Origin of the sequence: Endozoicomonas elysicola (assembly GCF_000710775.1) — a bacterium.
GTDB classification, from domain to species: Bacteria; Pseudomonadota; Gammaproteobacteria; order Pseudomonadales; family Endozoicomonadaceae; genus Endozoicomonas; species Endozoicomonas elysicola.
Window position 1 is genome coordinate 1,712,868 of record NZ_JOJP01000001.1, and the last position, 115,343, is coordinate 1,828,210.

At 46.7% G+C, this 115,343-nt stretch carries 86 protein-coding genes and 1 riboswitch (2 of these 87 cut by a window edge); of the genes, 43 read left to right on the forward strand and 43 right to left on the reverse strand.

What is annotated here, in order from left to right:
- Positions 1–1,214 carry the 5' portion of a maltose/maltodextrin ABC transporter substrate-binding protein MalE gene (gene malE / locus GV64_RS07255; RefSeq protein ID WP_085931358.1) on the reverse strand. 4 nt of this gene lie to the left of the window's left edge, so the window shows 1,214 of its 1,218 coding nt (coding positions 1–1,214); the start codon lies at positions 1,212–1,214; its stop codon lies beyond the left edge, outside the window.
- A gap of 567 nt (positions 1,215–1,781) precedes the next feature.
- Between malE and GV64_RS07260 the strand changes: the two genes are divergently transcribed.
- From GV64_RS07260 to glgB (GV64_RS07295), 8 genes are all read left to right on the forward strand, one after another.
- Complete coding sequence (locus tag GV64_RS07260) at positions 1,782–4,238, forward strand: glycogen/starch/alpha-glucan phosphorylase (RefSeq protein ID WP_033402523.1); 2,457 nt, start codon at positions 1,782–1,784, stop codon at positions 4,236–4,238.
- Positions 4,220–6,454: a 1,4-alpha-glucan branching protein GlgB gene (glgB, locus tag GV64_RS07265; RefSeq protein ID WP_236632923.1), complete on the forward strand. Its 2,235-nt coding sequence runs from the start codon at positions 4,220–4,222 to the stop codon at positions 6,452–6,454. Before GV64_RS07260 ends, glgB (GV64_RS07265) begins: the two co-directional genes overlap by 19 nt.
- Before the next feature lie 323 nt (positions 6,455–6,777).
- Positions 6,778–7,851, forward strand: a complete 1,074-nt coding sequence (locus tag GV64_RS07270; protein WP_020580767.1) for a hypothetical protein — start codon at positions 6,778–6,780, stop codon at positions 7,849–7,851.
- Between the two features lie 225 nt (positions 7,852–8,076).
- Positions 8,077–10,230, forward strand: a complete 2,154-nt coding sequence (gene glgX / locus GV64_RS07275) for a glycogen debranching protein GlgX (RefSeq protein ID WP_081622014.1) — start codon at positions 8,077–8,079, stop codon at positions 10,228–10,230.
- A 351-nt stretch (positions 10,231–10,581) separates the two neighbouring features.
- Positions 10,582–12,225 (forward strand): phosphoglucomutase (alpha-D-glucose-1,6-bisphosphate-dependent), encoded by a 1,644-nt coding sequence (gene pgm, locus GV64_RS07280; RefSeq protein WP_020580765.1) that lies wholly within the window; start codon positions 10,582–10,584, stop codon positions 12,223–12,225.
- Between the two features lie 327 nt (positions 12,226–12,552).
- A complete protein-coding gene (gene glgC, locus GV64_RS07285) occupies positions 12,553–13,776 on the forward strand; it encodes a glucose-1-phosphate adenylyltransferase (protein WP_020580764.1) in 1,224 nt (407 codons plus the stop codon).
- On the forward strand, positions 13,766–15,241 hold the full coding sequence (locus tag GV64_RS07290; protein WP_020580763.1) for a glycogen synthase: 1,476 nt from the start codon (positions 13,766–13,768) through the stop codon (positions 15,239–15,241). The genes glgC and GV64_RS07290 overlap by 11 nt, the downstream gene beginning before the upstream one ends.
- A 193-nt stretch (positions 15,242–15,434) precedes the next feature.
- Positions 15,435–17,663 carry a 1,4-alpha-glucan branching protein GlgB gene (gene glgB / locus GV64_RS07295; protein WP_236632924.1) on the forward strand — a complete coding sequence of 743 codons (2,229 nt, stop codon included), beginning with the start codon at positions 15,435–15,437 and terminating at the stop codon, positions 17,661–17,663.
- 100 nt (positions 17,664–17,763) lie between these two features.
- Here glgB (GV64_RS07295) and GV64_RS07300 read toward each other — a convergent pair whose 3' ends face one another.
- Positions 17,764–18,444 (reverse strand): DUF2726 domain-containing protein, encoded by a 681-nt coding sequence (locus GV64_RS07300; protein WP_020580761.1) that lies wholly within the window; start codon positions 18,442–18,444, stop codon positions 17,764–17,766.
- A 359-nt stretch (positions 18,445–18,803) separates the two neighbouring features.
- A complete protein-coding gene (locus GV64_RS26085) occupies positions 18,804–19,019 on the reverse strand; it encodes a cold shock domain-containing protein (protein WP_020580760.1) in 216 nt (71 codons plus the stop codon).
- A gap of 437 nt (positions 19,020–19,456) precedes the next feature.
- Between GV64_RS26085 and GV64_RS07310 the strand changes: the two genes are divergently transcribed.
- Positions 19,457–20,323, forward strand: coding sequence for a cation diffusion facilitator family transporter (locus tag GV64_RS07310; protein ID WP_026257996.1), 867 nt, complete (start codon positions 19,457–19,459; stop codon positions 20,321–20,323).
- 135 nt (positions 20,324–20,458) lie between these two features.
- Here GV64_RS07310 and GV64_RS07315 read toward each other — a convergent pair whose 3' ends face one another.
- The 3 genes from GV64_RS07315 to GV64_RS07325 all read right to left on the reverse strand — a co-directional run bounded on the left by GV64_RS07315 (position 20,459) and on the right by GV64_RS07325 (position 25,313).
- Positions 20,459–22,012, reverse strand: coding sequence for a SpoVR family protein (locus tag GV64_RS07315; protein ID WP_020580758.1), 1,554 nt, complete (start codon positions 22,010–22,012; stop codon positions 20,459–20,461).
- A complete protein-coding gene (locus tag GV64_RS07320; protein ID WP_020580757.1) occupies positions 21,999–23,288 on the reverse strand; it encodes a YeaH/YhbH family protein in 1,290 nt (429 codons plus the stop codon). Before GV64_RS07320 ends, GV64_RS07315 begins: the two co-directional genes overlap by 14 nt.
- A 102-nt stretch (positions 23,289–23,390) precedes the next feature.
- The gene (locus GV64_RS07325) at positions 23,391–25,313 is read right to left on the reverse strand and encodes a PrkA family serine protein kinase (protein ID WP_020580756.1); all 1,923 of its coding nucleotides are present in this window, start codon (positions 25,311–25,313) and stop codon (positions 23,391–23,393) included.
- Between the two features lie 498 nt (positions 25,314–25,811).
- Here GV64_RS07325 and GV64_RS07330 point away from each other — a divergent pair, with 498 nt between their 5' ends.
- Positions 25,812–26,594 carry a sulfite exporter TauE/SafE family protein gene (locus GV64_RS07330; protein WP_020580755.1) on the forward strand — a complete coding sequence of 261 codons (783 nt, stop codon included), beginning with the start codon at positions 25,812–25,814 and terminating at the stop codon, positions 26,592–26,594.
- Positions 26,595–26,613: 19 nt separating this feature from the next.
- Here GV64_RS07330 and GV64_RS23670 read toward each other — a convergent pair whose 3' ends face one another.
- Complete coding sequence (locus tag GV64_RS23670; protein WP_020580754.1) at positions 26,614–26,934, reverse strand: hypothetical protein; 321 nt, start codon at positions 26,932–26,934, stop codon at positions 26,614–26,616.
- Between the two features lie 57 nt (positions 26,935–26,991).
- Positions 26,992–28,023 (reverse strand): L,D-transpeptidase family protein, encoded by a 1,032-nt coding sequence (locus GV64_RS07340; protein ID WP_157236883.1) that lies wholly within the window; start codon positions 28,021–28,023, stop codon positions 26,992–26,994.
- A gap of 62 nt (positions 28,024–28,085) precedes the next feature.
- On the opposite strand from GV64_RS07340, the gene GV64_RS25210 reads away from it, so the two are divergent.
- From GV64_RS25210 to GV64_RS07350, 3 genes are all read left to right on the forward strand, one after another.
- Entirely contained in the window at positions 28,086–28,337 is a 252-nt protein-coding gene (locus GV64_RS25210; protein WP_157236881.1) for a hypothetical protein, read from the forward strand.
- Positions 28,338–28,930: 593 nt separating this feature from the next.
- Positions 28,931–29,794, forward strand: coding sequence for a prolipoprotein diacylglyceryl transferase (gene lgt, locus GV64_RS07345; RefSeq protein ID WP_081622036.1), 864 nt, complete (start codon positions 28,931–28,933; stop codon positions 29,792–29,794).
- On the forward strand, positions 29,791–30,624 hold the full coding sequence (locus GV64_RS07350; RefSeq protein ID WP_020580751.1) for a thymidylate synthase: 834 nt from the start codon (positions 29,791–29,793) through the stop codon (positions 30,622–30,624). Before lgt ends, GV64_RS07350 begins: the two co-directional genes overlap by 4 nt.
- A gap of 58 nt (positions 30,625–30,682) precedes the next feature.
- On the opposite strand, the gene GV64_RS07355 is transcribed toward GV64_RS07350, so the two are convergent.
- The 4 genes from GV64_RS07355 to GV64_RS25215 form a co-directional block, all read right to left on the reverse strand.
- Positions 30,683–33,352, reverse strand: coding sequence for an inositol phosphate phosphatase SopB (locus GV64_RS07355; RefSeq protein WP_152553957.1), 2,670 nt, complete (start codon positions 33,350–33,352; stop codon positions 30,683–30,685).
- A 545-nt stretch (positions 33,353–33,897) separates the two neighbouring features.
- On the reverse strand, positions 33,898–34,953 hold the full coding sequence (locus GV64_RS07360; protein WP_020580749.1) for a succinylglutamate desuccinylase/aspartoacylase family protein: 1,056 nt from the start codon (positions 34,951–34,953) through the stop codon (positions 33,898–33,900).
- A 113-nt stretch (positions 34,954–35,066) separates the two neighbouring features.
- Positions 35,067–35,969: a 30S ribosomal protein S6--L-glutamate ligase gene (gene rimK / locus GV64_RS07365; protein ID WP_020580748.1), complete on the reverse strand. Its 903-nt coding sequence runs from the start codon at positions 35,967–35,969 to the stop codon at positions 35,067–35,069.
- A 272-nt stretch (positions 35,970–36,241) separates the two neighbouring features.
- Positions 36,242–36,418, reverse strand: coding sequence for a hypothetical protein (locus tag GV64_RS25215; protein ID WP_157236879.1), 177 nt, complete (start codon positions 36,416–36,418; stop codon positions 36,242–36,244).
- A 476-nt stretch (positions 36,419–36,894) separates the two neighbouring features.
- Here GV64_RS25215 and yccS point away from each other — a divergent pair, with 476 nt between their 5' ends.
- Positions 36,895–39,057, forward strand: a complete 2,163-nt coding sequence (yccS, locus tag GV64_RS07375) for a YccS family putative transporter (RefSeq protein ID WP_020580746.1) — start codon at positions 36,895–36,897, stop codon at positions 39,055–39,057.
- A gap of 9 nt (positions 39,058–39,066) precedes the next feature.
- On the opposite strand, the gene GV64_RS07380 is transcribed toward yccS, so the two are convergent.
- The 6 genes from GV64_RS07380 to GV64_RS07400 all read right to left on the reverse strand — a co-directional run bounded on the left by GV64_RS07380 (position 39,067) and on the right by GV64_RS07400 (position 49,390).
- Positions 39,067–41,004: a hypothetical protein gene (locus GV64_RS07380; RefSeq protein WP_152553958.1), complete on the reverse strand. Its 1,938-nt coding sequence runs from the start codon at positions 41,002–41,004 to the stop codon at positions 39,067–39,069.
- A gap of 144 nt (positions 41,005–41,148) precedes the next feature.
- A complete protein-coding gene (locus tag GV64_RS26090; RefSeq protein ID WP_020580743.1) occupies positions 41,149–41,274 on the reverse strand; it encodes a hypothetical protein in 126 nt (41 codons plus the stop codon).
- 129 nt (positions 41,275–41,403) lie between these two features.
- The gene (locus GV64_RS07385) at positions 41,404–44,517 is read right to left on the reverse strand and encodes a chondroitinase family polysaccharide lyase (RefSeq protein WP_020580741.1); all 3,114 of its coding nucleotides are present in this window, start codon (positions 44,515–44,517) and stop codon (positions 41,404–41,406) included.
- A 111-nt stretch (positions 44,518–44,628) separates the two neighbouring features.
- Entirely contained in the window at positions 44,629–46,923 is a 2,295-nt protein-coding gene (locus GV64_RS07390; RefSeq protein WP_020580740.1) for an autotransporter family protein, read from the reverse strand.
- A gap of 59 nt (positions 46,924–46,982) precedes the next feature.
- Positions 46,983–47,942 (reverse strand): hypothetical protein, encoded by a 960-nt coding sequence (locus GV64_RS07395; RefSeq protein WP_020580739.1) that lies wholly within the window; start codon positions 47,940–47,942, stop codon positions 46,983–46,985.
- A gap of 233 nt (positions 47,943–48,175) precedes the next feature.
- Positions 48,176–49,390 (reverse strand): M20 family metallopeptidase, encoded by a 1,215-nt coding sequence (locus tag GV64_RS07400; RefSeq protein WP_020580738.1) that lies wholly within the window; start codon positions 49,388–49,390, stop codon positions 48,176–48,178.
- Between the two features lie 263 nt (positions 49,391–49,653).
- Here GV64_RS07400 and GV64_RS07405 point away from each other — a divergent pair, with 263 nt between their 5' ends.
- Positions 49,654–50,418: an alpha/beta fold hydrolase gene (locus tag GV64_RS07405; protein ID WP_020580737.1), complete on the forward strand. Its 765-nt coding sequence runs from the start codon at positions 49,654–49,656 to the stop codon at positions 50,416–50,418.
- A 74-nt stretch (positions 50,419–50,492) separates the two neighbouring features.
- Here GV64_RS07405 and maiA read toward each other — a convergent pair whose 3' ends face one another.
- The 5 genes from maiA to cpdA all read right to left on the reverse strand — a co-directional run bounded on the left by maiA (position 50,493) and on the right by cpdA (position 55,624).
- The gene (gene maiA / locus GV64_RS07410; RefSeq protein ID WP_020580736.1) at positions 50,493–51,119 is read right to left on the reverse strand and encodes a maleylacetoacetate isomerase; all 627 of its coding nucleotides are present in this window, start codon (positions 51,117–51,119) and stop codon (positions 50,493–50,495) included.
- Between the two features lie 5 nt (positions 51,120–51,124).
- On the reverse strand, positions 51,125–52,453 hold the full coding sequence (fahA, locus tag GV64_RS07415) for a fumarylacetoacetase (protein WP_020580735.1): 1,329 nt from the start codon (positions 52,451–52,453) through the stop codon (positions 51,125–51,127).
- A gap of 59 nt (positions 52,454–52,512) precedes the next feature.
- Positions 52,513–53,811, reverse strand: a complete 1,299-nt coding sequence (hmgA, locus tag GV64_RS07420; RefSeq protein WP_020580734.1) for a homogentisate 1,2-dioxygenase — start codon at positions 53,809–53,811, stop codon at positions 52,513–52,515.
- 545 nt (positions 53,812–54,356) lie between these two features.
- Complete coding sequence (locus GV64_RS07425; RefSeq protein WP_152553959.1) at positions 54,357–54,599, reverse strand: hypothetical protein; 243 nt, start codon at positions 54,597–54,599, stop codon at positions 54,357–54,359.
- 236 nt (positions 54,600–54,835) lie between these two features.
- The gene (gene cpdA / locus GV64_RS07430) at positions 54,836–55,624 is read right to left on the reverse strand and encodes a 3',5'-cyclic-AMP phosphodiesterase (protein WP_020580732.1); all 789 of its coding nucleotides are present in this window, start codon (positions 55,622–55,624) and stop codon (positions 54,836–54,838) included.
- A 682-nt stretch (positions 55,625–56,306) separates the two neighbouring features.
- Between cpdA and GV64_RS07440 the strand changes: the two genes are divergently transcribed.
- Together GV64_RS07440 and GV64_RS07445 are read left to right on the forward strand one after the other, a co-directional pair.
- Positions 56,307–56,516 (forward strand): DUF397 domain-containing protein, encoded by a 210-nt coding sequence (locus tag GV64_RS07440; RefSeq protein ID WP_051087779.1) that lies wholly within the window; start codon positions 56,307–56,309, stop codon positions 56,514–56,516.
- A 218-nt stretch (positions 56,517–56,734) separates the two neighbouring features.
- Positions 56,735–57,244 carry a GNAT family N-acetyltransferase gene (locus tag GV64_RS07445; RefSeq protein WP_020580729.1) on the forward strand — a complete coding sequence of 170 codons (510 nt, stop codon included), beginning with the start codon at positions 56,735–56,737 and terminating at the stop codon, positions 57,242–57,244.
- Between the two features lie 107 nt (positions 57,245–57,351).
- Here GV64_RS07445 and GV64_RS07450 read toward each other — a convergent pair whose 3' ends face one another.
- Positions 57,352–57,879: a DUF1249 domain-containing protein gene (locus GV64_RS07450; RefSeq protein WP_020580728.1), complete on the reverse strand. Its 528-nt coding sequence runs from the start codon at positions 57,877–57,879 to the stop codon at positions 57,352–57,354.
- Between the two features lie 147 nt (positions 57,880–58,026).
- Between GV64_RS07450 and GV64_RS07455 the strand changes: the two genes are divergently transcribed.
- Together GV64_RS07455 and GV64_RS07460 are read left to right on the forward strand one after the other, a co-directional pair.
- Positions 58,027–59,412: a TolC family outer membrane protein gene (locus GV64_RS07455; protein WP_020580727.1), complete on the forward strand. Its 1,386-nt coding sequence runs from the start codon at positions 58,027–58,029 to the stop codon at positions 59,410–59,412.
- A 53-nt stretch (positions 59,413–59,465) separates the two neighbouring features.
- Positions 59,466–59,975: a hypothetical protein gene (locus GV64_RS07460; RefSeq protein ID WP_020580726.1), complete on the forward strand. Its 510-nt coding sequence runs from the start codon at positions 59,466–59,468 to the stop codon at positions 59,973–59,975.
- Positions 59,976–59,998: 23 nt separating this feature from the next.
- Here GV64_RS07460 and waaA read toward each other — a convergent pair whose 3' ends face one another.
- Positions 59,999–61,282, reverse strand: coding sequence for a lipid IV(A) 3-deoxy-D-manno-octulosonic acid transferase (waaA, locus tag GV64_RS07465; RefSeq protein WP_020580725.1), 1,284 nt, complete (start codon positions 61,280–61,282; stop codon positions 59,999–60,001).
- 318 nt (positions 61,283–61,600) lie between these two features.
- Between waaA and GV64_RS07470 the strand changes: the two genes are divergently transcribed.
- From GV64_RS07470 to GV64_RS07485, 4 genes are all read left to right on the forward strand, one after another.
- Complete coding sequence (locus tag GV64_RS07470) at positions 61,601–63,088, forward strand: cobyric acid synthase (RefSeq protein ID WP_236632925.1); 1,488 nt, start codon at positions 61,601–61,603, stop codon at positions 63,086–63,088.
- A gap of 138 nt (positions 63,089–63,226) precedes the next feature.
- Entirely contained in the window at positions 63,227–63,841 is a 615-nt protein-coding gene (locus GV64_RS07475; protein WP_020580723.1) for a cob(I)yrinic acid a,c-diamide adenosyltransferase, read from the forward strand.
- A 107-nt stretch (positions 63,842–63,948) separates the two neighbouring features.
- Positions 63,949–64,125, forward strand: a riboswitch (cobalamin riboswitch).
- Positions 64,126–64,430: 305 nt separating this feature from the next.
- On the forward strand, positions 64,431–65,447 hold the full coding sequence (locus GV64_RS07480) for a cobalamin-binding protein (protein ID WP_081622012.1): 1,017 nt from the start codon (positions 64,431–64,433) through the stop codon (positions 65,445–65,447).
- A 58-nt stretch (positions 65,448–65,505) separates the two neighbouring features.
- Positions 65,506–67,377 carry a TonB-dependent receptor domain-containing protein gene (locus tag GV64_RS07485; protein WP_020580720.1) on the forward strand — a complete coding sequence of 624 codons (1,872 nt, stop codon included), beginning with the start codon at positions 65,506–65,508 and terminating at the stop codon, positions 67,375–67,377.
- A gap of 39 nt (positions 67,378–67,416) precedes the next feature.
- Here the strand turns inward: GV64_RS07485 and GV64_RS07490 are convergent, their stop codons facing one another.
- Positions 67,417–68,400 carry a hypothetical protein gene (locus tag GV64_RS07490; RefSeq protein WP_020580719.1) on the reverse strand — a complete coding sequence of 328 codons (984 nt, stop codon included), beginning with the start codon at positions 68,398–68,400 and terminating at the stop codon, positions 67,417–67,419.
- Between the two features lie 95 nt (positions 68,401–68,495).
- Here GV64_RS07490 and GV64_RS07495 point away from each other — a divergent pair, with 95 nt between their 5' ends.
- On the forward strand, positions 68,496–69,053 hold the full coding sequence (locus tag GV64_RS07495) for a hypothetical protein (RefSeq protein ID WP_020580718.1): 558 nt from the start codon (positions 68,496–68,498) through the stop codon (positions 69,051–69,053).
- A 79-nt stretch (positions 69,054–69,132) separates the two neighbouring features.
- Here GV64_RS07495 and GV64_RS07500 read toward each other — a convergent pair whose 3' ends face one another.
- The 3 genes from GV64_RS07500 to GV64_RS07510 all read right to left on the reverse strand — a co-directional run bounded on the left by GV64_RS07500 (position 69,133) and on the right by GV64_RS07510 (position 74,143).
- Positions 69,133–72,225 (reverse strand): efflux RND transporter permease subunit, encoded by a 3,093-nt coding sequence (locus GV64_RS07500; protein WP_020580717.1) that lies wholly within the window; start codon positions 72,223–72,225, stop codon positions 69,133–69,135.
- 3 nt (positions 72,226–72,228) lie between these two features.
- On the reverse strand, positions 72,229–73,284 hold the full coding sequence (locus tag GV64_RS07505; protein ID WP_020580716.1) for an efflux RND transporter periplasmic adaptor subunit: 1,056 nt from the start codon (positions 73,282–73,284) through the stop codon (positions 72,229–72,231).
- 142 nt (positions 73,285–73,426) lie between these two features.
- A complete protein-coding gene (locus tag GV64_RS07510) occupies positions 73,427–74,143 on the reverse strand; it encodes a TetR/AcrR family transcriptional regulator (RefSeq protein WP_020580715.1) in 717 nt (238 codons plus the stop codon).
- A 242-nt stretch (positions 74,144–74,385) separates the two neighbouring features.
- Here GV64_RS07510 and GV64_RS07515 point away from each other — a divergent pair, with 242 nt between their 5' ends.
- Complete coding sequence (locus GV64_RS07515) at positions 74,386–75,324, forward strand: CNNM domain-containing protein (protein WP_160171775.1); 939 nt, start codon at positions 74,386–74,388, stop codon at positions 75,322–75,324.
- A 24-nt stretch (positions 75,325–75,348) separates the two neighbouring features.
- On the opposite strand, the gene GV64_RS07520 is transcribed toward GV64_RS07515, so the two are convergent.
- Positions 75,349–76,020 (reverse strand): Dph6-related ATP pyrophosphatase, encoded by a 672-nt coding sequence (locus GV64_RS07520; protein ID WP_020580713.1) that lies wholly within the window; start codon positions 76,018–76,020, stop codon positions 75,349–75,351.
- 14 nt (positions 76,021–76,034) lie between these two features.
- Complete coding sequence (locus tag GV64_RS07525) at positions 76,035–76,823, reverse strand: sulfite exporter TauE/SafE family protein (RefSeq protein WP_020580712.1); 789 nt, start codon at positions 76,821–76,823, stop codon at positions 76,035–76,037.
- Between the two features lie 147 nt (positions 76,824–76,970).
- Between GV64_RS07525 and GV64_RS07530 the strand changes: the two genes are divergently transcribed.
- From GV64_RS07530 to GV64_RS07550, 5 genes are all read left to right on the forward strand, one after another.
- Positions 76,971–78,209, forward strand: a complete 1,239-nt coding sequence (locus tag GV64_RS07530; RefSeq protein WP_020580711.1) for an FAD-dependent oxidoreductase — start codon at positions 76,971–76,973, stop codon at positions 78,207–78,209.
- A complete protein-coding gene (locus GV64_RS07535; protein ID WP_020580710.1) occupies positions 78,206–79,039 on the forward strand; it encodes an aldo/keto reductase in 834 nt (277 codons plus the stop codon). Before GV64_RS07530 ends, GV64_RS07535 begins: the two co-directional genes overlap by 4 nt.
- 32 nt (positions 79,040–79,071) lie before the next feature.
- Positions 79,072–79,653, forward strand: a complete 582-nt coding sequence (locus GV64_RS07540) for an isochorismatase family cysteine hydrolase (protein WP_020580709.1) — start codon at positions 79,072–79,074, stop codon at positions 79,651–79,653.
- A 255-nt stretch (positions 79,654–79,908) separates the two neighbouring features.
- On the forward strand, positions 79,909–80,676 hold the full coding sequence (locus GV64_RS07545) for a hypothetical protein (protein WP_152553960.1): 768 nt from the start codon (positions 79,909–79,911) through the stop codon (positions 80,674–80,676).
- Positions 80,677–80,712: 36 nt separating this feature from the next.
- Positions 80,713–80,907: a DUF1127 domain-containing protein gene (locus GV64_RS07550; RefSeq protein WP_020580707.1), complete on the forward strand. Its 195-nt coding sequence runs from the start codon at positions 80,713–80,715 to the stop codon at positions 80,905–80,907.
- A 7-nt stretch (positions 80,908–80,914) separates the two neighbouring features.
- On the opposite strand, the gene GV64_RS07555 is transcribed toward GV64_RS07550, so the two are convergent.
- From GV64_RS07555 to mscL, 4 genes are all read right to left on the reverse strand, one after another.
- On the reverse strand, positions 80,915–82,267 hold the full coding sequence (locus GV64_RS07555; protein WP_152553961.1) for a phosphatidylinositol-specific phospholipase C domain-containing protein: 1,353 nt from the start codon (positions 82,265–82,267) through the stop codon (positions 80,915–80,917).
- Between the two features lie 79 nt (positions 82,268–82,346).
- Entirely contained in the window at positions 82,347–82,541 is a 195-nt protein-coding gene (locus GV64_RS24650) for a hypothetical protein (protein WP_152553962.1), read from the reverse strand.
- A 151-nt stretch (positions 82,542–82,692) separates the two neighbouring features.
- A complete protein-coding gene (gene hldE, locus GV64_RS07560) occupies positions 82,693–84,135 on the reverse strand; it encodes a bifunctional D-glycero-beta-D-manno-heptose-7-phosphate kinase/D-glycero-beta-D-manno-heptose 1-phosphate adenylyltransferase HldE (RefSeq protein ID WP_020580705.1) in 1,443 nt (480 codons plus the stop codon).
- A gap of 279 nt (positions 84,136–84,414) precedes the next feature.
- Positions 84,415–84,894 (reverse strand): large conductance mechanosensitive channel protein MscL, encoded by a 480-nt coding sequence (gene mscL, locus GV64_RS07565; protein ID WP_020580704.1) that lies wholly within the window; start codon positions 84,892–84,894, stop codon positions 84,415–84,417.
- Positions 84,895–84,992: 98 nt separating this feature from the next.
- On the opposite strand from mscL, the gene GV64_RS07570 reads away from it, so the two are divergent.
- Positions 84,993–86,729 (forward strand): hypothetical protein, encoded by a 1,737-nt coding sequence (locus GV64_RS07570; protein WP_152553963.1) that lies wholly within the window; start codon positions 84,993–84,995, stop codon positions 86,727–86,729.
- 8 nt (positions 86,730–86,737) lie between these two features.
- On the opposite strand, the gene GV64_RS26095 is transcribed toward GV64_RS07570, so the two are convergent.
- The 6 genes from GV64_RS26095 to msbA all read right to left on the reverse strand — a co-directional run bounded on the left by GV64_RS26095 (position 86,738) and on the right by msbA (position 95,622).
- Positions 86,738–87,025, reverse strand: a complete 288-nt coding sequence (locus GV64_RS26095; protein WP_020580702.1) for an SDR family NAD(P)-dependent oxidoreductase — start codon at positions 87,023–87,025, stop codon at positions 86,738–86,740.
- Positions 87,009–87,263, reverse strand: coding sequence for an SDR family oxidoreductase (locus GV64_RS26100; RefSeq protein WP_020580701.1), 255 nt, complete (start codon positions 87,261–87,263; stop codon positions 87,009–87,011). Before GV64_RS26100 ends, GV64_RS26095 begins: the two co-directional genes overlap by 17 nt.
- A gap of 362 nt (positions 87,264–87,625) precedes the next feature.
- On the reverse strand, positions 87,626–88,591 hold the full coding sequence (locus tag GV64_RS07580; RefSeq protein ID WP_020580700.1) for a hypothetical protein: 966 nt from the start codon (positions 88,589–88,591) through the stop codon (positions 87,626–87,628).
- Between the two features lie 648 nt (positions 88,592–89,239).
- Entirely contained in the window at positions 89,240–92,350 is a 3,111-nt protein-coding gene (locus tag GV64_RS07590; RefSeq protein ID WP_020580698.1) for an efflux RND transporter permease subunit, read from the reverse strand.
- Complete coding sequence (locus GV64_RS07595; RefSeq protein WP_020580697.1) at positions 92,347–93,687, reverse strand: efflux RND transporter periplasmic adaptor subunit; 1,341 nt, start codon at positions 93,685–93,687, stop codon at positions 92,347–92,349. Before GV64_RS07595 ends, GV64_RS07590 begins: the two co-directional genes overlap by 4 nt.
- Positions 93,688–93,783: 96 nt before the next feature.
- Positions 93,784–95,622, reverse strand: a complete 1,839-nt coding sequence (gene msbA / locus GV64_RS07600) for a lipid A export permease/ATP-binding protein MsbA (protein WP_020580696.1) — start codon at positions 95,620–95,622, stop codon at positions 93,784–93,786.
- 649 nt (positions 95,623–96,271) lie between these two features.
- Between msbA and typA the strand changes: the two genes are divergently transcribed.
- Positions 96,272–98,086 (forward strand): translational GTPase TypA, encoded by a 1,815-nt coding sequence (typA, locus tag GV64_RS07605; protein ID WP_020580695.1) that lies wholly within the window; start codon positions 96,272–96,274, stop codon positions 98,084–98,086.
- 83 nt (positions 98,087–98,169) lie between these two features.
- Here the strand turns inward: typA and GV64_RS07610 are convergent, their stop codons facing one another.
- Positions 98,170–99,303: a hypothetical protein gene (locus tag GV64_RS07610; protein WP_157236877.1), complete on the reverse strand. Its 1,134-nt coding sequence runs from the start codon at positions 99,301–99,303 to the stop codon at positions 98,170–98,172.
- Between the two features lie 209 nt (positions 99,304–99,512).
- On the opposite strand from GV64_RS07610, the gene pip reads away from it, so the two are divergent.
- Positions 99,513–100,466, forward strand: a complete 954-nt coding sequence (gene pip / locus GV64_RS07615; protein WP_020580693.1) for a prolyl aminopeptidase — start codon at positions 99,513–99,515, stop codon at positions 100,464–100,466.
- 45 nt (positions 100,467–100,511) lie between these two features.
- The gene (gene dtd / locus GV64_RS07620; RefSeq protein ID WP_020580692.1) at positions 100,512–100,949 is read left to right on the forward strand and encodes a D-aminoacyl-tRNA deacylase; all 438 of its coding nucleotides are present in this window, start codon (positions 100,512–100,514) and stop codon (positions 100,947–100,949) included.
- A 126-nt stretch (positions 100,950–101,075) separates the two neighbouring features.
- Here dtd and argS read toward each other — a convergent pair whose 3' ends face one another.
- Complete coding sequence (argS, locus tag GV64_RS07625) at positions 101,076–102,818, reverse strand: arginine--tRNA ligase (RefSeq protein ID WP_020580691.1); 1,743 nt, start codon at positions 102,816–102,818, stop codon at positions 101,076–101,078.
- A gap of 489 nt (positions 102,819–103,307) precedes the next feature.
- Here argS and GV64_RS07635 point away from each other — a divergent pair, with 489 nt between their 5' ends.
- The 9 genes from GV64_RS07635 to ubiB all read left to right on the forward strand — a co-directional run.
- Entirely contained in the window at positions 103,308–103,898 is a 591-nt protein-coding gene (locus tag GV64_RS07635) for an SPOR domain-containing protein (RefSeq protein WP_020580689.1), read from the forward strand.
- 106 nt (positions 103,899–104,004) lie between these two features.
- Positions 104,005–104,547, forward strand: coding sequence for an ATP-dependent protease subunit HslV (gene hslV / locus GV64_RS07640; protein WP_020580688.1), 543 nt, complete (start codon positions 104,005–104,007; stop codon positions 104,545–104,547).
- Positions 104,548–104,577: 30 nt separating this feature from the next.
- On the forward strand, positions 104,578–105,915 hold the full coding sequence (gene hslU, locus GV64_RS07645) for an HslU--HslV peptidase ATPase subunit (RefSeq protein ID WP_020580687.1): 1,338 nt from the start codon (positions 104,578–104,580) through the stop codon (positions 105,913–105,915).
- 83 nt (positions 105,916–105,998) lie between these two features.
- Positions 105,999–106,376, forward strand: coding sequence for a gamma-butyrobetaine hydroxylase-like domain-containing protein (locus GV64_RS07650; protein ID WP_020580686.1), 378 nt, complete (start codon positions 105,999–106,001; stop codon positions 106,374–106,376).
- A 249-nt stretch (positions 106,377–106,625) separates the two neighbouring features.
- Positions 106,626–109,538 (forward strand): coiled-coil domain-containing protein, encoded by a 2,913-nt coding sequence (locus GV64_RS07655; RefSeq protein WP_020580685.1) that lies wholly within the window; start codon positions 106,626–106,628, stop codon positions 109,536–109,538.
- 230 nt (positions 109,539–109,768) lie between these two features.
- Positions 109,769–112,168 (forward strand): hypothetical protein, encoded by a 2,400-nt coding sequence (locus GV64_RS25605; RefSeq protein WP_020580684.1) that lies wholly within the window; start codon positions 109,769–109,771, stop codon positions 112,166–112,168.
- Positions 112,169–112,453: 285 nt separating this feature from the next.
- The gene (gene ubiE, locus GV64_RS07670) at positions 112,454–113,221 is read left to right on the forward strand and encodes a bifunctional demethylmenaquinone methyltransferase/2-methoxy-6-polyprenyl-1,4-benzoquinol methylase UbiE (protein WP_020580683.1); all 768 of its coding nucleotides are present in this window, start codon (positions 112,454–112,456) and stop codon (positions 113,219–113,221) included.
- Positions 113,221–113,868, forward strand: coding sequence for a ubiquinone biosynthesis accessory factor UbiJ (locus GV64_RS07675; protein ID WP_020580682.1), 648 nt, complete (start codon positions 113,221–113,223; stop codon positions 113,866–113,868). The genes ubiE and GV64_RS07675 overlap by 1 nt, the downstream gene beginning before the upstream one ends.
- 9 nt (positions 113,869–113,877) lie before the next feature.
- Positions 113,878–115,343, forward strand: the 5' portion of a protein-coding gene (ubiB, locus tag GV64_RS07680; protein ID WP_020580681.1) for a ubiquinone biosynthesis regulatory protein kinase UbiB. 142 nt of this gene lie beyond the right edge of the window; the window shows 1,466 of its 1,608 coding nt (coding positions 1–1,466); the start codon lies at positions 113,878–113,880; the stop codon falls past the right edge of the window.

A 115,343-nucleotide genomic window follows, 5' to 3' on the forward strand; every position in this document is an offset into this window, starting at 1 on the left:
CTGATAATGCGCTTGGCTGCGTCGTTCAATGCTTCACGGTAATTCTGCCGGCCGCTGGTAATGTTACGAAGCGCTGTTTCCATAGCAGACCAGAATTTACCCATTTCAGGCACATTAGGCATGATCAGACCTTGCTCAACATTCTGATAAGTTGCGGCAATTCGAGGATCTTTCATCAGTTTTTTCATCATTGCATTGTTTGCTACAGCACCCAAAGGCACATTATTGTTCATGACCGTGAGCCCTTGCTCTGTGAGCAAGTAGTTTTCCAGAAATTCCTTGGCAATGGATTTATTCGGGCTGGCATTATTAAGTGCAGCCCCCCATACACCAACAAAGGCTTTAGCAGGTTTGCCATGAAGCCTGGGAAGTGGGGCAACGGCGTAGTTAATTTTGTTTTTATCCAGGTTTGCCCAAGCCCATGGACCGGTAATCATCATGGCTACCTTCTGTTTATTGAAGTTAGCCTCCATAACCCCGTAATCAACCCCCTTGGGCATGACGCCTTTGTCAATCATGTCAACCAGCATTTTGGCACCTTCCATTGCACCTTTATCGTTTACTCCCGTTTTTTTAACGTCATAGCCTTTGGCTGTTTTCTGAAAGACGTATCCGCCGTCTGCAGCTAAGAGTGGCATGGTGAAATAAGGCTGATCCTGATCCCACATGATGGTGATGATCCCCTTGTCTTTTTTGCTACCGGGAACCGACTGTTTCTTTAGCTTTTTGGCCAGAGGGAACATCTCTTCAAATGAGGCGGGGGGTATTGACAGAATATCTTTATTGTAGATAAGGCTGATGGCTTCCAGAGAAATGGGGTAGCCATAAATTTTTCCATTACTGGTCATGGCTTCCCAGCCAATCTTGTTTACCCCTTTTTTGAATTCTACAGAAGGGTTAACGGCTGCCAGTAAGCCACTTCTTGCCCATTCGCCATACCGGTCATGAGCCCAGAAAATAATATCAGGGCCGCTGCCAGAGGCTGCAGCCTGTTGAAATCGATCGGTAATATTTTCAGGGATTTCTACTTTAACTTTTATATCCGTGTCTTTTGCGAATTTAGCGCCTACCTGACGAATACCTTCATAGGCTTTGTCTCCACCAACCCATATCAGCAGTTCATCAGAGCTGAACGAAAATGCACTGCCTGCAAAGAGCATTGATAGCGAGGTTAAAGAGACTAGAAATATGTTTTTAATCAGTGAGCGGATCATTTCTGATTTCTCCGGATAGACTGGGAGCAGCTGGATAGCTGATGCAGTCAGTCGGGTAGAGGAGATGGTTGATAGAACAAGCGAAACTATCGTTGTTCGGATTTCAAAAAAGCTGCATTGAATACTGATCAATAATAATCGCTGCTTATCAGTATGCCAGTAAGATTACCTAATCCATCAATTATCCAACTGATTAGTTATTAAAATTTTACCTCTAATAAAATAAACATCGTTGATAGTTTATTTTATTAGAGTGTGGTCGTTGTTTTTATATATAAAGAGTTATTGGTTTCAGCTTTACTTTCCATATTCATTTTTTTAAAAAATATCCAAAAAGACTGAGAAAATTACTCTAAATCAGGCTGGGGGAACTATAACTAGTATTACTTTTTCGCAGTAGGTCAGTGGTAAGTCCGACAGGCTCCTGGGAGCCGCATTAATTCGTTCCTATTCCCCGGCTGTAAATTCTTTAGTCATTTCTGCTCAAGCCAATTCGTATGCACTGTATTGTTGACCAATATACCGTTGAGATGAGAGTTGCTTGGGCTGTAAGCGAGAGTGTTTGACATGAGTAGAATGAATGTAGACCTGAACTCTGTTCGTACGATGGATACGGCTCAGGTTGAACAGGGAATTCGTCGCATCCTGGAGCAATCTCTCGGCGTTGAGCCTGATGAGGCAACACCGGGGGACTACTGGGAAGCGCTCAGCTTGCTGGTTCGGGAGATTAACCTGGATCGAATACGCAACACCCGTAGAGAAGAGAAAGATGGGAGTGTGCGAAGAGTTTACTACCTTTCACTGGAATTTCTTGTGGGGCGGCTGCTGGGAAATAATCTTCATAATCTGGGTATTTATCATCAGGCTGAAAAGGCCACGGCCAGTTTTGGCGTTAATCTTTCCGATGTTCTGGAGTATGAAACGGACCCAGCTCTTGGTAATGGAGGCCTTGGCCGGCTGGCTGCCTGTTTTCTTGATTCACTGACAACACTCAATGTTCCAGCCTTTGGTTATGGTATTAATTATCGCTTCGGGCTTTTTAAACAGGGTTTTGTTGGTGGCAAGCAGGTAGAAAGCCCTGATGCCTGGCGGGAAGACAGTTTTCCATGGGGAATTGAAAAGCCCAAAAGAAAGCAGGTGGTTCGCCTGTATGGACAGGTCCGGGAGGTGGATGGAAAAGCATATTGGGACGATACTCAGGAAGTGCTTGGTGTACCCTGGGACCTTCCTGTAACCGGCTATAACACAGAAAGGGTCAATACTTTACGCTTGTGGGAGGGCAGGGCGACAGAAGGGTTCGATCTCAATAGTTTCGATGCCGGGCGTTATCAGGACTCAAGATTTCGCGAGATCCTTGCAGAAAATATAAGTCAGGTGTTGTATCCAAATGACAGCCATCCGGAAGGAAAGGAGCTTAGGCTGATTCAGCAGTACTTCTTTGTGGCCTGTTCGCTGGCAGATCTGATTGCCCGATACAAAAGGGAGCACGAAGGTTGGGAGCAGTTTACTTCGAAAGTGGTGATTCAATTAAATGATACACATCCGGCAATAGCTGTGCCTGAGTTGTTGCGTATCCTTATGGATGAGGAAGATTTTGTTTTTACCAAGGCTCTGGAGATATGTCGAAGTGTATTCTGTTACACCAATCATACTCTGCTGCCTGAAGCCTTGGAAACATGGTCGCAGGGGTTGATTGCCAGAGTACTGCCCCGACACATGCAGCTGATTTACAAGATTAATTATCACTTCCTGCACAATGAAGTGGAAAAACACTGGCCCGGTGATCATCAGATGAAAAATCGCCTGTCCATCATCGAAGAACCCAATAATCCTGCAGAACCACAAATGGTTCGTATGGCTTACCTTTCTGTTATTGGCAGTCATAAGGTCAATGGCGTTGCCGCTCTGCACTCCAGCCTTGTTAAGCAAAAACTGTTTCCGGAGTTCGATGAACTGTGGCCTGATAAAATAGTGAATGTCACCAATGGCGTTACACCGAGACGGTGGCTGGCAAATTGTAATCCTGAGCTTGCAGAATTAATTGACTCAACGTTAAAAAGTGACTGGCAAAGTGATCTTGCCCGGTTGGGGGAGCTCAAGGTTTGGGCTGATGATCCCGAGTTTCAGAAAAAATTTGCCCGAATTAAGCGAGACAACAAGGTGGCTCTAGCCAGCGTTATTGATGAGCTGTGCGGAGTAAAAGTTAATCCTGATGCCATCTTTGATGTTCAGATAAAACGCCTGCATGAATATAAGCGACAACAGCTGAATCTGTTGCATATCATGGCTGTATACCGTCGTTTGTTGGAAGACCCGGATTTGGATGTTCCTCACCGGGTCTTTATCTTTGCAGCGAAAGCGGCACCAGGCTACCTGGTCGCAAAAAATATCATTTATGCCATTAACCGTCTGGCGGATAGGGTGAATAATGATCGTCGGATCAGAGATAAGCTGAAAGTTATCTTTTTGCCCAATTACCGCGTCAGTCTGGCAGAAAAAATCATTCCAGCAGCGGATGTTTCTGAGCAGATTTCTACCGCAGGCTTTGAAGCCTCAGGCACCGGGAATATGAAGCTGGCCCTTAATGGTGCTCTAACCATAGGGACTATGGATGGAGCCAATGTAGAAATTGCTGAAGAGGTGGGTGAGGAAAATATTTTTATTTTTGGAAAGACTGTGGAAGAGGTCAGTGATTTACGACAGAGAGGCTATAACCCACGGGATATTTACCAGCACAATGAAGAACTGAAAGCCGTTATTGACTGGCTGGCTTCTGGTGATCTTAGTCCTGATGAACCTGATGCATTTAGACCTCTGGTTGAGTCACTGCTTGATTCAGATTATTTCCTGACATTGGCTGACTATCAGTCTTATAGTGATGCCCATGACCGGATTGTCAAGGCATGGAAAGCCCCCTCTTACTGGTGGCGAATGGCCATCATAAATACTGCGTCTATGGGGAAATTTTCTTCAGATCGTTCCATTGTCGACTATTGTAAAACCATATGGAATATAGGGTTATAATGGGGGCGATGATGGTTGGTGCTCTTGAAGATATTCGAATAGATTCAGACAGCTGGGATACCCAGCTAGACGACCTGCTGAATACTCGTTGTGCGAAGCCATTTGATTTACTTGGCTGGCACCCTGATAAACGAGGTAGAGGACTGGTATTAAGAATCTGGCGGCCAGACGCATCAACCGTCGATGTTGTTGATGAGATAACTGGCAAGCATTATGGTTTGGCTACTGGTATTGCTCCAGGACTGTTTGAACTGACATTTCCGGATATATCAGAGCCTCCGGCTTATCACCTTCAGGTTACCAATGCCCAGCATCATCAATTTTTTGTTAATGATCCCTATCAGTTTGCCAGTCTCTGTCGTACAGAACCTGTAATCAGGCAATACTGGCTGCATCATACATTGGGGGCGCACATTCTATCTGTGACAGTCTCTGGTCATACCTATTATGGTGTGATGTTTCGCCTTTATGCCCCTCATGCCCGAAGCATCAGTGTTATAGGGTCTTTTAATCACTGGGATGGTCGGTTGCATCAGATGGCCAGTAGCCAAAGTGGCATCTGGCGGCTGTTTGTTCCGGATGTAAAAGAGGGAGACCTGTATAAGTTTGAGCTGAAAGATCAAAATGGGCAGCTGCTGCCCCATAAGGCTGATCCGTTTTCAGTCTTTGCAGAGCAGCCTCCCGGGAATGCCTCTATTGTTTATAACCCTGAAAAGTATGAGTGGCAGTGTGAACAATGGCACCAAAGTCAGGGTGTGGATCGCCCTGTCAGTATCTATGAGGTTCACCTGGGGTCATGGAAAAAAAGAAAAGGCAGTCAACTTCTAAGCTACTGTGACCTTGCTCAAGAATTAGTGTCCTATGTTAAGGAAATGGGTTTCACCCATGTAGAATTTCTTCCGCTTCATGAGCACCCGTTTAATGGCTCGTGGGGGTATCAGCCGGTAGGTTTGTTTGCTCCTACCAGCCGTTATGGTGATCCGGATGAGCTGAAAGCGCTGATTGATCAATTCCATGAAGCGGGCATTGGTGTCATTCTGGACTGGGTTCCTGCGCATTTCCCTTCAGACAATCATGGACTTGCTTATTTTGATGGCTCTCATCTGTATGAATATGCAGATCCACATAGAGGTTGGCATCCTGACTGGCAAACCCATATCTATAACTATGGTAGCCCGTCGGTTAGAAACTTTCTGATCAGCAATGCACTGTTCTGGTTTGAGCGGTTCCGTGTGGATGGTCTGCGGGTGGATGCCGTAGCCTCGATGCTTTATCTTGATTACTCAAGAGGTGAGGGGGAGTGGGAGCCAAATGTACTGGGAGGGAATGAACACTTGGAAGCGGTTCAATTCATTAAGGAGTTGAATGAAACGGTTTATCAGAACTACCCGGATGCCATGATGATAGCCGAAGAGTCTACCAGTTGGCCCGGTGTCTCAATGCCAACTTATGACAATGGGCTTGGGTTTGGTTATAAGTGGAACATGGGGTGGATGAATGACACCCTGAATTATATGACCCGTTACCCTGAGCACCGTCGCTATCACCATGATCAGATTTTATTCAGCATGGTATACAACTATAGCGAGCACTTCATTTTACCGCTGTCGCATGATGAGGTAGTCCATGGTAAAGGTACACTGCTCAGCCGAATGCCTGGAGATGAGTGGCAACAGTTTGCCAATCTCCGGGCTCTCTATGGATATATGTTCGGGCATCCCGGGAAAAAGCTTTTGTTTATGGGTGCGGAGCTGGGCTCCCGTCGTGAATGGAATCATGATGATCAATTGGACTGGTTTCTACTGGGGGAGAGTGAGTACTCCAGAGGCCTTAACCTTATGGTCAAACAATTAAATGTCTGTTATCAATCCTTACCCGCTTTATGGCACTCTGATTATGACCCTGCTGGTTTTCAGTGGTTGATTACTGATGATGATTCGCAGTCAGTGATAGCATTCAGTCGGCATACTTTTAGTGATACTCCAGTCGTCATAATTTGTAACTTCACGCCAGTTGTCAGGCAGAATTACCGGCTTGGTGTACCGGAGGCAGGTACATGGAGAGAAGTGTTTAATACTGATAGCAGTGAGTTTTCTGGCAGTGGTGTTATGAACCCATCACTGTTGGTGACAGAGCCTCTGCCAATACATCATCAGCTGCATTCTCTGTGCTTAACGTTACCACCTCTGGCTACAGTCTATTTGCACTTGGTTTGACTAAAAATTCCAACTCTCATCACTATGAGCTGCAATTCAGTTTTAGCCGTATTATTAACGGCCATTGTTTTTTTCTATTAGAGTACTAACCTGATTCTTTCAAAATTTTGTTTTTACAAAGCTGGCTTTTCTGGAAATCATTAAAGTAGAACCATATTTTTTTGAGTTAAAAATTTTTTAACTCAAAAAAATAGGTCGTCTCAGCGTATTTGAAACGATTAATACCGGATATGTGAAACGTTTAATACTGTAATTGCGGCTATCTTTGTGCCACTCCATGGGAGTATTTAATATTAATTCTAATCTCTAAGGAATAATCGATAATGCTGGCACCAACTACCCCCTTGTCTCTGGGTATGTCCACGGACTATGGCCTATTATCTTCATATCCACTAGATGCCCGCTTAACTGGTCAATTTGGTTTTCACCGTGTCCAAACCTGTAATACAAATACCTCACCTGATAATAATGATAAGGCCTCTGCTGAAACTCCCTTTTTTAATAGAGGTATCAATACTCGTTCTGCCGGAAATGCTCTTGGAGCTGCTGTTTTTCTTCAACAGTTGTCATCTGTCTGTGCAGCGGCCATTAATCGAACTTCAGAGGTTGCCGATGCAGCAGCGGATGGTTTGATAAATGTAACTAAGGGTGCTGGACATATTTTGACCAATTTAACATCAACCTCTTCTGAGGTTGTCGTGAATGTATCAACTACAGTTGCAGATGCATTGACAACAGTTGCCATACCTTCAACTACAAGCTTGGTAACAACTGCATCCGCTGCTTTGACACATGCAACAACAGTTGCTGCTACCACTGCAAGTACTCTGGCAACTACGTTGGCAGATACAACTTCAAGCTTGACGACAACAACATCAGCCATATTGACGCATGCATCAACAATGGCTTCTCACGCCATTAACCAGGCAGCAACAAAAGCGGCGCAAGCTATAGACGGTAAGGTATCACCTGAAGACGATGGTGGTGAATCTATTATGTCTGATCCTAAATTTGTAGTTCCTCTTGTCATCGGTATAGGTTTGGCCACAACCCTTGTAGGTATGACGATTCAGGACTGTTGGAAAAAACATTGTACGCAGGAAGTGGATTCTCAGCCATCTTCAGCTCAGAGACGAAATATATATTCAGGAGCTAAGAGTGAATCTATGGTGTCATTACCTGATCCTGACCAGGAGCAGATCATGGTATCAAGTCATCGGGAAGGGAGTGCATCAAGGGGGGAGCATACACTTTCTTCACCAGGAGTGGCTGCAAATGTGGAAGTTCACTATAAGAATGAAGCCTATGAAGACTTGGGTGCTTGCTCGAATGATGAGGTGTTGTTTACTTCTTGTGAAAAATCCCCTTTGGTAGAAATTGAACTGGATGAACTTTAGTCTTTAGCTTTTTATCCTGATTGAGCAGTTTTGAGAGTGAAGACTAAATGCTGTATTCATTCATGGAAAGCAGGAGCCTGCTTTGGCTAAAAATAAACCAATTTCAGTTGAATTATGCTTCAATGCATTGATGAACTTCCTGAGCAATTATCCTGTTGATAGTAGTTATTGTGTGCGAATCAAATTAAGATTCAGCTAATTCAATGTGTTGATGCCTTTAGATTCATGAACCAGCCACAAATAACTATAGAATCGTTTGGTCCGGGGAGTTGTCGCTTCCTCGGCGCTAATTTTCTGGATCAGCAGTTTCACCTTGTGAGCTCTGCTTCTGCTACAGGTGTGAACTTTGCTGTTTATGCACCGGAAGCGTCGGCAATGATGCTTTGCCTGTTTGACAGTTCGGGTATTGAGCAGCGTCTCCCTATGTATGGCCCCGAAAAAGGTATCTGGCATGTCTTTGTTGGTGGTGTACGGGAAGGGCAGGCTTATGGCTTTCGGGCTGATGGCCGCTGGGCTCCAAATGAGGGGTTGAGGTTTAATATCAGCCAGCTGTTAGTGGACCCTTATGCTCGGCAGGTCAGAGGGGCAATTAACTGGCAACCTGCTGTTTATGATTACTCTGGTAAGGAGCGAAATAGCTGGTTGTTTAATGAACAGGATAATGGTCACCTGATTCCGAAGTCTGTGGTTCGAGATGACTATTTTGATTGGCAATCTGTTACCAGACCAGAAATCTCTCATGAGCAAAGCATTATTTATGAAGCTCATGTGAGAGGATTTACCCGACAGCATCCAGACATCCCTGAAGAGGTCAGGGGAACCTATCTGGGTATGTGCCACCCTGTTGTTATTGATTATCTCAAGGCCTTGGGAATCAATACTGTTGAGCTATTACCGGTTACCAGTTTTCTCAGTGAACCAAGACTTCGTAAGCTGGGGTTGAAAAATTACTGGGGTTATAACCCGCTCTGCTTTATGGCTCCGGAGCCGTCTTATGCCATTAATGACCCGGTAAACGAATTAAAGACAATGATTCGTGAACTGCATCGTGCCGGTATTCGAGTGGTGATGGATGTGGTGTACAACCATACCTGTGAAGCAGGTTCCGATGGTCCGAGCCTCAGTCTGAGAGGGTTGGCTGAAAAGGATTACTATCTGCTGGATCATCATGGCGGTCACCTGGTCACAACCAACTACAGTGGCTGTGGTAATACACTGAATTTTGACAGTGCTCAGACCATCAAGTTAGTGATGGACAGTCTTCGTTATTGGGCCGAACAATATCATATTGATGGTTTTCGCTTTGATCTGGCCCCCACAATGGCCAGACGACATCGGAAGTTTGATGCTCACAGTGCATTTTTTCATGCAGTGTTTCAGGATCCGATACTTTCTTCCCGGCAGATGATAGCGGAGCCATGGGATCTGGGGCCTGATGGTTATCGTTTAAAAGGCTTCCCCAGGGACTGGCATGAATGGAATGACCGTTATCGGGATGGCATTCGGTCATTCTGGCGCGGTGATAAAGACCAGGTTGTGGATCTGGCGTGGCGCCTGACGGGCTCGAGAGATTTGTTTGGTAAGGGAAGACCTGCTGGCAGTGTCAACTATATCTGCAGCCATGATGGTTTCACTCTAAATGACCTGGTGTCGTTTGAGCATCGTCATAATCTGGCTAATGGTGAGAGCAACAGGGATGGTGATCAACACAACCTTTCCTGGAATTACGGGGTAGAAGGGGCATCTGATGACTCAAACATTCGTAAGCTCAGACTTCGTGCTCGAAAAAACCTGCTGACAACCGTGATGTTTTCCAGAAGTATCCCCATGCTGATGGCGGGGGATGAGTTTGGTAATAGTCAGCATGGCAATAACAATGCCTACTGTCAGGATAATCCAATTGGCTGGGTTGACTGGTCATGGCTGGTGGATGCTCCAGACCAGAGCGATGGGGCCGAATTGCAAGACTTTACAGCTCAGCTGATCCGTTTACGTAAATCTGAGCAGCTACTGACCGTTCGTTACATGGCTGCGGCTGTTAATGGTCATGGCGCTCAATGGCACAGCGCAGAGCTTGAGTGGTATAACGCCCATGGTATCCCACTGACAGCGGCTATGCTGCCAGATGAGCGTGGGCACTCGCTGGTTATGCGATACCGATGTCCAGTAAATAGTCAATCCAGTCTTGTGCTATTGATAAACAATGAGATTGATACCCGGCGCTTTAATTTACCAGATACAGGCCACCCGGTTCGGTGGCAGAGAATCCTGTCCACTGAGTTGGAAAATAAAGAGGCTTTTCGGGAGGAAATGATTTTGAATCAGGGATGGTATGAAGTGTCAGGGCACAGCATTGCTGTGGTTAAAGAACTGATCTGAATAACAGATCATCATCTCACAGTTTTTTGGGGGATTAAATCAGTAATAAACGGCAATGCATCCGTATAAAATAGTCGGTATCGTGAGCATTATCACATGCTTATAGACTGATGCTCTGCTTTTGTTTGTGTTGGATGGCGGTTTCTTCTGTTAATTTCTGCAATATGGGCGAATTATTCTCTGCCATCTTAAAGAAATAGTATAGAAAATAACCATGAGCGGTAAATGTAAACTGACTTTTATCTTTCAAAAATGGTGAATGCTTTGCATTTTCATGGTTATAGAGTGTTAGTTATTTTTGCTGTCAGCCGACCTGAGCATTTTCTGCCATTTTATTATTGAGGAACCGCCATGCATCCGCTCGCAGGCCAACCCGCAACTGATGACCTTCTGGTTAATATCCCCCGGCTGGTCAGTGATTATTATACGATACAGCCCGATCAGGTAGAAAGCAGTCAGCGTGTCGCTTTTGGTACATCGGGCCATCGTGGAACCTCTTCCAATGGCTCGTTTAATGAAGCCCATATTTTGGCCGTCAGCCAGGCTATCTGTGAATATCGTCGTGCTCAGGGTATCGAAGGTCCTGTTTTTGTTGGCATGGATACCCATGCTCTTTCTGAGCCGGCGTTAATCAGTGCCGTTGAGGTATTTGCTGCTAATGACCTGGATGTGATGATTGATCAGGGGCGCGGCTATACACCCACTCCTGTTATTTCCCATGCCATCGTTTCCTATAACCGCAGCCACAGTAAACTGGCTGACGGGGTTGTCATTACACCTTCCCATAACCCACCTGAAGATGGTGGTTTCAAATATAACCCGCCCCATGGTGGTCCTGCTGGTGGTGATATTACGGGTTGGATTGAGCAGCGTGCCAATGAGCTGATTGCGGATAACCTCCACGGTGTTAACAGGGTTCCTTTCGAACAGGCGCTCAGATCCGGTAAGGTGCATAAATACGACTTCATCACACCTTATGTCAGTGATTTGGAAAACGTTCTGGATATGGAGGCCATTGCCAGCGCAAAACTCAGAATCGGTGTTGATTCGCTGGGGGGCTCAGGTCTGCATTACTGGGAGCCTATTGCTGAGCGTTACGGCCTTGATTTGACGCTGGTCAGTAAGAAAATTGATCCGACATTCTCCTTTATGCACCTCGATAAGGATGGCCGGATTCGTATGGATTGCTCATCTGCTTCTGCGATGGCCGGGCTGATCAATCTCAAAGATGATTTCGATATTGCTTTTGGCAACGACCCTGACTTTGATCGTCACGGAATTGTGACTCGAGGTCATGGATTACTGAATCCAAATCATTATCTGGCAGTTGCTATCCAGTATCTCTATACCCACCGTCCTCAATGGCTTGAAAGTGCAGCCATCGGCAAGACGCTGGTTTCCAGTGCCATGATTGACCGCGTTGCAAAGGGGCTGGGCCGTACCGTGACTGAGGTGCCGGTTGGCTTCAAGTGGTTTGTCGATGGCTTATCTGAAGGCTCAATGGCGTTTGGTGGCGAAGAAAGTGCGGGGGCCTGTTTCCTGAGGCGGGATGGTAACACCTGGTGTACGGATAAAGATGGTTTCATCATGGCGTTGCTGGCAGCAGAGGTCACGGCTGTGACCGGTCGCGACCCTGGGGAGCATTACCAGGAGCTTACCCGCAAGTATGGTGCTCCGGTTTATCAACGCCTGGACGCTGTTGCTAATGATGCCCAGAAAAAAGTGCTGTCTGCGCTAAGTCCTGAGCAGGTGAAGGCTGAACAGCTTGCAGGGGATCCAATTACTGCTCGCCTGACCCATGCTCCTGGAAATGGTGCGGCAATTGGTGGCCTGAAAGTGGTCACTGAGCGTGGCTGGTTTGCAGCAAGACCTTCCGGAACCGAAGCGGTTTATAAAATTTACGCTGAAAGCTTTGAAGGAAAGGATCACCTTTCCCATCTGCAAAGTGAAGCTCAGGAGATTGTCGCCGAAGTCTTTAAGGCTAATGGCGTGTAAATTTTCTTCGCTACCGTTGTATGGGCGGTGATGCCCAGATATGAAAATTACTTATATCCAGAGGATTTCAAGTTGCTAAGCGGCGGCAAGTGAGTGAATCTCGTGAGCCTACAGTTAGTAGGTGATCGAGTGAGCGAGCGCAGCCAACAAAGTAGCAGTTTGAAAGGCGACGGGTATATTCTGAAGCTGGCAAAAGGGGTGTTGGTTTCAGGCAAGTGGGGGATTTTTCCGGACGCAATTATATGTTTTGACACGTCCGGACCGGGTCAGGGATTGACCATCAAACAAACGTTCAGAACTAATTACAGATAATAGGAAAAAACGACCATGGCATCAGTCCTTTCCATGATCCTGGCCGGGGGAGAAGGGTCCAGGCTTGCTCCACTCACTGGAATGCGAGCAAAACCTGCGGTTCCTTTTGGCGGACAATATCGAATTATCGACTTTGTTCTGAGTAATTTTGTGAATTCAGATCTTCACAAGATTTACCTGATTACTCAGTTCAAATCCCATTCGCTGAGTAAGCATTTGCAGCGCTGCTGGCGTATAGCAGGTCTGGCGGACAAGTTTATTGATACATTGCCCGCCCAGATGAATACAGGCAGCGATTGGTATCAGGGAACAGCCGATGCGGTGTATCAGAACCTGAATCACATTGAGTCCCACAATCCTGACCTGGTCTGTGTTTTTGGCGGCGACCATATTTACACCATGGATGTTCGGGATATGGTTCAGTACCACCAGCAGCATAGTGCTGACCTGACGGTGGCAGCGATTCCAGTGCCTGTCGATCAGGCTCATCACTTCGGTATTATTGAAGTGGATGAAGATGGACGCATGATCGGTTTTGCGGAAAAGCCAAAGAGTAATGTGAAAACGATTCCTGGTAATCCGGATTTTGTTCTGGCCTCCATGGGGAATTACGTTTTCACCAAAGACTGCCTTGTGAAAGAGCTGCTGGATGATCATGCCAATGAAGTCTCTGACCACGACTTTGGTAAAAACATCATTCCATCGTTGTATCCGCGGGCAAAAGTCATGGTTTATGACTTTTCTAAAAATGCCGTTCCAGGTGGAAAAAACAATGGCTACTGGCGGGATGTAGGAACAATCGACTCATTCTGGGAAGCGAACATGGACCTGCTCTCCGGAGAGCCTCCTATTGATTTGCATAACCAGGACTGGCCAATTCGTACCTATATTCCACCCTACCCACCGGCATTGATTGCCTTCAACCGAAATGAACGGGAAGGGCAGATCAATAACTCCATGGTGGGTGTTGGTTGTGTATTTAATGACATCTATATGCATCGAAGTGTTGTTGGTTATAACGTGAAAATTGGTGATAACGCCCGCATTACTGAGTCTGTCATTCTTCCGAATACTAATATTGGTGATGGCGTGGTTCTCAACAGGGTTATTGTTGACAAGCGCGTAGAGATTGCCCCCGGTACTCGTATTGGTGTTGACCGGGAAGAGGACATGAAACGATTCAAGGTCACTGAGTCTGGTCTGGTGGTGATTCCCAGGGGAGCAAAAGTTGGCTTCTGATTTGAAAATCCTTTTTGCGGTTTCAGAGCTGGCAGGTATTGTCAAAACCGGAGGGCTGGCCGATGTGGCCGGTGCTCTGGGGCCCTGGATGAAAAAACTCGGGCATGATGTCCGGGTGATTATGCCTGCCTATCGTCAGGCTCTGGAGACGTTGACAACGGATGTTGTTTGCTCCGGTGAAGTTCATATTAATCCTCACTGCAGCACTTCATACAGGATGGGCTTTGCTATACGGCAGGGTGAGTTTGAAGGTGTACCGGTTTACCTGATTGAGCATAACCATTACTTTGACCGGAGCGGCCTCTACACCCATGAGGGTGAAGGTTTTGGTGATAACACTGAACGATTTGCCTTTTTTTGCAGGGCAGCGTTACAGGCCTGTCAGATTTTGAACTTCCAGCCTGACATTATCCATGGCCATGACTGGCAATCAGCACTTCTGCCGTATTACCTGAAAACCCATGAAGCCGGTAACGCTTTCTACTCCGGTACGCGCACGGTTTTGACGATTCATAATGGTGCTTATCAGCAGCATACTGACAGTGCCTTGCTTGATGTCCTGGGTATTGATCGTCACTGGTATAACCCTGATTTCTTTGAAGATCATGGGCATATTAATCTGCTGAAGGGCGGCATTGCCTTTGCGGATAAAATCACGACTGTCAGTCCCAGGTATGCTGAAGAGCTTCAGACTGACTTGGGTTCTCATGGCCTTGCGCACATCATTGGGCGTAGAAAACAGGACTTTTCCGGTATCCTCAATGGTTGTGACTATCAGGAATGGAATCCTGAAACGGATGACTTATTACCAGCGAACTATTCTCTGAAAGACCTTTCTGGGAAGCAGGCTTGTAAGCAGGCTTTGCAGGAGAGACTTCAGTTACCGGTAGCGGCAGATAAGCCTTTGTATGGTCTGGTCAGTCGTCTTGCAGAGCAGAAAGGCTTTTCTTATCTGATTCCTGCCCTGTGGCAGTTTTTGCAGGATGATGTTCAGGTAGTGCTGCAGGGGTCCGGCGACAAGGGGACTGCTGCCGAACTGCAGCATCTGGCTAATACCTTTCCCAATAAATGCCGCTTTGTTGAAGCCTATGACAATAGCCTGGCTCATCTGATTGAAGCAGGTTCTGACTTCTTCTTGATGCCTTCGCTGTTTGAGCCCTGCGGTCTTAACCAGATGTACAGCATGAAATACGGCACATTGCCAATTGTCAGAGCGGTTGGTGGTCTTGTTGATTCTGTTATTGGTTATGAGCCTTCTAATACTTCTCATAATCATCATGCGACAGGCTTTATGTTTGGCCCGGCAGATCAGGGTGCTCTCTACCAGTGTCTCCAGCAGGCAAAGGTGGTGTATCACGATCGTGGTACTATGAGTAGCATGATTGCCAGTGCTATGTTGGCATCATTTACCTGGGAGCAGTCGGCTCTGGATTACCTTGGGGTTTATCGATCCGCTCTCATCTGATTAAGCGGGGGACCGGTTGCCTGCCGGTCTTCTCGTCATCAGGCTACCGCAGCGTTGCAGATGAAGGTTTTGTGTTGAAAAAGGCACAATGTATCTTGCGGGTATCGCTGCGGTGGCATTTTTTCGAAAAAAACGAGAGAAATTGAATCTTACTCTGGCGGCAGGCAGCCATAGCACTGAAAAAAACAACGTTATGAATATCGCAGTTTCATCCACATCATCCCCATCGCCGCAGGTGTCAGTAGTGCCTGTATTGTCGGACCTGGCAAAAGGTCATTGTGCCACCCCTTTTGATGAGCTGGGGTTGCATTCCCATCCATCGGGTAAAGGGTTGGTCATTCGTACATGGCGCCCTGACGCAGCGAAGGTTGAGGTTTTTGACCACCGCTCAGGAAAGTTGCTCGGGGCCATGATTCGTAATGAGGCGGGTGTGTTTGAACTGCATTTGCCCCGAAGAAAAAATCCATTTCTGTATCAGTTAAATGTCCACTGGGAAAATGGGCATAGTTTTCTTCTGTATGATCCTTACTTCTTTGGCGAGTACATCCTGGCTCAGTCTGATATCGAGTCAGAGAGCCTGTATCGTCATCTTGGTGCTCAAGTTATTTCCCACAAGGTAAACAGCAAACTGAATATCCAGGGCGTTCTCTTCAAGGTTTATGCTCCCTATGCCAGATCTGTGAATATTGTGGGTAGCTTTAACGGTTGGGATGACAGGTTGCATCCAATGGCCAGTGCAGATGATGGGATCTGGCGTCTGTTTATCCCTAGCTTGCAGCCTGGAGACCAGTATAAATATGCTATTTGTGATTTCCATGGTAATCAGTTGCCGTTGAAAACTGATCCTTTTGCACGGCATATTGAGCAATGGCCGGGATTGGCTTCTGTTGTTCAGGGCATCGAAAGCTATTCCTGGAAAGATCAGGTATGGATGAGTAAAAGAAAAGAAAAGGACGATAAAGAGCAGCCCTTCTCTATCTATGAGGTGCATGCGGGCTCATGGAAAAGGAAAGAGAATCATGATTTTCTTAGTTTCCGTGAGCTGGCTGATGAGCTAATTCCCTACGTTGCTGACATGGGCTTTACTCATATTGAGCTGTTGCCTGTGTCAGAGCATCCGTTGTTTGATTCCTGGGGCTATCAGCCGGTCGGTCTTTTTGCTCCCAGCAGCCGTTATGGTTCACCAGACGATTTCCGATATTTTGTGGATCAATGCCATCAGAAAGGAATCGGTGTGATTCTGGACTGGGTGCCCGCCCACTTCCCCATTGATGAGCATGGACTTGCCAGGTTTGATGGCTCATCGCTTTATGAGCACCCCGATCCTCGTCGTGGCTGGCATCCTGACTGGCAGACGTGTATTTACGATTTTGGTAAGCCCTGGGTTCAGGACTTTCTGATCAGTAATGCTCTGTATTGGCTTGATGAGTTTCATATAGATGGGCTCAGGGTCGATGCGGTTGCATCCATGTTGTATCTGGACTACTCGCGTGACCATGGGGAGTGGGAGGCCAATATTCACGGTGGTAATGAGAACCTTGAAGCAGTCACCTTTTTGAAAAGGTTTAATGAGAAGGTTCACAGTAAGTTTCCTGATGTACTGACCATTGCAGAAGAATCCACAAGCTGGCCTGGTGTCTCCAAAGCCGTCAGTGAGGGGGGGCTTGGCTTTGACTTCAAATGGAACATGGGGTGGATGAATGACACGCTTGAGTATATGAAGTTAGATCCTGTTTATCGTCAGCATCATCATAGTCAGATGACCTTCAGTACTGTCTATGCATGGAGTGAAGACTTTGTTTTGCCTCTGTCCCACGATGAAGTGGTTCATGGTAAGGGAACTATCCTGACACGTATGCCCGGCGATGATTGGCAGAAGTTTGCCAATTTGCGGGCTTATCTGGCATTTATGTATGCGCACCCAGGCAAGAAGTTGCTCTTTATGGGGGCTGAGCTAGGTACTCATAAAGAGTGGAACCAGAATGCAGCGCTTGACTGGAGTTTGCTTGAAAATTCAGATGGCTTTCATGCGGGTGTTCAGAGATTGGTAAAAGCACTTAATCACCTTCATAGCGGTGAACCTGCACTGTATGAAAAGGACTTGGATGCGCCCGGTTTTGCCTGGACAACAGGTGATGACAGTAGTCAGAGTGTTTTGGCTTTTCGTCGCTATGACAGTGATGGGCGTTCAGTTCAGGTTATATGCAATCTGACACCGGTTGTTCGTCATGACTATCGTATTGGTGTTCCAGAGCATGGGCTGTATGCAGAGTTGTTGAATACTGATGATGAGTGCTTTGGTGGGAGTGGTGTTAAAACGGGTGAGCAACTACAGTCTGAAGAGATTCCAGTGCATCATCAGACTTACAGTCTTTCTCTGACCTTGCCACCATTAGCAACGGTGGTACTGGCACTGTCTTGATGGCTTTAGGAGCTTATAGGTCTGTGGCAGCCCTACAAGCTCCTGGTTTATGGATCGTTGAGCAGCAGTTCTATCGTATATGAAGGTACTGCTATCTTTATCAAGAGTGTACCATCCTGGCGCCTTTGCAGTTTGGATAGGTGCTGCATACCCAGCACTCAAGACCTGCCTGCGAACCTTTTTTCATTGTTCTCAGTTTCATTGAGCTATTGCATTTCGGACAGTCGGGGTTGACTATGGTTTCCAGTTTTACAACAGCCTCTCTAGGGGCTGGTAGTTCGTAGTCTGGAGTACCTTCCTCCTCAATGCCACAGGTGGAAAGAACGGTGCGACGCAGCTCGGTAACATCACGCCAGGGCTTCATATCGTATTCCAATAAAGGTAACTCTGCAGCCTTGCAAAGCTGGCGTAATAGCTTGAACTCTTTTGCGCTTGATTTTGTGTTATAGGGAATCAGGTTGATAACACAGCAGACTTCCATTTTTCGGCGATGATAAAGGACAAAATCAAACCGGCGGTTTTTTCTGATATTAAGTGCTGTTGCGGTTTTGCTCCATTTTCCGGATTTCAATACATCGCCAATGGGTAGGGACGGTAGAACCATCAGGTGGCTACGAACAGCAATATCCAGCTGGCCTAGAAAAGCGCGCTTGTCTTGCTCAAGCAAGTTCATGTTTGTATTGGCTTTAAAGGGGCTGAAAGTGAGCCAGAGATACCAGGCAATCGCTGTAACAATAAGAAGAGAGCCCGAGAGAACGAGAGGGAAACTGTCCAGCAGCACTGCACTACCTTGTATTGGATTTATGAGTCAACGAATTATTACAAACGTGTCTCTGTCAACAACGGACTCTCTATAAACCAAACTTAGAGAGGGCGAAGACATGTATGACTAATCATTGGCGATGCAGAAGTGCACTTTTGGCTTTTAACCAGTAAGAGTAACCAGTATGAGCAATAGGAAAGAGCAGTCCTGATCAGCTGCCTGAACAGCCAGACATTCTTTTTTATAAAAGAGTGACTGGAAATAATAGCAACAAATATTCTTTTGTCATAATAGGTGTTTCTCCACAACAGATGAAATTGTGGAGAATTACACGCTATTTTCGACTTAAAAGAGCATTCGGACAGCTTAAATCATATTTAAACAGAGTAAGACTCTTCCTGTGTCGCTGCACCTTGAGTGCTTTCACCGGCAGTCCCATTGCCATTATCTGGTAAGACTTTTGTGGCGATCAGGCCTTTAGGGCCATGGCCAATCTCAAAGCTGACTACCTGACCCGCTTTCAGTGTTTTAAAGCCGTCCATCTCAATGACAGAGTAATGAATGAGAACATCCTGATTCTCTGTCGCTTCCATACAGCTTAAATCCTTCAAATATTACATTGAAGGAACTGCTGGGAAACTGCAACCCTTGTTGTTTTATTTTTGGCATTTTTTTTATGGTTATTCATAAAAAGTGTCGTCCTTGCCACTTTACCCCTTATATCTCTGCCTGAATCCATCTCAGCAAGAGAGCCGAGCCCTCAGACTACCAGCAAAGGGAACTTACAATATAACATCATAAATTGTTTTTGTAATAGCCCTGTTGGGGCTTTATCTGCTGATGTTGCAGGCTTTTTTAGATATTTTTATTGTCTGAAAACGGTGTGTGGCTCAAAACTTTCTTCTATTGCCCCGTAAATAAAGACATAGCAAACAATTGGGTTGTCAGGTGGGATCAGTTGTTTTTTTATTCGGCCGGTTTTGTACGACAGACTACAATTAAAACCTCTGTAAATGTTGAGAAAATATCCATGGGCCAGCATGATAATCATGACTCCGTTGGTGATGGAAAACTGAATCTTGCCATATTCATTAAGCTCTTTTTGAGCGGTGTTCAGGTGGTAGGGGGAGGGGTCGCCGGTAGCCTTTCTTTAATTGCAGACGCAATACATAACCTTGGTGATGCAGGAGCCATTCTTGTTGCTGTGGTTGCCCGTAAAATAGGCTGCAGGTCAGCAGATAAAACTATGACTTATGGGTACAAAAGGGCTGATGTACTTGGAGGTTTAGTAAATAGTGTATTTTTATTGGTCGTAGGCATTTATCTGATTTTTGAGGCGGTCGGCAAATATTTCTACCCTACTGAGATTGATGGCTGGATTGTACTTTTGGTTGCGGGTATCGCCCTGGTTGTTAATATCACGACTACATGCTTGACCTACAACGCGGGAGCGAGGAACGATATTAATATCAATGCTGTGTTCATTCACAACGCATCAGACGCTATAGCCTCTCTGGCCGTCATTATTGCTGCTATTTTGATCATAAATTACCAGCTCTATATTTTTGATGTGATTGCTACGATTGGGATTTCAATCTATGTCATCTATAACGGCGTTATCCTGTTGAGACGTTGCATTGTTATTTTGATGCAGGGTGTGCCCAGTAATATAGATATTGAAAAGATAAAAGCTGCTATTGAGAGTATTGAGGGCGTAAAAAAGGTGGGCCATATGCATGTATGGCAACTTGATGACAAAAGAATTTTTTTTGAAGGACGTATTTTGCTTAACGGAGCAGAGCCTGAAAGCGTAAAGAGAAAAATCAGGGTAGCTCTAAGGCATCAATTTTGTATTGATCACTCGACGCTGGAGACAAAGAGCGTCAGATGTCTTTAATGTAGAGATGTATCGATAAGGGTATCCAGGTCTGGGTGCTTTTAGATGAATTGATATAGCTTTGTTATGAATCTGGAGAGGTATAGGAAGCTGGAAAAAACTGTCAGGCTGCTTGTAGACAGCCTGACAGGGTCCTCATGACGTGGCTTCAGATGCAGGTTTCTCTTTTGGTAGCTCAAACAGGTATTGCACCACATTGTCTTCATCAACAGACTCAAGTTTTACCTCGAATCCCCATAGATGATGAATATGTTTGATAATTTCATCGCTGCTATCACCATCCAGAGGTCTCCCTCTGTGCATATAATGGCGCAGTGTTAGTGAGCGATCACCTCTGACATCCACGTTATAGACTTGGATATTAGGCTCTCTGTTACCAAGGTTGTACTGAGCTGCAAGATTTTCCCGTAATTGGCGATAACCACTGTCATCATGAATCGCATCCACCTCAAGGTATGGGTTAACTTCGTTGTCATCGATGCTGAACAGTCGCATATCTCGCATTACTTTGGGCGATAGATACTGAAGAATAAACCCTTCATCTTTAAAGTTCTTCATCGCAAAATGAACGGCATCCAGCCAGTCGGTACCCGCAAGTTCAGGAAACCATGCTCGGTCTTCATCTGTTGGGTTCTCACAAATTCGACGAATATCCTGGAAGATATTAAAGCCCAGGGTATATGGGTTAATGCCGCTATATCTCGGGTCATCGAAATCAGGTTGGAACACGACACTGGAGTGTGAGTGCAGAAACTCCATGATAAAGCCTTCGGTAATAAGGCCTTCATCGTACATCTCATGCATCAGGTGATAGTGCCAGAATGAGGCCCAGCCTTCGTTCATGACCTGAGTTTGCCGTTGAGGATAAAAGTACTGAGCAACTTTACGGACAATGCGAATAAGCTCTCGCTGCCAGGTGTCCAGAAGGGGTGCATTTTTTTCAATGAAGTACAGGAGATTCTCTTCCGGGTCTTTAGGGAAGCGAATATCTTTTTTCTCTTTCTCACTCTCACGAATCGGAATTGTGCGCCAGAGATCATTCAGGTTTCGCTGAATATACTCTTCGCGTTCCTGAGAGCGCGCTTTTTCCTGTTCAGCGGACATTGGTGTTGGACGGACGTAACGGTTAACCCCCTGATTCATCAGGGCGTGGCAAGCATCCAGTATGTCTTCAACTGCACTGATGCCATACTTTTCTTCACATTTAGCAATATAGCTCTTGGCAAACAAAAGGTAATCAATAATGGCGCTTGCATCGGTCCATTGTCTGAACAGATAGTTGCCTTTAAAGAAGGAGTTGTGACCATAGCATGCATGAGCTATTACCAGTGCCTGCATGGGCATGGTGTTCTCTTCCATGAGATAGGCAATGCAGGGGTCGGAGTTAATGACAATCTCATAGGCCAGACCCATTCGGCCTCTCTGGTAGTTCTGCTGATTGCTCAGGAAACTTTTGCCATAACTCCAGTGGTTATACATTAGCGGCATGCCCACTGAGGAATAGGCATCCAGCATTTGTTCAGAGCTAATGACCTCAATTTGGTTGGGGTATGTATCCAACCGAAATTTATCAGCTAACCTGGCAAATTCCCGGTCGTATATTTCAAGCAGTTCGAAAGTCCACTCGGAGTCCGTTGACAGAGGTTGCTTTCTCTTTGTTTTTTTTACTGGGGCTTCAGCTTCCAACATGACTTCCCTCCTTTTTCTCAAATAAGCGGCGGAAGGTTGGGTAAATATCCGCATAACTGCGAATCTGCTGCATGGCAAAATGGCCCGGATGTGCCTGCTCTATGGTTTTGTACTCGTACCAGAGATTTTGATGATGGCGATCCGTAATTTCTACATAGGAGTAGTACTGACAGACCGGTAATAGCTTCTGCAAAATAATATCATGGCATTTGCTAGAGTCTGCTTCCCAGTTATCCCCATCAGAAGCCTGAGCTATATAGATATTCCACTCATTGGGTGAATAGCGGTCTGTAATGATTTCGTCTGCCAGTCGAAGGGCCGAGGATACAACGGTCCCCCCAGTTTCCCTAGCATAAAAGAAATCGTTCTCATCACACTCTCTGGCTTCACTGTGGTGTCTTATAAAGACGACGTCAACAGCCTCATAGTTTCTTTCCAGAAAAAGGTAGAGCAGCAAAAAGAAGCGCTTTGCCATGTCCTTGATTTCACGGGTCATGGATCCAGATACATCCATAACACAGAACATTACAGCCTTACTGGAAGGCTGGGGGACTTTGGTCATATTATTAAAACGCAGATCAAAGTCATCAATAAACGGCAGTCGTTTCAGCTTCTTGTTAAGAACACTGATTTCTTCTCGAATTGTTCTCGCTCTGTGTTGATCAATCTCGTCCGGGCTGACTTCCATTTCTCGAAGTTCACGCTTAAGGGTTCGAATCACCTTTCTGTCTTTGCCAGAAAGTGCGATGCGGCGTGCATGAGCTGCACGTAAAGAGCGTACGACATTTAAGCGGTCTGGTGAGCCAGCTGTGGTAAAGCCCGCTCGTTTGAGCTTGTAATCTGTGCTGTCTTTTAACTCTTTTCGAACGAGATTTGGTAGCTCCAAATCATCGAACAGATATTCCAGAAACTCATCCCGGTTAATCTGAAAGGCAAAGTCATCAGCACCTTCACCACTGTCACTGGCCTTGCCGTCACCACTTCCCTGGCCACCTCCACCAGGAGGACGCTGGATGCGATCACCGCTGTTAAACTCTTTATTACCTGGGTGAACATGACCATGATGGCCGCCCTGACCATGATGGAAAAAGGGTTCGTTCAGGTCTTTTTTGGGAATGGATATGTCACTGCCGCTTTCAACGTCGGTGATTGAGCGTTGATCAACAGCATCCTGTACAGCCTCTTTAACAAGGCTGCGATAGCGCCTCAGAAAACGCTGCCTGTTGACAGTGCTCTTCTTTTTTCCGTTGAGGCGTCGGTCGATTATGATGCTCATAAAGACGCTCTCCCGATAGTTGCTGTTCGCTAATAGAGAGCCCTGATATACAGGGCGCTGGATTTAGTCCGCTTTCGCTTGGCGAAAGCGGAGCTGCTTTTATTATTGAGACTTACGAACCCGGATATACCACTCAGACAGCAGTCGAACCTGCTTCTTGGTATAGCCATGGGCAACCATCCGATCAACGAAGTCAGCGTGCTTGTTCTGGTCGTCCTGAGACCCTTTGGCATTAAAGGAGATTACAGGGAGAAGGTCTTCGGTGTTTGAGAACATTTTCTTCTCAATCACTGTGCGCATTTTCTCGTAGCTTAACCAGCTTGGGTTTTTACCATCATTATTGGCTCGAGCCCTGAGGACAAAGTTCACGACTTCATTACGGTAATCCTTGGGATTTGCTATACCGGCTGGTTTTTCGATTTTTTCCAACTCTTCACTGAGCGCAGATCGATCGAGTATGTGGCCAGTATCAGGATCCCGGTATTCCTGATCCTGAATCCAGAAGTCCGCATAGGTGATGTAGCGATCAAAAATATTCTGTCCGTACTCTGAGTATGACTCCAAATAGGCGGTTTGGATTTCTTTGCCCAGGAACTCAATGTATTTCGGCGTCAGATATTCTTTGATATACGACATATACTTGTCATGAACTTCTTCAGGGAACTGCTGCTGTTCGATCTGCTGCTCCAGAACATAGAGCAGGTGAACAGGGTTCGCAGCCACTTCAGAAGGGTCAAAGTTGAATACCTTGGAAAGAATCTTGAAGGCGAAACGGGTAGAGAGACCGTTCATACCTTCGTCGACACCCGCCATGTCTCTGTATTCCTGCAGAGGCTTGGCGTTAGGATCGGTATCTTTCAGGTTCTCACCATCATAAACCTTCATCTTTGAGTAGATTGAAGAGTTTTCTGGTTCCTTGATTCTCGACAGAGTGGTGAATTGAGCGAGCATCTTCAGGGTGTCCGGAGCACACGGAGCAGCCTTTAGAGAGCTGTGTTCCAGCAGCTTCTCATAGATGTGTACCTCTTCACTGACACGGACACAATAAGGCACCTTGACGATGTTAACCCGGTCAATAAAGGCTTCGTTGGTCTTGTTGTTTCTGAACGTCTGCCATTCGGATTCGTTGGAGTGAGCGAGCAGAATGCCTTCATAAGGGATAGCGCCCAGCCCTTCGGTGCTGTTGTAGTTGCCTTCCTGAGTTGCTGTCAGCAGTGGGTGCAATACCTTGATAGGAGCCTTGAACATCTCAACAAACTCCATGATGCCCTGATTCGCCCGACACAGCGCACCAGAGAAGCTGTAAGCATCTGGATCATCCTGAGAAAATTCTTCCAGTTGGCGAATGTCGACTTTACCCACCAGGCTGGAAATATCCTGGTTGTTCTCATCGCCTGGCTCTGTCTTGGCTATAGCGGTTTGGTTCAGGCGGCTGGGATAGAGCTTGACTACCCTGAACTTGGAAATATCTCCGCCAAATTCGTTCAGGCGCTTCACTGCCCAGGGTGACATAATGTATTTAAGGTAGCGGCTGGGAATGCCATATTCTTCTTTAAGAATATCTGCATCTTCATCCGGGTTAAAAAGGCCCAGAGGTGATTCAAAAACCGGAGAGCCCTTGATGGCGTAGAAAGGTACTCTTTCCATCAGCTGCTTCAGCTTTTCAGCCAGTGAGGATTTACCACCACCAACGGGACCCAGTAAGTAGAGAATCTGTTTCTTCTCTTCCAGTCCCTGAGAAGCATGTTTGAAATAGGAAACAATTTGTTCAATGGCTTCTTCCATGCCATAGAACTCTTGGAAAGCAGGGTATTGCTTAATCAGTTTGTTTGAGAAGATCCGACTTAATCGTGGATCACGGGACGTATCAATGACCTCTGGCTCACCAATAGCTCTCAGCATACGTTCAGCTGCGTTGGCGTAAGCCCAGGGATCTTCCTTACAGAGTTCCAGGTACTCCATGAGGCTCATCTCTTCCTGCTGGACAGCCTCGAATCTCTGTTGATATTGCGCAAATATGGACATCTGTTTTCCCCCTCGCCTGATCGTTGTGAGTCTTTTTTAAGGCGTACTGCTTAGTTATGATTTTCAGGAGTCTCGTATCCTTTGAACGACACTTTTTCAATATTGAAATAGTGTACGTACATTTACGTTATAGAACTAATGGATAAGAAAGTCTATACCTTTTACGGTTTGATTTTTCAGGGATTATTTGTAAACAGAAAAGGTTTCAGTTGATAAATTGATCAACTGATTAAGAGGCATTCAGCCAGTCTAGATTAAATTTTCAACTATTTGAATATTATCTGTCGTATAATTTTCAGTTAATTATGATGTTGAATATCTGGTGTATTCAAAGTCAGTAGGTTGTTGACTGTCTTGTTTTCAGATAGCCATCTGGCAGGTGATAGAATTATATTCGTAATGTGTGAATATATGTAACACTTCTTGAGAAGAAGGTCGGTCTATAAATAATTATCGTCGTATAATTTAAGATTAATTATCAGTGTATAGGAATATCTAATGCTCTTTCTCCTTTATCTGGTTCTGGGTGCTTGTGCTGGAGTTATGGCTGGCCTATTTGGTATTGGTGGAGGGTTGATTATTGTTCCTGTGCTGATCTTCAGCTTTAAGGCTCAGGGGATGTCTTCCGAAGTCTTGACGCATATGGCGGTGGGTACATCACTGGCCACCATGGTGATTACTTCTTTGAGCTCCATTAAGGCTCATCAGGATGAGGGTGCTGTTCAATGGAAAATCTTTACAACGTTAAGCATAGGGATTCTTGCTGGTGCTTTCATGGGTGTGTATACAGCCGTTCATCTGAGTGGCCATCTATTGCAGAAGCTTCTTGGCGTGTTTGCCATTCTGGTGTCTGCAAAAATGTGGTTCGGGTTTAAGGTTCGTGAAGGTGCCAGAATTCCTGGAAAAGTCGTACTAGTTAGCACAGGTGTTGTGATTGGCTCTGTTTCCAGCATGTTTGGGATTGGTGGCGGCACGCTTTCTGTTCCTTTTCTCAGACGTATCAGTCTGACCATGAAGCAGGCAGTGGGAACCTCGGCGGCTTGTGGTCTTCCAATTGCCTTGATGGGGGCTTTGAGCAACATGGTGTTAGGTGAAAACAACCCCCAGTTACCTGCTCTGGCAACGGGCTATGTGTACTGGCCTGCTTTTCTGGGAATTGTTTTAACCAGTGTATTGCTTGCCCGGTTTGGTGCAAGGCTTGCTCATGGGCTTCCTGCCGAAAAGTTGCAGAAAATGTTTGCCGTTTTTTTATTTGTCGTTGGAGCTCAATTTTTAGTCTAGAGAAGCACTTTTGTTTTGATTACTCCGTCCTTTCTAGTTCATTGCTTAGAAATGTTTCGAAGTCATCAGTATTGTTATGCTGGTCAAATTGACCTGCTGATTCCTGTGGGTCAACAAATGCTTCAAGTTCTTCAGGGTCTAAGTTAATAAAGTAGAGAATACTGATTATAAGGATTATCAGAGGAATAAGATTTTTATTCCAATTTATCAGTCCATAGATAATGCAAGCAGGAGAGAATAGAATCATAACAATCCCCCATACGACCTTGTTTTCTTTGAAGGCCGATACAATTAACCAGAGCCAGGCAATGGTTGACATTACTGCCATTAGAAAAAACATTTCTTACCTCCTTGTGGTTAGCATTCATGTTTTTAGACAGGTTCTATGGTTATTCTTTTAAAACCAGCTCACTAATGCATTGTCTAGCTGATAGATATCATCCCTGAATCGTACCCGCCCGACTTTATCTGGCCATGCAGTAAAGTACACGATATATACAGGTATATGTTTGTTAAGGTTTAGCTTCTTAGGAGAGTTTGATTTTTTATAATTGTTGAGTTCAGGCATTAATCCTTGATCCAGTGCAATAGTTTCTACTAGAGTTTCTATGTTATTTACTCTTGCACACCCTGAGCTGAGAGATAAATTGGCGCTATCAAACAGTTCTGGCTTATCGGTGTCATGCAGATAAACGCCGTGACTATTTTTGAATCCCAATTTGAACTTTCCCAGACGATTGAGCTCTCCGGGCTGCTGTTCAAGCCGATAAGTGAAAGATTTTTGTGTCAGTGCTTGCCAGTTAACGGAATCTACTGCTATTTCAGGGCTGTTATCATTCCAGTTTTTATAAACCTTGAAGCCCTCCCTGCTGAAAAAGCCTGGCTGTTTTTTTTCTTCCTTTAAAAGGCTTTTGGACGCAATACTATGGGGTACCTTCCAAATAGGATTAACAGTGATATTTTCAATATCGCTTTTTAATACTGGCGTTTGTTTTTTTGGGGATCCCACTATGGTTTTGAAATGGAACGCTCTCTGGGGACTGCTTTGATAACTTGTTGTGAATCCAGCAATATCGACCCACACCCTTGGGTAGGGCAATCTTTTGGGAAGCCATCGGATGCGTTCGAGATTTGCCTTAAGTATTCGTATTCGTTGGTTTGTGATAGACAGTAATGCTTGCCGTGTCATAGGTCCAAGGCGGCCATCGGGTATTAATTTATATTTTAACTGGATACTGGTCAGCACATCTTTGTGCTCTTGGGAATAAATGTGATTGGGAAGCTCTTCTGCCAGATCCAGGGCCATTAACCACTGGTTAAGAAGTGAAACCGCTGGATGAATATCGCCTTTAAACAGCACCAATTCGTTTGGAAATATTTGATAAGCCGATTTATTCCACAACTTAAGGTTGTTCAACGCTTTGATCAAATATTGATACTCGGGGATATTTGGCTGAATATCTTTTATTTGTGGGATTTCTGGATGAGGGCTTGAATACTGTGGCTGGCTTGGAATTGTCCATCCTGGCTGAAAATATCGTTTATCCAGCCTTCCTCTGTCCAGGTACTTTGAATAAAGCTGAACGATTTCCAGAGCTGTGCTTTCTGATTGATCTTCAGCAATGGCAAGCCAGTGATCAGCGGAAACTTCAATACCATGTCGTGGCAGGTTTGACAGCCATTGAAGTAACTCTTTTCCTGACGTTTCCTGATGAGCCAGAGAAAGCGAGGAATAGATTGTGATCAACATAAAAGCAAAAATATGACGCATTACATCCTCTGTTACTGCTAAATCCATTGAGGCGTCAAAAGAACGGTTTATTTTTAAATCTGTACATTGGGTAGTACATCTTCAATTAAGTTTGTATTTTGGTATTGTGCAAGGAAATAATTATGAACTGCAGAGTCAAATAGATAAGACGTCATAAAACAGGTGTTTACAGATTCAGTATTTCAGTTTCGACTAGGGGGGTTCGCAATTAGCCATGAGGACTGTTGATCATACACGCACTTAGGCAAGGCGAACGACGTAGGACATGGTGGTTCCATGTTTAAGTCGTTCAACGCGGTATGAGTGCGTGTATGATCAACCCGAAGGGCGACCCATGATTTACGTCATACGGCGTTGCTCAATGCGTATCTGGAATAACCACACCGCGGAGCTCGCTCCTTGGCTGAGGTAAATCATGGGTGGCCGGTCACATGTCTAATTGTGCCCCCCGCTAACATAAGTGCCAAATCAGAGCTGCTGGCTCTTATCAATCAAGTTTCTGACTGGCTCAGTAGCCAACTACCTTGGTACACTTGAGTGGTACTTTGCTTATCGGAAGTGGTTTGTGATTGCATATCCTGAGATAGATCCCATTGCTTTTAGTCTTGGTCCTTTAAGTGTGCACTGGTATGGCCTGATGTATCTTGCAGGCTTTGCTCTGGCACTTTGGTTGGGGGGCGTTCGTGCCCGAAGATCCAGTGGCTTGTGGCGCCCGGAACAGGTCAGTGACCTGGTTTTTTATGGTGCTGTCGGGGTTATTCTTGGAGGGCGTGCTGGCTATGTGATTTTCTATCACTTTGACTACTTTGTCAGAGACCCTCTCTGGCTGTTTAAAGTCTGGGATGGGGGGATGTCCTTCCATGGCGGCCTTCTAGGTGTCCTTGTTGCTATGTGGCTCTATGGTCGATCTCAGGGTAAGAGCTTCTTTCAGGTAACGGATTTTATTGCTCCCCTGGTGCCTTTGGGGCTTGGTCTTGGCCGGATAGGTAACTTTATTGGTGGGGAGCTTTGGGGAAGAGCTTCTGATGTTCCATGGGCAATGGTTTTTCCTACTGACCCCAGCCAACTGGCAAGGCACCCTTCACAGCTTTATCAGTTCTTTTTAGAAGGCCTTGTACTGTTTTGTATCCTGTGGTGGTTTTCGGCAAAGCCCAAGCCAAGAATGTCAGTTTCCGGCCTGTTTCTATTGATCTATGGACTGACAAGGTTTTCTGTTGAGTTCGCACGGGAGCCTGATGCTCAGCTTGGTTTCATTGCCTTTGACTGGCTAACTATGGGGCAGCTGTTATCTTTGCCTATGGTTGTGATGGGCATACTCCTGATGATTTGGGCATATCGTTCTCATCCGCTTGTTGATGGTATGAATAGTGACGATGCCTCCTGGCTGAAAAAGGCTGGAATGAACAAACGTGGATTGAAAAAACGATGAAAGAATATCTGGACCTCTTACGCCATGTGAAAGATCATGGCACTTTCAAATCGGATCGAACGGGTACTGGCACCTATAGCGTATTTGGTTACCAGATGCGCTTTGACCTGTCGGAAGGATTTCCCCTGGTAACCACCAAAAAATGCCACCTGCGGTCAATTATTCATGAGCTGCTCTGGTTTTTGAAAGGGGATACCAATATTGGTTACCTTCAGGAAAATGGCGTTCGTATCTGGAATGAATGGGCAACGGATGAGGGGGATCTTGGCCCGGTTTATGGCAAGCAGTGGCGGAGTTGGGAAGGAGCCAATGGTGAAGTTGTTGACCAGATTCAGTGGCTACTGAATGAGATTAAAACCAATCCAGATTCCCGAAGAATGGTCATCAGTGCCTGGAACCCATCGGTACTTCCTGATGTAGCTTATTCACCAAAAGAAAATGCAGCCATGGGGCGGCAGGCGCTACCACCCTGTCACTGCCTTTTTCAATTTTATGTACTGGATGGAAAACTTTCCTGCCAGTTGTATCAGCGCAGTGCGGATATTTTCCTTGGGGTGCCGTTTAATATTGCTTCTTATGCGCTGTTGACGATGATGATTGCGCAGGTCTGTGATCTGGAACCTGGTGATTTTGTTCACACCTTTGGTGATGCTCATCTTTATTCTAACCACCTGGATCAGGCGGAAGAGCAATTAAGTCGAACACCTTATAAACGACCTCAGATGAAGTTGAATCCGGCAATTCGTGACCTGTTTGAGTTTACCGGGGATGATTTTGAGTTAGTCAATTATGAAGCTCACCCTCATATAAAGGCTGCTGTGTCCGTTTAAGTATTGTGATCTGCGTAGCCCTGGAGAGGGCTACTGCTGCTCCCTTATTTCAGAGTTTTCAAAGAGTGATTGGAGCATCGGGATTGGAAAAGGGTTTTTGTTCTTTCCTTGCACCATTCAACGGATTACGCCTCATGAATTTATAGCTGAGAGGGTCCAGGTCTTTACCGGGTGTGTCATCAAGTCGGTAGCCCACCAGTCCTGTATTCCTTTTCTGTACTTCTGTATGCCCCCCATAAACCATAAATAGCTCGGCCACAAGATTATAGAGCTGTGCGGTAACATCACTCTCATCTGACTGACTCTCATGCAGATACATACCTGTGGTTAACAGGGATTGCAGTACTGTCTGGAAAATTGAAGTGCGATCCTTGTTGCTCTTGCAGCCGCTGAAGATATCAATCTCCAGCTCTTCCAAAAGCTGGAAAAGTATTTCTGCAAAAATAAACGGATTCTTTTCTTTGGCCACTGTCTCAAAATCGACTTTCTTGGAATTAAATAAACCCCTTATTTGATCTTCAAGTTGATTAACACGGTGTTGCTGATTTCCAGATAGGAGTCTGCTTTTTTGACGTACCGGGCCGTCTGACCCAAGAAGCCATTTAAGTGACTCGGTATTGACCTGATTAACTGTTTTCCATGTGTTTGCGAAATATCTGAGCATTTTGTTTAATGCTCGTTTTGATAACTTACTATCACGTGACTGCTGAAGGGCCAATTGATTGCACGGAATTACAAACATTCGTACATTTGGGATTATTCTGACATCAGCATTTTCGCCATTGACCAGACAGACTTTCAGTATCATCTCTTTTCCAGATAGATCCTTTAATGCTTTATGAATTCTTTCAACCCATTTTTTCTCATCATCCTGACCAATAGCTGTCATCACACCATTATGACGGATATTATCCGGACTTAGCAGGTTAAGGTAAGCAGCCGTCAAATCAATGGGGGAGTGCCTGGGGTCCGTAAGGGCTTTTTGGAGTTGTTCCGAATGGTTTTGAACCAATAAGGCAGTAAAAATTTCTTTAATGCGATCAAGAGTTACTTCTTCTCTTCGCTTTTCACTTTTTTCAGCATAGGCATAAGGGCAGCCGACACGGATCTGGCTGGTCACTGGCCGGTCATCAATTTTCATTGTATAACCCATCATATTTACCGCATGTTTGGTATTTCTTTCCATGGATGGGCACAGCATACCACTATAGGGCTTTTCAAAAGGTGCTCGGTTGCCTGATAAGTTGGTATTTAATGGAAAGGGAGAGCGCATGGCTGCAGCAGGAGTATAGGTTGTACTGATCTTTTTCCATTTTCCATCCAGATATACATGGAATTGGCTGTGAAACGGTTTGCTGTTTTTAGAAAGTACCCGAATCATCTCATTATCAAACTTTCGCTTGTCTGGAAATATCTTTCTTAGCTCCGAGTCCAGATCAAGCAGCTCATCCATGTTCTCAGAGACGCATTCAACAGGAATACCATCATTTAAACCGGTATCTATCTTCTCATTAATAACCTCACCCACTCTTTGTTTTAGTTCTTTGAGTTCCGGGATAGGTTTCTTTTCCATTGCTAACAGTCTGTCAGCAACTTCCTTGTAAAGCAGGACTTGTTGCAAGTATTGATGACCACTTCTGAAGTCATATTTTTGCGCATCTGTAATAAATGTTCTCAAGCCAGAGAAATCTGCTTCAAGTGATTGTGTTATCAGAGAAAGTTTCGGGTGTTTTTTTGCTTTTTTGTTGTAATCCAAAAGTCCTCTGGTAAAAGATAGAGAGCTTTCTTCCAGCTCATATAGCTGTTGCAGTGTTGACGTTGATGATGGTCCGTATCTCAAAAAGGCTAGCTGTGTATCACGTATAAATGCTTGAACCTTCTGACGCCTTATAGTTAATTGGTGTACAAGGTCATCCAGTTGTTTCTCTCGCACTCCTCTCCATCGACCTATCTTGAGATAAATCTTATGGCTGAAGAGAGAGGGAGCTGTGTGTGCCTCAGATCTTTGATTCTCTTTAGCAAAACCTGTGTTAACACTCTCAGCTGCAAAATGATCGTCTTTGATGGGGTTTATAGGTGTCGGGTCTATGGCTGCTTCGTCATAATCATCATCTGTGTCAGAGATTAGAGGGACAAGACCTAGATCATCATCATCACACTCCTCATCAGTATTATCTTCCAATGAGCTCTCAAAATGTTGATGATGCCTTTCTGGTGTTGTTGCTGAGATATTTACAGCATTGGGTGTAGTGCTTTGTTTATCCTGACGATGGCTGTTTGAGCTGATAGAAAGAGTTTGGTCAGGTTTTTTATTTTCTTTGCTTTGCCTTCTTTGGAAGTTAAATATTCTTTTTATTATTTTTGATGGGGATGGTAATGATAGTTTTCTCCGTTTTTTACCGTTTCCTGCTTTGACAGGATCAGGAACTGCTTTAACAGAGCGTTCAGAGATTTTTTTCTTGGGAAAAACCAGGTTGAATAATTTTCCCGGGATAGAGGCCATCCATTTGAGTCCTCTATAGATAACGCTGGGAGCGCTGGACACTACACGAGCCGCTTTTCTCCAAAAGCCTTTCTCAGTGTATTTTGTGCCCACTTCAATAGGTGGTATGGACTTATTTTCAGAGGGAGGGCGATTCTCCGGTATCATTGGTTGTTTCCCCCAGAATAATGTTTTAAGAATTAGCTTTGATTTTAATGATTGATAGGTATGTAAGTAGTTAACCAAATAAAATCATATTTTCTGACTAAGTGGTCAGTCGCTCTGCGGCATTTCAGCTTCGGTCACACAGATAAGGCTATGCTCCCTACGTTGTGCCTTGCATAGTAACGATCCACTCAGCCAGAAAATATGATTTCATTTGGCCAGCTACTTAATAATACTAAAAGGTGTTCTCTACATTTATTATGCCTTTAGCTATCTATTAATTATTGCAGCTCTCGGGTTAAAACTCTCTATTTCGGTGGGAGTTGTCATTTTTTATTCTTTTTTGCGATTTAATTTCAATTTTTATGTTTTTTGTGTTTATAAAGAACATTACTACGAGCTTATCAACGTATGGTGCAGCGTTTTCCTGCTTTAAGGAGGGCTGCACTAGGTTCTGTTGACATAAAATTGCTAGCTCAGTGGTTCATAAAGCTGTCTTACATAAGGCGGACTGGTGGAAGGTTAGTGGTGAACCCAAACCAGTCCAACGAAGCTGGAAGGCAGCTATAAGAGCCATCCTACGCACTCACACCTTATGTCAACAGAGCCTAGAGGATTCAACCTGGTTAGTCCTGATTTTCAGGCACTGGCAGTTGAGCAACTCCCAGGTCCAGAACTTCTTCGATAACTTCCTGATCATACTCAGTATCTGCCAGAGTGCTGCTGACTTTGGCAAGGTGAACCAGGGCATCGCCTTCATTGGCCAGTGGGAGCTGACTAAGGCCTATAACCACACCATCAAAAGGAGCCATGATACTTTCACTGTCGCTGGCATCAAAGGGATTCACAATAGTCATCATGGTATCGCCTTCCTTAACCAGGTGCCCTTGTTTGATATGCAGTAGTACCAAGCCATCTCTTGAGCTTCTCAACCATTGGCTCTGGTTGCACTCCCAAGGCTGAATTGCTGGGGTTTTAACGGGCTTTTTGGGAAGCATGTTTAGATGTCGCATAACACGCATAACGCCTTTGAGGCCCAGTTTGATTGACGCTTCTTCCAGTCGTAAAGCTTCACCAGCTTCATAAACCAGCGCAGGAATGTTGTACTCGTTTGCAGCACCCCGGAAGGAGCCATCTCTCAAGGATGAGTGAAGAATAACCGGTGCGCCAAATGCCCTGGCCAGAGCAACGCACTTCTCGTTAGTCAGGTCTGTTCTCAGCTGTGGCAGGTTGGTTCTGTGGATAGCGCCGGTATGCAGGTCCAAAGCGTAGTCTACGTGCGGGAAAATACCGGTAGTAATCAGGTTGGCAAGTCTGCCACCCAGAGAACCTTTGCTTGAACCCGGGAAGCAGCGATTCAGGTCCCTGCGATCGGGCAGGTAGCGGATTTGCTGGATGAATCCAAGCTGGTTGACCACTGGAATGATGATCAGGGTGCCATAGATTTTGGACAGGTTTTTATGGCCAAGAATTTGCCGGCAGATTTCGACACCATTCAACTCATCACCATGAATGGCTGCTGTCACTAAAAGACATGGGCCTTTTCTACGACCGTGGATGACCTCCATTCGCAGGTCGATGGGGGTATCCGTGTAGAGTTTTACGACAGGTATATTAAGGTGCTGTCGTGTACCAGGAAGGATGGTATGGCCAAACAGCTCTAAAGGTTGTGCTCGTTCCATAGAGGACTCCAGCCCTAACCACCGGGCTTCAGAGGCCGTGGTCAGGGTTGAAAAGCATCACTCAGGTGTTTTTTTTAACATCAGTCAGAGTGATGGTGGTTGGTGAAGGTGAGTTATCCAGTAATGCGGGTATTGCTGGTTCGATGATAATTATTCTCGATGTATTCAATAATACAGTTTGCAACATCATTGGCGGTTGCGCGCTCAATACCTTCCAGGCCCGGGGATGAGTTGACTTCCATCACCAACGGGCCTCGATTCGAGCGAAGAATATCCACGCCCGCCAGTCTCAGACCCATGGCTTTTGCTGCCTTTACTGCGGTAGCGCGCTCATCTTTGGTCAACTTGACCAGACTGGCACTACCACCACGATGAATATTTGAGCGGAATTCACCTTCAGGCGCCTGACGCTTCATGGCTGCGATTACTTTGTCGCCTATAACAAAGCAGCGAATGTCAGCACCACCGGCTTCTTTGATGTATTCCTGAACCATAATATTGGCTTTCAAGCCCATAAATGCTTCCAGAACACTCTCTGCTGCTTTACGGGTTTCAGCCAGAACCACACCGATTCCCTGGGTTCCTTCTAAAAGTTTGATCACCAGGGGTGCCCCCCCGACCATTTCAATCAGATCTGGAATATCACCTGGACCACTAGCAAAACCGGTAACGGGTAGACCAACGCCTTTACGCGACAGTAGTTGCATTGAACGCAACTTGTCCCGGGAGCGTGCAATCGCCAGAGATTCGTTCAATGAGTAACAATTCATCATCTCAAACTGGCGAAGCACCGCTGTACCATAAAATGTATTAGAGGCTCCAATGCGCGGAATCACTGCATCATAATGAGGCAACTCAACCCCTTTCATATGAATGCTGGGGTTTTTATCATTAATATTCATATAACAACTTAAAATATCAATGACATCGATTGTATGCCCTCTGGCCTCTGCAGCCTCAATGATACGGCGGGATGAGTACAACCGCTCGTTTCGTGAAAGTAGCGCAATTCGCATTGGGTAATTCCTGATAAAGGTCATTCTGCGCTCTGGCTGAAAACCTGATTCATAATAAAATGTTGAGAAAAAGTATGGCTTACCAGAGAGCTTTTTACTGAATATACGGAGATCGGCTGTTTAGTAAAACTGTTTTGTAAAATCAGCACTGTATATCTTATTTTATCTTCACTAAAGCGATCCGGGTAATAGAGGCAATAAAATCAAAGCGGGCTGCCAGAATGCAGCCCTTGGGTAGATGAGGGATCCTTACCAGAAGCGGGAAGCCAGTGTCACCAATGATCAAAGACCAGGTTCTCCTCTCCGAGGATCTCCCGCAACCGCTTACGCTCAAGGTAAAGCTCAGCTTTTGAGCGTTTTTTTTCGTAGTCAGCCACGCGCGTGCGAAGACGCTTTTTAGCCCTGGCCGCTTTTTCAAACTCTTCTTCGAAGTCTGGATACTCTTCCATCTCTGCCTGCTCTGAATGCCTATCAAGACAAATAGCAAACAGCCTTTCCTCAGCTGCAAACCAAGGCTCACAGTGGCTCTTACAAGAACATGGAATTGGCGTTGCAGCGCTAATTTCTGGTAAAACCATGGTTCAGTCAACAAAAAAAAACTCAGTTACTAAAAAATAGCGAGATAGCCTGATTTTTGAATATTATTCGATTTTTGGTTGGCGTAAATTTGGTTTAACCATTGTTTTGTTTGTTTTTTTGAGGCTTTTCTGGTGTTTTTTTGTTGTTTTTTTCAGTTGAGTCCCTGTGATATTTTTTGGTCTTCTCTGAAAAGCAGGCCCAAGACATAGTATCCACGACAGCCTAATGGCGATTTTGCTCAGCTTTTATTCAGCATAGTCTGTATCGCCACTTAGCCTCTCAGGATTTTTCAGGTATGCTCTAACATCCTTCAGATTAACCGCCCAGCAAAAGCAAACACCTTTCTATGTTCACCCCTGATCTGTTTCAACAATTTCGAAGTTACTGGGCAAATGACCGGATAAACTACAGTGTTAAGGTGTTTTTTGCGTTGGCTGGTGTGACCCTGCCTGCCTGGTATCGAGGGGTTCCGGATGAGATTACCCCCATGGTCCTGGGGATCATTGCTGCGGCACTGGCTGAAGTGGATGATAGTCTCTGGGGCAGGATCAAGGCGCTGATCATGATGCTTGCCTGCTTTTTGTTGGCATCATTTTCGATTGAATTGCTGTTTGGTCATCCACTGTTATTTGCTCTTGGGCTATTCTGCTCAACGTTTGGCTTTACTATGCTTGGCGCAATGGGGCCAAGGTATAGCAGTATGGCGTTCGCCTCGCTGCTGTTGGCCGTTTATACCATGCTTGGGGCAGGTGAGAGTCAAAACCTCTGGGAGCAACCAATATTACTTCTGGCTGGGGCGCTCTGGTATGGTATTTTGTCACTGTTATGGCAGGTGCTGTGGCCAAACCGCCCAGTGCAGCAGTCATTGGCGATGGTCTTCATAGAACTGGCCAGTTATTTTGAAACTAAAAGTCAGCTGTTTGATCCTGTCGCAGATATGCATCCACAGCCTATGCGACTGGAGGCGGCGAGAAAGAATGCCCGTGTTGTCGCCGCCTTGAATCAGGCTAAGGCTTCCCTGCTCCAGAGAGTTCGACGTCAGGTCAATGCCAGTGAGCAGCCTTTTCTCCAAATTTATTTCATTGCACAGGACGTCCACGAACGGATCAGTTCTTCACACTATCGCTACCAGGACCTTGCTGCGAGCTTTTCCAGAAGTGATGTCCTTTTTCGCTTTCAGAAAATGTTGCAGGTTCAGGCAAAAGAGTGCAGGGCTATTGCCCGGTCTCTTGCAATGGGAAGGACTTATGCCCATGACAGTGAAAGTACTTTAACGCTTGATGAACTGCAGCAATCACTGGAATACCTTAAGGAGCAAGACCATGCTCACTGGCGCCCCCTGCTCATACAGTTGGAATACCTGTTGAGAAACCTGGCGACGGTGGAATTGCAGTTATCATCTGTAGGGCATCCAGACTCACCGGTCATTGGTGATGACAATGTATTGGCAGACCTGGAGCCAAAAGGGATTAAAGCGCACTTGCGCTGTATTTGGAATGAATGCCGCTGGGAAAGTACGCTTTTTCGCCATGGGCTGCGTTTGGCAACGGCGCTGGCAGCAGGTTACGGACTCATACAGCTGCTGAACTTGCAGCCCGGTTACTGGGTGCTTTTGACAACCCTCTTTGTCTGTCAGCCAGGTTACAGTGCCACCAGGCAAAAGCTGACTCAGCGGGTGGTTGGAACCATGGCTGGTCTCCTGATAGGAATTCCTCTGCTGTACCTGTTTCCCGGGCAGGAAGGGCAATTGGTCTTGATGGTTATCTGCGGAATTTTGTTCTTTGCATTCCGCACAGTCCGTTATGATCTGGCGACCGCCTTTATTACGTTACTGGTGTTGTTTTGCTTCAATCAGCAGGGCATGGGCTTTGCAGTGATTATGCCTCGTTTGGGGGATACGCTGTTGGGGTGTCTGTTGGCCGTGACTGCGGTCGTATTTATCCTGCCTGACTGGGAATCAAAACGGCTGAATCGGATTATGGCTTCAACCATATCCCGGCATAGAGAGTATCTTGCTCAGGTTATTGAACAATATCAGAGCGGAAAGCGGGATACGTTGGACTATCGCCTGGCACGTCGTAATGCGCACAATATGGATGCTCAATTAAACACAACCATTATGAATATGTTGGTGGAGCCGGATCGCTATCAGCGGGCAAAAGATGAAAGCTTTCGTTTTCTGACACTTTCTCATGCATTGCTGAGTTATGTTTCAACGCTGGGAGCCCACCGCATAATGCTGGAGGACAGCTCCGTTCAGGGAGAACTAAGGGAGCAGTATCAGTCTATAGATAAACAGTTACGGCTGCTGGAGAAGCAGCTGATGGGCAGTGTTGTTCAACGGTCCGGGATGCTTTCTAAATCAGGTATTGCTGACGAATGGCTGGATGAAGGGCGGCCTGAAATTCGGTTGTTGTTACAGCAATCTCTGTTGATTTTTCAGATCCTGCCGGAAATGCATACGCTGGCTGTTGAAATCTATAAAAAGTTGAGCCACCGTGCCCAATGAGTAACTACTCTACAGCTGGCTGTTATTTAGTTTCATAAATAGTGCTGTTGGTTGAAAATGAGTTTTTACTTGCGGCGGATTATAATCATTTAGAGTAAGAATGCCTGTTTGATGATTATATTGGCACAAGCCTAGGTTCACCAGTTCATTGATACTGTTATAAGCAGTGCGAGGGTGTATATTTTCCAGACCGAAAAATTGCAGGTTAGTATTCCAGTATATTTGCAGTGCATTTAGATCAAGCTTAAGCTCATTTCTCAATATTTCATGCCATTGGGTAAATTTTCGATAGCCATAAATATCTTGCATAATCCACTCTAGCATTGAGTTTTTTGGGGGTTCAGAAAAGCTCTGTGATGGGAATATCAAGGGTTGATTGCCATCTCCCACTTCAGAAGTGCAATGTGGCATGTGTTGAACTGACGGGTTTGGAAAGTCTGGTAATTGGGTGGTTGAGGAGAGTCGGGATCCTTTCATATTAGTCATAATCAAAGCCTGCCGAGTCACTGGGTGTTGGCCATTCAAACAGTAAACGTTACGGCCAGTATCGTAAGTCCAGTAGTTTTGGGTTGCAAAAAATCGAGCAACAAAATCAAATCCAGTCTGATGAGTGTATCCAGGTGAGTGTAGGGATAACCAATGGTGAGTAAGCTTGTCAATATTAATAGTTAACTCACCATTTGATCTATTATGCCATTTTGCAAAGCGTTGGTGCGAATCAGCATCAGAAAAAATAAAGGACAAGCAACCTTCACAGGTTTTAGGTGTATTAAACACTGATGTTGTCGGTTCAACTTTGCTTGTTGAATGGCTGTAAACGGGAGGAGGGAGTTCTTTTATTGGAGAGTCTGGTAGCTCTCCTTCTGCTTTTTTCCAAATATCGATAATATTCTTAAGTGTTCCAGGGGAGATGTCTTCTATAGCTACAGCTGCATCTTGAAGAGTGCTTGTACTTGTATGAGAAGTAGTTGATTTTTCAGTGGGTAGTGTTCTCTGACAGTTGTTTGCCACAGCTATGGTACTGGCTGGATAGTTTCTGTGTTTAAGTTGAAAAACAGGTTCATCTTGAGAGTCTGGATTTTTTAGAAAGATAATGTCCCCTTTTTCGGACTCCTTCTTTAAGGCACCTTGCAATGTTTCACCATTAGCCACCCCATATCTTTGCTGAAATGAATACCATTCGCTCTTCAATTGAGAGGAATTTATTACTTTTAATATTCCTTGGTTTCTATCAGCCCATATTACAGACAAACCAATTTCGGCCTGATTTTCCAAAAAGTTGCAGCAGTATAGTTGCGCCGTAGAGGAAGTTACATTCTGAGTTGTTGCGGTTGCACGGCCGAGCCTGCTTGAAGAATGTTGATGTGGGAACTGTTGTTTAGGTGACTCAGACTCTTTATATCGTTCAGGCCTCTGGTAGGGAGTATGTTGATTACGTGATGCAGTATTTGAGACCATTTTGTTGACCAACTCTGTTTCCTGCCTTAGTAGCTGGTATCGACTATGGTTAGATACTCCTTTTATATCTTTTGCATGACATATTTCAATAAGCAGTTTCTTTGGATCTATGTCCCATTCGGCACTAAGTGAGTGCCAGCTATTTATCTCCAAAATACGGTTCTTCTTATCAACCCAACTGGCTGCTCTCGACTCATTTGCTTTTTTTACCAAAAATGAATGTAGCTCGGATGGTTGCTGAGGAGTCAAATAAGCTTCTGTGGAAGGCTGAACGTTCATCTGTCTTTGTATAACAGGAGTGGTGGGTGGTTTACATGTGCTGCCGGATTCGAGATGACTTCCGTTGCATAGTGCACTGGCAACCTGCCATTGGTTATGTGCTCCCGGTGCATGAGGGGTATTAAGGTGGTGGGTGGCTTGGGTCGTGTATTCGGGAGAGAAGTTTTGAATGACGCCGGGGCTTTGAAGAGTTGTATTATTAGGGTCCATTTCGATAACAGCTATTTCAGTGAAACTAAATTACAAGACCTGAAATCTGAAAATTAGTTCCTGTCACTTTTTCGAAATGCCAAGTATGGGGGGAAGGCGTTGGCACCTGAGAAGGCCTCTGGTGCCGGAATAGTGATTGAGAGGTCAATCACTATCCATCATACCATCATCCTGAAAGATAACAGACTGATCAACAGTTTCACCGTTGGTTGCACAGCCAGTCAGCAGGGTCAGCATACCAGCAAAGAAAATAACAAGAGCCTTTTTCATTTTAAGTTTCCAACTTTCGAATATGGTGCTGATCATTAATCAAAACTTTCGAAAAGTTATTGATATTGGTCAGTCTTTTTACAATGCTGTCTGTAAAATAATCACAGACAGCACGTGTTTTCACTTTCCTTACTGAGCTTTCGTCAGGTTGATCTCTGCAGGAATACCAAAGTAGCTGCTGAAGACCAGGCTGGTGCTGTCACCGCTGGCAGCAACCTTAACTTTGTCGTTCATTTCAGCCGCCTTCCATGCGCCTTTGATGGTTACTGCAATATCAATGGTTTTTGGCATGGTTTCCTTGGTCAGTCCAAGATCGGTGGTCACCGCGCTGATGGTCATTTCCGTGTCAGAAACCGGGCGGGTCATCACCATGGCCTCACGGCTGATGCTACTGACCACGCCTTCATTAAAGCTTCCACCAGTGAAGGCAACATAACCAGTTACCTGAGAGGTGTTGTCTTTAATAATATGAGCGCTGGCGTCTTTACGAAGTACTTCGTAAGGCTTCTTGCCCGCTTTCATATTGTCAGCCAGTTTAGACATGGCTTCCGGTGTGGTATCCATCAGAACCAGATATTCGTACTCGGCATCACTTGGCGCCTTGCCATGATTAATCCAGGCAACTGAGAAATCACCTTCAGTTGGCTTCATGGTCTTGTCATGACGGGATGTCTGATGCTGGCGTCGTACGTTCACCTCATCACCCTTGATGACATAGTAACCATTGTCATGGCCATCGATCAGCCAGTCGCCAGCCTTCAGGGTGGCAGCAAACGGGAACTGCTCAACTTTCTTGCCATTAACCCATAGGTCGGCAGACTTCTCTGCAATACCGTGCTGGAACAGCGTGGTTTCGGTTGAGTACTTAGATGTCCGATTCTTGATATCGCTGCCCAGCAGGATCAGTCGGTCATCAACTGCCATTACCGACTTTCTGGCAACAAAGGAGCCATCAAAGCGGTCCAGGTGGCCCGGCGCCTTGTGTTTGAAGCCAAACAGGCCGTACTTGCCTTCCAGATTGGAACTGCCGCTGAAAGTTTCGCTGGAACGCAGCATGAGCGTATGGCGAATCGGGCTGTTCAGCTGTTCCAGAGGCAGGTGGATAGCCGTGGCACCCGGGTTACGGTTCCAGTCCCAGCCTTCCTGGGCAAAGCCGTACTCGGTCTGATCACCGAAGGGCTTGATCTGAACCGCACCGTGACTCTGGTAACGGCCGTAGCGGTTATCCCGATAATAGATCTCAGACGACCAGACATCCTTGTTGTAGGCTTTCAAAGTGACCATCTTGTCGTTGTAACGGTGAATACCGAAGGCTCCGCCGTTATAAGTCCAGTGACCTTCAGGCAATGGCATTGGTTCAAGGTGTCTGCCAAAAATGTCCTGGCTTTCTTCAGCTGAACGACTGGTGACTTGCAAGTAGGTGGATGCCAGTTCTTCATCCAGGCTGTCGCCTGTTTCTGGGTTACCGGTCATGGCCAGCCATTTGAAAGATTCACGGAAATCCTTCACACCGTAAGGACGGAATGGGTGACGTCCGGCAAGGCCCAGACCAACGGAAGGGTTAGAATAGTTCCATGCCGCCATCATGGCGCGCTTCAGGTTGGCTCGCCCATCTGCGCTTACGGCAAACGGTGAATCCTTCAGCATATAGACCACCTGGGCAGCACCATTAAAAGCTGGGAAAGAGTAACCCGGGTAGTTTCCATCGTGACGCCAGGCCGTACCGTCTGGACGCAAACCGTCGTAATAGCCCGGAGGAGTTTGAGCCAGAGACTGATTAAAGAAATCACCAAACTTCTTCAATAGGGCTACACGTTCAACAGGGTCAGGGTTAAGCAACAGCAGCGCCAGGTGTTGACGGGCCAGGGTGTTGTAATAGTCCAGGTTGGAGCTTTCTTTGCCCGTTTCCATGCTGAAGCTGGCAATGAATTCGCGGGAGTACCATACCAGGGCATCATAAACCGCTTGGCGGTGGCCTGCTTCGGACAGTACTTCAGACATCATCATGGCGGAGATGTACCACCAGCGGGCACCGTATCCCCAGTGGTGGGTGGTTACCAGACCGCTGCCATCCGCAAAGCCCTGATCCATCAGATGCTCAATCATCAGGAGGTACATGGCCTTGAACTCGTCCTTCTCGGTACCAGCTTCCAGGTTATTCCAATGACGCGCCATATTGAGCATCAGGGCGGAATAGTCTGCCATCAGTACATAGTCATCCAGTAAAGCTTTGTCTTCTGGGTTCAGATGCGCTGGCTGATAGATAACCTGCTGGAACTTGGTATTAACGTGACGGCCACGGAGAGCACCATCTTCATCCTTTTCGATCTCAAGCTCGGCAAACATCTGACGCAGCTTGTCAGGATCGTTAATTTTTTTCAGGCCCGTTTCATTAGCAGTACTTGAGAATACTCTTACCAGGGCATTATGAATTTCTTCAACACCGTTAAGTTCTTCAGCTGTTGGTGTTGGGAGAACATCTGGCAGATAAAAGTCGATTTCAGGAACGGTGATACGGGTTTTAACATGATCGTCAGACCACTGATAACGGGCATCATCCACAGAGAGCATGATACGGTCGATGTAGAAGGTACCTGCTTTTGCGCCAGTAGGAGCACTGAAGCGAATACTGTCCATATCCGGTTTGATGCCGCCCAGCTGAGACATGTCACCCATACCACCTTCGTCCTCAGCACCATCACTGATGCCAAGGCCTTCCATTTCCCGGCCCTGGAAATCGTTTTGCAGCGAAAGGCCTACGGTACGCCAGCCCTTGAAATTCAGTTTGACTTCAAAGCCGGCATCAGCAGGCATAAACCCACCCAGACCACGACCCACATCAACGGTCAATACGTCATCAATAGGCTTTTCGTTGTAAATCCAGAAGGAGAGCACCTGTGTGCCTCGACGTCCCCAGGCCTTATAGGCTTCCTGGTCGGTCACCAGACGGATAGGCTCAATGACTGAAAAGGTAGAGCCACGAGTCCAGTCCCAACGCAGGGATTGGTCACCGGCAATATAGCGTTTGTCACTTAGAGATAGCTTTGAACCAGAACCAGCGTGAACCGTTTCAGGAACCTGATCATCGGTAAATGCGATGATCTTGGACTGCATAACATTAAACGGTGTCGTTTTTTCAGTTTTTGGAGCGGGCTTGGCGATTTCCAGCGCATGAACTGCACTGACCCCCAGCACCATGGCCACAGCAACCGACAGCTGCTTCAGTTTTCCTGGTGTCTTCATTGATGTATTACGCCAATCATTCTTTATGGAGAACCAGCCCGAAAGAAACCATGGGGCTGGTTTGCACAGATTATTTTGGATCAGCCCGCCGGAAGCAGGCTGTCAGGGGTGTTAGAAGCGCCAGTTGGCATTAGCGGTCAGGGCGATATCCTGGTAGTCACCACGGGTGTAGTAAGTCAGGCCTCCACCGACATTCATGCCAGATACCATCTCCATATCCGCACCAAGACGGGTGTAGAAGCTGTTATCACCTACGCTTTCGCCGGTCATCAGGAAGCGGCCATCATCAGCATCATTCACCAGGCCCGCACTTTCCTGAATCACTTCATCGTTGCTCAGGTCGCGGTAGGCCATCATGGTCAGGGAAGGTGTCAGTATGCCGTGCTCAGTACGGAAGCTCTGAGAAGCAACAGCACCGATACCGAACTCATTCACCACATAAGACTGGCGGTCAAAGCGGAGTGCTGCAGGTGAGCCACTCTCTTCATAGTCTTCAACACGGATCCACTGGTAGCCGTAGGAAACCTGTGGCTGAATCATCACTTTGTTGAAATCCAGTTTGGTACCGGCAGTAATGCGGTAACCCATCTGATGGCTGGCGTAGTCGGCTTCTGCCTTCTGATTGCCCTCATAGCCGGTGCTGGCGCCTACATAGCGGGTACTGCTGTTGTTGTGGAAGCCCATGTTGAAGCTACCATCGACAAAGAAGCGTTCATTGAACCAGCCGGCGTAGGTCATGAACTGATAAGACTGAACGTCCTTGGTATTGTTGCCACCGGCAATTTCTACGTCGGAGTAGGCCATGGCAGTGGACAAGCCAAACAGTTTGTTATCGTCAAATACACGGTCAAGACCAAAAGAGGCGCCCATCATGCTCAGATCGTAGCCATTGGTTTCAGCGGCATCTTTCATCTGGGCATCGCTGTAGATCACCTGAGTCCAGCCATTCCAGCCATCGTGGCTGTTACGCAGGTAGCTCTGGTTACGCAGATAGTTGGTACGAACATCCAGACCACGTTCCATCTGCTGAACCATGGACAGTGCAGAGCGAACCTCGCCACCTTCGGCATCAGGCGTCAGTTCGTCATTCAGTGCGGCGGTCAATTGAGCGTCATTACCACTGCTGGACAGCAGAGCAACCAGCTCACCCATCGGGTTTGTTGCTGTTACGTTGTAGGTTGCGGCTTCTTCTTCACCAGCACCAGCAGCCTGGTTGTACTGGGTCAGAGCGGTAGAAACGATGTACTCACCAGCAGCCATTTCCTGCTCACTGGCACCGCCTTCTTCCAACAGTGCGCAATATGCTTCAGTACTGCCTTCAACATCCTGAGTGACACCAACTTTTACAACGATTTCATTGCCAGTGACTTCACCTGTCAAACCAGTAGTTTCATCCAGCCAGCTATCGCCAGTGAGTAATGGAGACAGATTTTCTTCAACACTCTCCAGAGCGTAATCGATATCAGTTCCTTTGATTTCATCGGCTTCCAGAACAGTGATCTCTTTACCAACGATGTTATCGATATCAGCGCCGGTATACGTCATAGCGATGGTGCTGCCACTCTTGAAGTCTGCAGTACCTTCAATGTCGAGAATGGTGTGACCATTGGCCAGAGCTTCGTCGCCAACCACAAAGTTCATGGTAGTATCTGAGTTGTTTGTGTAGTCAGCTTCCCATACGACAGTTCTGTCCTTGCCAACAACGGAAAGATGGCCATGGTTCTGTATTGGGCCTGCACCAGTGATCAGATAGCCATTGAATGTAGCTTTTCCAGGTATGGCTACGTTGTTTTCATCTTTTTGGCCGGTATAGGCAAAATTTATCTTGTTTCCATCGGTGTCATTACCGATGATGTTTCCCTCAACAGTCCCATCAACATCAATTCGGACATGACTATCTGCCGTAGAGAAGTCAATGGCATTAACAGCACCTTTGACTACAGAACCATTTTTAATAACTACACCACGTGAGCCTTTTACATTCCCTTTATCATCAACATAGTTATCTTTGAATCCGCCCTCAATTAAGATAGCAGTTCCATTTTCACTGATGATGTTGCTTCCTTCACTGATTTCAATGTTATATGCAAGCTGGGCATTATCACCAAGATAAATTGCTGAGGCACCATTGCCTGTAGCTGTTATGTTATGTCCCTTAGACTTGAAAACATTGTATACAACAGGATCACCATTGAGGTCTGATGGGCTTAGAAACTCAACGGCATTTCCACTACTAACATTGAGGTCACTGCTCAGTTCTACCTTGCCTCCGGCTGTATCGATACAAATGTTCCCATTTGGGTTTGCTGGATCACAGGCTGCCATTGATGATGTTGAGTAGGCGGCTACACTCATGGCAATTGAGGCCGCTAAAAGACTTTTCTTAAATACAGCATTGGATGACATAACAACTTCCCAATAATTTATGTTCGTTTAATCTCGTTAGGCAATGTCTTTAATGACGATCAGAAGTTGAAATTCAGGCCAAGTTTGAAATACTTGGTTTTGCTGTCGTCTTTATCATTGCTGTAGCCTTCCTTGTATTTGATGTCTTCCAGGTAGTATTCACCGACCAGACGCATGGCTGTGGTGACTGGGTATGTGAACTGGAATGCATAGCGTGTGACCTTGCTTAACTGGTCTGAGCCTTCAGGCATGCTTGGGCTGACATACCACTGCTGACGTTCACCCCAGCTGAGTGGGTAACGAATATAAGGCTGGATGCTCAGGCCGTTAGAAAACTTGTGATAGTAGTAAGCACGGGCTTGGCTAGACCAGTTACTGCCGCCGACACCCCAGTCATTGCCTTTATCAGCCAGACGTCCGTAGTCATAAAGGGAAACGGTAATTCGGGAGTCGTTAGAGAAGTAGTAACGAATACCCTCTTCGATTTCCCAGGTATATCCATCGCTGTAAATGGTTTCAAGAACGTTATCGTTACCTACTTTCTTCACCGTTTCACTGGTCTCTTTCATCATCTGGAACGACCAATCACCCCATAGTCCCCAGTTACCTCCCAGTGAGAAAATGTGATTTAACTCGAGACCGTAGATGTCGTTCATCAGGCGGCCGCCGGTATTGGTTTTATAGAGAGTTTCATCGCGTCGAACTTTTACTTCTGGCTGAATCCAGCCATTTTCGAACCGGAAGCGGTAGCCAGCACTCAGGTCGGTACGGCTATAGCGCTGACCACTGTCGTGGTTTCGTCTACGGGTACCTATATCGAAATACCAGTTAGTGCCATCCGGGTTGATGGTCATATCCAGCCGTGGGCCATCGTAGTTATAGGTCGAGCCGTAATCACCCACTTCGTAGCTGGTGGTCAGGCTGATTTTGGCGGCGTTTGCACTGGAGGCCATGGTCATGGCAGTCAGGCCAGCGAGAACGCTGTAACCAATAGACTGGATTCCTGATTTCATTTTCATGCTATTTCGAGAGGCCTGTTATAAATTGAAAATATTTTGCAGGCTATAATACTTACGAATCCTTTCCTTATGTTGATTTGTGTCAAGATGGGGTAAGGAATACGTTTAAAAAGAGAACAAAAAGAAGGGTTTTGTTTATGCGTACTGTTATTTGAAAGTTTTTGTGTTTTTGTTTTTTTTCTTTTGTGGACTCACCTGTTATCAGGTGAGTCTTTGTTTCATATTCTTGTGGTTTATCGAGTGATAGTTTCTGAAAGATTGATCAGAACGTTACGGAGCAGGTTCAGGCGTGGCTCAATGGAGTCCAGCACCAGAAACTCGTTGCGGCTGTGCATGGCTCCACCAATAGGGCCCAGTCCATCAATAGTGGGCACACCCAGAGAGCCTGTCAGGTTGGCATCAGAACCACCACCCACTGCCTGCCAGGTGATATTCAGTCCCATATCCTGCCCCGTCTTTTCGATCAAAGCCATTAGCTTTTCACTGCCTTCATTCGGGGTGAATGCCGGTTTGTGGGCTTCACGGGTCAACTCAATTTTAATGCCACGCAGTGATGGATTTTCCAGCATGTTCTGGATCTTTTTTTCCAGACGGGCGTAGTCATCGTTATCCCAGAAACGGATATCCAGGACAGTGGATGCATAGTCAGGTACTACGTTTCCGGCAGAACCACCCTTAACAACACCAAAGTTCAGCGTGGTACCAATTTCAAAGTTGGTTTCCTGGTTCAGTGTGGTGATCCAGTGTGCCAGCTCAGTAATGGCAGAAATACCTTTTTCGGGTTCATTACCAGCGTGAGCAGCTTTGCCATTGAACTCGACTTTGTAAGAGGCCATGCCTTTACGGGCTTTAACCAGAGAGCCATCAGCACGTGCTGCTTCAGCCACCAGCACATAACGGCTTTTGCTGGCAATGCTCTTGAGCCAGTCACCGGAATAGATTGAGCCGATTTCTTCATCCGGGTTCATGCAGACACAGATGCTCAGGCGGTCAGCGACATCTTCTGGCAGCTGGCTGATGGCCTTAAACATATTGAGTTGACCGGATTTCATATCGGCAACGCCCGGGCCATAAGCCTTTTCACCATCCTGGCTCAGGGACCATTCGGCCACGGTGCCTTCCGGGAATACGGTATCCAGGTGGCCGATCAGCATAATGTCGTACTCTTCGGCTTCAGGCTTGTTAGTAGCCAGCAGGCCAGGGCCAACTTTCTCATCAAAGCTATGACGGGTGACCTGCCAGCCAATGCCTTGGTATTTCTCGGTCATGATATCAGCAACTTTGCTGACACCAGCAGGGGTCCAGGTACCACAATCGACGTTAATCAGTGGCTTCAGTTCTTCCAGATACTGATCCAGATTGAAGTTTTGATCACTCATGATGGCTTCACTTTCCTGTTTTTGGGTTAGGTTGCTTACCGGAACAGAGACAGCGGGGACGATCATCATGAATATATCCATCGCCTTTCAAGTTGCTACTTTGTTGGCAGCATTCGCTCACCATGGTCACATAGTATTTCTATGCTCCCATGGCTTCGCTCATTTGCCGCCGCGTAGAAACTTGAAATCCATTGGATATAAGCCGCTGGCTTTTCTGGCAAAGCTCATTTTATGATCTTTGTACCAAATGCAGAGGAGATTGTACGGACGTTTAGGTAGAATTCCTGATCAGTATTTACCGTTTGTCAAAATATTTAGAGAAGCGCTGAGACATGAAATTGTACGCAAGGCAACAGGGGCAGGGCACTGATGTCATCAGTCTGCACGGCCTGTTTGGCTCACAGGAAAACCTGGGGATGATTAACCGGGGGCTTGCAGAATCCTTTTGTGTTCATGGGCTGGATGTTCGAAACCATGGGCGCTCTCCCCATGATGAGGCTATGAACTATCGGGTGATGGCGGAAGATGTTTTGGAGTATATGGATGACCAGCAGCTTGAGAAAGTCCACCTGGTTGGTCATTCCATGGGAGGCAAAGTAGCGATGACCATTGCACTGATGGCCCCGGAGCGCGTTACAAAGCTGGCGGTGATTGATATTGCGCCGGTGACGTATCAGGAAAGACGGCACGACAGAATTCTTGAAGGATTGTCGTCCATGCCTTTGGACACGCTGACAAGTCGCACCGAAGCGGATCGGTTTCTGGAAACATATGAGCCGGAAAAAGACGTGCGTCAGTTTCTGCTGAAAAATCTCTATCGTGATGAGCAGGGTGACTATCGCTGGCGGGTGAACCTTCCTGCAATCATTACTCATTATATGGAAATCCTTGCCGGGCAACTGTCTGATACTGGTTTTGCCAGTGATACCCTGTTTATTAAGGGAGGTGAGTCTGACTATATCTTGCCTGAGCATCGTGAGCAGGTGCTGTCACTCTTTCCATCTGCATCTATGCGGGTGATACCGGGAGCGGGCCACTGGGTTCATGCCCAGAAACCAGAGCTGATGACGCGAATGTTGTTACGATTTCTTGGGTGAGGTTCTCAAACCACAAAGTTCCGCCGGTGCTGTCGGGAACATTCACCGGCGGTCTTAGTGGTTAGGAAAGTCTTTTACACCGCATCCGGCTGATTTTCCGGTGCTGCATCAATAAACGCTGGCTGCATATTACAGTGCTTGTAGATTTCATGGATTTTGGGGAAATCTGTCATTTCTACCTTAAAGCGCAGAGCATTAAATACCTGTGGTACAAGGCATATGTCGGCTATAGAGGGCTGTTCCGAGCAGCAGAAAGGCTGGTCATCCAGTTGGGCTTCTAACGCGGTAAAGCCTGTATGAATCCAGTGTTTATACCACTGTGTTTTAGCATCATCACTCACTGCCAGCTCCTGCTGCAGGTATTTCAGTACCCGGAGGTTATTGACAGGGTGTATGTCACAGCTGACCTGATAGGCGAGACTGCGCAGCTGGGCTTTTTTCCAGGAATCTCCGGGAATGATGGAGCGTTCTGGGAAGGTCTCCTCCAACCACTCAATGATCGCCAGGGACTGGATGAGAATTCCTTTATCGGTGGTTAATGTGGGTACCAGTCCCTGGGGATTGATTTTCTTGTAATCCTCCGAGTTCTGCTCACCTTTCAACAGGTTGATGGCCGATTGTTGATAATCAAGCTCTTTCAGGTTCAGTGCAATCCGTACCCGGTATGCAGCCGATGAGCGGAAGTAGCCGTAGAGTTTCATCGTATTTATTCTCCAATATCCGTCCGGGCAGGCAGAATGGTTGCCTGTACTTCGCCGAAGCCGATACGGGCATGTCCGGCCTTCTCACACCAGCCTTTGAAAATGACAGTATCTCCATCCTCGAGGAATGTTCTTGTTTCACCGTTGGGCAGAGACAGCGGTTTTTTACCGCCCTGGGAAAGTTCCAGCAGTGAGCCCGCTTCTTCCGGTCTGGGGCCTGACTGTGTGCCGCTGCCAAATAGATCGCCGGGCTGAAGGTTACAGCCATTCACGGTATGGTGAGCCACCATCTGGTTGATGGTCCAGTACGAGTGACGGAAGCTGGATTGTGACAGTTGCGTAGGTGTGTCTCCTTCCTGGTCCATCTGTTTGGTCAGCAGTTGAGCAGAGAGCTGAATATCAATGGAGCCCTGCTGGCGGTTTTTCTGGGAGTCAAGGTAAGGCAGTGGTTGCGGATCACTGGCGGGGCGATCAAAGCTGGTAAGGTAAGGCACCAGTGCTTCCAGAGTGACAATCCAGGGGGAAACGGTGGAAGCAAAACTCTTGGATAAAAATGGCCCCAGAGGCTGGTACTCCCAGGCCTGAATATCCCGGGCGGACCAGTCATTAAACAGGCAGAGACCAAATACGTGCTGGTCGGCCTGATCCAGCTTTATTGGTTCTCCCAGGGCGTTGCCAGAGCCAATGAAAATACCCATTTCCAGTTCATAATCAAGGCGCTTACAGGGACCGAAGGAGGGGATTTCTGCATCGGGAGCTTTGGTCTGGCCAGAGGGACGGTGAAAACCCTGACCAGAAACATCAACAGAAGATGCACGACCATGGTAACCAATGGGCACCCACTTGTAGTTGGGCAGCAATGGATTATCGGGTCTGAACAGTGAACCAACACTGGTGGCATGATAGATGGACGTGTAAAAGTCGGTGTAATCGCCGATCTTGCAGGGCAGTTGGTATTCCACCGTATCCATATCAACCAGGCATCGCGACAGTTCAGCTTCCTCTGCTGCCCCTTTGCTCAGGGCTCTGGATAAAGCTCGTCTTAATGACGACCAATGCTCAATACCCAACCCCATAAATCGGTTCAGGGTTTCATCACAGCAGGCTTCCAGAGCCTCCCAGTCTTTCCCCGAAGCAACGCTGGTCTGGGAAACAGCGGCAAGATCCAATACCTGGTCGCCAATCGCTACGCCTGCTCGAAAAGACTCACCACAGTCTTTACGTCTGAAGATGGCAAACGGCAGGTTTTGAATAGGAAAGTCACTGTTTTTGTTATTGGCCGATGTAACCCAGCTGGTCAGGTTTACATCATGTGTTTCATTAAGTGTCAGCATGATGAGCTCTATGTCTCCGGCGTAAGTTAGAAAAACGACAAGTTTCTTATTTTGTGCTCTTATCGGTTGAAGTGTTTCTTGAGTCCTTTCCAGCAATCAATATAGTCGGTTTGGCGGGCATTACTTTCCAGCGCAAACCGGGTTGGCGCAAAGACAAAGCGGGACTCAAACATAAAGGCCATAGTGTCTTTATATCGCACAGGCTCTAGTTCTGCAGCACTGGCTTTTTCAAACACTTCGGCTTCAGGGCCGTGAGGGCTCATGCAGTTATGGAGACTGGCACCACCAGGAACAAACCCTTTTTCCTTGGCATCATAAACACCGTGAATCAGCCCCATAAATTCACTCATGACATTTCTGTGATACCAGGGAGGACGGAATGTGTTCTCAGCCACCATCCAGCGGGGAGGGAAGATAACAAAGTCGATATTGGCAACCCCGGGGGTATCACTCTGGGAGGTCAATACGGTGAAGATGGATGGGTCGGGGTGGTCGAAGCTGACGGTGTTGATAACATTGAAGCGGGACAGGTCATATTTATAAGGAGCTGAAGTTCCAACCCAGGCAACGACATCCAGGGGGGAGTGATCCAGCTTGCAGCGGAACAGGTTTCCACCGAATTTGGCCACCAGTTCAAACTCTCCGTCTATATCTTCAAAGCAGGCGACCGGATAATGGAAATCACGATCATTGGCATAGCCATTGGCGCCCACAGGTCCACGCTCTGGCAGGATGAAGGGAGCCCCGTAATTTTCGCAGATGTAGCCTCGGGCTTTACCTTCAGGCAACTGGATTTGAAATTTTATCCCTCTGGGGATAACCAGTATTTCTCCGGGGGAAACATGCAAATTACCAAGTTCGGTTTTGGCAAGGATGGCTCCCTGTTGAGGGACAAGCATCAGCTCTCCATCGGCATTGTAGAAGAAGCGGTCAGTCATATCCTGATTCGCCAGATACATATGCACAGCAGAACCGGTTTGCACCTGAAGATTGCCATTGGCAGCCATGGTGATAAGGCCATCAATAAAGTCAGTTTCTTTTTCAGGAAACGCCAGCGCATCCCAACGCATCAAGTTAGGTGGGGCGGGGACTTCGGTAATTGGGCCTGAACGAAGCAGGTCAGATGTTATCGGCTGGAAGTCTCCCTGGGCTGCAGAAGGCCGAATGCGATACATCCAGGTCCTTCTGTTCTGATGTCTTGGGGCAGTGAATGCAGTTGTTGAAAACTGTTCTGCATATAGCCCCATGGGCGCCTGCTGAGGGTTGAACTGCCCCTGGGGAAGCGCACCTGTCAGGGCTTCAGTCTCATGTTCATTACCAAATCCGTGTAGATATTGGAGTTCAGAAAACGTGGTCATTCGTCATTACCCCATAATGATCAGTTGATGCTTAATCAGCAAAGCACATCTTGTGGCAGGGCTGTCGTGGATTAAGACGCAATACAGGCAAGAGAGGCCAAATAAGTTGGCTATATTAAGTTATCACTTGACCGAATGAGTCTTTGCTTGTTTCTAAAACAATTTCTAACGATTCCTGACACTGGCTTTGTTATTGTTCTGCTTTATTTATTAACTATTTCTACCGAACATGTCCAATAGTCAGATTATTACTGTCAGGCTGGCATTGAAAGCGATGCTGACAGCAATATGGAATTTAATGACCATGTGAGAATCGTTTATAGCCATTACTCAGCTATTTATAGCAATGAGAGTGTAGCTGGTATTTTCAACTGAATAGGCTTGATCTGATGTTTCTGCTGAAGGTATTTTCATTTCAGCGGCTGTAAGATTGCTGGATCATAGAGGGTTCTATATCCCCATGGTTAGTGAGGACTTTTATGTGTGTTGCAAAAATAAAAAATGCCACATAAAAAAGTGGCATTTTTGGGTAGGTAGAAATTGAGTCAGATTCTGGGCTTGTAGTCAGCTTCATCTAATTCATCATAACCATCAAGATCTTGATAACGCTCGGATATACTTTTCCTCAGCTTACTTTTATCAAAGTAATCTTCGATTCCCTGGCGTATGGTTGATGAGTTTAACCCTTTATGACGTGATTTCTGAGCCTTTGCTTTGCGGTGTTCGTGATTGCTGTTCCAGAAAGTATCATCCCATTCATCCTGTTGCATGGACCTTATCCTGGTCATAACTACATCCTTATGTTTACTGCTCCTATTATTAAATCTAGAAAAGGATAGGGCTCTCTTTCATAAAAAATAGATATATACCGTTGGTCTGTTAATTCTGAAAGATTTATTAGACTGGCTGGCTTGGGGGAAACGATGACTTGGAATATGCGTATTGAGTTGTTTTTTAAAGAAAAAATAATTGTGTAGCTGCATCGGGCTACAGACCTTTGGTTTTGCTAAAAAATAGCCAGTGATCAGTAACCTTTTGAATCCAAATTGATTCTCATGGGCTTATCACTGGTTCTGACGATCTGGCTTTTTATCCGTCCGTCAGGAAAAAGGTCCAGAACTCGAAAGCCGGGCTGCCTGGTATCAGCAAGAAACTTGTCGGATTCAGGCGCAAACTGTACGCAGGTGGAGGGGGTTGCCATCACAGGGATATTGCAGAACTCATAATCTCTGGCTTGATGCACATGGCCATGAATAATGGCTCTTACATTATTGTGCCGAGACAGTACTCTGGCCAGGTCATCCGGGTTCTTTAACATAATACTGTCCATCCACTGGCTGTTGATGGGAGCCGGGTGGTGATGCAGAGCCAGCAGACAATGTTTAGTGGGCTCCTGAACCAGATATTTTTCCAAAAGTGCCAGCTCAGTGGAACTGAGGTGGCCAAACACTTCGCCATCCACCTGAGTATTCAGCAGGAGGATTTGCCACTCACCCAGAAGAACCTGCTTTTCCATGGCAGATGGATGAATTGCATTCATAAGGTCTGGCTGGTCATGATTACCGCGCAGCCAGTAACTGGGAACGTTCAGCGCTGATAGCTTGTCTTTGAGGTGGTAGTAGGAGGCTTCGCTGTCGTCCTGGGTCAAGTCACCAGTCACCAGTAGACATTCGATATCGTGATAATCATCCTGTACTTTTGCAAGTACACCATCCAGTGTGGCAGACGTATTAATACCCATAAGCGTTGAGTTGGAATCTGCAAAGAGGTGCGGATCAGTGATCTGTATGACTCGAATTCTGGCGGTACTCATGTCAGCCTTAACCGATGTTATCGTTATCCAACCTGAATTCTGGTTTATCAGGTGGTGTTCTGACGAGTACAGTCTCCATCGTAGAGCGTCACCGTCAATCAGCTGCTCGCAGTGGGCTCAGTCATTTGAGAGTCTGCGCTCAACTGGAGCATGCCTATGATAGCCCGCAAATACAGGATTGAGAATGCAATAGTAGTCATTTTGGGAAGTAATAACACATTTCCTCATTGCAGCTATTTATTTGGTATTGAAGGGTGCGGTGCAGGAGATACATAGTATCTGGGGAATGGGCTATTTAGCCCCTCAGCTACTTTGGCTTATTTGGTTGGGTATAGCCTTCATTTTTTTAGAGGGATTTCTGGCGTCGTTTTTTGTAAATATCGTTTTATTTGGAAATGACGTTATCAGTTATCGATTGATGAATCCTGATGCCGAAAGATTTTCCTTTCAGATCTGCTTTACCTGTATAAGTAAAAATCATTGATTGTATATATATTCAATTGGTTTTGTCTTTAAAATTATATACGACGATAAATGTTTTTACAGGCCGCTTTCTTTAAATTTACCATTTTCTCACACAAACGTACGATGGTTCTTCTATCCTTATTACTGCCTGGAGGGAAAACGGGTTGAAATGAAAAACAGTAAGGATGTTGATTTCATTTTTGCAGGAGATAGAGAAATGAACAAGTTCTTTACTAATGACAGTAATTTTGTCAGAGCCTGTGGTGGCGGTACTGTTGGCTATTGCGTGGCCGTTGCAATTAACAAAGAAGCTGGGCTTGTGGGTATTCGCGATACAAAGGATGCTGACAAGAGTACGCTGGTTTTTGACAGAGAGGAATGGAAACACTTTATAACAGCAGTCAAAGCCGGTGAGTTTGATGCCTAATAACATGGCATTCCAAAAATACAGAGAAAGGCAATTTAATCAGTAGAATTATTTGGTGATATTAAATTATATGTTCTCTTTTTAAATGGTGGTGCTTGTCAGTATGTTGTTGGTTGTCAAGTACCATCAGCTTTTATTGTTTATTGCTGAAAACATGACGCCTTGCAGCATGAAAAACGTCAGTTTTTAATTTCAGGCTTATACAAAAGGAGCTTTATATGAATACTCTAGAGAAACTGCAGCCTACTCAGAAAGTCATTATCCGTCCATTATCAGAGGAGGACTTTCCGGCCTTCCTTGCGTTGTCGACTGTGATGCATAAAGAGTCTGAATACCGACATTTATCATTCAGTGAGCAGCGAGTGCATGACTTTTTCCGCCGCCACTTGAACGAGCAAGACTATGCAGGCTGGGTCGTTGAAGTGAACGGCAGTCTGGTTGCTGGATTTCTTGCTCAATATAACTATATCAGCCAGTTTTCAGATGATCGTGTTGCTTTCGAAAATGGATTCTTTGTGCACCCTGATTATCGACGTCAGGGAATAGCTGAACAGTTATTCGATATTTATGAACAGTGGGCGCTGGATAAAAACTGTCGTTATACGTATTGCTCGGTTACCACTGAAGTGGAAGATAAAAAGACGGTCGCCCGGATTGAAAAAATAGGCTACAAAAGATGTGGTACTTTGCTTAAAAAGGCATTTCTTGATGAGTGCGTATCCTGTTGACAGGTTTTATCATTGCTAAATGCTACAGCGCTGTTCAATTACTTTTTATTCTTGAGCAAAAAGCTAAGACATCATAAAAAGAAAAAAATCTGATTAATAGATTCTGGTCAGGTTCTTTCCGTATGGGACTGGCAGGTTGGCAATGCATAATCAAGCCATAGTGCGAGAAACTGGTTATGCTGCTCTTTCTCATCGGGCTGATGCATTTTAGCATTAGGGTAATCGTATCGGGCCTGGATGATCTGGCTTGTTTTCCTGAATACCACTTCTGCCATACGTACATCATGGTAAAGGCGCACTTCAGCTTCTGGCATTTTGAAAAAGCTTCCCCAGCAAGTATCCATCTTCAGTTTGAGCAATGTCGTAAAAGGTGCTCTCTCAAGGACATCAATGATCAGCCATTCCAGACGCTGACCCTGACCTTTTACGTGTTTAACCGGCAGGTGGAAGTGCTCCTGTTTTGGCAGGTCTGGCAACAGGCGCATTATCCGCAGATAGTTCCCCTCACAAAGTTGCTGCAGGCGAATCAGATTGACATGGTAGTTTGGTTTTTTTGACTGTTTCTTCATAATAACTATTATAGCGTCCTCATCCCGGCAGCCTAAAGAAGCAATATCCATAGAGGAATTCGTCATACTACTGCATTTTTTGCGTAAATTAGTGTAGATTTCCTTGATCTGAGTTTGATACAGCGATTTTATCCCCCATCAGGGACCAGTCTGTAAGCCTTTCTGCGAGAGGGCTGATAAACGGCTGGCGAACTTTCCAAGGATCACAAAATTATGTCACGTAATAGTCGTAGAGGATTTCTGCTTGCTGCTCTGGCGGGTGCCGTGTTGAACGTGCAGGCTGCGTCAACTCAGTACAACCTGCTCGATGTCTACAATATGGCGCTGGAGAACGATGCCCAGTTGGCGGCGGCGCAGGCATCCATGAAAGCGACTCAGGAAACTGTTAACCAGAGCCGTGCTACATTGCTTCCAACACTCGGGCTATCTGCGAATACCCAATATAGTCGTACATCACGTGATCAAGTTGGTGGGGGAGAGGATCCAGATAACTACAATTCCCATGGTTGGGGAGCAACCCTGAGCCAGCCCCTGTTCAATATGAACAGCTGGTTTAATTATGAGCAGGCCAAGTCTGTGGGTGATCAGGCGTCTGCAGTGTTTGCCAATGCTCAGCAACAGTTGATTCTGCGGGTGGCTGAGTCTTACTTCAATGTTCTCAGGTCTGAAGATAGCCTGATGACGGCCAAAGCTCAGGAAAGAGCGCTCAAGCAGCAGCTGGATCAGGCTCGTGAGCGTTACAATGTTGGCCTGATTGCAGAAACTGATGTGCTGGATGCCCGCGCTGCTTATGATAATGCCCGTGTTGCACGAATTCAGGCAGAGAATCAGGTATCTGTCAGCTATGAAGGGTTGCGCACTATCGTCAATCAGGATGTGACTGATATTGCTCAACTGGAAAAGGCAATGCCGGTGGTGGCGCCGACACCGAATAATCCACAGGAGTGGGTGAGTACTGCGGTGGCCAATAACCTCGGTTTGAAAGCTGCCCGTGAAGGCTTGACCGCTTCCGAGTCCAAAGTGAAAGCCAGCAAGTCTGGGCATGCGCCGACTGTGAATGCTTTTGCCAGCTATAACTACAGCTCGAGCAATTCAATTCAGGCACAAAATCAAGCGTACACTGGTGATGGCAAACAGACTGTTGTAGGTGTTCAGTTTGACCTGCCAATCTTCTCCGGTGGCGCTACTACGTCGGTAACCCGTCAAGCTGGCTACCAATTGGAAGAAGCTCAGAAGAACTTCGATCAGCAGCTTCGTGATACCAATGCCAACACCCGTAATCTGCTGAGAACAGCTACTTCCGATGTTGATCGGGTTCAGGCCAGCTGTCAGGTCATTATTTCGTCTGAAAGCGCGCTGAAAGCGACTCAGAGTGGTTACGAAGTGGGTACCCGTAATATTACTGATGTACTGGATTCCCAGCAGCAGCTGTACTCTTCCATCAGTAATTACCTGAACACCCGTTATGACTTTATTGTTAATACCCTGAAGCTTAAGCAGGCAGCGGGTACGCTTAGTCCGGCTGATCTTGAAGAGCTTAACCAGTGGATGACCGATGCCAGCGATGAACTGTCTGTTCCTACAGAGTGTCGTGGTTAATTGCTGATTTAATTGTGATTTATTCTGAGACGGCTCCTTGTGGAGCCGTTTTTATGTACATGGATGTACTGTATCCTGAAAATGCAGGAGCAATTTTCAGGGAATGTTCAGAGGCGCACTGTATCCTGAAAATGCACGACTGCATGGATGCGGGAGATAGAGTAACGCAGGAGCAGTTACCGGGAGCAATTTTCAGGGAATGTACGGTTCATCAGAATGAAGGCTCAGTCAGGATGCGCTCTTCTATACTGAGTAAATACTCGGTTATGGATGATGACTTCATGGATGAGCATACTAAAAGCACTGAAGCCAGAATGAAGGTATTTGTAGATGAGGGTTGCTCATTGGCAGAAGCTTTCCTGAAAACCTTTGCTGATGAAGACTTACAGGAACAGCAGGTGGTGATGAACCGGATTCTGGGCAAGCTCTCTATTCAGGGACTGCAATCTGGCAGTGACTATTACTTTGTGGATGGTAGCCGCTTGAATATTGACCCTGCTGTGGATTCAATGCTGGCGACTAAATCATCCAGCACTGATATCAGACCAAGGCCTTCGGCCTGATTTTTTTATTAAGAGTCCCGTTATTAAGCCGTTACAAACCGGCTAACTAATGTGAGGACTCTGTCGAGAGCCCCACGGTTGGCACTGACAAACTCCCCGGCATGGCGGCTCATTACCTCATATTCGTTTTTATTCTGAATCAACCGGATGGCTTCCTGAGCCAGTTCTTCGCTGTTATTCACAATTTTCAAACCTCCGGCTTTAACCAGTGAATCGCTGATTTCTTCAAAGTTAAAAACATGAGGGCCTGAGAGCACTGGAAGATTAAGAGCAGCGGGCTCAAGCATATTATGGCCTCCGGTAGGAACAAGGCTACCGCCGACATAGGCAATATCCGATGCTGCAAACAGCTTCATCATTTCGCCCATGGTGTCTCCGAGGATAACTCTGGTTTCACCAGAAGGCTGGGTTCCCTGGCTATGGCGAACTACAGAGAGCTGGTTGTCCTGGATCAGCTGGTGAACACCGTCAAACCTTTCCGGGTGTCTGGGAACCAAAAGCAGACGCATTTCAGGAGCATTCGTCAGAATGGTTTTGAAGGCATCCAGAATCTGCTGGTCTTCTCCTTCATGGGTGCTGGCAGCCACAAAGATACGAATATCACTGCCCATGCCCTGTTGCCATTTTTCTCTGAGGGCTTTACCTGCAGCAATCACTTCGGGTGACACATCAAGATCAAACTTAATGCTACCTGTGTTACTGAGCTGTCTCTCAGGAAGACCCAGCTCCAGAAAGCGGCGGGCAGTCTCATCATTCTGGGCCGCAACCATATCAATTTGTTCCAGCATGGGGCGGGTGAGGAGGCTGAAGCGTCCATAACCCCTGGCAGATCGTTCTGATAAGCGGGCATTGACTATCAACACAGGGATGCGCCGTTTATGGCACGCTGCAATAGTGTTGGGCCATAGCTCGGTATCAACCACAATAGCCATGACCGGTTTTACTTTGTCCAGAAACCGTTTTATCGCGCCGGGCAGATCATAACTGGCATAGACGTGCTCCACACTGTCACCATGGATTTTTCGAACCTGTGCAGAGCCCGTAGGCGTCATGGTGGTAATCAGAATACGATGATCCGGGTAGTTTTTCTGAAGTTGCTTAACCAGAGGCCCACTGGCAATGGTTTCCCCCATTGACACTGAGTGCACCCAGATAACGGGTTTGGTCGAAGGTGGAAGGTTAAAGAAACCAAAGCGTTCCGCTTTTCTTTGCCAGTACTCTGGGGCTTTTCTGGATCGCAAGTAAAGGCGAACCATAGCCAGAGGGGAGATCAGGTATAACAGCAACGAATAGAAGAAACGACTCATGCACCAGCGCCATGTTGATATACCCGTCGCCTTTCAGGTTGCTACTTTGTTGGCTGCACTCGCTCACTGGAGCGCCAGCTCGGCCCGATCACCTACTCATTGTAGGCTCATGGGGCTTCACTTACTTGCCGCCGCGTAGCAACTTGAAATCCTTTGGGTATAGGATGAAACAGGGAATAATAACAGATTAAGGTAACTCTCTTTAGATAGCAGGCATAACAATTAGTTCTTCGAATGTTTGAAGCTTTTTTTCCTCTCAACTTTTCTGCCCGTATAATGCCGCTCATTTACTTTTCTAAACAGGCTGGGACTCCCGTTATGAGCAGCGTTATGGGCAGCAACTCTACACACACGCTGATGGTGCAGGGCACGACCAGTGATGCAGGCAAAAGTGCGTTAGTGGCAGGTCTCTGCCGGGTTTTCAGGCGTCACGGACTCTCTGTAGCCCCCTTTAAACCCCAGAATATGGCGTTGAACAGCGCCGTTACTGAAGACGGTGGTGAGATTGGCCGCGCCCAGGCGCTTCAGGCCGCTGCTGCTGGGTTAGAGCCCCATACTGATATGAACCCGGTGTTGCTGAAACCGAACAGTGACATTGGTGCCCAGGTGATTGTGAATGGTCGCTCTATTGGCGAAATGGATGCAACCCAATACCACGCCTACAAGCCTGAAGTGATGGAAGCCATTATGCGCTCCTGGCAGCGGCTACAGAGCCATTATCAAACCGTACTGGTAGAAGGTGCGGGTAGCCCAGCAGAAATCAACCTGCGGGAAGGCGATGTGGCTAATATGGGCTTTGCAGAAAAAGCAGATTGCCCGGTGATTATTATTGCGGATATCGATAAGGGCGGTGTCTTTGCCCATCTGTACGGTACGTTGGCATTGTTGTCTGAGTCCGAACAGGCGCGAGTAAAAGGATTTGTTATTAATCGTTTTCGAGGTGATGTGAAGCTGTTGGAGCCCGGTTTGAGATGGCTGGAAGAAAAGACAGGTAAGCCTGTACTGGGTGTTTTGCCTTATCTTCATGGCTTACACCTTGAAGCGGAAGATGCTGTCATTTCTCACCAGCATGTAGAGGAGGGGCAAAAGGTTCTGAAAGTTGCGGTTCCCATTTTAACCCGTACCAGTAATCACACAGACTTTGACCCTCTTCGCCTTCACCCCGAAGTGGACGTTCACTTTATCGGAAAAGGACAGTCTATACCTGAATGTGATCTGGTCATTATTCCCGGCACCAAAAACACTAGAACCGACCTTGAGTTCCTCAAAGAGAACGGCTGGGGTCAGGATATCCTTCGACATCTGCGCTATGGCGGCAAACTGATGGGCATCTGCGGTGGATATCAGATGCTGGGTAAGGCTGTGCATGACCCAGATGGTATTGAAGGCATGGCCGGAAGCTCTGATGCTTTAGGTCTGTTGGACCTGGAAACCACCATGATTCGTGAGAAAACGCTCACACGCGTTAGTGGGGTTATGCAACTGCCGGGTCAAGACCCTGTTCCTGTCACAGGCTATGAGATTCATGCAGGTGTTACAAAAGGGCCAGCGATGAATCACCCATTAATCAGACTCGATCAGGAAGTGGATGGTGTAATGTCTGAAGATGGTCAGATATTTGGTACCTATCTGCACGGCGTGTTTGAAGAGCCTGATGCCTGTACGGCTATTTTGCGATGGGCTGGGTTGAAGGACGCTTCAAGAATTGATTATCGCCTGTTGCGGGAAGAGGGTATTAACCGTATGGCGGACGCTATCGAAGAAAGTCTCGATATGAGACAAATCTTCGAGCTGTGCGGTGTTTAATAATATCTAAATGACTATTGTCGTATTTTGTTAACCACAGAGACCACAAAGAGCACAAAGAAAGAAAAGCACTTCTTCGTGCCCTTTGTGGTCTCTGTGGTTCAAAGTATGTACCAGCTACCAAGAAGAATCCGAGAAATGACTGAAAAAAAAGGCTATAGACTTACCCGCATCTACACCCGTACCGGTGATAAAGGTACAACCCGTATTGGCGATGGACAACAGTTGCCAAAGTCCCACCCGAGGATACATGCCATTGGCTCTGTGGATGAAACCAACAGCTGGCTGGGCATGTTGATCCATTCCCTCAAGCAGGAGAGTGAGGTTACGGTAGACCAGCTGAAGCAAATTCAGGATATCCAGCATCGTATGTTTGATGTGGGTGGTGAACTGGCCATGCCGGGCTATCAGCTGATCCAGGAAGAGCACACAAAAGCGATTGAAGCGCTGATTGATGAGCTGAATGAACCACTGCCACCTTTGAAGAACTTCACGCTGCCTGGCGGCGGTCAGTCTGCCTGTCACTGTCATATGGCCAGAACCGTATCCCGCAGGGCAGAAAGACATGTCATTGAATTGAATGATGTGCTTCAGGAGAGCGGAGAAAAGGTCAATGAGCCACTGCTTAAGTTTGTTAACCGCTTATCAGATCTGATGTATGTGCTTGGTCGCCATTGTGCACTTAAGGATGAAGGCGAAGTGCTTTGGCAAGCATCGGAGAAAAGTAAAATCACTGACCAGGATCAAAAATAAGTACAGGAAATCGACAAGTCCCTAGTGATTTAAGACGAATGTTTGGTTAGTATTGCGAAACTTTGTAAGGGTTACGTCAGTGATAGGTATGAATCACGACGCTTTTGACCACTCATCGTTGATGAAGTTTATGAGTCAAAAGAGGGAACAGGGTGAGAAACCCTGACTGTACCCGCAACTGTAATGGAAGAGTTCTCAGCAATATACGTCACTGGTTATACCGGGAAGACTGCTGAGAATGATGACGCCAGAGTCAGGAAACCTGCCTTTGCAAAGCCCAAGATGGGAGCCTGCCGGACTTACCACTGACCTACTGCGAAAAAGTCGGGTTTGGCCATTTTTTATGCTGCTTTTCGTTGAATAGAACCACTATTCGCCTCAAATCAGCATAAAAAATGACTCAAACCGGACTTTCTCTCGCTACGGTCGGCTAAGCCCGACAGGCTCCCGAGCAGCCTGTATATGCGGGCGCAAACCGGGCGGGTAACCTGGCGGCTGGGAACACATCTCCTTTTACACTGTACTTTTCTGAATAAAGTCCAGTGGCCGCGTGTGCCGCCCTGAGTATTGGTTGTGACTCAGGGACACCATGAAAACACATTCCTTGCAATACAAGACACTGAAGAGCAGGCTGCCCAGGGTAATGCTGGTCGTGGCTATGGCGTTGGCCAATGCTGTTTCGTTTCTTTTCAGTACTGCTCAGGGCAGTGAGTCTGACAGCCAGTATTGTGTGACAGACATGAGTGACCGCTCTGTCTGCTTGAATACCCGTACACCCAAAATAATCAGCCTGTCACCGGGCTCTACAGAATTACTGTTTGCTGCTGGCGCTGGTTCGCGCGTTATTGCAGTTGATAAGCACAGCGATTATCCCGAATCGGTTAAACAGTTACCCAATGTGGGTGGCTACCCCAACGTCAATGTTGAAGCCATTGTTGCTATGAAGCCTGACCTGGTGGTGGTATGGACGGCAGGAAATTCTCAGAAAGTGATACGTCAACTGGAGTCTTTGGGCGTCAAAACTTTTCATATCGATGTTGTGGATTTTGCAGGTATTGAGCAGGCCATCCAGAGTCTCGGGCAAGTCGCGGGCACAGAAAAAGAAGCAAACCGGGTTGTTGATGATTTTTCTACGCAGTTGAAGGCGTTGCAGAACAATTATGGCCAGCGTGAGCCCGTTTCGGTGTTCTTTGAAATCTGGCGCTCTCCATTGATGACTGTTGGCAGTGGCCAGGTTATTGATGATGTTATCTCTCTATGTGGTGGTCAGAATATATACGGCGATATTTCTGAACGTATTCCAAAAATCGGTATCGAATCTATGATTACTCGTGATCCACAGGTGATTATTGGTTCTGATCCGAGAGGTGATACACCGGAAACACGGAAGGATTTGATGGACTACTGGAGCCAGTGGCAAAACCTGCAGGCAGTAAAGAGCCATCAATTGTTTTCAGTACCCAGTGATCTGATTGCCAGACCAACGCCCAGGATTCTGGAAGGGGCAGAGATGATCTGTCATCAGTTGCAAACTGTACGCTCAGAGGCAAGCCATTCTGAATATGTGGCTTCCCAGATACCACTTCATCAAGAGAGCCCATTCTGAAAAGACGGGCTCCTGCAAATTTTTAAGACCATTCGCTTACGGTAAGGATGTAAACAAAATGTCGTTCAATCAGCGTTCCATTTTTGCACGCACGGGGCTTTCTGTGGCTGTTGCAATGTCCATTATGAGTTCTGTTGCCCTGGCAGAGGAAGTTTATGACCTGGGAGAGATTGTTGTTACTGCAGCAAGAACCTCTCAAACGGTCGACGAAACGCTGGCTCCTGTAACTGTGATTAACCGTAAACAGATTGAGCGTGCTCAAGCGACAACGGTTGTTGAATTGCTTAATCAGTCCGCTCCCGGGGTTCAAGTGTCTTCTAATGGTGGTCCTGGAAGTAAATCAGGTGTTTACATGCGTGGCACTAAAACTGCCCAGACGTTGATCCTGATGAATGGCCAGAAAATCAATATGGCAAGCACTGGTGAATCACCACTTGAATATATTGATCCTGACCAGATTGAACGGATTGAAATCGTACGTGGTCCCCGTTCTACACTCTATGGAGCGGATGCTGTCGGTGGTGTCATCAATATCATAACAAGAAAAGGTTCGGGGGATCCGAAACTGACGATTAAAGCCGGTGGTGGAAGTCATGGGACTGGCGAATATGGCTTGAATTTTGGTGGTGAGACGGATGGAACCCGTTATAACTTTGGTACTCGCCTATATGAAACTCAAGGGTATGACCGGACCATTACAAAAGTTGGTAATGATGGCGACGATGATGCCTACCGTAATAAGTCTTTTTCAGGAAATGTATCCAGAGCATTTGAAAATGGAATAGAAGCAGGCGTTAACTTTCTCCACTCTGAAGGTAAATCGGAGTATGACGTTAATTCATCGGGCTCAACTCAGGGATATCCAATTAATTATTTTGAAGTATCCAATATCAATAGCTATCTGTCGTTTGCTTTAAGTGATATCTGGGATAGCCGATTGGAAGCGGGCTTTCAAAGAGATCATCGTAATGACGAAGGCCCGAGAGCGAGCCACTCTACCAACAAGCGATACTCATTCAGCTGGATCAATGATCTGGGGTGGGCAGATAATCAGCTGTTAACCACAGGTGTTGATTACTCGAATGACACCTATGAAGGTACCAGTGCCTATGTTGTGAATGAACGTTACAACACCGGTATCTTTGCCCAGAACCTGACCTCTTTTGAAAGCAGTGACCTGCAGTTGGGTGGGCGTTATGATGAGAATGAGGCTTTTGGTGGCGAGTTTACCGGCAATGCATCCTGGGGCTTTAACCTGCCTAAAGATTTGAGGCTGGTGGCCTCTTACGGTACAGCTTTCAGGGCACCAACCTTTGCCGATATGTACGCTGACTCTACCTGGTCGGCACCTAATCCTGACCTGAAACCTGAGACGGCAAAAAACGCTGAGCTGGAGTTAAGGGGCGTGTTTGGTGACCAGAGCCGTTGGTCTGTCAATATCTACCAGAATGATATGGACGATATGCTCAACTCTGCTCCTCGAAGTGATGGTAAGTGGCAAACGGTTAACGTTGATAAAGCTCGTATCCGAGGCGTTGAGTTTGAAGTTGGCACCCATTATGCCGGTTGGGATATCAATACTAATTTAACTTATGTTGATCCTGAAAACCGATCTGGAGCCAACAGTGGTAAAAAGCTCCACTACAGAGCCCAGCAGATGGCGGCTCTGAATATGGATAAAGACTTTGGTCGCTGGTCTCTGGGTGGGACCTTCCGGGCTCAGGGTAAAACCTGGGTAGATACTGCCAATACTGCACAGCTGCCTGGTTTTGGCACCTTTGATCTCAGGGCTTCGGTTGAGCTGACTCCTCAGCTGGAAACCCAGTTCAAGGTGGTCAATCTGCTGGATAAGAACTATCAGCCAGTTAAGGGTTATCAGGGCGAGCCAAGAGGGGTGTTTGCGACCTTTGTTTGGTCTCCTAAGCTGTAAGGTTTTGCAGGGTAGCCCCTTCCCTTGTTTTCAATTTACCTAAAACAAGGGAAGGTAATCTGGCTCTTGAGAGCCTCTTTCCTGAACACATAGTTGTAGTGCCATATACATTAAGGTCAGAAGACTTCTTAATTCACCATTTGCCAAAATGCTTTCGATTTTGCTTTGTGCATCAGAGCTGTTGGGTAGCTGAGTTAATTCAGCTAAGTCTTTAGTTTTATATGCCTCATCCAGCCTTTGAGTAGTTAATGTGTCATGTAATAGTTGCTGGAATCTTATATTCAAGGAATCTATGTGTACCTGCTCTTCAGAGCTCCTGCGAATAAAATCAGATATAAATGATTTGGCAGTTTGGTTGTAAGCGATGGTTAGATATCTTCGGGGGTTATTTATCTTTATAGGAGAGCCGCCTTGTAGAGTAAATGGAGAACAATTATCTGAAAGAGGCTTGGTAAGGTCGCTTCTTTTGAGTTCGGATAACATCTCTTCTAACTTCATTTCAGCAAGGCTCTTATCTGCAGAGCCTAATGGAATAGCATCGCTTCTTTTAGGTGTTCGTATTTCACATTCTGTGAAGAGCCGATTTGTCTGCGTGGCCACTGTTTGAGAGGTCACTGTCTGTTGATGATTATTCTCTGTTTGTGTGCTCATCGTTGCGGTTTTTGTTGCTGATGGTGATACCTTGCTGAGAGTAAGTGTACTAGTTGCCTGATAAAGGTTGCCCATGGATTGGCAGTGCTGCATTCTGCTCCGGCTATCAGTAACTCTGAAAGGGGTTGGCTGCGTTAGAGTTATATTTGCCATTCGACGGGGCTTTTCATTATCCACCAATGGTTTCACTGTTTCTCTTGCTGTTTGTTCCGAAGCGTTAATATAGGGTTTACAAGACTGAACGTCCTTAGTTATTCGTTGAAACGCCATTGAGACTGAGCTTTTATTGGCAGAGACGGGTGAGCGTGGCAGATCATCCGTCGATTTTGAAAATGACATGTTGTGATTTGATAAACCCATTCGCTCTGCCATAAAGACTTCCTGATAGTGGTCAGCGTATTTTGTAGACCGGGTGATTACTATTTGGGTTCTGTAAACATTTAAGTATCCTGATTTTGGGTGTCAAAATGACTTTGAAATACTCCGGTGATATCCGTGAGCTCTGCTACCCCTTTATCTACGAAGACTCCCCCCTGTGTGATTATGAAATTATCACTGATGAACTGTGCGCCACACTAGGCGGAGTTATCAGTGAGCTCGAAGGGGATGAACGGTTTGCCGATATTTATGATTTTCTGGATAAACTGCAGCCCAGGATTTTCCATATGAATGGCTCGGTTCGGGGAAAACAGGCCATCTTTGAAGAGCAGATTCAGTGGCTGGCTGGTTATTTTGATCAATACCAGAAAGAGATTGAAGGGCAGCTGCATGGTTTCGTGCTTCCCAGGGGAGGTCGACCAGTACAGTTGCTGCACAGTTGTCGTTCACTTTCTAAGAAGGCTGTCAGAGCCTTGGTCAAGGTAGATGCTCACGGAGTTGAGGTGCCGGATGAGTTGCACCGGTTTGGCAATATGCTCTGTAACCTGTTTTTCCGGTTAACCGTGGTGATTAATCGCCGGTTAGGTATTGTTGAGCCAGAGTATCAGAGTTTGAGTTATAACCTGAAGCCCCCTTCCAGAAAATAGGCCGGTTTTCCAGTGAAACCAGCATCAATCTAAAGGTCGGCTCCCCTGAGCGGGGAGCCGACCTTTAGTGACATGTGTATTAATGGTGTCCGATCTTACGGTAATCAAAACCCTTGAAGTTAATCTTGTACAGCAGTGAATAGATCACCGGCAGTACAACCAGCGTCAGTACGGTGGCAAAGCCAAGGCCAAAAATAATAGTCACTGCCATGGATTTGAAAAAGGCATCAAACAGCAGAGGGATCATTCCCAGCATGGTGGTCAGCGCTGCCATGCATACTGGGCGTAGACGGCTGACGGATGCGTGGAATATTGCTTCATGTTCTTCCCAGCCTTCTTCAAGTTCCAGTTTGATCTGTTCCACCAGAACAATGCCGTTTTTGATCAACATGCCTGACAGGCTCAGTAGTCCCAGCAACCCCATAAAGCTGAATGGTGTATTGAGCACTAATAAGCCGGTAACAACACCAATCAGTGCCAGGGGAACGGTGGCCCAGATGGCTAATGGCTGTCGTATGGTATTGAACAGAAATACAGTGATTAGAAACATCGCCAGATACCCCATGGGGATAGACGCAAACGTCGCGTTCTGTGCATCGGTGGAGAGTTCATAAGCGCCGCCCCATTCCAGTGTATAGCCCTCTGGTAATGGAATGGCTTCAATATTGGTACGAACTTTTCGGAACACACTGTCGGTGGTCTCATCGCTCATCAGGTCAGGGTCTGCCATGACCGAGAGCATTCGCTTGCGATCTCTGCGTATAATCAGGGGGTTTTCCCACTCGGTATCAAAGCTGGAAATTGCCTGAGTGATGGGTACATAGCTGTTGTAATCCGCACTCCATACCTGCAGGTCGGTGATACTGTCAGCATTGAGGCGCTCTGTTTCAGGGGAACGAACAATCAATGGCATCAATTGGCTGCCTTCGCGATAGATTCCTACCTGACGACCAGTGAAGTTAACCAGCAGTGCATCGTCAAGGGCCTGCTTTGATATACCACTGCGACGGGCGCTGGCTTCATCAAGGTGGGGACGGACAAGACTTACCTGATTGCGCCAGCCATGTCGTATATTGGTTGCTGTTGGCTCATTTCGAAGCACCGTCATTGCCTGTACAGCGAGTGATCGCAACACCTCAGGATCCTCTCCATAGAAACGGGCTTCGATTTCTGCCGGTGCCGCGGGGCCGTTTTGCATCAGCTTGATGCGGTATTCGACATCACTGAACTGTTCATCCAGTACGATTTCCAGTGGAGGGATTAGTGTGTTGATTGCCTCCAGGCTTTCAGCCTCGATAATCAGTTGGCCGTAGCTGGTGTACTGTTTTTCAGGCTGATAAGGCAGAATAAAACGTTGTGCGCCCATACCAATAACAGAGGTGACGTTGCTGACGCCTGGCATGGAGAGTACCTGCTGCTCAAAGCGTGCTAGTTCAGATTCAGTTGCCCTGATATCACTGCCTTCCGGCATCCAGAAATCAACGAAAAAGATGGGAGTATTAGAAGGAGGAAAGAACACATTCTTCACAAAACCAAAACTTAAAATCGCCAGAACCAGTGCCAGCAGGGTGAGTCCCAGAGTGACAGGACGATGTTTCAGAGAAAAATTCAACAGCTGTTTGTAAAGGGTAAACAGTGCGCCCTGATAAGGGTCTACCGAAAAGGTTTCCTGATTCTCTGTGGCCTTTTCATATTTTTTGAACAGAATGTTGCAGAAGAAGGGAGTCAGTGTGATGGCTGTGATCCAGCTCAACATCAGAGAAATCAGCAATACCTGAAACAGGGAGAGACAGAACTCACCCGTGGCATCATCGGATAAACCAATGGGGGCAAAGGCCATTATGGCAATAACCGTCGCGCCCAATAATGGCCACTGGTTCTGACTGACTACCCGCTTTGCTGCCTCCAGTCGGGTTTGCCCTCTTTGAAGACCAACCTGAATACCCTCAGTAACCACGATGGCGTTATCCACCAGCATGCCCAGGGCAATAATCAGCGCTCCCAGGGAGATCATTTCCAGGTCTATACCCAGAACCTTCATGACTATAAAGGTGCCAGAGATGGTCAGTAGTAAGACGGCACCCATTAACAGACCGGCACGAACACCCATGGCCAGCAATAAGACGACAATAACAATAACGATGGCTTCAGCCAGGTTAATCAGAAACCCATTGACTGATTCTGAGACAGTGGCCGGCTGATCGTAGACGGTAGTAAGTTCGATACCTACAGGTTGTTCTGAGGTCAACTCACTCAGACGATTGCGAACCCGTTCACCAACATCCACGACATTGACGCCGGAGGCAAATGAAACGCCCAGAGATAGTGCAGGGTGGCTGTTAGAGGTATAGAGCGTGTCGGGTGTTTCATCATAGCTCCGGCGAACAGAGGCAATATCACCCAGGCGAACCAGTTGTGTACTGCCGGGAGGGCTGATGATCAGCTGCTCCAGTTCCCTGACATTCCTGAATTCACCGGTGGGGTGAATGCGAATGGAGCGCCCGTCAACCAGCATATTACCGGCATTAGAAACCACATTCTGATTCTGGATCAGGGAAAAAATCCAGGCGGGATCAATGCCCAGGTTGGCCAGTTTGGCCTGGGACATTTCCACAACCACCTGCTCCTGACGGGCGCCGGCAATAGATACTTTCTTAACTCCGTCTACCAGGACTAATTCACGCTTTAGATAGTCTGCATAATTTTCAAGATCTCTGGAGGTATAACCATCGCCCGTGATGTTGAACAACATGCCGAATACATCGCTAAAATCATCAACGACAACAGACGGATAAACACCAGGAGGCAGGCTGCTCTGGGCATCATTAATCTTTCGTCTCAGCTCATCCCATATCTGTGGCAACTGGCTGGATGGGTATTGCTCTTTCAGTTCCACCATAATCTGGGAGCGACCATTGCTGCTGATGGAGTCGATAACCTTTACATACTCCAGCTGCTGTATTGCTTCTTCCAGTGGCAGGGTCGCCTCTTCTTCCACCTGCTCTGGTGAAGCACCCGGGTAGTGGGTGATCACCATGGCCTGCTTAATGGTGAATTCAGGAAACTCCAGCTGGCCAAGTCCAAAAAATGAAACCGCACCGCCCACCAGCAGGATGACAACAAACATCCAGCTGATGACTCGATGGGAAATAGAGTATTCCGCAATATTCATGGCTTACAGTCCCCGTTCCTTACGCAGCGGTTTTACGGTCATGCCATCAACCAGCTGACTCAGGCCTGCGGTGACAATTTGATCGCCCGGATTGATGCCGGACATTATCTGTACACCCGCTTCTGTTATGCGGCCTGCAGAAACTTCTATGGGATGAACCTGTTTGGTTGATGGGTCAAATCGCCAGACAACGGTCTTATTGTTGGCATCGTCTTTGGCAATGGCAGAGATAGGAACCAGAACATAGCCGGGTTGTTCTCCTGTATTGATCACCTGAGCAAGGTCAATAATGACGGTTGCCGTCATACCTGGAAGAATATTCATATTGGCAGGAGCAGTTCGGGTAAAGATCACCTCATAACTCTGGGTTCCCGGCGTCACACGGGTAGCATGCTCTTTATAGCTGACAGGAAACTCTTTGCCTGGCGCACCTGGAAAGGTGGCCATCGGCTTATAGTCATGGTTGACGGTTTTCTTGTTAACATGAGAAACAATGCTTTCCGGAATCTGAATACTGATGTCCAGTCGATCACTGCTCTGTAGAATCAATACGGGTTGTTGGGCCTGAACCTGCTGGTGGGCTTCTGCCAGTGTCTGGGCGACCCGGCCACTGAATGGTGCTGTCAGTGTCGTATAGGCAAGTTTATCCCGGCTGAGTTTAAGTGCCGCTTCAGCTGATTTCAGTTTGGCGCTGGCAGTGTCAAAACTGGATTGAGAAACCACTTTCTTTTTGAGCAAAGAGTTAGCCCGCTCAAACTCGACCTTGGCCAGCTCATAGTTGGCTTGGCGATCCTGTAACTCATTACGAATATCCCGATCATCGAGATAAGCAAGTACCTGCCCCTCAATAACATCATCCCCCTGATTGACTTCAATTCGATCGATCTGGCCGGGTATACGGAAAGAAATTTCTGCTTCTTCCGTCGCCGTTACTTTGCCGGGAAAGTATCGCAATTGTTGTTGCTGGGGGTCTTTTATCTCAAACAGTTTTACGGGCCTGATGACTTCTTCATGCTCAGTTTGCTCTTGGTCACAACCTGTCAGCAGGCTGAATGCCATGAATATCACCACGGTTATGGATGATCGGGTCGATGGAAGAAAGTGCATTCTGGTGTAGCTCCAAACTAATACAATAAAAGCACGCCTACATCATTGTCTTGATGTTTAAAGAGTGCTTGGAATAAATAAACTCTGGCAGGTTTTACTGATCTGTAAATCTGGCAACCGTTTGTTCTGCCTTGATTTTGCTGTTGGCAATCGTTGATTCTGAGAACGGTTCCTGCCAGCCCCAGCCCTGCAGGTATTTGGCAAGATTAGTGGTCAGCAACCCGAATCCGTTGTCTTTTTGCAAAGAGGGTTGTTTCAGTCCAAAACCGGACACGCTGATCTGGAATAAGCCTTCACCTAAACTCCAGATTCCCATAAGGATGTCGGTTAGGGCATCGGCTTTATTCTCTTCTGAAATGGTCGGGTTTTCTGTCATGAGCTCAATAATGAGTGACTCAACAAGCTGACTAATTGTTTGGTAGATGTCGTCCAGTGCCCGGGCCCGTTCTGCGGATGCGCGTTGCCAGATGTCGGGAGTCATGGCCAGCTGACGAAGAAAATAGTGGTGAGGTTGCTGGGCATCACACAACCAGATTGCCATATTCAGGATGAGCAGACGTTCCATCGGAGGAGAGGGGCTATGAATCACCTGATCAAAAACAGATGCAATGGTTTTCGAAATATGGATGGCGCAACCCAGAAGTAAATCCTCTTTACTCGAGAAGTGTGAATACACGGTTCCCATGGAAAATTGAGCATGCTTGGCAACCTCTGACATCTTCAGGTCCATAAAACCCTTTTCCTGAAGTAAGGTCAGGGTTGCCTGAATGATGGCAGCTTCTCTTTGTGTCCGTTTTTCAGATGCAGACATGTTGGATAACCGAGGGTTTCAGGGAAGTTGAAAGAAGAATAAAGCATATTTAAATATCAGTCGAATAATATTCGAATATTATTTTTGATTGAGTAAAGATTGAAGCGTACGGTAAATAAAGGAGAAAAATAGTCGAAAACAAAGGATTACAGGGGTTCTGTTTTCATGTTAACGGGCACAAAATAAGTGCTGTTAACGCTTCTATGACTCTCCTGCTGATTGCTGTTTTTCTGGAGGTATGGATGCTATTGGTTGTATTTTTTGCGTGCTTCATCGTTGCGATTACCGCTTTTTTATCCCTTCTTGAGTCTTCAGTGGTTTCGATTGATGAGCTGAAACTGGTGACTATTCTATACAGGAAACCGCGTAATCAGGATTCCATTCAGATGGTTTTTAAGAAGAAGAGAGAGCATCTCTCCGCCATCGTTCTGTTGAGTACACTGGTCAGTATTTCAGGAAGTACATTGCTCGGTGCTATGGCGGCAAAAGAGTTTAATGACCTGTGGATGGCTGTTTTTACGGCGTTGCTTGCCTATTTTATGTTGGTGTTTGCCAAGGTGTTGCCTAAACTGCTGGCCGTGCAAATAGCTGAGAAGGTGGTGGTTCAGTGGTCACCACTGATTCGAGTGATTTACAGGCTGACAAAGTATGTATTGCTACTGGCGTTGTTCTGGACTCGAATTCTTCCACGCCATACAGAAGAGACTCGTAGCAGTGATGATCTACGAAGTATTATTAAGCATTACAATAAGCGAGGCGTTATTGGTAAGCCTCAGCGAAAACTGGCCGAAGCCGCGTTGAATTCTCACGAAAAAGTGTTGTCAGAGCTGGTTGAAAACTCCATGCCTGCGGTTTGTCTGGCTTCAGAGGCAACCGTTGCTTCTGTAGAAGATACGATGCGTTTATACCCCAGTAAGCGTTATGTTGTCCTGAAAGACAGCCAGCCTGTAGGCATTGTGCTCTATCGACACCTGGCCCGTTGTCTGGTGAACAGTGAAGCTGGTATGACGGTTGGTGAGTTAATGAGAAAAACCATCAGGCTCACTCCGGAAACCTCTTTGCATGAAGCAATGACAGAGCTCCATGAGACCCGTGCCTCTATTATTCTGTTATTGGGTGATACGGTAGAACAGACTCGAGTTATCACTGCCAAAAAGCTTTATCGAGCCTTACTTCGCTGAATGTTGTTGGTATCAAGCCATCCATCAGGTGGTGGCAATGTCTAACTGGGTATAACCCCACTCATCTTCGATGATGCCTCGCGTTTCTACTGCAAGACGCTTATGAAAGTGCGGCGCATTAATCACCAGGGTATGGAATTCGCCATCTTCACCGGTTGGACAAACTTCTTGTTGTTGAATCAGCCTTACAATCTCTGGCGTCAGGACTTTACCCAGCAGGCTGCGATCCAGTTTTTCAGCTTTCAGGCTGACAATCATGGTTTCAAAACCGTTTGCAAACATGTCTTTCAACAGCTGTTCTCTCGAGTAATGCCAGAGAGGGAAATGAGGCGTAACTCCGGTATCGATCAGAATCTTTTCATACCAGTCCCGGTGAGCCTGCAAGTCAATATCACCAAACGTCAGCTGAAAGGTATTAAAGGTGTTTTTAACGTCCTGAAGTGCTGCTTTTAAACCCGCTTCATATTCCCCAACGTTGGCCTTCCCAAAGATAATGGGGAGTTGCATGCAGGTAGCCTGCGCTTCCAGCACTTCTCTATTCAGGCCGTGTGCACTGGTCTGATCTTTATCACCTTTGAGCATGGTCAGCAGGCAGGTTGGGGTAAACCCCATCTGGATCGACTGCCAGAGCGCAAAGCAGGCATCTTTACCGCCACTCCATGAGGTGCAGAAATTATTTTCAGAGGTTATAGACATAGTATCAGGGGGCTCTACAGCAAAATTGCGATGCCGATGCACAGCAGGTAAATGTAAAAGATATTCTGGATTACCTTAATGCTGACGTTTTTTGCCAGCTTCAGCCCGATCGGTGGGAAGGTGGCCATCGTGATTGAGATGATCAGAAACGCAGGCAGGTACACATAGCCCAGCATCAGGTTTGAACCAGTATGCCCTGACTGAAGACCGGAAAAAATGTAGCCTGCACTGCCAATAATGGCATAAGGAACCGCCAGCATCAGATTGGTACCGAGAACGGTTCTGTGGTCGGAGTATCGGGATAGAAAAGGGATCATCAGAATTCCCAGTGCAATACCGGCTAATCCACTCAGTGTTGAGCTGATAATACTCACAATCACAATAAGCACAGGCTCTATCGGTTTTGTAACTTCTTGATGAGATCTGAAGCTTTTGGTCAGTTTATAAACGGCAATAAATAGAATTAATAACCCGATATACCACCTCAGCCAGTGAACGGATAAAGCACCTGCTAACTGAGGCGCAATAATGGCTCCTGCAATGACACCTGGCAGGCACAGCTTGATCAAATGTACGTCATACAGTTGTGATTTTTTGTAGCTGAGAGCACCAGATGCACTGCCGATGATCAAGGTAGCCATGCAGGTGGCAATGGCAACCTGCAGTGAAATCGCTTCGGGAAAGAGCGTTGGAAAAATAAGGGAAAGAACAGGCAGGATAGCCAGACTGCTGCCACTGCCCAAAGCACCGATAATAATGCCGCCAAGTGCACCTGTTAACAGGTATACGACATAAATAAGCATTACGTTCCCTCTTACTGCCCGGGTTCGAAAATTGTCAAAAAGGAAGGGCTGGCACGATATTCTAACCGCTACAGCCTGACTATTAATACGGTGAGCTATGTTATAATTCCGCCCATTTCAGGTCATCTCAGATAGTTGAACTCTCTTATGTCTCAAACTGTTGAAGCCGATGTGGTGGTGATTGGCGGTGGTATTGCCGGTCTCTGGTTATTTCGCACGTTGAATACTCTGGGTTATAGAACCTTGTTGCTGGAGCAGGACTCTCTGGGCGGTGGTCAGACCATCAAGTCTCAGGGCATTGTTCATGGGGGTACCAAATACACCCTGACCGGCCAGCTTACCAATGCTTCCCAGGCCATTGCCGGGATGCCGGAGCGTTGGCGTAATGCCTTGGCTGGAAAGGGGGAAGAGAGGGACCCGGATCTCCGTTCGGCTCGCATTCTGTCTGAATACCATTATCTATGGTCGCCAGGTGATATCGGTTCACGAATGACCTCTTTCTTTGCCAGCAAGGCGCTGAGAGGACGGGTAGATGCATTAACCAAAGAGCAGTTTCCGGCCATTTTCAAGCATAATGGTTTCCGCGGGAAGGTATATCAGCTCAATGAAATTGTTCTGGATATCGCTACCGTTACTCAAGCTCTGGTCAACGGCCTGAAAGATAAAACGATTAAAGTGGACTGGAGTGAACAGGGTAATGCCAGGCTCAATAAGGATAGTCAGGGAAATATAGATTCCATTGAGCTGACAGAAGCGAATGGTGAGAATGTTTTGCTGAAAGCCAGCCGCTATGTACTGGCATCAGGTGAGGGAACTGAGGCGCTTTTGAATACCTGGGGTATCAATGATCCAAAAATGCAGGTACGTCCCCTACAGATGGTGATGGTTCGTCATGACCATCCTGAACCTATCTATGCACATTGCCTCGGTACAACACCGCTTCCGAGAATTACCGTTACCAGCCATCCCGATAACGATGGGAAGTGGGTGTGGTATCTCGGTGGTGGCATTGCTGAGGATGGGGTCAAGCAGTCAGCTGAGGCATTGATTGCAACGGCGAAAAAAGAGATGAAAGCGTTATTGCCCTGGGTAGACCTTGATCAGGCGGAGTGGGACACACTTCGGGTCAACCGTGCAGAACCCAAACAGAACCGTTTGCTGCGCCCTGATGCTGCATTCTGTCAGCCTGTTGCCAATGGCATTGTGACATGGCCAACCAAGCTGGCTCTTGCGCCCAACCTTTCAGATGAAGTTATTCGACTGTTGCAGGAAGACAATATTCGTCCAGCGGGTGATGAAAATTTCTCGATTCCTGAAGGATTTTCCCGACCTGAAATTTGTCCAAACTTCTGGCAAGGGCATTTTGAAGAGGGCAAAGCGTCATGACTCAGTATCTTGGAAGAAAGCGAATAGCGGGTACTGATCTTGAAGTATCGCCATTGGGTTTTGGCACGGTTAAGTTTGGTCGGGATCAGGGAGTAAAATACCCGGAACATTTTACGATTCCTGATGACCGTGAAATGCTAAATCTGCTTGCTCTGGCACAAGACCTGGGAATGAACCTGCTGGATACTGCGCCAGCCTATGGTATCAGTGAAGAGCGTCTTGGTCAGCTGTTTGCCAGACATAAAGGACTCCGTGAACAGTGGGTCATCTGCAGCAAAGTCGGTGAAGAGTTTGTCACTCTTGAAAATGGTCAGGGAGAATCTTTTTTTGATTTCTCTGAGCAGCATATCCGGTTTAGTGTTGAGCGAAGTCTGAAGCGCCTGAATACCGATGTGATTGAATTGATGCTGGTTCATTCCAATGGTGATGATGCCAATATCATTGAGCAGTCGGGCTGTTTGGAAGTGCTGGCTGATCTGAAAAGAGAAGGGAAGATCCTCGCTACAGGTATGTCTACAAAAACGGTAGAGGGTGGCGTTCTGGCGCTGAAACACTCCGACGTTGCCATGGTGACCTATAACCTGAACGAACAGGGTGAAAAGCCGGTATTGGACTACGCGTTAGAACATGGGAAAGGCATCTTTATCAAGAAGGCGTTTGCCAGTGGTCATGCTTGCCTGTCTGGCCATCTTGCTAATGAGAATCGGGTTCTGGAAAGTATGAAACTGGTTTTTTCACACCCTGCCGTTTCTTCAGCTATTGTTGGGACCATCAATCCCGCACATATGCAACAGAATGTAGAGGCGTGTCTGGAGGCCTGTCGGACTTAAGGTGACCCAGGGGCTTCTATAGGGAGACTCCCATGCAAAATGCTCTGGTGGTTATCGACTATATTAATGATCTCGTCCACCCGGATGCCAAACGAAGGATGTATGCGCGGCAGGTGTCTGAAAATCAGGTGTTGGCTCAGGTAAATAAGGCTATTTCCTGGGCCAGAAAAACATCCACGCTGGTTGTCTTTGTGAAGGTTGGCTTTTCTCCGGACTATCGTGACCTGCCAACCAACTCTCCATTTTTTTCATCACTGGCTGAGGCAGGTGCTCTTCGCCTGGGAAGATGGGGGACGGAGTTTCATGAGGAGCTGGATGTGCAGCCTGATGACCTTATTGTGATTAAACCCCGTATTAATCCTTTTTACAGCACTCGCCTGGAAGCAATTCTCCGGGCAGCAAAGGTGACAGACATTTATTTCAGTGGTGTTGGTACCACCTGGGCAGTACAGTCTGCGGTCAGAACAGCTCATGATCTGGATTACACGGTTTACGTGATCAGTGATGCCTGTGCAGCAGCTTCGGAAGAAGAACACCTGCAATCACTGACTACTCTATCCCATTTATCAACACTCTGTACGGCTAATGAATTAAAAGCATCATTTGTACGCTGATTTTGTTGTTAATCGAGTGGAGTGATTTGCCTAAATTGATGCTCGTTTTCGCCGATAGCTGATGTTCTCTAACGAATACTAAATCAGAGTTCATTCATCAAATCAGTGTTGTTCGTTGCTATGTCTATATTTAAAGCGTATCGGTTTCTTGTTATTTGTATTTTACTGACGGCATTCTCCCAAGCGGAAGCTGAATCTGCTCTTATGGATTTTAATAATGCTTTTAGAGAAATTTACGCGAGCACGCGTACGGAAATGGCGAAGCAGTATAAGCCATTGATTGTCGCAAGCCCGTTTTCACTGAATCTAATTGGTAATGAAGCTAATGAAAACAGGCAGTATGTATTTTCATCAGCAGCCTATACGAACTTGAAATCTGTAAGCCATATTCCATTAACCATCTATGTATTGCTGGTTACGGAAGAGGGTCGGCAGCTACCCGAGAATAAAAAAAAGGAACTAAAACGATTAATAACACTCATAAAACGTGTCGGAATAGATCTTCCCAACCTTGGATTTACTGAACAGCAATTGATAAAGCAACAGGCACTGACTCAGATGAGTCTGGACTTTGCCCGGAAAATACTGTCGGGCGTAGTAGTAGACTCAAATAAATTAACCCGCTTTGTCAGAAACAGCCGGACCATCATTGATACCAATGTCCATGATGCGGCAGTAGCCCAGATCGACTGGCTTCATCAGGTCGTAAAGCCTTGGTATGACAGCCTTTCAGGTTCTGAAAAAAAAGCTCTCAAAGTTCTGATTCTTGCTCCAAAAGAGCCTCGGGACGGGAATTTAATGACGCAGTACTTCTCCCGACTGCTTGGTGTGAAAGGGGAAGGGATGAATATTGTCTATGCAGAAAATGTATTTGATGCAGAAGTCGGGATGAATGTGTTGGGTACTTTCCTTTTAGACACACAGATTGGTCGTGGTTTTTTTGATGATTCATGGCGAATGCATGAAGATTTGCTGTCCCATGCGGCCAGGGAGTATATCCAAACATTGCAGTTTGGACTCTGAATTTATCGTTCTGGTGGTTAAGAAAAGGAGGTGGTGATGAAAGGTGGCTCAATGGCTGGTGCAAAAGCTATTTCTTATTTAACAAGGTTCAAGAAACAATACCAACTCTGGCAGTTTCGCGCAGAAGGTCGAAGAAATCTGGCAAAAATGGATGCAAGACTGCTTAAGGATATTGGCTTAACGGAGTCAGATCGCCTCAGGGAGATTTCAAAGCCATTCTGGAAAGATTAAACTCCAGTCAGAAAGATTGATGAGATATATTCATTATATTCTCACGCATACAGGCTGAATAAATATAGTCATCCTCCGGAAAGTCCACAGTCACTATATTCACCCTGTTGCTGTTTGTACGGGCAGCATTTGCAGCGTACCGTAAAAAACCAGATGGATAACGCAGTGTTCTGGCAAATGCTCGCAGGCTGGAGGGCTGCCCGGGTATCGCACCCTGTTTTAGATCACTCGGACTTTCTGTCATTGTCATCTGTGTAATATGAAGTTGATTGTTGTTCCGATGCTCAAGATTACTGACAATGCTTTCCAGTAACGGGTAAGGACGGTTTTTATTATGCCACAGACTGGTCAGGGTTTCGGTTGTCGACCATCCCGAGAATACCGGAGAATGAAGCGTTGACACGACAATAACCTGATATCCGCTGTTCTGGAACTGCTGGATACTGGTTGAGGGTAATATGCTTGCAGGAGCAATGCTACTACCAAAGTTTTCAAATAAAACCTGAAATAACTCATCAATATCATCCTGCGTCATTCCAAAGGGTTGATGGATATGAAACATGATGATTTCTCTCGGATTTTCATTTAGAAATCGCCTGATATCAATGACGATATCAGCAATTGACGCACCTGCAAGACCATGAACGGTTACCAGCTGGCCATTTATTTTTCTGGGGCGTATATCAAGATAGCGAATACCTGCGGATAATTGCTGATAAGTGTTTAGCCCTTGGGTGACTGCCCACCACCGAACCAGTTCTTTAAATGGTGTGAATAGATAGCTCTCAGCATAATAGTCAAATAGTTTCTTCAAGCTTTCCCACATGTAAGGATCTTCTTCTGAGAAGGTCGTAATGTCGTAGCTGCCACTGTCATGTGTGCCCGGAATACAGATTTGATTAAGAGGCGTATCACTATTTTTATAGAGTTCAGTCATCCATTGATTGGGTTGTGGAAACTGGTCGTTAGCATCAAAATCCTGAACAAGATTGATTCCATAGAGTTCGCTGATTCGTCCGGATTTGCCAAACTCAACACGAATTCCTTTTAATAATGAGGCTGGGAAGGCTTTTCTGAAACTCCACTTTTTAAAGAAGCGGGACTCATGAATGATCAGCTGTTCTTCCGGCTTGATATTACGACACCACTTCTGACCACGCTTCAAATTCATGGGTTTTCCATTGACAGGAAAAACGGTTTTCTCATTTCTCTCAATGGTAATACCTATACCGACATTACTCGCGACGGCAGAGTATGCGCTGGAGAGCTGGTTATCCAAACAGTATTGATCTGCTTGAAGCCCATAAGTTGATAATGTTGTTCCCATCAAAATCAGGGAAGCGATCCATCGTGCCGGCACGGGTATTTTCTCAAGCAAGGGTTGATAGATATATCGACCCTTACTAAGTCCAGTTAATGTGTACTTTTTGTTTGAATGGTTAGGGGGCGTTATCAACTGGCCATACAACCAGTTGGTCATACAAGCACTTAGGCAATACCCAAAGGGCATAAAGGTGAACGGCGCAGGACATGGTAGTTCCCTGTTCAAGACGTTCAACGCGGCATGAGTGCTTGTATGACCAACCCGAAGGACCACCCATGATTTGCGCCATACCGCGTTGCTCGCTGCTCATGTGGACAACCACACTGCGCAGCTCGTGCCTAGTCTGACGCAAATCATGGGTGGCTGGTTGTATGTCCAGTTGGTAACGCCCCCTAGGATAGTAGAAGAGACGAGGACCTGCATAACGAGATGTAGCAGGCCTTCAAAAAGGGGCGTGATAATCAGGCGGGCTGTGCTTCCTTTTCATCGCGGATTTTATCCACAATGGCTGTCGTTGAGCAGTTGTCCAGGAAGGCCAATACTTTTACTTCACCACCGTATTCGTGAACAATAGGCGCACCAACGACTTGATCCAGAGAGTAGTCGCCACCTTTGACCAGAACATCAGGCTTGATAGTTCGAATCAGATCTTCCGGCGTGTCCTCATCAAAACTGACGACCCAGTCGACAGCTTCCAAACCTGCCAGAACCGCCATTCGACGATCAACTGGATTAATCGGGCGGCCTTCACCCTTCAGCCGAGTGACTGATTCATCACCATTGATTGCAAGGATAAGGCGGTCGCCTTGTTTGCGAGCCTGCTCAAGGTAGCCCACATGACCGGCATGGAGAATATCAAAGCAGCCATTGGTAAATACGACTTTTTCACCGTGTGCACGGGCATCTTCAACCGCAACCATCAATTGTTCCGGAGAAACTGCACCACGCTCAGCACCAAGCTCGCGATTAACTTCACGTCTCAGTTCCGGCATGGAAACACTGGCGGTACCTAATTTGGCCACAACAATGCCCGCAGCAATATTGGCCAGACCTGCAGCTTGAGGCATCCCGCAACCGGCTGCTAATGAGGCTGCAAGAACGGAAATGACCGTATCCCCTGCGCCAGTGACATCAAATACTTCTCTGGCTCTTGCAGGGAAGTGGACTTCAGGTTCATTTTGACGAATCAGCGTCATGCCATGCTCACTGCGAGTGATAAGCAGTGCTCCAAGCTCCAGATCTTTTAATAATTGCTGACCCTTGCTAACCAGTTCTTCCTCACTGCGGCAGGGACCAACAATGGTTTCGAACTCTTTTAGATTGGGGGTGATTACTGTGGCGCCGCGATACCTCTCGAAACTGGTGCCTTTTGGGTCAACCAGAACCGGAATATTGTGAGATCGTGCAAGACGAATCAGTTGCTGGCAACCCTGAAGCGTCCCTTTTCCATAATCTGAAAGTACAATAGCGCCCAGGTTCTGGATCAGCTGTATTGCTTTCTCTTCAATAACATCAGGGCTCAGACCATCAAAGGCTTCTTCATGGTCCAGACGAATCAATTGCTGATGCTGAGAAATAACACGTAACTTGGTGATGGTTGGAACACCGGGAATTCGTGCAAAACTGCAATAAATACCTGCGGCTTCGAGGCGGGTCTGGAGCGCATCTGCTGCTTCATCATCACCGGTTGCCCCAATAACCCATGCAGGTGCACCCAGCGTTGCAATATTGAGTGCGACGTTGCCAGCTCCGCCAGGGCGGTCTTCTATCTGCCCAACTTTGACTACAGGTACCGGAGCTTCCGGTGAAATCCGGGAAGTGGCACCATGCCAGTATCGATCCAGCATGATATCGCCAATGACAAGAACTTTGGCCAGATCAAAACGGGGGATAGTCAGTTTCATCAATGATGTCCAGTCAGCTTAATGACAGTTTCTTACCATATCACAGCCGTGCGATAACCACCCTCAAGTCAGTTGACGGGTATTTTTTGAAAAGACTGAGTAGCACACAGGTACACCTTGAGTTGCTTGTTTAACCTTTTCTAAAAACAGTACGGCTGTTTCATGGCAAAGGCGGCATTTTATCATAGATGGTTTTTACTGCGTAAGTAACGCGGGGGAGTAATGTAATCATCAGGCTTTATGCGGATTTTCTTTCATCCGCCCACCTGACTGGAAAATCTAGACATTATCTTTAGTAAGGGTAGATGTACAAAAAGCGCATCGGGTAGCGTCTTTATGAACCTGGCTAAAGCAATGATCACACTGTTTGGTTTGCTTCCCTTCCTTTACGTCTTCAGCCTTTTCTTCGTCCTGGCGGAGGTGGTTTATACCTTTAACCATCAGAAAGGCGAACCAGGAAACGATAAGGAAGCTGATAATACTGTTCAGTAGTAACCCATAACTCAAAGTGACAGCACCGTCCTGATTGGCATCCTGAAGGGTGACATAAGGAGAGCCTTCACTGCCTTCCTTAAGAACCAGAAACAGGTCTGCCAGATCGACACCGCTGGTCAGCAGTCCAAAAACAGGCGCAATGATATTGCTGACCAGACTTGACGTGATGGTTGCAAAGGCACCGCCGACCACGATACCGATGGCCATATCCAGTACATTACCTTTCAGGGCAAACTTTTTGTATTCAGAAATGATTCTTTTCATTGCGTTGTTTTAAGGTCAGATTTCTTTTTAACTCGGCTCTTCTATTATTGTTCTTTAACTTTTTTATTTATTTGAATGGACTTTGAGATTGTTTTCTAATGGCTAATCTATCTGCAAGCTCACCAATGTATTTTACAAAACCTGCCAGTGTGCAGTTTAAGCCGGCAACCGATGCTGAAATCTCAATGAAACCACTGTGCACCTCCTGTGGAGTTAATGAGGGTGATGGTTTTAGCCGGAAAATTAGATTATGGGATGGCAGAATAGCTGGACGATTTTATCATGTTGACTGTGCTGAAAATATGTGTAGCGAACAACTCGATATTAGTAAAAGAAAAGTGAAAGAAATGGAGGAGAATGGCAGGACTTTAGCAGCCAGAAATAGTGAGTTTTTTAAAGGGGAGCGAGTGGTAGAGGGGGGTATTGAAGTACATATTGATACTAGAAGAACTTATCACTCTCATCAGGCAATAGAGATAGGTCTGGTAGCACAAAAACGATTGCACTGGAGTGGGCAAGTTTATGCTGAGCCAATGCAGTCACAAGTTGAGATGTATCATCGATTGCTTGATGAGGTTGCTTATTTAAAAGTCGACAGAGCAGATATAGAAGAAATTAATTTTTGGATGAAAAAACTGGAAGAGGGCCCTGAATCTCTAGAGGTCTTAGATAACTTATTTAATTGTGCAAAAAGTATTTATTCGGTAAATTCTGGTAACCTGAAGCTAAGGACACTGTGCCTTAAAACATTTCAGCTGGTTGGATCTTTTTATTGTGAAAAATCTCGTTGTTTTCCAGATCGATACGCTAGTTCGGCTGTTGAGGCATTTACATTTTGTATGCGGGATTGGCATTTGATGCAAGAAGACTATAAAGAACAAGTAGAAAAAAGGAAGTTCGACTTGGAATATCCAGTTCACAAAGAAGTGGCCAGCTTTGTTGGGAGTGATAAAGAGCGGTTTCAATTATATAAAAGACTGGAACAGGGAATAACAGTAGTATTGGAAAACCTTGAGAAAGAACAAAAATCAAATAGAGAAAGGTTGGTTGATGAAAAAAATAAAATTGCTGAAAGCTATGCTGAGCTAAAGAGGCTTGAAATATATGGAACACACCTTAAAGAGATCGTTCATTTTTTGCGGATAGTAAGAGAAGGAAATGCTAAAGCAGATAACTATTTATCGTTGGGTGACTTATCAAGAAATATAGAGGGCTTTGTAAAAGTTAGTGAACATGCGAGGGCGCTCTATGGTGCGGCTCAGTTTGAAATAGGTAAGTTTTATGTGGTACAAGCCAAACATCATCCCGACATGTATTTGGGCAAGGTAATGGAAGTTTGTAGAGCCTGTAAGTGCGTTGGATTGGAGGGCATTCATGATAACTTGCTAGAAGCGCTTGAGAATGTTGGGCTAGAGTTGACTGAAGAAGTATGGCGTGAAGTAACGCAAAAGAAAAAAATAGAGTATAAATTTGATGAAATTATTGGTTGTACTGATCCTCATGAACTTAAACAATGCAGAGGAAATTTGAAATTAGTTGCTCAACTTTTGGAATCCGTCAGAGGAGGAGAGGAGACGCCTGAAAATTATTCGAGTTTGGTTGGTTTGGTGAGGAGGATTGAGGGATTTGTAAAAAAAAATGAGCATATTAAAGAGCTTTATGTTGCAGCTCAGTTGGCCGTCGGTGAGTATTATTTAGAACAGTCTCGACTACATCCTGATTTACCTCCGTCTATTTATTTAGATAAGGCTGTGGAAGGTTTAAAAGCCTGTAAACGTCTTGGTGTTGAGGGGGTTGAGGATCTGTGGAGGGACGCTAACGCGTTGAAGCCTTAATGTTAAAATCAAGTTTGCAATTTCAGGAAAGACGTAGGTGGGACTTTCACTTCCAACCTGAGGTTCTGGTATATCATATGAATACCACCTTTGCAGATATCATGGACAGATGAAAACAAAGGATAGAGCCCAGCAATAGAACCAATGTGAATTATATGACCTTTACTGCGAGCTTCCATACCCGGAGCAATAATATTGATCAGATGCATGGTAGCCAGCAGATTGGTATTCATTGCTATAGCAACTTCATCTCGGGAAACTTTATGGAGCGGCGTGTGCTCAACCCAGACCTGCATTACTGACCAGTATATCCACTTCCAGACCCGTCAGCTGTCGATAGAGCTTATCGGTATCACAGATATCAAGAACCACGGGAATTACACCGGTTTGTTCAGCTAGGCTGTTGAGTCGATCGGCCCTCCTTGCCAGTGCATAAACAGTAATCCCTTGATCAGTTAACGCCTTTACAACACTGGCCCCTATGCCGCTGGAGGCGCCGGTCACCAGAGCGGTTTTATAGGGTATCTGATACATGCTGTGCTCCAATGATCGTTTTGTGAATCTATCAGCATAGTCAGATCTTTTTAATATGCACTCAGTACTTCTTTTCAGATTCCGTGGTGATTACTGGATACTTATCAATTTAGTAACCGTGGGTTTGTACAGGCGAAAGAATTGTCCATTTTTTCACTTGTCTTCCATGTGTTAGATGGCTTTGGCAATAAGGGGGTATTTTCCGCTTCAGACCAAAAAGGGGATTCAACATGCTCAATGTAGCTTCGCTGCTTAGCAATAAACAGCTGTTTGATTTTGTAGAAGCTTCGAGATACTTGGATGAAATATATAAGTGAAACCTGCCTGGGACTTTATTTGACAATTAGGGGGTGGGGGGGGGCTTATTCTGTAATTGATGCTGTTGACATGAGAAGAGCAGCAAAGGTGTCATATAGGGCATTAAGAAGCGGAGTCATCATCGCTTTTATATTGGGCTCTTCTTTTATGGAGGCCTCTACTGATCCCACTAATTCTTCAATTGCCTCTATCGTGAGTGTCCTTCCCTGCTCTTTAATTGAGTATGTTAAAGCCTGTACACAGGCTGATACGCTTATTCTTTTTTCATCGTCAGGCTGGTTCTCATTGAACTCCTTTATTGCCAGTGCAAGCAGCTCTTTTACTTCTGTAATGATATTTGAGTCTCCACTCTCTTGCTGTTTTGTTGAGGCGTAGGCTTCAGGACTGAAACCTTCAGCCCCCTGAAGAGTCAGGTCGTCTTCGTTGTATGCAGAGGGTAAGGTGGCTGCAGCAGTGGCGGAATGAGGAGAGTGTCCTTTTACCGATGAGGTTGGCTGTTCTTGTGCAGGACGCCAGGAGCTTCCATCTTTAACCCTAAGTTCTTCTACTGCTGGTGTTATTTTTGCCAGAGTGAGGCGGAAATACTTATAGTCGGGATCTGTTTTGATTTGCTCGCCGATCTCATCATGAATCTTAACAATTGATCTTCTGTCACCGGTATTCAGTTCTTGTAGATTATTTTCTTTAATCAATTGGATGATATGTTGGTTAAGCTTGGCTAGCTGGCCATTGACTGTCGATATATCCGGTGAAACTCTATTGCTTTTCAGCTTTTCTTTGGCCAGTTCTTTCTTAACCCATTCCATAAGTTGTAGCGGTTCTTCAACAGGTGGTGGAGGCTCTTTTGGGTGAAATATCTCCCAGTGCCTGCCCTCAAGTGACTCCATTTCTGTACGGAAATAAGCTGTTATTTCTGGTGTTGTTTGTACTACTGCTGGATCCCGAGGAGGAGGGGTTTTCAGAAACTCAGGGAATATTGTCTGTAAAAGCTGGATACGTTCTCTGGCCATCTTGTGCCTTTGTTCTATAGGACCTTCTGCTTTATCGCAGGTTAAATAGGTCCCTGATATGCTGGCTACATGATTCGATAAGTGTTCTCTTCTTGTCTACTAACTCACTAGGGCCGAACTTGAACAGGTCAACCTCGACGCGCAGGGTTTCAATAATACCTGCATCGGAGTCAAGCAGTAGTGCAGTCTGTTCTGTCAGCTTTTTGGGGGTAAATGTCGGTTCTGTTTGCTTAGAAAATAGTGCCTTGTTCGTAGGTCTGAGGCATGTGTGTTTCGATTCCAGGTTACCAATAGTTTCCATTGCCTTGTTCAGTACAGGGTGAATGTTAACGGTTGGTGGGATACTTCTTGTAGTGTGGAGTCGGAATCTGCGTTGCTTTTTCCCTCTTCTCTGATGCATGCTATGTCCAGCCTGACATTGTTCTTCTAACCGTAGCTCGCATGGAGCACTTGCCAGAACCACAACTGACTTATCACCCATTTTCCCTTGGATTAACTCTTTTGCCTTTAGATCCCATTGTGGCAAAAGATAAAAAGGGTCGCTGTTAACTGCCTGCATCTGACTGGGCTGAAACCTACTTTGATGTGGTATATATTTGCTCAATCATTTGATTAGATGCAGATAATAAAGTTCCATCAACAAGACCATTATTCAGACTTCTTTCTGATCATCCCAAAGTCAGCAAGAATGGCATACGCCGTAGGGATCACAAAAAGCACCATCAGTGTGGAAGCAAATATCCCAAAGACAATGGAAATAACCAGCGGTTGAACCACCTGAGCCTGCAGGCTGCGCTCTAATAACAGGGGTAACAAACCGACAGCGGTCGTTACCGATGTGAGAAAGACCGCCCGGAAGCGATCTCGGCTGGCAAGAACCGCAGCCTTATGGACTGTCTCCCCTGCATCAATGTGATGCCGGATATATTGCACTAGCAAGATTGAGTCATTAACAACAATACCGGCCAGAGAGACAAAGCCCATAATGCTTGGCATGCTCAGCGAATACCCCAGCAGGAAATGTCCCCAGATCACTCCGACTAATGCCAGTGGAATAGCAAGCATCACCACAAAGGGCTCAAAGTAGCTGCGGAACTGGAAACTCAGAATGGCAAAGATACCAAAGAGTCCGAGAATAAATCCTTTGCTCATGGAGTTGCTGGTTTTGGCGTTCTCTTTGACTTCACCCTCAAAGCCAAAACGAATGCCCGGGTAGTTTTGCTTCAACTCTGGTAAAAGTTCCTGTCGCAGTTTTCGATTAATCTGGCTGGCACTGGCTTTTTTCTGATCGATATCGCCGGTGATGGTCAGCGTTCGCAGGCCATTGATGCGCTGAATACGAACGAAGTTCCGTTCATAAGTCAGTGTTGTGATGGTTGCCAGGGGAACCTGACTGCCGTCAGGCAGGATAATGGGCAGGTTTATCAGGTCATCCAGCTGATTGATATCCTGACTATCCAGTTGTACCTGTACTTCCAGATTTTCAGAGCCGACCTGTATTTCATCTGCCGTCTGGCCGAAATAGGCAGCACGGAGCTGGCTGGCAATCAGCTGGCCATCAATCCCAAAGCTTTCTGCCCCCGGGCGCAGTTTGATCACCACTTCCTCTTTTCCACGACGCATGTCATCCATCAGGTTACTGACACCGTCGAAATTCCCCAGGAAAGATTGAATATCCAGGGATGCCGCTTTCAGGGTTTCCAGGTCTTGATGCTGTGCGCGGATTTCAATGGCTCTTCCTGAAGGGCCTATGGAGCCCATGGTAAAGGTCATGGCGATGGGGCCGGGCAGTTCGCCAACATCTTCCCGCCAAGCGTCCAGAAAGTCATCCAGCAGGGTATTTCTGGATTCTGCGGAGCGCAGATCAACTTTTACCGTGGCAATGTGAGGGCCTTTTTCACTGGCATCGGGATTGAAGTTATAGCGCTGTGTTATGTTTTCTACCAGTGGGTGTCCATCTTCATTGTTACTGGATAACTGACGGTTGAGTTTTTCCGCGCTGGCAACCACCGTTTCTACTAAGGATGAGGTTTGCTGTAGGGTGGCGCCCGGGGGGAGAATGATTCTTACCTCGGCCTGGTCACCATCCACTTCCGGAAAGCCAATGAAATAAATAGCACCGCTGGTGATAAGAGAGATGGAAATCAATAGCAGAGATAACACACTGCCCATAAACAGGTAACGCCACTCAATTACCTTGCTGACCATATTGACCAGCTTGCCGGTTCTAAACTGTTCGAACTGTTCAAGAAAACGTTGTTTAAAGGCAAGTACCGGGCGTTCTTTGTTATTTTTCTCTGCGCTTCTGTGCAGAGAGTGAGCCAGATGGTGGGGCAGAATCAGAAACGCTTCAATCAGGCTCAGTGTCAGTACCAGAATCAATACCTGGGGAATGACTTTTAATACCGAGCCCATCTGCCCTTCCAGAAACAACAGGCTGCCGAAGATACAGATGGTAGTCAGGTAGGAGGATACAACGCCGGGCAGCACCTTTTTAACGCCAGCTAATACGGCGTCGTCCACTTCCATTCCACGGTCAAGGTGAGCGGCGATGGACTCTGAAATCACAATGGCGTCATCCATCATAATCCCGATGGCCATCAGCAGGGCAACCAGGGAGATGATGTTAATGGAGAGACCCAGTTGTGCCATCAGCATGATGCTACCCAGGAACGCCACGGGCAGACCTGCGGCTACCCAGAATGAGTAGCGCAACGAAAAAAACAGCCACATCACCCCAAACACCAGCAGAATACCCTGCCAACCATTTCGTACCATCATGGTCAGGCGATCCCAAAGGACGGAAGAGAGATCATTGGTCATGGTCAGGGTAATACCATCCGGTGCCCTGGTCTGCTCCTGTTGGACAAAATTCTCAACTACACTCTTTACCCGCAGGGCGTCATCAGCCTTGTTTTTGCTGATGGTCAATATGGCTGCTGGCTGACCATTAAAGTGGATACGGTTTTCATCCAGCTCAAATCGATCTGTGATAGTGGCAATATCCGCAAGGCGTATCACGCCACCAGAAGTCGATGATGCAATAATGGTTTGGCCCAGTCTTTCAGGGGTTACTTTGCGTTCATCGAATCGAATAAGCAGGTTTTTGTCCCGGGTTTCAATATTGCCGCTGGGAAGTTTGATGTTTTGCCGGGCCAGTTTGCTGGCGATATCACTGACCGTCAGGCCCAGTTGTCGCAGACTGGACTCCCTGAGCTCTACCCTTAGTTGATGATCTGAGAAGTTGTGCAGTGCTACCAGCTGAAGTCCTGCATCTACTTTCATTCTTTTTCTGACGTCTTCTGCATAGGCTTTCAGGTCAGGCAGGCTGGTATTTGCAGTAATGGCGACATCGACAACCCGTTCATTCCAATCCAGTTCCTGGACAACAGGAGACTCGATCTCGCTGGGGAAGTCGTTAATGGCATTGATCTGGGTTTGAACATCAACCAGCATCCGGCCAATATCGGCGCTATTATCGAGTTTTATGTTTAAAGAGGCACTGCCTTCCTGCGCCTGGCATTTAGACTCTTCTATATGGCTCAGGCCATCAATGGCGTCTTCCATTCGAAGGCAGAGGCTTTCTTCCACCTCTTCCGGCGTTGCTCCGGGGTATGCGACGGTGGCTGAGATATAGCTGGGTGAAAATTCTGGAAAGGTCTCCCGCTTGATGTCTGGCAGCGATAAAAAACCAGCAATCAGCAGCGCGGCCATCATTAAGTTGGCTGCCGTTGGGTGTTTGATAAAATAGCGGATCACTGACTGGCCTCCGCTGTTTTACTCTTCTCTTCTGGATGATTGCCTGCCAGTTTGAGCTTCATGCCATCAATAGCTGGAATCAGGTCGGTTGTGACTATCATGTCGTCTTGTTCAACGGCGCCATCAATGGCGGCAAGGCCATCCCTGCGGAACAGAACCTGAACATCCACTTTGTTCAGGGTTTGCTGCTCACTGATTCGATAGAGCGTATTGCCATGCAGGGCGGCCTCAGGTACCAGTAACTGAGGTTTTGCAAGCCCTTCAATCATGGCTTCAACAAACAGGCCGTTAGAAAGCGGAACCTGGTTGCTGTTGAGCATTGTCCGTATATCCTGTTCGACCTCGAGAATAACGCCAACCGTCCCTTGGTTGGGGTCAATGGTTTCACTGATCCTCACGACACGGGCTTCCCGCTCAGCCCGATAGTTACCGCTGCTGACTTGGACCTTGGCTTTTAGATTGAACTGGTCCGGCCGGATTCTGGAGTAGTCAGTGATATTTCCGGAATCAAAGGTAATGGTACTCAGCAATGTTTTAATGTCGTGCAATGGTACCTGGGCTTCAACTTCCATCTGGCTGATGCCGTATAGCAGTGCCAGTTGCTGTTGGGGATTTATCGCTTCACCGACTTCAAAATCCACACTGGCAACACGGGCGATAAATGGCAGGGTAATGGTTGTCTTACTTAACTGGCGCCGGGCCTCTTCCAGTCTGGATTCGTTCACTTTGACCTGGGCTTCACTGGTGCTGCGGTTGTCCGGAATCAGTGCCAGCTGGTTTTTCAGGCTCAGTACCTGACTTTGTTGAGAGAGAAAACTGAGTCGCTGTTGATCAACGTCGGATTTTGAAATCACGTTTTTCTTGAGGAGGTTCTCTTTGCGAACCAGCTCTTTTTCAATTAGTGAAAGCCGTTTTTCCTCAATGTCCAGTGACGCTTTCAGGTTTTGTTCTTCAAGGTTCAATCTGGCCAGTTGAGCTTTGCTGGAGTTCAACTCGGCCTGAGCCCTGGCAAGTTGTAACTCATAATCAAGAGGGTCTATTTTCAGCAGGGTTTCACCGGCCTTGATGACTCTGCCTTTTTCCAAGTCGGGATGACGGTAAATGATCTTTCCACTGGTCTCTGCAACGGCTTTCCATTCCACTTTGGGCTGTACACGACCAAAGCCAGATATAAGAGGTGCGATCGCCTTCTGCTCAATGGCTTTGGCCTGAACAGGTACTGCGCGGTCAGTTGAGGGGTTAAGCGGGGGGGATTGCCGGTTAGCCAGAGCCAGAATAAAGATAAGCACCCCTATGCCAAGGGCAAAGAAGAAAAACCTTTTCTTGGAAGCCTGCACGAAAATGTCCTTAGTTATTTTCCCCTAAGGACATTATTCACAGATTAGCCAGTTATGGCACGTGATTTGTTGCTTAACTCTTGAGTGGTGGATTACTCAGGCAGGTACCTGCTCCACGGTTACCGGTGCTTCATCCTGAAACTGCATTTTGTGAAGTTTGGCGTAATGCTCACCTTTAGCCAGCAGTTCTGAGTGGCTGCCCCGCTCGATAATTCGTCCATGTTCCATCACGAGAATGCAGTCCGCATTTTCTATGGTGGAGAGGCGGTGTGCGATAACCAGCGTAGTGCGGCCTTTCATAATATCATCCAGTGCTGCCTGAATATGACGTTCGGATTCAGTATCCAGCGCTGAAGTTGCCTCATCCAGGATAAGGATCGGAGCGTCTTTCAGGACTGCTCTGGCAATAGCCAGGCGTTGTCGTTGGCCGCCTGAAAGGAGAACACCGTCTTCACCCACAATGGTATGAATGCCATCAGACATATCTTTGATAAATTCGGTAGCGTGGGCAGCTTCTGCGGCCAGGCGGATATCTTCCTCATCAGCAGTATCCCCCAGAGCTCCATAAGCAATATTTCTGGCTACGGTATCATTGAACAGGGTGATGTTCTGGCTAACCAGGGCGATATGACTGCGCAGGTTTCTCAACTCAAAGTCATTGAGAGGAATTCCATCAATAAGAATGTCACCTTCGGTATGGTTATAAAATCTTGGTACCAGATTGGCCAACGTCGTTTTACCAGATCCCGAGCGACCCACCAGGGCAAAGGTTTGTCCGGGCTCAATGGTAAAGCTGATTTCATTCAGAGCTGGTGAATCAGCGCCCGCATAGGTAAAGCCAACCTGTTTGAATTCGACGCAGCCTTTTACCCGGTCACAGGTGTACTGGCCATTGTTGGCTTCAGGTATCTCATCCACCATTTCGAAAATGCTTTCCGCGGCAGCAATACCCTTCTGAATATTGGCATTCACTTCACTGAGCTGGCGGATCGGCTTTGGTAGCAGTGCAGCCGCAGTGACATAACCAACCAGTGTGGCTGTGGTTGAGTCACCTTTAACAAACAAAACCATAAACAGCAGCAGGGCCAGGGCGATAGAGACGATGAACTGTAGAACCGGGGTGTGTACAGAGCCCGCCTTAGCCAGCTTCAGATTCTGGCGAGTATTGGCAGCACTGGAGGACCGGAAACGGTCGCCTTCGTACTCTTCACCACCAAACCCTCTGACTTCACGGTAACCATTGATGGTTTCAGACGTCACATGGGTCAGGTCACCCATGGAGTTTTGAATGTTCCTGCTGATCCGACGGAACCGCTTGCTGGCATAGGAGACGACCAGTGCTATTACCGGCAGTGCTGCAATAAAAATCAGGGTCATTTGCCAGCTGGTGTAAAACAGGAAGCCCAAGAGAAAAACAACCGTCAGGCCTTCCCTGACAGCGACCCGGATGGCATCCGTTGCTGCGGAAGTGACAAGGCTGACGTTGTAGGTAATGCGGGCAATCAGGTGACCGGAACTGTTGTTATCAAAGTATGAGTTTGGGAGGTTGATCATTCGATCAAACATCTCGGTTCTCAGGTCATGGATAACGTAGTTCGCTACTTTGGATATATAGTAGTTACCCAGGTAGGAGCCGATACCCCGGACGATGGCAATAATGATCATCAGTGCAGGAATCAGCCAGAGAGAGGATATACCTGAGTTGGATAGCCATGCCCAGTTCTGTAGAAGGGTTACTTCCTCGCCTTCCAGCGCCTGAACAAAGTATTCAAGCAGTTTGGCGAAAGCGGGCTGGGTCAGTGCAAATATCGCCAAGCCCAGCAGGCTCAGCGCAAAGTACCCGGTGTAGGGTTTTACATAGGTCAGCAGTCGAATGTAGATCTGCAGGCTGCCAGTACTGCCAGAGCCACTGGTAAAAGGTTTCTGTTCTGACATGATATAGGGTCGTTATCCGGTTCAAGGCCGAAATAAAAATGAACCCGCGAGGATAACAGTGTATCCAGTGGTTTAAAAAGCCTTTTTACGCAGCGTTTTCGGAAGAAATGCATGTAAAATAGCAGATGTGTTGGTCCGATTGCGTAAAAAAGTTATCTAATTAGTACATTCTGGCGTAGGGGTTTTGGCGGGGATAGGGTACTATTGCGCCCTTTTTTATAGATAACAGCGATTAGCCTTGGCCACACAACCTCCCCAAAAAATGAGGCTTTAGGCTAGTCTGTGGCAAGGTTCTGTTGGCATAAGGCTGAGTTGCTCAGTGGTCCATAACGCTGTTTTCCATAAGGCGAGCTGGTGAAGGTGTAGTGGTTCTGCATCAAACCAGCTTAACGAAGTTGGAAAGCAGCTTTAAGGACCACCCTTTGGGTTCAAGCCATAACGCTCACGGATGCGTTGCAAGAACTTGAAATACATTAGTATTCCTGCGTTCTTGTGCCTTGCCTTGAACGTTATGGCTTGAGCTGAGCTTGACAGCCTTATGTCAACAGAGCCTAAGCCCCGATAAACGGATAAATCCCCCTGGATTTCTTACAGGTTCGAAAACGGACTCCGTTTTCGTCGCAGGAGGATGAATTGAGAGAATGACACAGTGATCGAAAAACTGCGGAACATCGCCATTATTGCCCACGTTGACCACGGTAAGACTACGCTCGTGGACAAGTTGCTACAACAGTCCGGTACTCTGGGTCGAAAGGACCAGGGCGCTGAGCGTATCATGGATTCCAACGACCAGGAAAAGGAGCGCGGCATTACCATCCTGGCCAAGAATACGGCAATTGAGTGGCGCGATTTCCATATCAACATCGTTGATACCCCAGGGCACGCTGACTTCGGTGGTGAAGTTGAGCGCGTACTCTCCATGGTTGATTCGGTTCTGCTGCTGGTGGATGCGGTTGATGGACCGATGCCACAGACTCGCTTCGTTACCCAGAAGGCATTTGAACAGGGCCTGAATCCTATTGTTGTTATCAACAAGGTTGACCGTCCGGGTGCCCGTCCTGACTGGGTTATGGATCAGGTGTTTGATCTCTTTGATCGTCTGGGTGCCACTGATGAGCAGCTGGACTTCCCGGTTATTTATGCGTCAGCCCTGAATGGTGTTGCCGGTCACGATCCTGATGACCTGGCAGAAGATATGACACCGCTGTTTGAAATGATCACTGAGCGTGTGCCTGCACCTTCCGTGGATGTTGATGGTCCTTTCCAGATGCAGATCAGTGCCCTGGATTACAACAGCTATGTCGGTGTTATCGGAATCGGTCGTATCTCCCGCGGTACGCTGAAACCGGGCCAGCAGATCGTGCTGGTGGATATGGAAAATAAACAGCGCAAGACTAAAATCCAGAAGGTTATGGGCCATCTGGGTCTGGAGCGTGTTGAAGTTGAAGAAGCCCGTGCTGGTGACATTGTCTGCATTACCGGTATCGATCAGCTGAATATTTCTGACACGCTGTGTGATCCTGAGCGTCCGGAAATGCTCCCTCCGCTGACGGTGGATGAGCCAACGGTCAGCATGACTTTCCAGGTGAATGACTCTCCGTTTGCTGGCCAAGACGGTAAGTTTGTAACCTCCCGAAATATCCGTGAGCGTCTTGATCGTGAGCTGATCCATAACGTTGCACTGCGTGTTGAGCCCGGTGACGATGCGGATAAATTCAAGGTTTCCGGTCGTGGTGAACTTCACCTGTCGGTATTGATTGAAACCATGCGTCGCGAAGGCTTTGAGCTGGCTGTTTCCCGCCCTCAGGTTGTGGTGAAGGAGATTGATGGTGTTAAGCAGGAGCCATTCGAGCATGTGGTGGTGGATATTGAAGAACCACACCAGGGCTCTGTAATGGAAGAGCTGGGCCAGCGTCGTGCCGAATTGAAAGATATGGTACCAGACGGCAAGGGTCGCGTACGCCTTGATTTCATCATGCCTGCTCGTGGTCTGATCGGTTTCCGTTCACAGTTTCTGACTCTTACTTCCGGTAGCGGTATTCTGACCTCTATCTTTGACCATTATGGTGAGGTGAAAGGCGGTGAGGTTGGTCAGCGTAATAACGGTGCGATGATCTCCATGGCTAATGGTAAGGTACTGGCCTACTCCCTGTTTACACTGCAGGAGCGTGGCCGTTTGTTCATCAACCCTAACGTTGATGTTTATGAAGGCCAGATTATTGGGTTACACAGCCGTGATAATGACCTGACGGTAAACCCAACCAAAGCCAAACAGTTGACCAACGTTCGTGCAGCGGGTACTGATGAGAACATCATTCTGACTCCGCCGGTTCGTCATTCTCTGGAACAGGCTCTGGAGTTCATTGATGATGATGAACTGGTTGAAGTGACGCCAAACTTTATTCGTATTCGCAAGAAGTTCCTGAAAGAACACGAGCGGAAGCGTGCCAGTCGTTCCAAGTAAATCTTGGTAATAGAATCAACGCCCCACCGAGTTTTCGGTTGGGGCGTTTTTTTTAAGCATCCTTAATATCAATAGAGCGCACCTTAGAGGTATGGGTTTCCTGCAATTGGAAAATAGATAACCACGAGAGTAACTATCAAGCCGATTCCAATACATGCGGTAATACCGTAGCCGGGTGAGGAAAACCAGGCTTCCAGCCAGTGCGGGCTACCGGGTTTCCAGGATTTTAAGCGCTTATCTCTTTTGTGTCCGTCCTGATGGGGAGGGTAGTTTTGTCTGATTTTATTAATATCGGACTTAGTGAGAGGTGATGCGGGTGGTCTTTTTGTTTTTTTGCTTGCTCTTTTATTGGTGGATACAAGAAAGTTTATCTCTAATGGTGATGTGAGCAGGATCACCGGTTTGAGTTTTGGGTTGTCATAGCAGCTCAGAATCGTTGAAAGGTGGTATTCAATATTGTCCAAAACCGTTGGTGGCGGCAATAACAGATTCGTGCTTATAGGTTCCGGGCTTAATACTTTTGAAGTGATTACCCGGTTATGGCTAATATCAATATCAATAATATGCTGATTTACCGATCGGGCTATGCATTGAAGAATGGTATGCCGTTTCTCTTTTATGCTCTTGAAATTTTCCAGGATTAACATTTCAGGACAGAGCTGAGTACTATGAATAACCTTTCTTGTTAATAGTTCAAACAGGTTTGAATAAAAGTCTTCATCATTAGTAAGGCGTTTTTCAAGATCAATGTAATGGCTTAGCCAATAAGCCAGATCGATTTCATTCTGCTCCAGAACTAATGCTTCGAATACCCTTTCCTGTGTTTTATTTAAATTAAATATCGGTTGAAGCAGTTGAGAAAGTTCATCATTACCGGTTTGGGTAGCCGTGATAACAAGTTTCGACAGGTAGCGATAAAACTGTTCGGGTCGAGATGTATGCAGAGCTTGCAAAGTGAGCTGAGTGTATAGCCACCGATCTTGCTGTGGAGTTGCACGATTATTGGCTGAGTATGTTTCAAATCCCGCTTCATTTATCCACTGTTGAGCCGTCACTTGATCTACAGGAGAGAAATATTGAAAAGCAAGCGCTTCTATCGTTATGGCACTGGTTAAAACGATTGACGTTGCTTTAATTACTCTTCTTAACTGATGCTTCATATTGTTCGGGGCATTACTCTTTTCGGCGCTATACAGCAGGCTATCAGCGAGTATCACTAATAGGTGTTTTTTTATCAGGAGCTACAGTTGGTGACTGAAAATGTATAGAGGTAACTACGCCTGATAAGCCTGAGACAGGCTCTGCCTGAATTGGTTCAAATCATGACTTTCTGAGAAAGGATAAGCGCTTTGCTGCAATAACCGTTTAAGGTTAAGGTAAGGCATAATTCTGCTGACTTTATGAAAGTTTCCTGAAAGGATTTTCCATGCGCACTCTGTATCCTGCCATCAAACCTTACGCTACCCGGCACCTGCAAGTTGATGATATTCATGAGGTCTACATTGAAGAGTGTGGTTCTCAGGATGGTATACCGGTGCTATTTGTTCATGGTGGCCCTGGAGCAGGTTGTACAGAGCGAGATCGTCGCTTCTTTGACCCAGAAAAGTATCGGATTATTCTTTTTGACCAGCGAGGATGCGGTCGATCCAAGCCTCATGCAGAGCTCGAGCAGAATAACACTGCCTTGCTGATTGAAGATATGGAGTTAATTCGATCAACCTTGGGGGTTGATAAGTGGTTAGTTTTTGGTGGATCCTGGGGCTCAACACTCTCTCTGCTTTATGCTCAGGCTCATCCAAAGCAGGTATCTGGATTGGTAGTCAGAGGTATTTTTCTCTCCAGGCAACAGGATTTTGACTGGCTTTATAAGGATGGAGCCAGCAGGGTGTTCCCGGACCACTGGGCGCATTTTCTGGAGCCAATTCCTGAGAGTGAAAGGGGCGATCTGCTGGAGGCTTATTATCATCGGCTGTTCGGAGACAATGAGCTGGCAAGAATGAATGCTGCCAAGCATTGGTCTTTGTGGGAAGGAAATACGGCTACGTTAAGGCCTAATCATGAGTTGGTAGACCATTTTGCTGACCCGCATCTGGCGTTATCCCTGTCCCGGATTGAGTGCCATTATTTCAGGCATCATTCATTTATCAATCCTAATCAGATTATTGAAAAAATGAATCTGATCTCAGCAGTTCCAGGGGTTATTGTGCATGGTCGCTACGACATGATCTGCCCACTTGATAATGCGCAGGCTTTGGCAGACCACTGGCCGGAAGCTGACTTACAAATAATTCGTGATGCGGGCCATGCCTCCTGCGAACCGGGTATTGTTGATGCACTGGTTAGAGCAACCGATGACTTTGCACGAAGACTGGCTCCATAAAAGGCTTTCGCAACACTTTATTTGAAAATAATTCGAGATGGATAGATGAAAGGCCTGATTCAGCGTGTAAAGCACGCCAGTGTTGTAGTAGACGGAGAAACCGTTGGTGAAATTGGCACTGGTATTCTTCTGTTGCTAGGAATTGAAAAAGGGGATGATTCGGCTCTGGCAGATAAACTGCTTGATAAAGTACTGAAGTATCGAATTTTCAGTGATGAACAGGGCAAGATGAATCTTGGGTTGAAAGATGTGGGGGGCGGCCTGTTAATCGTTTCCCAGTTCACCCTGGTTGCCGATACCCGCAAAGGGTTACGACCCAGCTTCAGTTCCGGTGCATCTCCTGAGCAAGGGGAAAGGCTCTATAACTACTTTGTTGAGCAGGCTCAAGAGCTTCATCAAGAGGTAGCTACCGGCCGGTTTGGTGCAGATATGAAAGTCTCTCTGCTTAATGATGGTCCAGTAACGTTTATGTTGGAGGTTTAGTTCTGGACTGCAATAGCTGCAGGAAATAATGGATACTGAAGCAGAAAGTTTTAAGTTAACTTGCTTGCTTCGAGTCTTCCTGATTACATCAAAGGCTGGTTTTTACACCAGCCTTTTTGTTTTGCACTACATCTGCTCGACAGTTTCAATACCCAGCAGGCCAAGACCCAGCTTCAGGGTTCTGGCGGTCAAGCCGCAGATCTGCAGGCGGCTGTTGCGCAGCTCTTCAGAAACCCCTTCCTTGTTAACCGGGCAAGCTTCATAGAATTTCATAAAGGCGCCGGAGATTTCATAGAGATAAGCGCACAGCTGGTGTGGCAGACCTTCTCTGGCAACGGACTCAATGGTTTCGCTGAAGCGGCAGAGCTGAAGAGCCAGCTCTCGCTCGGCCTCGTTTTCGATCAGAATGTTGCCTGTGAGGTCGGACTCACTGATACCTGCCTTGCGGAAGATGCTCATAATCCGGGTGTAAGCATAGAGCAGATAGGGGGCAGTATTACCCTCAAACGCCAGCATATTGTCCCAGTCAAAGACATAGTCACTGGTTCTGTTTTTGGACAGATCGGCATACTTAACTGAGCCGATGGCAACGGAGCGGATAACGTTAACCTTCTGTTCTTCAGAAAGGTCGCCAGACTTGCTGGCAATCACGGCTGCAGCTCTCTCTTCGGCTTCATCCAGAAGGTCTGCCAGTTTAATGGTAGTACCAGCACGGGTTTTGAATGGTTTACCATCTTTGCCCAGCATCATGCCAAAGGCGTGGTGTTCCAGAGATACATGGTCAGAAGCAAACCCAGCCTTGCGAGCAATCGTAAATACCTGCTCGAAGTGCTGTCCTTGGCGTGCATCCACATAATAGAGCACACGATCCGCATTCAGGGTGTGGCAGCGGTGACGAATGGCTGCCAGATCGGTCGTAGTGTAGAGGAACCCACCGCCGGACTTTTCAACGATGACGCCCATTGGGTCGCCATCTTTGTTTTTGAACTCATCCAGAAAAACAACTTTTGCACCGTTGTCTTCACTTAACAGTCCTTTCTCATCAAGCAGCTTAATGATGACAGGAAGGCTGTCATTGTAGGCGCTTTCGCCCATAACATCAGTGGCTGTCAGTGAAACATTCAGGCGGTCATAGGTATCCTGATTGTGTGACAGAGTGATGTCGACCAGCTTTTTCCATAGCTTATGGCAATACTCATCGCCTGCCTGAAGGCGAACCACATAGCTTCTGGCTCTGGTTGCAAAGTCGGGGTTGTCATCAAAATGTTTTTTAGCTTCCCGATAGAAGGTTTCCAGATCGGAGAGCTCCATGCTCATGGCTTCCTGGCTTTCTTTTTCCAGTTCTTCCAGGTGGGCAATCAGCATGCCAAACTGGGTTCCCCAGTCGCCCAGGTGATTCTGACGGATCACTTTGTGCCCAAGAAATTCGAGCGTTCTTGCCGTTGAGTCGCCAATGATGGTTGAGCGCAGGTGGCCAACATGCATTTCCTTGGCAACGTTCGGTGCTGAATAATCAACGACAATTGTCTGTTTGTTATCCGTTTCGGCAACACCGGCACGAGGATCTTTGATAGCGGAGAAAAGGCTGCTGGCCAGCCACTCAGGGGCGAGATGGATATTGATAAAGCCCGGGCCAGCAATCTCAACTTTGCTGGCTACGCCATCAAGGTCAAGGCTGTCGATCACTTTTTGAGCCAATTCCCGTGGATTCATGCCCATTTTTTTAGCAGCAGCCATGACGGCGTTGCATTGGTAATCACCAAAATTCGCCCGTGCGCTGGGACGAACCATGGCTGGGGTGCCTTCTGGGGCTCCCGCAGTGATAAGCGCTTTGACGACTCTGTCTTCAAGCAGCTTGAGAATATTCATGCATGAGTCCTTGGTTAAACTCGGGTATATAGCGACTGTTCCTCTCAGACCCTTTAAATAGTCCGGGCCGAGAGGAGAATGTAAGCTCATGTGCCCATGTTATCTGATACTTCCTGTCCGCTAGAGACTCTACAGTAACAAGAGCCTTTTAACCGTCAGAAGTTCATATCAGGGCATGACAACGTCTATACATCTTGCCTGAAGCTTTTGGTGAGCATTGAATCATTGGTGCTGGGGGAATGCCTTGTCTAAAACCAGACAGCAGCACCGATTCTCTCAAGTAAGGTCAGGCGGGCAGGTTGTTGTTCTGAGCACTAAATTGGTGGGAATGCTATCGAAAAAGGCCTTTCGTCTCAATAGAAGCTCTTTCGTATTCAAATGGCTGGGTACTTATATCAGTCTTATTGGAGATAATGGTATCGTTAAGCAGTAGAGTGCCTATAAAGAGCCTGATCGCAGACAGACCTGACGAACGATAAGTTGAGAATTATGACATCCAGATCAAACAGTACCAAGCGGGGAGCCAGTAAGTCGAAAAGTGCCGGCAAAACGACATCAGTGACTATGCCAAATTGGGGCTGGTTGCTGGCAGGTCTGGTGATTGGTGTGTTTGTTGCTTTTCTGGCAGGGTTAATGCCTTCTGCGAAAGATGTCAGGACTGTGGCTGAACAGGTCGCTTCAGCATCTGTGGATGACCAGAAAAACAATAGCCAGCCCGTGTTTGATTTTTATACTTTACTTCCTGAGTCGGAAGTGACGGTATCTATAGCCGATCCGGCTCCGGTTAAAACCCCGACCAAAAAAACGGATAAGATAACAGCTGCGCCTGCAGTAAGCGCTAAGCCAACAAAATATCTGCTTCAGGCAGGCTCTTTTCGCAGTGCAAAAGATGCTGAGAGGCTCAGGGCTCAGTTGCTGTTGGAAGGTTTGATGCCCAAGGTTGAGCGAGTGAATGTAGGGGGCAGTGAAACCTGGCATCGCGTGCAGCTGGGGCCATTCACTGACCGGGCATCGCTTCAGAGTGCCCAGAAAGTGTTAGCTGGCCAGAATATTGATAGCCTGCTTTTACAGCTGAAATAGGAAAAACTCAGTTCCGGGGAGCTTTCTCTACAGACCCTCTTGATAATTAAATACATCTCCCCAATATAAGGCTCTGTTATCCGTTTTTTTATTTAAGGAGCGAGCCTTGGAACAGTATCGTGGCACAACTATTCTGTCGGTGCGTCGTGGCGGCAGTGTCGTGATCGGTGGTGATGGCCAGGTTTCGCTGGGTGATGCCGTCATCAAGGGCAATGCCCACAAGGTACGTCGACTCTATCACGGGAAGGTCATTGCCGGGTTTGCAGGTGGCACCGCTGATGCATTTACTCTGTTTGAGCGCTTCGAAGCTCAGCTGGAAAAGCATCAGGGACGACTGACCAAGTCAGCGGTTGAGCTGGCTAAAGAGTGGCGAACTGAGAGAGCCCTGCAAAGGCTGGAAGCGATGTTGATTGTTGCTGATGCCACCGCCTCCCTGATTATCACCGGTAATGGTGACGTGATGGAGACAGAGGATGGAATTCTGGCCATTGGCTCTGGTGGGTTTTATGCTCAGTCGGCAGCGAAGGCACTGTTTCAAAACACTGAAATGGGTGCCCGTGATATCGTCGAAAAGAGTCTGGGTATTGCGGCAGATATCTGCGTTTACACCAATTCAAATCAAGTCATTGAAGAGCTTCCAGCTGTCTGAAGCCATTGCTATTTAAGACGAGTTTCCAATATGTCAGATATGACGCCCCGCGAAATTGTTCATGAGTTGGACAAACACATTATTGGTCAGGATGAAGCCAAGCGTGCTGTAGCAATAGCGCTTCGTAACCGCTGGCGCAGAATGCAGTTGAATGAAGATCTGCGTAATGAGATTAGCCCTAAAAATATTCTGATGATTGGCCCTACCGGTGTTGGTAAAACAGAAATTGCCCGACGCCTTGCCAAGCTGGCCAATGCACCGTTTATCAAGATCGAAGCCACTAAATTTACTGAAGTTGGTTATGTGGGGCGTGATGTCGAGTCTATTGTTCGTGACCTGATGGATGCCGCGATCAAAATGCTTCGGGAAATGGAAATGGAGCGCGTTCGTCATCGGGCTCTGGACGCTGCTGAAGAGCGAATTCTGGATGCGCTACTTCCGCCGGCACGCTCCTTTGGTGAAGACTCTCAGCCGCAGGACAGCTCTACCCGTCAGGTATTCCGCAAGAAGTTGCGCGAAGGTGATCTGGACGATAAAGAGATTGAAATTGATGTTCGCGAAGCGGCAATGGGCGTTGAGATCATGGCGCCTCCTGGTATGGAAGAGATGACCAATCAGCTTCAGAGTATGTTTTCAAATCTGAATACGGGTAAATCAAAAAACCGTAAGCTGAAAGTCAAAGATGCAATGCGTCTGGTTCAGGAAGAAGAAGCGGCCAAACTGGTGAATGAGGATGAGCTCAAGACCAGGGCTGTTGATGCTGTTGAGCAAAATGGCATTGTCTTTCTTGATGAAATTGACAAGGTTGCAAAACGCTCTGGTGCTTCTAATGCGGATGTTTCCCGGGAAGGGGTTCAACGTGACCTGTTGCCTCTGATTGAAGGTTGCACTGTTTCTACCAAATACGGCATGGTGAAAACCGATCACATTCTGTTTATCGCTTCTGGTGCCTTCCACCTGGCCAAGCCATCAGACCTGATTCCAGAGTTACAGGGCCGACTGCCGATTCGTGTTGAGCTGAAAGCACTGTCCTCCGATGATTTTATGCGTATTCTGACAGAGCCTGATGCGTCTCTGACGGAACAATATCAAGCGTTGATGGCAACGGAATCACTCAATATTGAGTTTGCCGAAGATGCCATTCGTCGTCTGGCCGAGGTCTCCTGGCAGGTTAATGAGCGTACTGAGAATATTGGTGCCCGCCGCCTTCATACCGTGATGGAGCGCCTGCTGGAAGAGGTCTCTTTCAGTGCTGCTGACCTGGCTTCTGCTCAGGATGGTACACCGCTGAAGATTGACGCAGCTTATGTGGATAAACACCTAGGTGAACTGGTTCAGGATGAAGACCTGAGTCGCTATATCCTCTAACAGCCTGTGTTGAGGTGGTCAGCGCCTTGCTGACCACTCATCTTTCTTACTCTTTTTACTAATGAGTGGGTATCCTGCCAGAAATGACAACCTCGATCCCTTCCGCCATTAAGCTTCACAAGCGCTCCAGATCATTGGAAATTCAGTTTGGCCACGAATCATTCCAGCTGGAAGCAGAGTATCTCAGGGTGTTAAGCCCTTCTGCAGAGGTTCGTGGCCATGGCAACCCCGTGTTGCAGACCGGCAAGGTGAATGTGGCGATTACCGGTGTTGAAATGGTTGGTCAATATGCTATCAAACTGATATTTGATGATGGTCATGACAGCGGTATTTATGACTGGGGCTACCTTTATGAACTATGCCATAACAAAGAGGCGATGTGGGATGCGTATCTGCAGGCCCTAAGGGATGCTGGTGGCAGTCGTGATCCTGATGTTTCAGTGGTTCGCATTTTTCAGTAATCGCGTTGAGGGGAATTCCCTCAATGTGGTTTATATAAGCCTTGTGTCTTTTTAAGTTATTTTTAATAACTTATTGCCGTATTAACAGCCATCTTGAGCTCAATCTGAGCGTCAAACTCCTAACGTTTTTCTGGAATGACATACTTATCCTCCAATAAAAACCGGCACCATCTGGTTATTTAGCAATGTGTCAGTGGGCTGTCCTATACTTTTTAGAAAATTGATATAGACAGCTAAGGATGGCTTCTCATGGATGGTAATGGACAAATACCTAGGGTAGGAAACCCGACTCCCGCAAATATTACGCAACCATCAACTTCTGATGCTACTGACTCTGTTGATCAGGAGCCAGGAAAGACGGATAAGGGACAGAAAGTTTCTAAATTTTCAAAGTTTAAAGGTCTTTTTTCAAAAAAAAGCAATAAGTCCGAAGGGAAGGACAAGACAGGTAAAAAAACACTTGCCAAAAGAGAGACCAAATCTAATGAATCTGCTAAGCCTGCCAAGGGACTGCGTAAGGAGTCTTTGGGGGATGATCGTCACAGAGCACTTGCTGACGGCTTGCCTGGTGCGTTCGCTGGCTCTGAGGGGTTATTAGCTGATGCAGTAATGGATCGAGTTGCTGGACAAGCAGCAGCTCAGGGAAGTGCTGATGTGCAACCAACTGAAGCATTGCTGCAAGCCCCTGAACAAACCCCGCTTGAGGAAAGTGATCAGCTTCTGCAAATCGTTAAGGATTCTGCTCAGGCCGGTATTGTTAAGGATGAAATTGAAGGGCTTGTAGACCGTTGGCAGAAAACATTAGATTCAGCGATTGATTTGCAGGAATCTTTCCAAGCTCAGAGAGACGGCGTTTCACAAGCTCTGAGTGAAAAGAATGAACTCCTATCTACTGCTCAAGAATCTCAATCACAGTTGTCTCAGCAAGTAGCCGATGGGACTTCACAGGTCAATCAATTACAGACTGAAGTGGCCAGTATTCAAGGTTCTATTAATGAACAAAATCAGCTGATAGCCGAGCAGCAGAATGTTCTCAATGAGTTGCAGAGTGATCTGACCGCAGCTCAGGATCATCTGGATGCAGCAAACCAGGGCGTTGATGATGGTTTTAACGATGCAGCAAATCAGGCCGTCGACAAGTTGAAAATACTGGTTGAAGAGCACCAGACCACTCTGGCAAATCAGCAGTCTCAGTTAGCCAGCATGGAAAGTGCGCTGGAGGCTAGAAACACAGAGCTGGGGTCCGCGCAAACTGAACTGGCAGGTCTTCAGGGACAACTGGCTGAAGCGGAGAATAGCGTAAATACGCTGACGGAAGAGACATCTACTCTTCAGGGGCAGCTTCAAGTTCTTGAACAGGACTATGCGCAGGCCTCTGAGCATGTCTCGGAACTGGAAGATCAGCTTTCTCAGCTGAATACCCTTAATGATGCTGCAAATGATGCTGCTGAAGCAGGAGAGTTGGAAACTGTTCAGGATCTTCTTGCTGAAGCGAAAGTCATTACAGCAGACCATGATGCGTTTGATCCAGATGCTCTTGCTGCCAGTGATGCCGCTGAAGTAGCTGCCAGTGAATCCGCTGGAGCAGCAGAATATATCAGTAGTTTATTAGACCCGGTCAGTGCTGGTGTTGATGTTGGTGTAGGAATCGTTGCTCACAGTATTACCCTTGGCCTCAAGGGCTATAAACTGTCCAAGCTTAGGAACAGGCAGGAGGCATTTGACAAGTGTGGTGATGTTATTGAGCGTTGGAAGGGGGCGGGTAAAGATGGGGCTGAAAAGGCTTCTGTTCAGGATTTAAAAGATTATGCCCTGGTTGCGAAGCTAGCTGATGATGGTTCTATTGAGAGAACGAATCCTTTGAGAAGCGTTCTAGGTGATAGCAAGTGCCACTTCAGTCATGACGGTAAGATGCTCAAGCTGGCAGAGAATTTGATCAAAATTGCCGGAGATATAGACGGATCTAAGTCCTCAGATATTCCCAAAGACATGAGAGGAAAGTCTATCGCTGATCAATTAAAACAGTGGAAAAGTGACTTTGAAGAAAAAGGGAAAGAATTTACGGAAGGGCAGAAGGCGAAGAAAGCCAGAAGTGAAGACGGTAAAAAACTATTAAAACATGGGCATCAGTCAAAAAGGCTAATGCAACAGTTTAATGCCATTGTAAAGCCTCTTGGTGTCGAGATGGAATACAAGCTGCCTACGTTTAAGAAGTTTGGTGAATCAGCGTTAGCAACTCAGCACCGGTTTGTGGTAGATGAGAAGAAGTTGCACGCACATTTAACCAAAACTGAAAAACACCTTCCCTCCCAGGGTGATGTGAAAAAGCAGGTGCTGGTACATCAGGATGACGCTCCGGCATTGAAAACTTTTGCCAACTATGAGCAGAGAAAGATTGATCATCAGATCAGCCAGATGAAATGGACAGGTGCTGCTCTTGCTACTGCTGGGATACCTGTATTGAAAATTGATTATGGTGTTCGTGCAGGAAGGGAATTCAGCGAAGCTAAATTCAGGACAGAAAATAATAAGCTTCTGGATTCAAAGCTGACTAAGATAGCTGCTTTTGCGCAGAAACAGATGTCTGCCTTGGAGTTCAAAAACAAGACTCCTGAAGAGAAAGAGAAAGCAATAAGTTCAGGTTTGGTGAGTGAGAAAACAGTAGGAAGTTATAGCTCATCTCTGACTGATGCTTTGGAGTTGGCTTCGAAGGTTATTCATGCGAAAAAGGATCGTACTCAGGTTAAAATGGGGAGTGCAATAGCACAGGGTACCATTGATACGGTAGGGGCTACCGCTGGTTCAGCTGCAGCAGTCTTCGCGCCAGGTGTGGGTAGCCTTGCCGCTGATGTGGCTGTCGGTGCTGCAAAGCTTACTGCTGCAGGTGTGTCTATTGGCGCCAGATCTCATGTTGATAAAAAGAACCAGCAGTTCGGCCGTATTGAAACTCAGGTTTATAGCGAGCTGAAGGGAGCTTATAACAACCCAAAATCATCTGAAGGTGAGAAAAGTGACTTGCTCGAACTGACACAGTCTTTGTTTGATATTGACGAAGGGCAGGCCAAGATGCTGTTCAAGCAAAGCGATGATAGAGACCTTGTTTCGGAAAAAGGTAAGATCCGATTGAGGTTTACTAATATCCCTGTCGGTGAGTCTAAATAATTTTTCGAGTTAAATATGTAAGGCTAATTGAAAGGTAAGTTGTAGTAGTTAATCCAGTGTTGTTGGCTGCGAATTAAAGTAGCAGTCAATTACCATTTAATAAGTACCCATATTTGAGTTTGAAAAAGGTGCGGTGTTTTGGTGTTGAGCTATTAGTTCTGAATGATTTTTGGGTCTTTTTAAATTTCGCGATTAATAAAATAAGGTTTTTTTGCCAAGGATGGCTCCTGATGGATGGTTCAAATTTTAACAGTAAAGCGGGTGGGGTGCAGTCCTTTACCAGTGTGCCTGAAACTGAAAATAAAACGGCTGATCAGGATGTAGAAGCTCCAAAGACTAAAAACGGCAGGAAAATTTCTTTCAAAAAAACGATAAAGTCTTTGTTCAGCAGAAATAAAAAGGGTGCTGACAAAGGGGCGAAGTCTACAAATTTATCCGATAGAAAAATCAAACCTTCAAATCCGCAAGTCAATCATTCGACCAGAAACAGCCTGAAGCCTCTTTCAGACAGTGCTCCTGAAGCCGTTCTCAGTGCCGCTGCCATTCCTCTGCTTAGTAAACCCGAGGAGTTCACTAAGGTAGACATTACGATCACTGTTTCCGATGCGCCTGTTCCGGATGCGCCTGTTCCGGATGCACCTGTTCCGGATGCACCTGTTCCGGATGCGCCTGTTCCGGATGCACCTGTTCCGGACAATCCTGTTCTGGATACCATTGACCCGGATATTTCTCTATCTGAAACCCCAGTTGCGGAGCCTAGTGCCCCAGACATTATTTCTTTTGCCCCAGTGAGTTCCTCTCCTGATGTTACTCCAGTGCCTGAAGAGCCCGACTTCCTATTGGAGGAAGTTCCGGTTGAAGTGGCCAGCGAGGTGACATCTCCGGTTGAACTCCTGACTGAGGCAGCATCAACCCTTGATAAGGCTGCGCCTTCTATTGAGGCTGGGGCTGATGCTATGGCTCCGGCCGACGCTGCTGGTGATGTAGTACCACCTATCGAAATCAGTATTGATGTCACCACAGAGACAGTAACATCAAATGCAGCGGCAGCGATGGAAGCAGCAGCTGTTGATGTTGGAATAGGTGCTATATCCCATGGCATTACTATGGGTCTTAAAATGCATAAGCTTTCCAAGTTGGAGCAGAGAAAAAGTGCATTTGAGGCTTGCCCGAAACTGGTTAAAAAGTGGGAGGGGGGGCGCCCGATGCTTGGCCAGAAAATGTCCCAGCAAGATATGAAGGACTATGCCAAAATCGCCAAATTATCAGCCGATGATACTGCCTCAGTCAGTAAGCAGGACCCCCTTCGAATGGTGCTTGGGGAAAGTAAGTGTCATTATGCAAATGACCAGCAGATCCTGAGACTGACAAACAGCCTGCTGCAGTTAACTGAAAAGAAGGGACGTCTAACGCAGAGCGTACACAAACGTCTGGATGAATGGCAGAAAAAGTTCAAAGATCGGGCTGAAAAGTTTGATGAACGAATTAAAAATGGGAAAACCAGTAAAGAGGATGGCCTATTGAAGGCCGGCCATCAGTCCAAAAAGATGATGAAGGAGTTTAATGACATCGTTAAAACGATGGGGGTTAAGATAGATTACTCTACTCCGGTTAAACAGGGTAAGTCAGCTTTGGCTTCACGCCATAAATTTGTGATTGATGATAAGAAACTGCACTCCTTTTTGACCAAGTCTGCGCAGCTTCCAGAAAAGGTAGATATAAAAGAACATATTGTGTCCTATAAAAATGATGCAGAAACTCTCAAGGCGTTTTCTGGTTATGAGGCAAGAAAAATAAAACACCAGTCAAGTCAGCTTGATTGGACTGCTGGTGCAATGCTGGCCTCAATTGTTCCAGTTTTGCAGGTTGATAAAGCGGTTCGAAGTGGTAGGGAGTTTGCGGAACACAGCTACAGAGAGCAGAACAATAAGATTCTGGACTTTAAACTCAATAAATTAGGTGATCTGTTTCGAGAGAACTTTCAGCTTGTTGAGCAGAAGCCTACATTAAAAAATGCATTGGATCTCGCTGTTGATGTTATCAGAGCGAAAAAAGATCGTACCGAAATAAAGTCAGATACGGCTTTGGCTCATGGGGCCATTGATGTAGTTGGGGCCACTGCAGGCACAGCCGCAGCAATACTTGCGCCTGGGGTTGGTAGTCTGGCGACTAACGCAGTAGTGGGGGCAGCCAGAATGGCAACGACGATTGCCGGCGCTGCGGACAGGTACGTTACTGACAAAAAAAATCAGCAGTTTGGTCGTATTGAAACCAAAGTGTATACCGAGTTGAAAAAGGCCCATAATGAAATACCGGCTGGTGATGGCGGTGCAAAAGATCGGGCTGCAATCAGAAATATTACTTGCCAGCTTTTTGATATTTCAAATAAGCAGGCTGATTTGCTGTTTGCCCAGGATCCCACTCAGGATCTGGTCTCTGGAAAAGGGATGATTCGACTTCGATTTAATAACTTTAAAATTAAAGATATTCAGGCGAATAGCGCCTCGAATATTGAGTCTTCCAAGGGAAGTGAGCTCCCCCCACCTCCCCAGGAGTGGCTGGATGACATCAACTCTATGCCCCCCTCTGCTAAAGGACCAGAGAAGGATGCGCCACCACCGGAAAAATGATCTTAGCAATTTGCTATGGATCAGCTGGCTGTCTGAGGAAGTTACAGAGCGAGTTGATAACTATCGTACTAATGGATATGCCGTACAATGAAATGACGGCATTTTTTCTTTTTAGTACAGCCAGTAAAGAGTCCGGTTTACAACTCCTGGGTTGTTCATTATCCCAATTAAATGATAATTACGACTCCCCGGTGGATTAAGACCACTTCTCATGCTTACGCCATAAGCCATTTGCCTTTACAATAGCCAGCCATAAGATTGATCGGATGAATGCTGGGAAGGGTCATGACAGACAGTGGCAAGCAAAAGCATGATGGCACGACGCATTTTGGTTATCGTGATGTGCCGGAAAAAGAGAAAGAAGGACTGGTCGCAGGGGTCTTTCATTCGGTAGCCAGCAGCTACGATGTGATGAATGACCTGATGTCCATGGGGGTTCATCGCCTTTGGAAGCGCTTTACCATTGAGCTCTCTGCTGTCCGTCCGGGTCATGCTGTTCTTGATATTGCTGGTGGTACTGGCGATCTGGCCAGGCAGTTTTCCCGTATTGTTGGTGACAAAGGGCGCGTTGTTCTTGCAGATATCAATGAATCCATGCTTCGAGTGGGTCGAGATAAGCTGATTGACCAGGGCATTGTTGGCAATATGGAGTTTGTCCAGGCCAATGCTGAGTGCCTCCCGTTTCCGGATAATACTTTTGACTGCATCACCATCTCTTTTGGTTTGCGCAATGTGACCGATAAGGATGCCGCGCTTCGTTCTATGTGTCGGGTGTTAAAGCCGGGTGGCAGGCTGCTGATTCTGGAGTTCTCAAAGACTAACAATCCGTTATTGACCAAAGCCTATGATGCCTACTCATTCAGCCTGTTACCGATGATGGGTAAGCTGGTGGCCGGAGACTCTGAGAGCTATCAATATCTGGCGGAAAGTATTCGCATGCACCCGGATCAGGAAACACTGGAGGGCATGATGAAGGATGCCGGTTTTGTAAATACCGTCTATCACAATATGACCGGAGGTATCGTGGCTCTGCATAAGGGAGTTAAGCCCTGATGGTAGATCCTGTCCTCAAGACGGGAATGCTGGCAGCCATCGAACATCAAGTGAATTCGCTGTTGGCACTGGACCCGGTAACCATAAAAAAACTGTCACACTGGTTTGGTAAGGTGGTCGCATTTCAATGTACTTCTCCTCAATGGTTATGCTTTGTTCATTTTGAGCAGGATCGAATTCGTTTGGCGGGGACTCTTGGAGGAGAGAGTGATGGTGAAGTCGATGCTCGCTTTGAAGGCTCAAGCGTTGCGTTTGCCGTGTTGGCCTTCCGTAGAAATCTGTCATTTTCTGAAGTTCCCGGTTTAAGTATTTCCGGAGATAAGGCTCTGATTGCTGATTTGCAACAGATTCATCAGCAATTGGACATTGATTGGGAAAGGCCGCTTTGTCAGACCTTTGGTGATATTACTGGCCATATGATGGCTCAGGGACTTCGTTTTATTGGAGACCATGCCAGGAGAGGACAGAAGCTCGTGATGGATAATCTTGGGGAATACCTCCAGGAAGAACTTCGCCTGATTCCCTCCAGGGTTGAAGTGGAAGGTTTTGTTGCGGAGGTTGCTCATCTGGCTGACTCAATGGACCGGCTGGATCATCAATGGCAAACCAATCTCCATACCCAAGACAAATCTAATGCCAAATCATAACTCGGGGACATGTCGTTGATCCGTTTGTTAAAAATAGTGGCAGCTGTCGCCCGTAACCGGCTGGATAACCTTATTGATACTGAAAGGTCTCCCTTTTGGTTACGCTGTTTTCTGGCCTTGCTTCCCTGGCGTTACTTCATCCGAAATAATGCCCCCAGAGGTGAACGTATTCGGCTTTCTCTGGAAGCACTTGGGCCAATTTTTATCAAGTTCGGGCAAATTCTCTCAACCCGCCGGGACCTTTTGCCGGATGATATCAGTGATGAGCTATCTCGCCTTCAGGATGATGTACCTCCTTTTCCGGCAGAAGATGCGATTGCCATTATTGAGTCCAGTCTTGGTAATGATGTGGATACGCTGTTTGCCCGTTTTGATCGTGAGCCACTGGCTTCTGCCTCGGTTGCCCAGGTGCATACCGCAAGGCTGCATTCTGGTGATGAGGTAGTGGTCAAAGTGATTCGCCCTGGTATTGATCGAGTGATTCGCAAAGATATCGGGTTGATGTACTTTTTTGCCCGTGTACTTATCTTTCTATCAAAAGACGCTCGTCGTTTACGTCCGGTAGAAGTAGTCGCTGACTACGAACGTACAATCTTTGATGAACTCGACTTGTTGCGGGAAGCGGCAAACTGTTCACAGTTACGACGTAACTTTCTGGCTTCACCTTTACTGTTTGTGCCCCAGGTTCACTGGGACTACTGTCGTACAAAAGTGATGGTCATTGAGCGAATCTACGGTGTTCCGGTTTCTGATATTGCAACCTTGAAAGCCAATAATGTCGATATGAAAAAGCTGGCGGAACGTGGTGTGGAGATTTTCTTTACCCAGGTATTCCGTGACCGGTTTTTCCATGCAGACATGCATCCGGGGAATATCTTTATTGATGCGACTAATCCTGCGGAGCCACGGTATATCGGAATAGACTGCGGCATTGTTGGTACATTGGAGCCTGAAGATCAGCACTACCTGGCCAGTAATCTGCTTGCTTTCTTTCGTCGTGACTACCGTAAGGTTGCACAGTTGCATGTTGACTCCGGCTGGGTGCCCCGAGATACCCCGGTGGGTGAATTGGAGGCGGCTATTCGTACGGTTTGCGAACCTATTTTTGAGAAGCCTTTAAAAGATATCTCTTTTGGACAGCTGCTGGTTCGACTATTCCAGGTGGCTCGTCGCTTTAATATGGAAGTGCAGCCTCAGCTGGTGTTGCTGGAGAAAACATTGCTGAATGTAGAGGGGTTGGGGCGTCAGCTGTATCCAGACCTGGATCTATGGATAACAGCTCAGCCTTTTCTGGAAAAGTGGATGAAAGATCAGGTGAGTCCTACGGGTATAGCCTGCAATATCAAGGAGCAGAGTGCGGATTGGTTGTTGAGTGCTCCAGTCATGGCTCAGAAAGTGATGTCAACGGTTCGTACGCTGGTTGATCATCAACAGGCTTTTCACCAACAGCAGGTGAGAGCAGAAAATCGCCGGCA

What these genes read in the sequence shown, in the direction of transcription:
- GV64_RS07320 (WP_020580757.1), bottom strand. Translation starts at nt 23,288, where the DNA reads ATGAGCATCATAATCGACCGACGCCTCAACGGAAAAAAGAAGAGCACT.
- GV64_RS07535 (WP_020580710.1), top strand. Translation starts at nt 78,206, where the DNA reads ATGACTCAGTATCTTGGAAGAAAGCGAATAGCGGGTACTGATCTTGAA.
- GV64_RS07650 (WP_020580686.1), top strand. Translation starts at nt 105,999, where the DNA reads ATGACAACCTCGATCCCTTCCGCCATTAAGCTTCACAAGCGCTCCAGA.
- rimK (WP_020580748.1), bottom strand. Translation starts at nt 35,969, where the DNA reads ATGCGAATTGCGCTACTTTCACGAAACGAGCGGTTGTACTCATCCCGC.
- GV64_RS26095 (WP_020580702.1), bottom strand. Translation starts at nt 87,025, where the DNA reads ATGCAGGTCTGGGTTGAGCACACGCCGCTCCATAAAGTTTCCCGAGAT.
- GV64_RS07480 (WP_081622012.1), top strand. Translation starts at nt 64,431, where the DNA reads ATGAAAACACATTCCTTGCAATACAAGACACTGAAGAGCAGGCTGCCC.
- GV64_RS07350 (WP_020580751.1), top strand. Translation starts at nt 29,791, where the DNA reads ATGAAAGAATATCTGGACCTCTTACGCCATGTGAAAGATCATGGCACT.
- GV64_RS07270 (WP_020580767.1), top strand. Translation starts at nt 6,778, where the DNA reads ATGCTGGCACCAACTACCCCCTTGTCTCTGGGTATGTCCACGGACTAT.
- GV64_RS07550 (WP_020580707.1), top strand. Translation starts at nt 80,713, where the DNA reads ATGAAAGGTGGCTCAATGGCTGGTGCAAAAGCTATTTCTTATTTAACA.
- glgC (WP_020580764.1), top strand. Translation starts at nt 12,553, where the DNA reads ATGGCATCAGTCCTTTCCATGATCCTGGCCGGGGGAGAAGGGTCCAGG.
- GV64_RS07510 (WP_020580715.1), bottom strand. Translation starts at nt 74,143, where the DNA reads ATGTCTGCATCTGAAAAACGGACACAAAGAGAAGCTGCCATCATTCAG.
- mscL (WP_020580704.1), bottom strand. Translation starts at nt 84,894, where the DNA reads ATGAAAAGAATCATTTCTGAATACAAAAAGTTTGCCCTGAAAGGTAAT.
- cpdA (WP_020580732.1), bottom strand. Translation starts at nt 55,624, where the DNA reads ATGAGTACCGCCAGAATTCGAGTCATACAGATCACTGATCCGCACCTC.
- GV64_RS07655 (WP_020580685.1), top strand. Translation starts at nt 106,626, where the DNA reads ATGGATGGTAATGGACAAATACCTAGGGTAGGAAACCCGACTCCCGCA.
- GV64_RS07260 (WP_033402523.1), top strand. Translation starts at nt 1,782, where the DNA reads ATGAGTAGAATGAATGTAGACCTGAACTCTGTTCGTACGATGGATACG.
- glgB (WP_236632923.1), top strand. Translation starts at nt 4,220, where the DNA reads ATGGAATATAGGGTTATAATGGGGGCGATGATGGTTGGTGCTCTTGAA.
- GV64_RS07360 (WP_020580749.1), bottom strand. Translation starts at nt 34,953, where the DNA reads ATGGAACGAGCACAACCTTTAGAGCTGTTTGGCCATACCATCCTTCCT.
- GV64_RS07395 (WP_020580739.1), bottom strand. Translation starts at nt 47,942, where the DNA reads ATGAAAATGAAATCAGGAATCCAGTCTATTGGTTACAGCGTTCTCGCT.
- GV64_RS07540 (WP_020580709.1), top strand. Translation starts at nt 79,072, where the DNA reads ATGCAAAATGCTCTGGTGGTTATCGACTATATTAATGATCTCGTCCAC.
- yccS (WP_020580746.1), top strand. Translation starts at nt 36,895, where the DNA reads ATGTTCACCCCTGATCTGTTTCAACAATTTCGAAGTTACTGGGCAAAT.
- GV64_RS07445 (WP_020580729.1), top strand. Translation starts at nt 56,735, where the DNA reads ATGAATACTCTAGAGAAACTGCAGCCTACTCAGAAAGTCATTATCCGT.
- argS (WP_020580691.1), bottom strand. Translation starts at nt 102,818, where the DNA reads ATGAATATTCTCAAGCTGCTTGAAGACAGAGTCGTCAAAGCGCTTATC.
- pip (WP_020580693.1), top strand. Translation starts at nt 99,513, where the DNA reads ATGCGCACTCTGTATCCTGCCATCAAACCTTACGCTACCCGGCACCTG.
- GV64_RS25215 (WP_157236879.1), bottom strand. Translation starts at nt 36,418, where the DNA reads ATGGAAGAGTATCCAGACTTCGAAGAAGAGTTTGAAAAAGCGGCCAGG.
- ubiE (WP_020580683.1), top strand. Translation starts at nt 112,454, where the DNA reads ATGACAGACAGTGGCAAGCAAAAGCATGATGGCACGACGCATTTTGGT.
- maiA (WP_020580736.1), bottom strand. Translation starts at nt 51,119, where the DNA reads ATGAAACTCTACGGCTACTTCCGCTCATCGGCTGCATACCGGGTACGG.
- fahA (WP_020580735.1), bottom strand. Translation starts at nt 52,453, where the DNA reads ATGCTGACACTTAATGAAACACATGATGTAAACCTGACCAGCTGGGTT.
- GV64_RS07330 (WP_020580755.1), top strand. Translation starts at nt 25,812, where the DNA reads ATGCTCTTTCTCCTTTATCTGGTTCTGGGTGCTTGTGCTGGAGTTATG.
- GV64_RS07460 (WP_020580726.1), top strand. Translation starts at nt 59,466, where the DNA reads ATGTACATGGATGTACTGTATCCTGAAAATGCAGGAGCAATTTTCAGG.
- GV64_RS07440 (WP_051087779.1), top strand. Translation starts at nt 56,307, where the DNA reads ATGAACAAGTTCTTTACTAATGACAGTAATTTTGTCAGAGCCTGTGGT.
- dtd (WP_020580692.1), top strand. Translation starts at nt 100,512, where the DNA reads ATGAAAGGCCTGATTCAGCGTGTAAAGCACGCCAGTGTTGTAGTAGAC.
- GV64_RS07475 (WP_020580723.1), top strand. Translation starts at nt 63,227, where the DNA reads ATGACTGAAAAAAAAGGCTATAGACTTACCCGCATCTACACCCGTACC.
- GV64_RS07635 (WP_020580689.1), top strand. Translation starts at nt 103,308, where the DNA reads ATGACATCCAGATCAAACAGTACCAAGCGGGGAGCCAGTAAGTCGAAA.
- GV64_RS07455 (WP_020580727.1), top strand. Translation starts at nt 58,027, where the DNA reads ATGTCACGTAATAGTCGTAGAGGATTTCTGCTTGCTGCTCTGGCGGGT.
- pgm (WP_020580765.1), top strand. Translation starts at nt 10,582, where the DNA reads ATGCATCCGCTCGCAGGCCAACCCGCAACTGATGACCTTCTGGTTAAT.
- GV64_RS25605 (WP_020580684.1), top strand. Translation starts at nt 109,769, where the DNA reads ATGGATGGTTCAAATTTTAACAGTAAAGCGGGTGGGGTGCAGTCCTTT.
- waaA (WP_020580725.1), bottom strand. Translation starts at nt 61,282, where the DNA reads ATGAGTCGTTTCTTCTATTCGTTGCTGTTATACCTGATCTCCCCTCTG.
- GV64_RS26085 (WP_020580760.1), bottom strand. Translation starts at nt 19,019, where the DNA reads ATGGAAGCGACAGAGAATCAGGATGTTCTCATTCATTACTCTGTCATT.
- GV64_RS07520 (WP_020580713.1), bottom strand. Translation starts at nt 76,020, where the DNA reads ATGTCTATAACCTCTGAAAATAATTTCTGCACCTCATGGAGTGGCGGT.
- GV64_RS07385 (WP_020580741.1), bottom strand. Translation starts at nt 44,517, where the DNA reads ATGAAGACACCAGGAAAACTGAAGCAGCTGTCGGTTGCTGTGGCCATG.
- GV64_RS07325 (WP_020580756.1), bottom strand. Translation starts at nt 25,313, where the DNA reads ATGTCCATATTTGCGCAATATCAACAGAGATTCGAGGCTGTCCAGCAG.
- GV64_RS07570 (WP_152553963.1), top strand. Translation starts at nt 84,993, where the DNA reads ATGGCTAATCTATCTGCAAGCTCACCAATGTATTTTACAAAACCTGCC.
- GV64_RS07310 (WP_026257996.1), top strand. Translation starts at nt 19,457, where the DNA reads ATGGGCCAGCATGATAATCATGACTCCGTTGGTGATGGAAAACTGAAT.
- GV64_RS07515 (WP_160171775.1), top strand. Translation starts at nt 74,386, where the DNA reads ATGCTATTGGTTGTATTTTTTGCGTGCTTCATCGTTGCGATTACCGCT.
- GV64_RS07495 (WP_020580718.1), top strand. Translation starts at nt 68,496, where the DNA reads ATGACTTTGAAATACTCCGGTGATATCCGTGAGCTCTGCTACCCCTTT.
- GV64_RS07405 (WP_020580737.1), top strand. Translation starts at nt 49,654, where the DNA reads ATGAAATTGTACGCAAGGCAACAGGGGCAGGGCACTGATGTCATCAGT.
- GV64_RS07380 (WP_152553958.1), bottom strand. Translation starts at nt 41,004, where the DNA reads ATGGACCCTAATAATACAACTCTTCAAAGCCCCGGCGTCATTCAAAAC.
- glgB (WP_236632924.1), top strand. Translation starts at nt 15,435, where the DNA reads ATGAATATCGCAGTTTCATCCACATCATCCCCATCGCCGCAGGTGTCA.
- hldE (WP_020580705.1), bottom strand. Translation starts at nt 84,135, where the DNA reads ATGAAACTGACTATCCCCCGTTTTGATCTGGCCAAAGTTCTTGTCATT.
- GV64_RS07400 (WP_020580738.1), bottom strand. Translation starts at nt 49,390, where the DNA reads ATGATGATCGTCCCCGCTGTCTCTGTTCCGGTAAGCAACCTAACCCAA.
- GV64_RS26090 (WP_020580743.1), bottom strand. Translation starts at nt 41,274, where the DNA reads ATGAAAAAGGCTCTTGTTATTTTCTTTGCTGGTATGCTGACCCTGCTG.
- hslU (WP_020580687.1), top strand. Translation starts at nt 104,578, where the DNA reads ATGTCAGATATGACGCCCCGCGAAATTGTTCATGAGTTGGACAAACAC.
- GV64_RS07545 (WP_152553960.1), top strand. Translation starts at nt 79,909, where the DNA reads ATGGCGAAGCAGTATAAGCCATTGATTGTCGCAAGCCCGTTTTCACTG.
- GV64_RS07505 (WP_020580716.1), bottom strand. Translation starts at nt 73,284, where the DNA reads ATGGCATTCAGCCTGCTGACAGGTTGTGACCAAGAGCAAACTGAGCAT.
- GV64_RS07425 (WP_152553959.1), bottom strand. Translation starts at nt 54,599, where the DNA reads ATGACCAGGATAAGGTCCATGCAACAGGATGAATGGGATGATACTTTC.
- GV64_RS07485 (WP_020580720.1), top strand. Translation starts at nt 65,506, where the DNA reads ATGTCGTTCAATCAGCGTTCCATTTTTGCACGCACGGGGCTTTCTGTG.
- msbA (WP_020580696.1), bottom strand. Translation starts at nt 95,622, where the DNA reads ATGTCAGAACAGAAACCTTTTACCAGTGGCTCTGGCAGTACTGGCAGC.
- GV64_RS07490 (WP_020580719.1), bottom strand. Translation starts at nt 68,400, where the DNA reads ATGGCAGAGCGAATGGGTTTATCAAATCACAACATGTCATTTTCAAAA.
- GV64_RS24650 (WP_152553962.1), bottom strand. Translation starts at nt 82,541, where the DNA reads ATGAGCAGCGAGCAACGCGGTATGGCGCAAATCATGGGTGGTCCTTCG.
- GV64_RS23670 (WP_020580754.1), bottom strand. Translation starts at nt 26,934, where the DNA reads ATGTTTTTTCTAATGGCAGTAATGTCAACCATTGCCTGGCTCTGGTTA.
- GV64_RS07675 (WP_020580682.1), top strand. Translation starts at nt 113,221, where the DNA reads ATGGTAGATCCTGTCCTCAAGACGGGAATGCTGGCAGCCATCGAACAT.
- GV64_RS07530 (WP_020580711.1), top strand. Translation starts at nt 76,971, where the DNA reads ATGTCTCAAACTGTTGAAGCCGATGTGGTGGTGATTGGCGGTGGTATT.
- GV64_RS07525 (WP_020580712.1), bottom strand. Translation starts at nt 76,823, where the DNA reads ATGCTTATTTATGTCGTATACCTGTTAACAGGTGCACTTGGCGGCATT.
- GV64_RS26100 (WP_020580701.1), bottom strand. Translation starts at nt 87,263, where the DNA reads ATGTATCAGATACCCTATAAAACCGCTCTGGTGACCGGCGCCTCCAGC.
- glgX (WP_081622014.1), top strand. Translation starts at nt 8,077, where the DNA reads ATGAACCAGCCACAAATAACTATAGAATCGTTTGGTCCGGGGAGTTGT.
- GV64_RS07390 (WP_020580740.1), bottom strand. Translation starts at nt 46,923, where the DNA reads ATGTCATCCAATGCTGTATTTAAGAAAAGTCTTTTAGCGGCCTCAATT.
- GV64_RS07470 (WP_236632925.1), top strand. Translation starts at nt 61,601, where the DNA reads ATGAGCAGCGTTATGGGCAGCAACTCTACACACACGCTGATGGTGCAG.
- GV64_RS07315 (WP_020580758.1), bottom strand. Translation starts at nt 22,012, where the DNA reads ATGTTGGAAGCTGAAGCCCCAGTAAAAAAAACAAAGAGAAAGCAACCT.
- GV64_RS07500 (WP_020580717.1), bottom strand. Translation starts at nt 72,225, where the DNA reads ATGAATATTGCGGAATACTCTATTTCCCATCGAGTCATCAGCTGGATG.
- hmgA (WP_020580734.1), bottom strand. Translation starts at nt 53,811, where the DNA reads ATGACCACGTTTTCTGAACTCCAATATCTACACGGATTTGGTAATGAA.
- GV64_RS07580 (WP_020580700.1), bottom strand. Translation starts at nt 88,591, where the DNA reads ATGGCCAGAGAACGTATCCAGCTTTTACAGACAATATTCCCTGAGTTT.
- GV64_RS07450 (WP_020580728.1), bottom strand. Translation starts at nt 57,879, where the DNA reads ATGACGAATTCCTCTATGGATATTGCTTCTTTAGGCTGCCGGGATGAG.